This is a genomic window from Burkholderia sp. MSMB1835, assembly GCF_001526365.1.
Taxonomy (GTDB): domain Bacteria; phylum Pseudomonadota; class Gammaproteobacteria; order Burkholderiales; family Burkholderiaceae; genus Burkholderia.
The window spans coordinates 1-112693 of record NZ_LOYP01000050.1; the positions used below are offsets into that span (position 1 = coordinate 1).

Consider the following 112693-nt stretch of genomic DNA (forward strand, 5'->3'; position numbering starts at 1 on the left):
GTCAAGCGCGATGCGAAGCGCGGGCTGGCGTCGCTGTGCATCGGCGGCGGGATGGGCGTCGCGCTCGCGGTCGAGCGCGCCTGAGCGCGGTGACGGCACGGTTCGCTTGCGGCGCAGGTGGGCGCCGCGGGTGAGCCGGGCGGTTTTCGCGCAAGAAAGGCAGCTAACAATACGCGCGAGGTGCCGGTGCGCACCGTGCCCGCGATGCGGGCGAATGCGCATCGAAGCGGCGGGGCGGCAACATGTGCGATGCCGTCGCCCGGCCTTTCATCGATTACATTTTTTGTCGGTAATTAATAGGATGACTAAGCGAATTGCAGTTGTGACAGGTGGGATGGGCGGCCTCGGCGAAGCAGTCAGCATCCGGTTGAACGACGCGGGTCACCGGGTAGTCGTCACGTATTCGCCGAACAACGCCAACGCGGACCGCTGGCTGACCGAGATGCATGCGGCCGGTCGCGCGTTCCATGCATACCCGGTGGACGTGGCCGATCACGACTCGTGCCGGCAATGCATCGAGAAGATCGTGCGGGACGTCGGCCCGGTCGACATTCTCGTGAACAACGCAGGCATCACGCGCGACATGACGCTGCGCAAGCTCGACAAGGTCAACTGGGACGCGGTGATCCGCACAAACCTCGACTCCGTGTTCAACATGACGAAGCCGGTGTGCGACGGCATGGTCGAGCGCGGCTGGGGCCGCATCGTCAACATTTCGTCGGTGAACGGCTCGAAGGGTTCGGTCGGCCAGACCAACTACGCGGCCGCGAAAGCCGGCATGCACGGCTTCACGAAATCGCTCGCGCTCGAAGTCGCGCGCAAGGGCGTGACGGTGAACACGGTGTCGCCGGGCTATCTCGCGACGAAGATGGTCACCGCGATCCCGCAGGACATCCTCGACACGAAGATCCTCCCGCAGATTCCGGCGGGCCGGCTCGGCAAGCCCGAGGAAGTCGCGGCGCTGGTGGCCTACCTGTGCTCGGAGGAGGCCGGCTTCGTGACGGGCTCCAACATCGCGATCAACGGCGGTCAGCACATGCACTGACGCGCGGCGGCCCGCGCGGCGTTCGAAGCCGTGCAGGCCGCGTTCCCCACTATCCCGTGCCGGAGCGGCGGCAGGCGCGCCGCTCCGGCCTCGCATTCCGGAGAACGCATGGGCGACACCTGGATGGGACTCGTGATCGGCGGCGCGGCGCTGGCCGTCGCGCTGGCGATGGCGATCTCGCTCTACTGGCTCGAGCGGCGCCGCGCGCGGCTGCTGCGGAACTTCGATCATCGCGATTGCTGGCTGATCGCGTACGGCAAGCGCTTCGCGCGCAGGCCGGCGAGGCCGCTGCGCCGCATGCGCGGCTCACGCTGACGGCGGCGCCGGCGCGTCGCGATCGGCGAGCGACCGGGGCCGGTGAGCGACCGGTGAGCGACCGGTGAGCGACCGGTGAGCGACCGGTGAGCGACCGGTGAGCGGCCGAGTCCCGCGCGCATGCCGTCGGCCACGCGCGCGGGACGCGCGATCAGTCGTTCTTCTGGCTTTTTCCCGCCGACTCGCCCGCGTCGTTCTTGTGGAAGATCCGCTTCGTCGTGCGCTTGGTGGCTTCCCAGCCTTCGCGCGACGCATGGGCGACGCCGTGCCCGACCGCCTTCGCGGCGCTCGCGGTCGCGTGGCCGAAGCTGCGCGCCGCGTCGCCGGTCTTGTGCGCGGCTTCCTTCGAATCGCGCTTGATGTCCTGCTTCACTTCCGACATGTCCGCGTGCGCGAGCGGGCTGAGCAGCGCCGAAACGAGCGCGGCGCCAATGAACTGACGAACTTTCACGACCGGTTTCCTTGAGGTAAGCCTCTTCATCGAGGATTCGTGTGGCCGGCGGGCGCCGGTTGAAACGCGCCGGCGGCCGATGCGTCGAGCATCACCGTCGCGCGGCCGGACAGCAGCACGCGCTCGCCGCAGCGCAGCGCGAAGCCGTACAGGACCGAGCGGCCGTCGCCGCTCACGCGTTGCGCGTCGACGGTGAGCGGCTGCTCGACGGTGTCGAGCCGGTCGACGAACGCGTCGACGTTGCGCACGCTCGCGAGATAGCCGACCCGCGGGCGCGCTTCGTGCGCGCCGAGCAGCGCGCCGTGCACGGCCATCGCCTGCGCGGCGTATTCGATGCCGCAGACCGACGCGAGCCGCCCGTGCGCGCGCAGCGGGTTGTGCGGATCGCGGTGGCTCGTCGCGGTGCAGCGGATTCGTTCGGCATCCCACGCATCGACCGAATCGAGCACGCACATCGTGCCGGCGTGCGGAATGTGCGCGGCAATCCACGCATGGTCGAGCGGCGGGGTCAACACGGCCGTTGCGGTCATGGCGCGTGCTCCGCGACGGGTTCGGGCATCGCGACGTCGACCTGCACGCGCGTATCGGCCAGATAGTCGAGCACGACGCGCGTCGACCGCCGCGCGGCGAGCGCATCGAGCAGCGGCAGCACGCGGGCGGCCGGATTGCCGGCGCGCAGTGCGTCGAGTCCGGCATCGGCGAGCGTGGTCGCGGGTGCGTCGGTGAGCTGCACGTCGATGCGGGCGAGCGTGCGCTCGCTTGCTTGCGGTGCAAGCACGAGCGCGACGCCGAACGCGTCGTCGATCGGCCGCACCGTGCGCAGCGGTTCCGGATAGTCGGTGTCGTACGCGATCAGCAGGCTCGGCACGCGATCGACGACGACCTGGCACAGGCTTTCGAGCAGGCCGGCGGCAAAGCTGCCGTCGTGCGCGCACAGGACGTTCGACGTCGCCGTCGAGCGGGTCGCGATGCTCCAGTAGCCGGCCGGGGCATTGTGCACCGAGTTGTGGAAGCGGGTCGGCGACAGCTGGCGATCGTCGCCGGCCAGCGTTTCGCAGATCGCGTGGCAGTTCTGGCCGTCGCCGCCGGATGCGCTGAATACGGTCGCGAGCGTCGCGGCGTCGCGGCCGCTCGCGGCCACCGCTTCGTGGCCGACCGCGAGCGCGGCGCGCACGACGGGGCCCGTGCGACGCCGTTCGGCGGACGGCAGGCCGGCCGGCGGCGGCAGCTCGGTGCGGGCGGGCGCATAGGGCGCGCGGCCTGCGAGCACGTCGGCCGCGTGCGGCCAGTCGTTCAATCCCGGCCCGACGAGGCCGATGCTTTCGATGAAGGCGGTCAGTGTCATGGCGGGCCTCAACGGCGGGCGTGATCGGCGCGGCCGAGGATCAGGCTGCAGTTCGTGCCGCCGAAGCCGAACGAGTTGGAGAGGACGGCGCGCACGCGCGTGTTGCGGCTCGCGAGCAGGTAATCGGCTGCGAGCGCCGGGTCGGGCTGCGTCGTGTTGACGCCGGCCGGCACGAACTGCTCGCGCAGCGCGAGCGCGGCGACGATCGCCTCCAGCGCGCCGGCCGCGCCGAGCGTGTGACCGGTCGCACCCTTCGTCGAGCTGCACGGCGTGCGCGCGAACAGCGCGCCGACCGCACGGCTTTCCGCTGCATCGTTGCTCGGCGTCGCGGTGCCGTGCAGGTTCACGTAGTCGATATCGTCCGGGCCGAGGCCGGCGGACGCGAGCGCCTGCTCGATCGCGGCGCGCGCGCCGCGCCCTTCCGGATGCGGCGACGACATGTGGTGCGCGTCGCTCGATTCGCCGATGCCGAGCAGCAGGATCGCGTCGCCGTCGAGCGCGGCGGGCGGGGCGGAGACGCGCTCGACGAGCGCGAACGCGGCGGCCTCGCCGATCGAGATGCCGTCGCGCGCGACGTCGAACGGCCGGCACGGCCGGCGCGACAGCAGTTCGAGCGAATTGAAGCCGTACAGCGTGGTCAGGCACAGCGAATCGACGCCGCCGACGACGGCCGCGTCGATCAGCCCGGCTTCGATCATGCGGCGCGCGGAGCCGAACACCTTCGCGCCCGACGAGCACGCGGACGAGATCGCCATCGCCGGCCCGCGCAGCGCGAAATACGCGCGCACGAACGCGGCCGGCGAATACGGGTTGTGCGTGTGTGCGTAGCGGAAATCGGCCGGCAGCGCGCCGCTCGCCGGGTCGCGGCGCCGGTACGCGCGTTCGGTTTCGAGGATGCCGGCCGTGCTCGTGCCGACGAACACGCCGACGCGTGCGGCGCCGTAGCGTGCGACGGCCGCCGCGACGCGTGCGTCGAAGCCGTCCTGCGTCAGGCCGAGTTGCGCGAGGCGGTTGTTGCGGCATTCGAAGTCGGCGAGATCGGCGCGCACGGGGTGCGCATCGACGCCGTCCACCGCGCCGATCCACGTGTCGAGGTCCGCACGCTCGAAGTTGCACGGCACGAGTCCGCCGCGGGCGTGGCGCAGCGCATCGAGGGTCGCGCCGAGGCCGCGCCCGATGCAGCTGGTGGCGGTGAAGTGCGAGAGCAGGAGAGGTTTCACGAGGGTCGCTTCCGGTGGCCGGAACGGGCGCTGCAGCAGGGCTGGCGGGCGCGCCGTTCGAGGTCAGATTTTATCAAACGGGGGTGCCGGAACGCCCGGCTGGCCGGACGGTTCGGGCGCGAGCGCCGCGCGCAAGGTGGTCCAGTGCAGTTGCGCATCGGCGGCCGCGCGCAGCACGTCGTGCAGCACGTCGAGCACGATTGGTTCGCCGCGCGCGTCGCGCGCCGCATGACCGTCGTGGACCAGCAGGATGTCGCGCGCATCGAGGCCGTGCAGCAGGCGGCGCGTGACGGTCGCGGCGTCGTGCGCACGCGTGTCGAAGCCGCGTCGCGTCCAGCTCGCGAGTTGCAGGCCGAGTTCGCACAGCACCGGTTCGAGAAACGGATTGCGCAGGCCGGCCGGCGCGCGGAAGAACAGCGGGCGCGTGCCGGCGACGTCGGTCAGCGTCTGCTGCGCGGCCGCGATTTCGCGTCGCAGCGCGGCCGGCCCCGACAGCGAGAACGTATGGCGGTGCCGCTGGCTGTGGTTCTCGACCGCATGGCCGCGCGCGACGATCGCCTCGATCCAGCGCGGATGGCGGCGCGCGAGATCGCCGATGCAGAAGAACGTCGCGCGCGCGTCGTAACGGTCGAGCAGGTCGAGCACGCGCGGCGTGACGTCCGGGTCCGGGCCGTCGTCGACCGTCAGCGCGATGCGGCGGCCCGCGCCGGGCGGCAGGCGCGTCCAGTTCGGGCCGAGCAGCGTGCTGCGCGGCCACAGGCCGGCCGCGGTCAGCGCGAGATGCGATGCGACCACGCTGCCGACGGCCCACGGCCACGTGGCCGGTTGCGCGATCGCGGCGGCGGCCGCGCCGGCGTGCAGCGCGGCGGCGCCCGCGATCAGCGGCGTGGGTTTCCAGCGCCGCGCGTTGCCGGCGTGGTGCGGCGGAACCGACGACGGCGCATTCATGCGCGGCCTCCTCGTTCGCGATGGCCGAGCGCCGGTGCGGCGCGCGGCGCGAGAATCGCCGCGAACGCGAGCGCGAGCATCGCGCCGGGGCCGACGGTCAGCCCGAAGGTTTCGAGCAGCGGCACGCGCGACAGCGCGAGCAGCCCGAAGCCGGCGACCGTCGCGAGGTTCGCGATCAGCAGCGACACCAGCGTGTACGGCGTGACGGGCTGCGTGTCGTCGCGCCGGCAGAAGAACAGCGCGTAGTTCGAGCCGACCGCGACGATCAGCAGCATCCCGACGAGATGCAGGATCGTCAGCGGTACGCCGGCGAGCGCGAAGCCCGCCGTCACGACCAGCACGGCCGCGACGAGCGGCGCGAGGGCGCGCACCGCGCGGCGCGGCGAGCGCAGCGCGATCAGCAGCAGCACGGCGATCGCGGCGAACCCGGCGAGCGACAACCGGATGTCCTCGTGCACATAGCTCACGTACAGCCGATCGGCTTCGGTTTTCATGTCGACGAACAGCGCATCGGGCACGCCCGCGCGCGCGACGGCGGCGCGAATCGGCGCGGCGTCGAGGCTCGACGCCGGCGGCGCGGCGCGGGCGGCGTCCGGCGCACGCAGCGGCAGCATCGCGCTCCAGCGGCCGTCGCGTTCGGTCAGCAGCGCATCGACGGCGAGCGCCATCGACGTGCCGCGCAGGTCCGCGCGCGTCAGCAGCGGTGCGCGACGCGCGGCGTCGACGTCGGCGAGGAACGGCGCGAACAGGTCGGGCTTGACCGCGATCGGCTGGTGCGCGACGGCGTCGCGCATCCGTGCGGCAAGCGCGTCCGCATCCGGCAGGCTCGTCCGGCGCGCGCGCTGCGCGGCGTCGCTCGGCAGGTAGCGGGCAGGGTTTTCGAAACCGCCGAGCGTGCCCCGGTCGACGAGCGGCTGCAGTTGCGCGGCGACTTTTTCCGCGCCTTCGAGTGCGGCCTGTTCGGTCGGCGCGGCGATCACGACGAGATAGCGCACGTCGGGCGCGCCGACATCCGCGCGCAGCCGTGCGTCGAGCGCCTGCGCTGGCGCCGGCACGGGGCTGAGCGCGGCGAGCTCGCGGCTCCACAGATTGTCGCGATGCAGCGCGAGGGTCGCGCATGCGGCGACCACGAGCACCGCGAGCGGCCAGCGCAGCCGCGGCGCGGCGTCGGCCGCGCGCGCGAGCACGGCGCCGACGCGCGAGACGTCGCGGATCGCGACATGCTCGCCGCGCAGGTGCGGCAGCACGAAGCGCGTGACGAGCGCGGCGGCCGTCAGCCCGACGATCGAATAGAGCCCGAGCTGCACGAGGCCCGGGAATCCGGAGAACAGCATCGACGCGAATCCGCACACCGACGTCAGCACGCCGAGCCGGATCGTCGGCCAGTACGCGGCGACCCACGCGCGCGTGGCGTCGGCCGGGCGCGCGGCGCCACGCGTGCCGGCCTGCGCCGATTGCACGAACAGGTAGATCGAATAGTCGACGGCTTCGCCGATCAGCGTCGTACCGAACCCGAGCGTCAGCCCGTGGACCGTGCCGAACGCGACGCCGACCGCCGCGATCCCGGCCGCGACGCCCGTCAGCACCGGCAGCAGGCCGAGCGCGAGCGTGCGCGGCGAACGGTACAGCGTGAGCAGCAGCGCGACGATCAGCACGACGCTTGCCGTCGACAACCGTTCGACGTCGTGCCGGATCGTGTCGCGCGTGTCGACCGAGAACACGCCGGGGCCCGTCATCGCGAGCGTGGTGGCCGCCGCATTCGGGATGGCCCGTTTTGCGGCGGCGAACGCGCGACGCACCGTGTCGATCGCGCGTGCCTGCGCATCGGTATCGGAGCCGGCGGCGGCCGTCTGGACGACCAGCACCGCGCGCGTGCCGTCGCGCGACGCCCACACGCCGTCGCGGCTCGCCGGTTCGGCCGCGCGGTCGAGGCCGTCGACGAGCGCGGCGACTTCGCCGGTCGGGTCGCGCGGCAGCATCGCTTTCGCGACGAGGCCGGCCGACGAACTCAAAAGGTCGAGGCTGTCGCCGAGCGCTCGGTGCAGGCCGTCGGCGCTGAAGCGCTGCGGCGTGACGGCCGGGCTCAACAGATAGCGGTGATCGAAGATGAATTGCCGGTCGCGCGCGTCGTTCGTGGCTGCGCCGTTGTGCACGGCCGCGAACTGCGGATCGGCGCGCAGCGTGTCGGCGACGCGCCGCGACAGCGCGGCGCGCGTGCTCGCATCGCCGCCGTCGATCGCGACGAGGATCAGGCGCGACACGATGCCGTCGCGCAACTGGTCGACGAGCACGCGTTGCCCGGCGCTCGGCGCATTCGGCAGGAACGCGGACAGGTCGGCCGTGAAGTGCGCGCGCCCGATCGCGACGCCGCACACGGCGAGCGCGAGCAGCCACACGAGCACCGCGCGCTGCCGCCACGTGGGCACGCGGCGCGCGATGGGAGAGGGGCGCGTGCGATCGTCCATCAGTTCGCGTCCGCCGCAACGGGGTGCAGGCGCATCACCGAACGATCGCCGTCGGCCTGCCGGATCGCGACGCTGCGCAACACGTCGCGCGTGCCGTCGAGCGTGATCGTGCTGACGACCTTCAGCATCCGCGAGTCGAGCGGCGTGAGCGTCAGCGTCCAGTCGTCGCCGCGTCCGGAAAGCGCGACCTTGTACACCTGCTCGAGCGCGAAGCGGTTGCCGGCGAGCGTCGCGCGGATGCTGTCGATGAACGCGCCGAGCTCCGGATAGCGCGCGAGCGCGAGCGTGTACTTGCGGTTGTTGCGCTCGACGGTGAGCATGTCGCCGTCGACGACGAGGTGTTCGGGCTTCGGGCTCAGCGTGTGTTTTTCAAGGTGGTCGGGCGCGACGAACACCAGCTCGCCCGACGATTCGATCGGCTGCGCGGCGATCGACAGGGTCTTCGTCTCGGTGAAGGTCGCGCGGCCCGACTTGTGCTGCGCGAGCGTCGACATCAGCCGGTCGAGGCTCCACGCCGGTCCGGCGTCGGCCGCGTGCGCGGGCGCGGCCAGCGCAATCGCGGCGGCGCCGGCGGCGAGCACGCGGGCGACGCGGGGCAACGAAAACGAGAACGGGAACGGGCGGCGGCGAACGGCGGTCATGCGTCGGAATCCCTCGTGGCGGGCAGGTCGGCGCCGGTGCGCACCGCGTCGCGGCGCGCGGCCGCGGCATCGCCGTCTTGCCAGAAATCGAAATAGTTGAACCAGTTGTACGGCGCCATGCGGCAGTATTTGTCGAGCAGCGCGACGTAGCGCGCGAGTGCCGCATCGACCGCCGCCGCACGCGCGTCGCGCCGCACGTCGGAGAAATCGGCGAGCGTCTCGAAATGCACGTCGTAGCGGTTGCCGTCGCGATAAAGGCCCGTCATGAAGATCACCGGGCGCTTCAGCATCGCGGCCATGTAAAGCGGGCCGAGCGGGAACGCGGCCGGCGCGCCGAGCAGCGGCAAGCGTCGCAGCGACGCGGCCGCGTCGTCGAGCAGCGTGCGATCGGCGAGCATGCCGACCATGCAGTTCGCGTCGAGGCGCTCGCGCACCTTCAGCATCGAGTCGACCTGCCCGAGCGGAATCACTTCCGGCTGCGCGGCCGGGTTCACCGCGGCGAGCGTCGCGTTGATCTTGCGCGCGTTCTTTTCGTACATCGTGACGACCACGCGCAGGTCCGGATGCGTGCGGCCGATCGCGCGCACGACCTCGAAGCTGCCGAGGTGCGCGCCCATCAGGAACGCGCCGCGACCGCCCGCGAGCGCGTCGTCGACGAGCGTCTCGCCGTGCAACCGAATGTCGAACAGGTCGAAGCGCCCGTTCATCAGGTAGACGCGATCGTGGATCGTCGCCGCGAACGTGAACACGTGCCGGTACACGTCGCGCCAGCGCGCGGGGCGGCCGAGCACGCGGCGCAGGTAGTCGCGCGACGCCGCGCACGCGACCGGCGAGAACAGCACGAAATACGTCGCGATCAGGTGCAGCACGATGCGCGCGCGCTGCCGGCCGAAGCGCAGCGAAATCCACGTCATCGCGCGCAGCAAGCCCGCGTTGCTGCGCTCCTGGCGCTCGGCCCACGCGGTGCGCTTCATGGCTGCGCGCCGTCCTGCGCGGGCAGCGGTGCGGACAGCACGCCGGTCGCGACCTCGCGCGACCCGGCGCGCACCGTGAAGCGGATCGCGCCGCTAGCCGCGGCGTCGTACGCGAGCGCGAGCGCTTCGCCGGGCGCGACCGGGCTCAGGAATTTCGCGGATCCGAGCCGCCACGCATGCAGCGGACGGTTCAGCGCCGCGCCGATCGTGTGGATCGCGTGATCGAGCAGCACGACGCCCGGCACGACCGGATGGCCGGGGAAGTGGCCGGGCAGCGCGGGATGGTCGGCGGCGATCGTGAACGCGAGCACGGGCGCGCCGGCCGGGTCGTGCGCGGCCGGCGGCGCGGCCGTCGTGCCCCCGCCACGCGCATGTTGCGCCACGAGCGCGGCCAGTACGTCGCGCGGCAGCTTGCCCGTTTCATTGCGCGGCAGCGCATCGACGAACACGAGCGGGCGCGGCATGAACGCGGGATCGATCCGCTCGCGCAGCGCGCGTTGCAGATCGGCGGCCGCGAGCGTCGGCGCGACGACCAGCGCGACGAGGCGCGTGACCGGCTCGAGGGCGGTGTCGCCCTGTGCGGGCGCAGCTTCGTCGGGCATGAAGAACACGCCGTCGACCACCTGGGGAATCGCGTTGAGCTGATGGTTCAGGTACGCGAGCGACGTGCGCTTGCCGGCGATGTTGACGAGATCGGCCTTGCGGCCGTGCAGCAGGAACCGGCCGCCGCCGAGCAGTTCGAGCGCATCGCCCATCGGCACGGGCGCCTCGACGTGTCCGCCCGATACCCAGACCGTCGGCCCGCCGTCGTCGCCGTCCGGGGCGTCGCGGGCGTCGAGCCGGATATCCGGGAACGGTTCCCACGCCGCGCCTTGCGACGTGCGACGGGTCGCGATCTGGCCGGTCTCGGTGCTGCCGTAGATCTCGACGAGCGGCGCGTCGAGCGCGGCCTCGGCCTCGCACGCGAGCTTCTCCGACAGCGGTGCGGTGGCCGACAGCACCAGCGCCGCGCGCGGCAGCGCATGGCCGGCCGACAGCAGCGCCCGCAAGTGGATCGGCGACGTGACGAGCACGCGCGGCTGCGGGATCGCGTCGAGTTCGTCGCGAATGTCGCCCGGGTAGAACGGCTGGCGATTGCTGAACGCGAGGCCGCCGATCAGCGCGAGCAGCACCGTCGATTCGAAGCCGTACATGTGCTGCGCGGGCACCGTGCCGATCAGCGTGGCCGCGCGGCCATCGAGCAGCCCGAGGCGATCGGCCGCCGCGTGCACGCAGCCGACCAGGAAGCCCCAGGTCTTGCGGTGCGGCACCGGCGCGCCGGTCGAGCCGGACGTGAACACGTAGGCCACGATCCGCGCCGCGTCGATCTGCGGGACGGCGAACGGTGCGTCGCTCGCGCGTTCGTCGGGCGCGGCATCGGGATACGCGACGCGCGGCAGGTCGATCGTGCAATCGGGCGCATCGTGCAGGCAGAACGCGTCGGGCGCGAACGACGCGAGCTGGCGAACCATTTCCGGCGTGTGCGTCGACGGCAGCAGGCTGATCTTGCCGGCGACGAGCGCTGCGCACAGGCTGACCGCGAAGCGATAGCGGTCGCGGCACACGTTGAACACGTGGCCGCCCGCGGGCAGCGCGGCGGCCACGCGCGCGACGTCGGCGACGAATGCGCGCACGGTGACGGGCGAGCCGTCGCGCCAGGCGATCGTCTGGTCGGGCGAGGCATGGAATACCAGCGGGTGAGTCGGCATAAATCGGTCAAGGGGACGAAGGCCGCGCGGCCGTGGGGCCGCGCCGGTCATGAATTCATTGCGAGGCCTGCGTGGCGTGGGCGGACGCGCGATACGCGCGCACCGCGTCGATCATGCGCGGCCGTGGCTCGTGCGGCAGCGCGACACGCCGGCACGCATGCTCGGCGGCGAACATCACGGCGACGAGCGGCAGCGACAGGTAGTTCGCGAAGGTCGACCACGTCACGATCGGCGCGGTCGCGAACAGCAGCGTCGACACGGCGGCGATCGCGACGAAGAACAACGCCCATGCGAGCGTGATCCGCCGCGTGTAGCGCGCGACGGCCGGCGTGACCGTGCCGTGGATCATCGCCGCGAAGCGCGTGCACAGCGGCACGTCGCCGGCCGCGAGCGTGCGGCCGAACAGCAGCGCCATCGCGACGTTGAAGCTCACGTGCTCCAGATACAGGCCCCATTCGAAGTGCCGCGCGAGCGGGGCGCGCGCGGCCCACAGCGCGGCGGCGGCCAGCAGCCATGCCGGCACGAGCCAGGTGCGCCGCGGCGAGCGCCACGCCGCGCCCAGCGCGAGCAGCAGCGGCGGCACGAGCGCCATCGCGAGGCCGAAGCCGTGCGCGCCGGGTGTCGCGCTCGCGTAATGCGCGCCGGCCTGATAGGCGGCCACGGCGCCGATCGCCGCGACGCCGCGCACGGCGGGCAGCAGCCGGCTCATCGGGGGCCTCCGGCGGCGCGGCGCGCACGCCGGCCGGCGGCCGGGCGGCAGCGGCTGACGGGCGGGCGAACCGGAACGGAGCGCAAGGGCGGACGCGGTATCACTGGAGACATTGGGTGAATCGTGGACGGAACGCGCGGGCGGGCCGTCGAAACATCATATGAATGGCGGCCGGGACGCGGGTCCGGGCCGGTGGTCGGGCACGCTCATTTTAGGGCCGCGGCAGCGCGGGTTCGGGGCGGCCGCGACCGGGTTTTGTAACCGATTGTATGGCACCGGACGAACGATTTTGCGGGGTCGGTCCATTTCCGTCCAAAGCGGCTCAAGCGTCTCGTGCATTCGCGCCCGAAACGGGCCGCTGCGGCGGCTCGCCAGTCTTGTAACCATTCGCGGTATACGGCCCGATACCCTTCGTCTAGAATCCGCGTAACTTTTACAAACGATCCCCAAACGACGCAGGCGGGGAAGCCGGCAGAGGCCGGAGGGACGGAGATTCGCACGCGCCGGGCGTGCACGACGGCTTGCCGTTTCCGGGCGCCTCCCGCTGCCGCGGGCCGCCTGCACGCACCCATGATGAACGCACTGGAACAAGAGCTCGCCACGCTGATCATCGGCGAACTGAATCTCGAAGACGTCCCGCTCGACACGGTGACGGCCGATACCCCGCTGTATGGCGAAGGTTTCGGGCTCGATTCCATCGACATCCTGGAAATCGCGCTGCTGATTTCGAAGAAATACGGCTTCGAACTGCGCTCGGACAATCCGGACAACCAGACGATCTTTGCGACGCTCGGTGCGCTGGCTGCCTACGTCGCCGCGCATCGCACGAAGTGACGGCGTCGCGCACGGGCGTCGCGCACGGGCGCGGCGCAACGGCGAAGACGGCATGCGGCGGCGCGCGAAGGACGATGCGCGGCCGCGTCGATCGAGGTGACAACGCAATGAACGGAGCCATTCGATGCGGGCGCTCGTGACGGGCGGCAGCGGCGCGCTCGGGCAGGCGATCTGCACGGCGCTCGCGCAAGCCGGCCATGAAGTATGGGTGCATGCGAACCGCCATCTCGCGCAGGCGCAGGCCGTCGCGCAGCAGATCGTCGCGGCCGGCGGCGCCGCGCACGCGATCGCGTTCGACGTGACCGACGCCGATGCGACGCTCGCCGCGCTGCAGCCGTTCATCGACGATGCGCCGGTGCAGATCCTCGTCAACAACGCGGGCATTCACGACGACGCGCCGATGGCCGGCATGTCGCGCCGGCAATGGCACAGCGTGATCGACGTGACGCTCAACGGCTTTTTCAACGTCACGCAGCCGCTGCTGCTGCCGATGATCCGCACGCGGCGCGGACGGATCGTCAACATCGCATCGGTGGCCGGCGTGACGGGCAATCGCGGGCAAGCCAACTACGCGGCCGCGAAGGCGGGGCTGATCGGCGCGACGAAGTCGCTGTCGCTGGAGCTCGCGTCGCGCGGCATCACCGTGAACGCGGTGGCGCCCGGCATCATCGCGTCGCCGATGGCCGAACAGGCGTTTCCCGCCGAACGGATCAAGCAGCTCGTGCCCGCGCAACGCGCGGGCCGGCCCGACGAAGTCGCGGCGATGGTCGCGTATCTGGTGTCCGACGCTGCGGCCTATGTGACGGGGCAGGTGTTGTCCGTCAACGGCGGGCTCGCATGACGAAGCGCCGCGTCGGCCTGACGTAGCGCAACGCGGTGCAGGGCCGCGGTGTCGGGCGGGCGGCGCCATCTAGTGAGGAAATCGAAGTGTCCGTGCATCCAGTCCACGCCGAACGGCGCCCGTGTTCCCCGTTGCCCGCCGCCGCGCCGTTCGCGCACGGCGACGGCCGCGCGCTGCGGCTCGTCCGGATGAGCGACGCGCGGCTCGTCGCGCTGCTGCACGATGCGCACCGCGGCGGCGACGGACTCGAGCGCGCGTTTCCCGGCGTACTGGGCGCGGTGTGTATCGGCGCAGCCGGAACGCCGGACGAGTCGCGCGCGGAGGCGATGGCACGGATGCTGACCGATGCCGCGCCCGGCCTGCCGGTCGCGCCGGTGCAGATGGCGCTGCTCGGCGCCGAGGTCGCGCCGGGCGATGCCGTCTGCGAACTGTGGCAATGCACTGCGCACGACTTGCGCAGCGCGCGGCGCGGTGCGCTGCGCTATCGCTACAGCGATGCGGCGGGGCTCGTGTTCGGTAGCCTCGTCGTGCACGAGACGGATACAGCCTGCGACGCACCGCACGACGGCGGCACGCCGCTCGAACGCGCGACGTTCGACGCGTACCGCGCGCTGTTCGACCTGCTCGATACGCTCGGCATGCCGCATCCGCTGCGGATCTGGAATACCGTGCCGGCGATCAATGCGGTGCAGGACGGGATCGAGCGCTACCGTCAGTTCAACATCGGCCGTCAGCGTGCGTTCGACGCGTGCCGCCGTGCATTGACGGGCAGCGTGCCTGCCGCGTGCGCGCTCGGCTCGGTCGTGCCGGTCGCGGGTGACGCGTCGCCGGCCGCGCCGCTCGCGATCTACTTCCTCGCGAGCCGGACGCCGGCCGATTCCGTCGAGAATCCGCGCCAGGTCAGCGCGTATCACTATCCGGTGCAGTACGGCCCGCGTGCGCCGACGTTCGCGCGCGCCGCCGCGTGGGCGGACGGCGACGCGACGCCGCTGCTGTTCGTATCGGGCACCGCGAGCATCGTCGGGCACCGCACCGTGCATCGCGGCGACGTCGTCGCGCAGACGCGCGAGACGGTCGCGAACCTCGCGGCGGTGCTCGAGCAGGCCGCGCGGCAGGGGCACGGCCCGTTCTCGCTCGCCGACCTGAGCTATCGCGTCTACGTGCGCGACGCCGGCGATACCGCGACGCTGGCCGCGATCGGCCAAGTGCTGCGCGAGGCGGCCGGTCCTCACGTGCGGCCGCTGTTCGTTCACGCGGACGTCTGTCGCGACGACCTGCTGGTCGAGATCGAGGCCAGCGCCGGCCATGCCGCGGAGTGGCTGTCATGAAGCGCGAGAGCCTCACGATCCGGCAGCCGGTCCGGCATGCGGCCGGTGTCGACGACGCGTGTCGGCGGTCGTCGGCACGTCATACACTTTTGTCAGGATCCCCGTCTTCGCCCTCGGCTGTTCCCATGTCCAAGCTGCACGCATCGTCCACTCATCTCGTCCTGATTCCCAGCTACAACCCGGGCGCCAAGGTCGATACGACCGTGCGCCAAGCACGCGAGCAGTGGAATCCGGTGTGGGTCGTCGTCGACGGCAGCACCGACGGCAGCGCCGAACGGCTGCAGGCGATGGCCGAGCGCGATCCCGGCTTGCGCGTGATCGTGCTGCCGGAGAATCGCGGCAAGGGCGCCGCAGTGCTCGCGGGGCTCGACGCGGCCGCCGCGAGCGGCTTCACGCACGTGCTGACGATGGATTCCGACGGCCAGCATCCGGCCGGCCTGATTCCCGCTTTCATGGCGGCATCGCAGGCCGCGCCCGACGCGATGGTGCTCGGCGTGCCGAAGTTCGATGCGAGCGCGCCGCAGTTGCGCGTGCAGGGGCGCCGGCTGTCGAACGCATGGGCCGACCTCGAGACGCTGTGGGCCGGGATCGGCGATTCGCTGTACGGCTTTCGGGTCTATCCGGTCGCGCCGCTGGCGGCGATCATGCGGCGCCAGCCGTGGATGCGCGGCTTCGACTTCGATCCCGAAGCGGCCGTGCGGCTGTGCTGGGCCGGCGTGCGCCCGATCCGCATCGACGCGCCGGTGCGCTATTTCGGCCGCCACGAAGGCGGCGTGTCGCACTTTCACTACGGCCGCGACAACGCGCTGCTCGCGTGGATGCACTTGCGTCTTTTCACCGGCTTCGCGATGCGGCTACCGATGCTGGTCGCGCGCCGTCTGGCGCGGCGCCGCGACCAGACGGCCTGAGCGAAGGCCCGCCCGTTTTCCGTCCCGTTCGCCGCCCCGGCGTGCGACGATTGCCGCGTTTTTTGTCGTCAATACGGTGTCGGATCGCCGTGTCGTTTCGATCTGTTGCGTAATGAACGTGTCATCCGATGTAAACATCTGGTAATTTTCTGCCGGATTATGCAAAATCGCCGCTCCCAAATACAACTATCGAGGGATTCCGGGATGCAACTCAAGAAAGCGGTGGCGGCGTGTGGCGTGGCGTTTCTGTTGAGCGCCTGCGGCGGGGTACAGAGCCTCGACGCGAACAGCCTGGCGTCGGCGGGGACCAACCTGTACAAGGCAGCGACGCTGTCGGACAGCGACATCGCCGCGCTGTCGAACGAATCGTGCAAGTCGAGCGACGCCGAATCGAAGATCGCGCCGCCGAACAGCGCATACGCGAAGCGCCTGACGAAGGTGATGAAGGGCTTCGGCGACATGACGCTGAACGGCCAGAAGATCAACTACAAGGTCTACCTGACCAAGGACGTCAACGCGTGGGCGATGGGCAACGGCTGCGTGCGCGTGTACAGCGGCCTGATGGACATGATGAACGACGACGAGCTGCGCGGCGTGATCGGCCATGAAATGGGCCACGTCGCACTCGGTCACTCGAAGAAGGCGATGCAGACGGCGTACGCCGTGAGCGCGGCGCGCAGCGCGGCCGGCGCCGCATCGCCGGGCGTGGCGGCGCTGTCGAGCTCGCAACTCGGCGACATCACCGAGAAGTTCATCAACGCGCAGTTCTCGCAGTCGCAGGAAAGCGCGGCCGACGACTACTCGTTCGACCTGATGAAGCAGAAGGGCATGAGCCAGAAGGGCCTCGTCACCGGCTTCCAGAAGCTCGCGCAGATGGATGGCGGCCAGAGCTCGATGATGAGCTCGCATCCGTCGTCGGCGAGCCGTGCGCAGCACATCCAGGACCGCATCGCAAAAGGCAGTTGATCCCGCAACCGATCCCGCGGCCGATTGCGCAGTGGATCGCCGGTCGTCGACGCAGGCGACCGGCACGCGAAATGAAAAACCCACGCTCGTTCGGGCGTGGGTTTTTTGTTTTTCGGCGGGCAGGTTGCCGCTTGCGGCATCATCCCCGCGGATGCGAACGACGACGCGGCCGTCGAGGCCGCGACCGACGCGAAACTGTAGGGTGCACGGCCCGGCCTACGCGGCCCGGCCTGCGCGGCCCGACCTACGCGGCGCGGCCCAATTGACCGGTTCGTCGGGCGCCCACTAGAATCGACCGGAACCGCCTGTCAGCCGCGCGCCGCGGCGATGACGTGCCCATTGATCCGACTGTCGAGGAAGCTTCCGTGCTCACGTCCTTGATCCGGCGCGCACCGGCCGCGCTATCGTGGCGCGCCGCATGCCGCCAGGCCCGCGCGCTGATCGTCTGCGCGTTGCTGCCGCTCGCTGCGTGCGCGACGCATCCGCCCGCCACTTCGCTCGATCGTCCCGCATCCCACGCGTTGCCGGCCGATGCCGCGACGCCGCTGCGCGATGCGCTGGCCGCGCCGGCCGCCGCGCATCCGGGGCAGTCGGGCTTCCGGCTGTTGGCCGACGGCGCCACCGCGTTGCAGATGCGCATCGCGCTCGCGCGTGCGGCGACGAAGACGCTCGACATGCAGTACTACATCGCGACCGAGGACACGACCGGCAAGCTGCTGCTCGCCGCGGCGCTGTACGCGGCCGATCGCGGCGTGCGCGTGCGGATGCTGGTCGACGACCTGAACTTCAAGGATATCGACCGCGTGATGGCCGCGCTGAACACGCACCCGAACATCGAGATCCGCGTGTTCAACCCGTTCGGCGCATCGCAGCGCGGCGTGATGGAGCGCACGGCCAACTTCTTCACGCGGATCGACAGCTTCACGCGACGGATGCACAACAAGGCGATGATCGCCGACAACCAGCTCGCGATCGTCGGCGGCCGCAATCTCGGCGACGAATACTTCAGCGCGAGCCCGACGCTGCAGTTCCGCGATCTCGACGTGCTGGCGGCCGGCCCCGTGACGCACGACATCTCGAAGAGCTTCGACGACTACTGGGCGAGCGCGAGCAGCTATCCGTTGCGTGCGCTCAATCATCAGACGTTCGATCCGAAGGATCTCGACGCGATGCGCGACGAGTTGCGCGACCACTGGCGCAAGAATGCCGATCCGTACAACGCGAAGCCGCTGAACGCAACGCCGCTTGCCCGGCAGATCGCGCGCGACGAGCTCGAGCTCGTATGGGCGCCGGCCGAATTCAAGGTCGATGCGCCGACCAAGGTCGCGCTGCCGACCGGCGCGTACGTGAGCCCGCCGATGCAGCGGCTGGCCGAGCTGACGCGCGGCGCGCAGAAGGAATTCCTCGCGTTTTCGCCGTACTTCGTGCCGCACGACGCCGGCGTGAAAATCCTCGGCGACACGACCGCGCGCGGCGTGCGCGTCGCGATCGTGACGAATTCGCTCGCGGCGACCGACGCGGTCGCGGTGCAGGCCGGCTATGCGCCGTATCGCGTGCCGTTGCTGCAGCGCGGCGTCGAGCTGTACGAATTCAAGTCGCAGCCGGACCAGCAGCCCGCGCGGCTGTTCGGCTCGCGCTCGCGCGCGAGCCTGCATGCGAAGGCGTACGTGATCGACCGGCAGATTCTCGTGATCGGCTCGCTGAACCTCGACCCGCGTTCCGCGCACCTGAACACCGAACTCGCGCTCGTGATCCACAGCCCGGTGCTCGCGCAGCAGGCCGCGGCGATCTTCGCGCGCGTGACGCAGCCGGACGAAAGCTATCGCGTCACGCTCGCGACGCGGACCGACGGCAGCCCGCCGGCGCTCGAATGGACGGGCACCGAAGGCGGTCAGCTCACCACCTATCACGTCGACCCGCATGCCGGGCTGCTGCGCAACGTGATGACGGGCATCTTCACGCTGCTGCCGGTCGACGACCAGTTGTAAGGGCGGGAACGGCTCCGGCAAAACCCGCGATACCGGTGCGCGGGGAAAGGTGATATGGTTGTGTGCGCAACGATATGTCGATCGTGAAAGGCGCCGCGGACCCCGTCGAACAATGCGGGCCGGAACGGCGCCGAACGACGTACCGCCGCACGTGCGCGACACGCACGGCGCGCGGCGCCGGCAGACGATGGACGATGCGCACCGCCACTCGCCCGGGGCTGCGCGCCCCCCGCAACCGGAGTTCCCCATGCAACGTGTACCGAACCAGCCGTTCACGCGTCCCGCACGCTGCTCCGAAGCCGAATGGCAGGCGCGTGTGCAGCTCGCGGCCGCCTACCGCATCTTCGACACCCTCGGCTGGACCGAGCTGATCTACAACCATATCTCGCTGCGCGTGCCGGGCGAGGACGGCCATTTCCTGATCAACCCGTTCGGGCTGCACTACCGCGAGGTGTGCGCGTCGAACCTCGTGAAGATCGACATCGACGGCAACGTGATCGGCCATGCCGACTGGCCGATCAATCCGGCCGGCTTCACGTTCCACAGCGCGATCCATGCGGCGCTGCCCGATGCGCACTGCGTGATGCACGTGCATACGACGCCGACGATGGCCGTGTGCTGTTCGCGCGACGGCCTGTCGTTCTCGAATTTCTATTCGGCGCAGCTGTACGGGAAGATCGCGTATCACGACTTCGAAGGCATCACCGTGCATCTCGAGGAAGGCCGGCGCATCGTCGAGAGCGCGGGCCGGCGGCCCGTGCTGCTGCTGCGCAACCACGGGCCCGTGACGATCGGCGCAACGCTCGCGCAGACGTTCTCGCTGATGTGGCTGCTCAATCGCGCGTGCGAGGTGCAGATCGCGACGCATGCGATCGGCGAGGCGCTGCCGATTGCGCCGTCCGTGCTCGAAGGGTGCGTGCGCGATTCGCTGAATTTCGATCCGAAGCATGGCGCGGGACAGGATGCATTCGACGCGCTGCAGCGTATCGTCGACCGGATCGATCCGGGCTATCGCGCGTGATGCGGGCGGCGCGCCCGACGCGTGCGCCCGGCTAGAATCGGTAGCCGAGGCCGGCCTGGATCACGTCGGTGTCGCGATCGTAGCGCGTGACCACGCGGTTCCACGTGATGCGGGTGAGCCAGCGCTGCGAGATCCGGTAACTCGCCGAGATCGACACGATGCCGGAGAGCCGGCCGTCGCCCGGGCCCGGCTGGCCTGCGCGGTTGCGCTGGTTGACGGTGAAATACGCGCCGGCGCCGGCCGACAGCGTGACCTTGTCGTTCAGGAACGCGCGCGTGAGCCACAGCTCGGACGCGATCCCGTTGCGGCGGACCGCCTGCTTCGCGCCTTCGTACATCCACGTCGCGGTCCAGTCGATCGAACGCGTGAGCCCGCGCCGGTATTCGACGCTGCCGCCGAGCGTCGACGGCGACGAGCGGCTGTTGAGAATCGTTTCGCCGAGCATCGCGGTGACTTCGTTGTTCGTGACCTTGCGCGTGCGCGGCAGCGCGGTGTCGCGCGGGCCCGGCGTGTCGGGCGCATCGAGTTGATAGCCGACGCCGAACATCACCGACGTCGTGTCGGGCCCGCTGAACACCTGTGCGCGGTTGACCTGAAGCTGCGCGATCCAGCGGTGCGACGTGTAGTACGCGGCCCGCACGCTCATCAGCACGCCCCAGCCATGGGTATTCGAGTAACCGCGGCCTTCGGCGGCCGGCACCGTGTCGAAGTAGCGATACGGGCCCGCGCCGGCCGACAGCACGAGGCGGCGGTTCTCGAGCGGCATGCGGCCCCAGAACTGCACCGCCTGGCCATCGCGGTGGTGATTCGGAATGTGCCCTTCGTTGTACCACGTGAAGCCGAGCGCGGTGTGCGGACTCAAGCCTTCCTGGTAATCGAACGCCCACGAATACGTGCGTTGGCCGCCGCCCCACAGTTGGCCGGCGAACAGCGAGAATTCCTGCGCGTCGACGGGCGCGCCGTAGAAGGCGGCGACGGAGCAGAGACCGGCCAGCAGCGGGCGGACACGGACGGGGCGGGGCGGGCAGGGCATCGGGAGACGGGCCGGCACGGTTCACTTCCAGTCACGACAACATGCGGCATTTTCCTGCGCGGGAAAACACGTGTCGACCCGGGTTCGCGCAATAACGTATTCCACGTATCGTGACAACCTGCAGGGTACGCGATCCGGTTTCGGCAACCGTCCGCACGCGCGCCGATCGCGACGCGCGTGGGACGAAAAACGATTCGTTCTGCTTGGTATTGCGGGAAGGGAGCATGATGGAGGAGGCGCATTCGTGCGCGGCATGCCGCTTGACGCCGGACACGCGCAAAAAAAAACGCGGCCGGGCGGCCGCGTGAATACTCGCAGACTCCTTCGGACGAAGGAAACAAGCAACTGTGAAACGAAGTGTAGCGAAAGGCCGCGCACGGATTCAGCGGGCATGCTGCAAAGGTGTCTTCCAGGTTTCGGCAGGCTGCCCGGATCGACCGCAATCGACTACCATCCAGTGACGCGCCGCCGCCCGGGCGGCGTACCACGTCGTACAAGGAGAATCCATGCTCAAGCTGCGTTTGCTCCAGGTCGCGTTGTGCGCGGGCGTGCTGGCCGCCGGCAGCGCCGCCGCCGAAACGGTGCGCCTGTCCGCCAGTCTGCAGCCGTCGAGCGAAGTTCCGCCGACGGCGACCAAGGGTTCGGGCGCCGTCGCCGCCACCTACGACACGGCTACGCACATGCTGCAGTGGACGGTCACTTACGAGCACCTCACGGGGCCGGCCACCGCCGCGCATTTTCACGGGCCCGCGCCGGTCGGCCAGAACGCCGGCGTGCAGGTGCCGGTTCCGAAGGACGAGCTGACGAGCCCGATCAAGGGGTCGAAGGAACTCACCGACGCGCAGGTCACCGACCTGATGGGCGGCAAGTGGTACTTCAATATTCACACGAAGGAACACCCGTCCGGCGAGATCCGCGGCCAGGTGATGCCGGCGAACTGAGCGCCGACGTTTGATATAGAGGCACTTGTCGAGCGATGCGGGAACGTTCGCACGTACCATCGTCACATTGCGATGACGGAGTGCGCCCGATGAGTTGGCAAAGCAAGTTCGCCTGCTGGCTGCTGCGCTGGCAGTTTCGTCCGGAAACCACGCGCGAGGTGCTCGACCCCGCGCGTGCCCGGCGCTTTACCGACCTGCGGATGATCGTGCCGCGCCGCGCGCCGTCGGGCTACCGGCTGCGCCCGTGCTACGGCGCCGGCGACGCGCCGCTGCGCGGCGAATGGCTCGAACGCACCGACGCGGGCGCGGCGCGCGGGCCTGGCCGCACGCTGCTGTATTTCCACGGCGGCGGTTACTACTTCTGTTCGACGAAAACTCACCGGCCGCTGGTGTTCGGCCTGACGAAGCGCGCGGGCGTGCGTTCGTTCTCGCTCGATTACCGGCTCGCGCCCGAGAACCGCTTCCCGGCCGCGCTCGACGATGCGCTCGCCGCGTACCGGCAACTGCTGGCGCTCGGTACGCCGCCCGAGTCGATCGTGTTCGGCGGCGATTCGGCGGGCGGCGGCCTCGCGCTCGCGACGCTCGTCGCGTTGCGCGATCGCGGCGAGCCGCTGCCCGCCGGCGCGATCCTGTTCTCGCCGTGGACCGACCTGGCCGGTACCGGCGACACGATGCGCGGCAACGACGGCCGCGATCCGATGTTCGCGGCCGCGGCGCTGCCGAAGGCCGCGAAGCTGTATCTCGGCGACGAGCCGGCGACCCATCCGTACGCATCGCCGCTCTATGCGGATTTGGCGGGCCTGCCGCCGCTGTACATCCAGGTCGGCAGCACCGAGGTGCTGCTCGACGATTCGCGCCGCGTCGCCGAGAAGGCGAAGGCGGCCGGCGTGGCGGTGGAGATCGAGGTGTGGCCGGACATGCCGCACGTGTGGCAACTGTACGCGCCGATGGTGCCGGAAGCGCGCGACGCGCTCGATCGCGCGGCCGCATTTCTGCGCCGCGTCGCGGTCGAGCGCGCGGTTCAGCGCGTCGGCGAGGCGTCGATCGCCTGATAGGCGGCCTTGATGGCCACCGAGCCGTACTTGCGTTCGAGCCGGCGCACGGTGAAGTGGCCGTGCGCCATCTGCTGGAAGTGGTCGATGAACAGCGTGTTGACGGTCGCGCCGAGCACGGCGCCGATCGCCGGGATCGACTTCGCGGCCATCTGTTCGGTCACCTGCACCGAGAAGCGCGACGCCACCGTCTGCACGAGCTTGAACACGGCCGCCGAGCTGTGCGCGGCGATGCCTTTCGCGGTGATGTCCGACGACGCCTTCGAGATCGCCTGCGCGAGCGCGCCGCGCAGCACGAAATAGCCGAGATCGGCGTCCTCCTCCTGCTTGTCCGGGTTGCCGCCCATGCCGAGCACGGCCAGGCATTGCAACTGCGTATCGACCGACGTCAGGTTCTCGCCCTCGCTGCGCGCGATGTCGCACACCGAGCGGAAGATCAGCGTGGTCGTCACCGGCAGCTCGACCGGCAGCGCGAGAAAGCCGAACGCGCCGCCCGCCGCGCCGGTCGTCGCGACCGCGAGCTTGTGCAGCAGGTTGCTCGGCTTCTCGGGTTCGGCGTCCGGCGACGGCGGCTTGCCGAGCGTGCGCAGCGCGATGTTCAGGCACTTGCGCAGCGCAAGCTGCGTCGCGTCGTTGATCTTGCCGGTCGCGAAATCCGGCAGCCGCGCGATCATTTTCTCGACCGGCGCGCCGAGCACACCCGTCAGCTTCATCGTCAGCGACGGGCTTTCCAGCACCTGCTTCGCGCGCCGCAGCGCGTCCCGATCCTCCGGCGACAGCGTCGTGGCGGGGGTGATTGAAATCGGTTCCATCTTGCTCCTTTGCGTGAACGAGGCCCTGAACCATCGCCGGCCTAGATTACTCCCGCATGCTAGAATTTTGAGATTCTTTGACCCGGCAAACGTTGCATCGACAAAAAATGGCCGTCCATACTGCCGCCCACCATTCGAGCGGGCAAGTCCTGCCGTTCCGCGAATCGCTGCTGGCGATGATCGGGATCTCGTTCGTCACCATGCTGGTCGCGCTGGACCAGACGGTCGTCGGCACCGCGCTGCCGACCATCGTCGCCGAACTGCGCGGCTTCGACCTGTACGCGTGGGTCGCGACCTCGTACCTGCTCAGTTCCGTGATCACGGTGCCGATCTTCGGCCGGCTCGGCGACTATTACGGGCGCAAGCCGTTCGTGATCGCGTCGATCGTCGTGTTCACCGGCGCGTCGGTGCTGTGCGGGATGGCCACCGACATGCTGTACCTCGTGCTCGCGCGCGGGCTGCAAGGGATCGGCGGCGGGATGCTGGTCGGCACCGCGTTCGCGTGCATTCCCGACCTGTTCCCCGATTCCGTCGTGCGGCTGCGCTGGCAGGTGCTGATGAGCTCCGCGTTCGGCATCGCGAACGCGGTCGGCCCGTCGCTCGGCGGGTTTCTGACCCAGTCGTTCGGCTGGCGCTCGGTGTTTTACGTGAACCTGCCGATCGGCATCCTGTCGCTGATCTTCGTGTGGCGCTACCTGCCGCACCTGCGCCACGTCGAGCACGATCGCAAGATGCGGCTCGACTGGCCGGGCGCGCTGCTGATCGCGCTGTCGCTCGGCGCGCTGCAACTGTTCGTCGAATGGCTGCCGAAGTACGGCGTCGCGAGCTGGGCGTCGCTGCTGCTCGTCGTCGCGGTCGCGGCCGGCGTCGGCCTGTGGCACTGGGAGAAGCGCTGCGCGCAGCCGATCCTGCCGTTCGACATGTTCGGCAATCGCGCGCTGTCGGCGCTGTTCGTGCTGGCGATCCTCGCCGGTTTCTCGATGTTCTCGCTGCTGTTCTACGCGCCGCTGCTGTTCCAGGGCGGCTTCGGGATGTCGCCGAAGGAGGCCGGGCTCGTGATCACGCCGCTCGTCGTGTTCATCACGATCGGCAGCATCATGAACGGCCGCGTCGTCACGCGCATCCGCCATCCGAACGCGATGCTGCACGTCGGCTTCGTGCTGTTCGCGGTCGCGTGCGCGGGCATCGTCGTGGCGACCCACACGACGCCGGCCTGGATGCTGATGGCGCTGATGGTCGCGGGCGGCATCGGGCTCGGCTTCGTGCTGCCGAACCTGACCGTGTTCGCGCAGCAGACGGCCGGCCGCGAGCACCTCGGCATCGCGACGGCGCTGCTGCAGTCGCTGCGGATGGTCGGCGGGATGCTCGGCACCGCGCTCACGGGCACGCTCGTCAACCAGATGTATTCGGGCGGCGTGCGCAGCGCGCTGTCGGCCGACCACGCGATGCAGTGGCACGCGCGGCTCGCCGATCCGCAGATCCTGATCGATCGCGCGGCGCAGGGCGGTCTCGTCGCGGAGTTGACGCGTGCCGGGCATAATGGCGCGCTGCTGCTGGAAGCGGCCCGCGAATCGCTGGTCGGCGCGATTCATCTGGGTGTCGCGATGGCGGCGCTCGTCGCCGTGGTGTCGGTATGGCAGTGCCGCCGCGTGCCGCCGATCGCGCTGCGGCGCAAGCTCGAACCGCACGTCGCGGCCGATTGACCGATCGGTCGATTCGACGACTCAACGATTCACCGGAACGAAATCAGCGCATGGAAGAACAGGACCGCGTCGCGATATTGCAGCAATTCGGACGCACGTATCGCGCGTTCATGACCGCGTTCGAAGCGCACGTCGGGCAGCCGATGCCGCGCTGGCGCATCATGGTCGCGCTGCACACGATGGGCGGGCATTCGTCGCAGAAGAAGCTCGTCGAAGTGCTGCGCATCGATCCGGGCGCGCTCACGCGCCAGTTGAAGTCGCTCGACGCGCTCGGCTGGATCGAGCGCGAATCGGACGCGCGCGACAACCGCGTGACCAACGTCACGCTGACGGACGCAGGCCGCGCGGCGTTCGATGCGTGCCTGCCGCGCCGCAAGGCGTTTCTCGAACAGACGATGGCGCAACTGCCGGACGACGTGCTGAATGCGCTGTCGGGTGCGCTCGCGATGCTGGAATCGCGGATCGCGGACGTCGGGTCGACGCCGGTCGTGCGTTGACGTGCGGCGCCGGGCGGCACGTCGGCGCCGCCGGCCGCCGCTTCATTGCATCCTGATCGAGTGCGGGCTTACAGCTCGATGCGCGTGCCGAGCAGCGCGAGGAACTGCGCAAGCCACGCCGGATGCGCGGGCCACGCGGGCGCGGTGACGAATGGCGCGTCGGTCACGGCCGCGTCGACCGGGATGTCCGCGTATTCGCCGCCCGCGAGCTTCACCTCCGGCGCGCAGGCCGGGTACGCCGAAATGCGCTTGCCGCGGATCACGTCGGCGGCCGCGAGCAGTTGCGCCGCGTGACAGATCGCCGCGATCGGCTTGCCGGCTTCGGCGAACTCGCGCACGAGCGAGATCACCTTCGGATCGAGTCGCAGGTACTCCGGCGCACGGCCGCCCGCGATCGCGAGCGCGTCGTAGCGCGCCGCATCGACGTCGTCGAACGCCGCATTCAGCGTGAACTGGTGGCCGGGTTTCTCGGTGTAGGTCTGGTCGCCTTCGAAATCGTGGATCGCGGTCTTGATCTTGTCGCCCGCGCGCTTGCCCGGACAGACTGCGTCGACGTGGTGGCCGACGGCCTGCAGCGCCTGGAACGGCACCATCGTTTCGTAGTCTTCGGCGAAATCGCCGGTCAGGAACAGGATCTTCTTCGCGGCCATGGCTTTCTCCAGTGAAGCAGCGTTGAAGGCCCGGTCGCGCCGTGCACGGCGACGACGACGGGGCCCGAGGACGAAAGCGCAGTGTACTCCGGCAGATTGAAGCGCGCGTGACGGCCGCCCCGCGCGAGCGGCGGGGCGCCGCCGCGCGCGGCGTGCGTCAGAAGAAGGTTTCGACGACTTCCGTCACGCGGAATTGCGGATCGAGCACGAGCACCTGACGCCACTTGTCGAACGTCAGGCACGGATGCGAGATGTCGAACGCGACCATGTCGCCGACCTTCACGTCCGCGCCCGGCGGGATCTGCAGGTACGCGTGCTGGTCCATCATCCCGGTCACGGCCCAGCCTTCGGCGGCGGCGACGTCGCGCGGCGCGGTGTCGCGGCCCGGACGGAAGTGGCGCGCCGGCTCGGGCAGGCCCGCGTCGAACGCCGCATCGCGCTTGCCGAGCGCGACGATCGCGCGATCCTGCTCCGGCACCGACTGCACGTACGCCCACAGCTGCAACGCCGGCAGCAGCCCTTCGCCCATCGAGCGGGCGATCGGGTTGCGCGCGAACACGTCGGTCTGCGCCTTCTTGTAGATGCCGACATCGTGCGTCAGGTAGCAGCCCGGACGCAGCACGACTTCCGCGAAGCCCGCGTCGGACGCCTTCTTGAATTCTTCCGCGACCACGTCGTACCACGCCGAACCGGCGCCGGACAGGATCGCCGGCGTGCGCGCGAAGCGGCCGGCTTCGGCCAGCTCGCGCGTGAGCGCGACCGCCTGCTGCAGGAATGCGCGAATCTCGCCTTCCTCTTTCAGCACGCCTTCATAGAGCTCGATGCCGGCCAGCTTCAGCGTGTCCGGATAGCGCGCGATCGCGGCCAGCACGGCCTCGCGTTGCGCGGCGTCGCGCACGCCCGCGCGGCCGCCCGGCACGCCGAGCTCGATCAGCACGTTCAGCGATTTCTTCGCGTCGCCGAAGAAGCGGCCGAGCTGATCGACGCTGTCCGCGGAATCGACGAGACAGAAGAATTCGAAATCGGGATCGGACAGTAGCCCCGCGACGATCGTCATGTTCTGGCGGCCGACCAGCTGATTCGCGAGCAGCACGCGCCGCACGCCGCCGTGATACGCGGCCTGCGTCTGGTGCGCGGTCGCGAGCGTGATGCCCCACGCGCCGGCGTCGAGCTGGCGGCGGAACAGTTGCGGCGCCATCGTCGTCTTGCCGTGCGGCGCGAACTTGACGCCGTATTTCTGCACGAACGCCTGCATCCAGTTCAGGTTGTGCTCGACGCGATCCGCGTAAAGCACGGCGGCCGGCAGGCTGACGTCTTCCGCGAGCAGGTTCCATTCGAGCCGGCCCGCGTCGCCGAGCGGCACGCTCGCGCTCGGCAGATTGCCCAGGCCCTTGCCGAACGGATCGATCGTCGCTTCCTGATAGTTTGTAACTTTCATGTCATCCCGCTCCATCATCACTATGCATTGCACTGAAGTTGACATGCAGATGGTACAGAAAGTAGCATCGGCGCGGTGATGTTATTTAATAACATCCAGCTTCGCACCCGCTTCGCCCCCTTTTCCGCCGATGAATACGCCTGCTTCCCCGTCCGCTTCGCCCGCGGCCGAGCCCCATTCGGCTCAGGCCGCCCCGCCGGTCCTCGACATCGTCGCGCGGATCGCCGAATGCGCGCCCGAGCTGCGCGAAGCCGAGCGCAAGGTCGCCGCGTTCATCCTCGCCGATCTGGCGCGCGCCGCGCATGCGAGCATCGGCGCGCTCGCGCGCGACGCGGAGGTCAGCGTCGCGACGGTCACGCGTTTCGCGAAGGCCGTCGGTTGCCGCGACGTGCGCGAGCTGAAGGTGCTCGTCGCGCAGGCGGCGGCCGTCGGCCAGCGCTTTCTGGTGCCGTCCGACGACGCGCCGGCCGACGACACGAGCCCCGCGTCGATGGTCTACGACGAGATTCGCGTGGCGCTCGCGCACAACCACCAGCTGCTGCGCAACACGTCGTTCGACGCGGCGGCCGACTTGCTCGCCGGCGCGAAAATGACCTACGTGTACGGGCAGGGCGGCGGCTCGACCGCCCTTGCCGACGAACTGCGCTTCCGGCTCGTGCGGTTCGGCCGGCCGGTCGCGAGCTACCAGGACAGCCTGCTCCAGCGGATGGTGGCCGCGACGCTGGCGAGCGACACCGTCGTCGTCGCGTTGTCGGTGAGCGGGCGCGTGCCCGAGCTGCTCGAGAGCTGCCGGCTCGCGAAGCGCTACGGCGCGAAGCTGATCGCGATCACCGCGCCGGCGTCGCCGCTCGCGAAGCTCGCCGATCATCTGATTCCCGTCGTCGCCTTCGAAACCGATTTCATTTACAAGCCTTCGACATCGCGCTACGCGATGATGATGGCGATCGACGTGCTCGTCACCGGCGTCGCATTGCGGCTCGGCGATGCGGGCCGGGAATCGCTGCGCCGCATCAAGCACGCGCTCGATGCGCACCGCGGCGGCGGAGACCGTCAACCGGTAGGAGACTGACCATGCATTCGCATCCCGAAGCGGCCGATACGCTGATCGTCGGCGCGCAACTGTACGACGGCACCGGCGCGCCGCCCGTCACGCGCGACGTCGCGATCCGCAACGGCCTGATCGCGGCGATCGGCAACCTGTCGAACTGGCTCGCCGAGACCGTCGTCGACGCGAACGGCCGTGCGCTGGCGCCGGGTTTCGTCGACGTGCACACGCACGACGACACGCACGTGATCCGTGCGCCGGAGATGATCCCGAAGATCTCGCAGGGCGTGACGACCGTGATCGTCGGCAACTGCGGGATCAGCGCGTCGCCGGTGACGCTCGCGGGCGATCCGCCCGACCCGATGAACCTGCTCGGCGAGCGCGGCGCGTTCCGGTACCCGAGCTTCGCCGCTTACGTCGCGGCCGTGAACGATGCGCGCCCGGCCGTCAACGTCGCGGCGCTCGTCGGCCATACGGCGCTGCGCAACAACCAGATGGACCGCCTCGACCGTGCGGCGACCGATGGCGAGATCGCCGGCATGCGCGCGCAGCTCGAGGAGGCGCTCGCGAACGGCGCGCTCGGCCTGTCGTCGGGTCTCGCATACGGTTCCGCGTTCGCCGCGCCGACCGAGGAAGTGATGGCGCTCGCCGAGCCGCTCGCCAAAGCCGGCGCGCTGTACACGACGCACATGCGCACCGAATTCGACGCGATCCTCGATGCGATGGACGAGGCCTATCGCGTCGGCCGCCACGCGCAGGTGCCGGTCGTGATCTCGCACCTGAAATGCGCGGGTCCGTCGAACTGGGGGCGCAGCACCGAGGTGCTCGCGTCGCTCGAAGGCGCGCGCCGTTATCAGCCGGTCGGCTGCGACTGCTATCCGTACAGCCGCAGTTCGTCGACGCTCGACCTGAAACAGGTGACGGGCGACATCGACATCACGATCACGTGGTCGGAGCCGCACCCGGAAGTCGCGGGCAAGCTGCTGAAGGCGATCGCCGCCGACTGGGGCGTGACCGAGCAGGAGGCCGCGCAGCGCATTCGCCCGGCGGGCGCCGTGTACCACAACATGTCCGAGGACGACGTGCGCCGCATCCTGTCGCATCCGGCGACGATGGTCGGCTCCGACGGGCTGCCGAACGATCCGCTGCCGCATCCGCGGTTGTGGGGCGCGTTCCCGCGCGTGCTCGGCCACTACGTGCGCGACACGAACCTGCTGCCGCTCGAGGAGGCGATCCGCAAGATGACGTCGCTGTCCGCGCGCCGCTTCGGGCTCGCGCGCCGCGGCGAGGTGCACGTCGGCTACCACGCCGATCTCGTGCTGTTCGATCCGGCGCGCGTGATCGACGCCGCGACGTTCGACAAGCCGCAGCAGCCCGCGCACGGGATCGACGCCGTGTGGGTGAACGGCGTGCTGACTTATGAAAACGGCCAGCCGACCGGCGAGCGCGCCGGCGGTTTCGTCGCGCGCGGCGAGCGCGTGCCGGCCAGTGCCGATGCGGCGTTCTGAACGCACGCATCCCGATCTTCCATGCGCGCCGCAGCAGCCGGCGCGCGTATCCGCAACCGAGCGTTGCATGGGACCGGAGTCAGCGCCGCAGCGCCAACTCGGGTCGACACACGAGGAGTGAAACGATGAAGCGATATGGCGTAGGCGAAGCGAAGGGGACCGGCGGCCAGGTGATGCCGTTCGCGCGGGCGGTCGAGGCGGACGGCTGGCTGTACGTGTCGGGCCAGACGCCGATGGTGAACGGCGAGGTCGTCGAAGGCGGAATCGTCACGCAGTCGAAGCAGGCTATCGAGAACGTGATCGCGATCCTGAAGGAAGCCGGCTACGGCCTCGAGCACGTCGTGCGCTGCGGCGTGTGGCTCGACGACGCGCGCGATTTCGCGTCGTTCAACAAGGTGTTCATCTCGTATTTCGGCGAGAACCCGCCGGCACGCGCGTGCGTGCAGTCGAGCATGGTCATCGACTGCAAGGTCGAGGTCGATTGCATCGCTTACAAGGCGCCGGCGAAATAATCCCGCCGCGGCGAATCGATACGCAACGGGCTCGGTGCGAGTGGCATCGAGCCCGTTTCGTCATTTCCGGGCGCGGTCCGACGGACTCCGGGCCGTCGCGCGGCTGCAACCGTTGCAACGCATGCAGCTCGTTCGCGTAACGTGCGGCATGGACGACCGAAAGGACAGGTATGGAATGGGCTGCGCTGGTGCCGGAGCTGATTTGCTCGGACCTTGCCGCAAGCGTGCGCTTCTACCGTGACGTGCTGGGGTTCGGGATCCGCTTCGAGCGTCCGGAAGATGGATTCGCGTACCTCGAGCTCGGCGGGGCTCAGCTGATGCTCGAGCAGCAGCGCCCGGAAAGCTGGCTGACAGGCCCGATGGAGCCGCCGTTCGGGCGAGGGATCAACCTGCAGATCGAGGTCGATTCGATCGGCCCGATCCATGACCGGATCGTCGCCGCGGGCGTGGCGCTGTTCGTCGAACCGCGAACATCCTGGTATCGGCAGGACGACATCGAGCACGGCCAGATCGAGATGCTGGTGCAAGACCCCGACGGCTACCTGCTGCGCTTGGTGGAAATCCTCCCGGAGCGCCCGGCGCAACGATGAACCCGGGCCGTCCGCCGCCCGGAAGGGGCGGGCGAACGATCCCGGCGGGCTTCACTGCCGCGCGGTCCGCGCGTTATCCGGCATCGGCTGGTTGTAATTGGTGCGGAACGGATTGATGTCGAGCCCGCCGCGGCGCGTATAGCGCGCATACACCGCGAGCTTCACCGGTTTGCACGCATGCAGGATGTCGAGGAAGATCCGCTCGACGCATTGCTCGTGAAAGCCCGTGTGATTGCGGAACGAGATGATGTAGCGCAGCAGCCCCGCGTGGTCGATCTGCGGCCCGACGTAGTGGATCTGCACGCTGCCCCAGTCGGGCTGGCCCGTGACCGGGCAGTTCGAGCGCAGCAGGTCGGACACGAGCGTCTCCTCGACCGGCGCTTCGTCCTCGGCGGCCGACAGCAGCGACGGGTCCGGCTCGTACACGTCGGCGTCGAGATCGAGCCGGTCGAGCGACAGCCCGTCGAGCTCGTCCATTTCCAGCTTGCGGAAATCGTGCGCCGACACCAGTTGCACCGAGACGCTCGCGCCGCACGCGGCCGACACGTCGCGCTTCAGCACGTCGCGCACCGCGTCGACCGAGTCGAACTTCGACTGCGCGAACGAACCGAGATACAGCTTGAACGACTTCGATTCGACGATGTTCGGCGATTCGGCCGGCACGTAGAACGTCGCGATCGCGACCTGCGGCTTGCCGCGCGCGTTGAGCCACGACAGTTCGTACGCGTTCCAGATGTCGGTGCCGAAGAACGGCAGCGCCGACGTGATGCCGAGCTGCTCGCGCGCGCCGGCGCGCGGGATCGGGAACAGCAGCGACGCGTCGTACTGCGTCGCGTAGACGGTGGCCTTGCCGAGCGGGGAATGTTCGGGATTCATCGTGTGACGCCTTTACGACAGGAAGAGGCGGTACGCCGGGTTGGCGCTCTCTTCGACATACGGATAGCCGAGCGCCGCGAGGAAGCGTTCGAACTCGGCGCGATCGGCCTGCGGCACCTGCAGCCCGACGAGAATCGAGCTGTAGTCCGCGCCCTGGTTGCGGTAGTGGAACAGGCTGATGTTCCAGTCCGGCGCCATCGACGACAGGAACTTCATCAGCGCGCCCGGCCGTTCCGGGAATTCGAAGCGGAACAGGCGCTCGTCGAGCGCGAGCGGCGAGCGGCCGCCGACCATGTAGCGGATGTGTTCCTTCGACAGCTCGTCGTGCGTCAGGTCGACGCTCTTGAAGCCGTGCGCTTCGAAGTTCGCGGCGATCTCCGCCGATTCGTCGCGACGGCGGATCTGCACGCCGACGAAGATGTGCGCGGATTGCGCATCGGCGATCCGGTAGTTGAACTCGGTGACGTTGCGATCGCCGACCAGCGAGCAGAAGCGCTTGAAGCTGCCGCGTTCCTCGGGGATCGTGACCGCGAACACGGCTTCGCGTGCCTCGCCCACCTCCGCGCGCTCGGCGACGAAGCGCATCCGGTCGAAGTTCATGTTCGCGCCGGACGTGACCGCGACGAGCGTCCGGTTCTCGATGCCTTCGCGTTCCGCGTACAGCTTCGCGCCCGCGACCGCGAGCGCGCCGGACGGCTCGAGCACGCTGCGCGTGTCCTGGAACACGTCCTTGATCGCCGCGCACAGCGCGTCGGTGTTGACCGTCACGACGCCGTCGAGGAGCTCGCGGCACAGCCGGAAGGTTTCCTCGCCGACGAGCTTCACCGCGGTGCCGTCCGCGAACAGGCCCACTTCGCTCAGCTCGATGCGCTCGCCCGCGTCGATCGACTGCGCCATCGCGCACGAATCCTCGGCCTGCACGCCGATCACCTTGATCTCCGGGCGCACCGCCTTCACGTACGCGGCGACGCCGGAGGCGAGCCCGCCGCCGCCGATCGGCACGAAGATCGCGTGGATCGGGCCCTGGTGCTGGCGCAGGATCTCCATCGCGATCGTGCCCTGGCCGGCGATCACGTACGGATCGTCGAACGGGTGGACGAACGTGAGGTCGCGCTCCTGCTGGACCTTGACCGCGTGCGCGTACGCATCGCTGTACGATTCGCCCGCCTGGATCACCTCGACGCTCGGCCCGCCGTGCGCGCGCACCGCGTCGACCTTCACCTGCGGCGTCGTGACGGGCACGACGATCACGGCCTTGACGCCCATCCGCGCCGCCGAGAACGCGACGCCCTGCGCGTGGTTGCCGGCCGACGCGGTAATCACGCCGCGCGCGAGCGCGTCCGCCGGAATGTGCGCCATCTTGTTGTACGCGCCGCGCAGCTTGAACGAGAACACCGGCTGGTTGTCCTCGCGCTTCAGGTAAACGGCGTTGCGCAGCCGGGCCGACAGGTTGTGGGCCGGTTCGAGTTCCGTCTCGATCGCGACGTCGTAGACGCGCGCGGTGAGGATTTTCTTCAGGTAATCGTGGGATGCCATGGGCGCTCGCGTGCAGTGCGGATGCAGACGGTAAAGGGTCAATGATAGCGCCAAGGGTCCGCCCGCACGCAAGCGGCATGCCGGGCGGGCGATTGCGGGCGACCGTGCGCGCGTGCCGGCAGGGGGCGCGTGCCGGCAGGGGGCGCGTCGCCGGGCGCGATTTTTTTATCGGTTTAACCGCATGGTTACCGACCGGACGGACGGCGAATGGTCGCACGAAACCGCGCCGAGCCCCGCCCGGCGCGGCGCGCGGCGATAGCCCCACGACCTGTCCGGCGTGTCACGGGCGGCCCGATCATGGGTTAGAATTCCGTTTTGAATCAAGGATTCGGAAGATGCAGAGGCACCCTCGGATCGCACCGTTGAAGCCGACGCCGCGCGCAGCCAGCCCCGCGGCCGAACGGCATGCGCGCCGCGCGCGATCGTGCTGATGGTTCCGAGTGCCGCCAGGCCCTGTCGCCGGCCAGGAGGGGCGAGTCGCCCGCTCCGGCCCCATGAAGGACAGCCGCGCGCCTGGTAACAGAACAGATTTCCCCAAGATTGCGCCCACGCGCTTGCCGACGCCCGTGCACGGGGTATCGGCCCTCCGAGTCGTCCGAACATGAACGCACCACAAGTTTTCGATCCGCATGGCGCGGCCGCCGCCGTCGCCGCCGACCCCGCGCCCCGCTTGCGCGAGATTCCCTACAACTACACGTCGTTCTCCGATCGCGAGATCGTGATCCGCCTGCTCGGCGAGGAGGCGTGGTCGGTGCTCGACGAGCTGCGCGCCGAGCGCCGCACGGGCCGCTCGGCACGGATGCTGTATGAAGTGCTCGGCGACATCTGGGTCGTGCGTCGCAACCCGTACCTGCAGGACGACCTGCTCGACAACCCGAAGCGCCGCGCGCTGCTGATCGAGGCGCTGAACCACCGCCTGACCGAGATCGGCAAGCGCCGCAGCGCGGATCTCACCGAGCACCGCGACGACGCCGGCCGCGAGCGCGCATCGCGCGTCGAGATGCTGGAGACGGCCGCGCAGCGCGCGGTCGACGAGTTCGCGGACGAATTCGACAAGATGGCCGAGCTGCGCCGCCGCGCGACCAAGGCGCTCGGCCGCTGCACGCAGAAGGACAACATCCGCTTCGACGGGCTGTCGCGCGTGTCGCACGTGACCGACGCGACCGACTGGCGTGTCGAATACCCGTTCGTCGTGCTGACCCCCGATACCGAAGCCGAGATCGCCGCGCTGATCAAGGCGTGCTTCGAGCTCGGCCTGACCGTGATCCCGCGCGGCGGCGGCACCGGCTACACGGGCGGCGCGGTGCCGCTCACGCCGTTCTCGGCGGTGATCAACACCGAAAAGCTCGAACAGCTCGGCGCGGTCGAGCTGACCGAACTGCCGGGCGTCGCGCACAAGGTGCCGACGATCTTCTCCGGCGCGGGCGTCGTCACGCGTCGCGTGACCGAGGCGGCGGAGGCGGCCGGCTACGTGTTCGCGGTCGATCCGACCTCGCTCGACGCATCGTGCATCGGCGGCAACGTCGCGATGAACGCGGGCGGCAAGAAGGCCGTGTTGTGGGGCACCGCGCTCGACAACCTGGCGTGGTGGCGAATGGTCGACCCGGACGGCAACTGGCTCGAAGTCACGCGCCACGAGCACAACCAGGGCAAGATCCACGACATCGCGGTCGCTCGCTTCGAGCTGAAGTGGTTCGACGGCGCGTATGCGCCGGGCGAGAAGCTGCTCAAGACCGAGATGCTCGAGATCGAAGGCCGGCGCTTTCGCAAGGAAGGGCTCGGCAAGGACGTGACCGACAAGTTCCTCGCCGGCCTGCCGGGCGTGCAGAAGGAAGGCTGCGACGGGCTCATCACGTCCGCGCGCTGGGTGCTGCACAAGATGCCCGCGCACACGCGCACCGTCTGCCTCGAATTCTTCGGCCAGGCGCGCGAGGCGATCCCGAGCATCGTCGAGATCAAGGACTACCTGTTCGAGACGTCGAAGCAGGGCGGCGCGATCCTCGCGGGCCTCGAGCACCTCGACGAGCGCTACCTGCGCGCGGTCGGCTATGCGACCAAGAGCAAGCGCAATGCCTTCCCGAAGATGGTGCTGATCGGCGACATCGTCGGCGACGATGCCGATGCGGTCGCACAGGCGACGTCCGAAGTGATCCGGATGGCGAACGGCAAGAGCGGCGAAGGCTTCGTCGCGGTCAGCGCGGAGGCGCGCAAGCGCTTCTGGCTCGATCGCAGCCGCACGGCCGCGATCGCGAAGCATACGAACGCGTTCAAGATCAACGAGGACGTCGTCATCCCGCTGAACCGGATGGGTGAGTACACCGACGGCATCGAGCGGATCAACATCGAGCTGTCGCTGAAGAACAAGCTGCAGCTCGTCGACGCGCTCGAGGCGTTCTTCCGCGGCGGCAACCTGCCGCTCGGCAAGACCGACGACGCGAACGAGATCCCGAGCGCGGAGCTGCTGGAAGACCGCGTGCAGCAGGCGCTCGAGCTGCTCAAGCGCGTGCGCGCGCGCTGGGAGTTCGTGCGCGACCGGCTCGACCAGCCGCTGCGCGAGGCGCAGCACTACCTGGTGCAGCTCGGCTACGAGGCGCTCGCCGAGAAATTCGCGGATCGCGCGGACGAACAGCCCGGCGCGACCGTGTTCCACGTCACGCAGGACCGCACGGTCCGCATCTCGTGGAAGCAGGAGATCCGCGCGGAACTGCGCGCGATCTTCAACGGCGGCGCTTTCAAGCCGATCCTCGACGAAGCGCAGGCGATCCACAAGCGCGTGCTGCGCGGGCGCGTGTTCGTCGCGCTGCACATGCACGCGGGCGACGGCAACGTCCACACGAACATCCCGGTCAACTCCGACAACTACGAGATGCTGCAGGACGCGCATGCGGCCGTCGCACGCATCATGACGCTCGCGCGCTCGCTCGACGGCGTGATTTCCGGCGAACACGGGATCGGCATCACGAAGCTCGAGTTCCTGACCGACGACGAGATCGCCGAATTCCGCGCGTACAAGCAGCGCGTCGACCCGAACGGCCGCTTCAACAAGGGCAAGCTGCTCGACGGCGCCGATTTGCGCAACGCGTACACGCCCAGCTTCGGGCTGATGGGCTACGAGTCGCTGATCATGCAGCAGTCCGACATCGGCGCGATCGCCGATTCGGTGAAGGACTGCCTGCGCTGCGGCAAGTGCAAGCCGGTGTGCGCGACCCACGTGCCGCGCGCGAACCTGCTGTACAGCCCGCGCAACAAGATCCTCGCGACGTCGCTGCTGGTCGAGGCGTTCCTGTACGAGGAACAGACGCGCCGCGGCGTGTCGATCAAGCACTGGGACGAGTTCAACGACGTGGCCGACCACTGCACGGTGTGCCACAAGTGCGCGACGCCGTGCCCGGTGAAGATCGACTTCGGCGACGTGACGATGAACATGCGCAACCTGTTGCGCAAGATGGGCAAGAAGAAGTTCAACGCCGGCAACGCGGCGGGCATGTTCTTCCTGAACGCGACCAATCCGCAGACGATCAACCTCGCGCGCGGCGTGATGATGGGCGTCGGCTACAAGGTGCAGCGCTTCGCGAACGACATGCTGAAGAAGGTCGTGACGAAGCAGACGCAGCACCCGCCGGCGACCACCGGCAAGCCGCCCGCGGTCGAGCAGGTGATCCACTTCGTGAACAAGAAGATGCCGGGCAACCTGCCGAAGAAGACGGCGCGCGCGCTGCTGGACATCGAGGACAACAAGATCGTGCCGATCATCCGCAACCCGAAGTCGACGACCGTCGATTCGGAAGCGGTGTTCTACTTCCCCGGCTGCGGCTCGGAGCGGCTGTTCTCGCAGGTGGGGCTGGCGACGCAGGCGATGCTGTGGGAAGCGGGCGTGCAGACCGTGCTGCCGCCGGGCTACCTGTGCTGCGGCTACCCGCAGCGCGGCTCGGGCCAGTACGACAAGGCCGAGAAGATCGTCACGGACAACCGCGTGCTGTTCCACCGGGTCGCGAACACGCTGAACTACCTGGACATCAAGACGGTGGTCGTGTCGTGCGGCACGTGCTACGACCAGCTTGCCGGGTATGAGTTCGACAAGATCTTCCCGGGCTGCCGGATCATCGACATCCACGAGTTCCTGCTGGAGAAGGGGATGAAGCTCGACGGGGTGACGGGCACGCGCTACATGTATCACGACCCGTGCCACACGCCGATCAAGACGATGGATCCGGTGAAGCTCGTCAACGAGCTGATGGGCTCGGAGAAGGACGGCTACAAGATCGAGAAGAACGACCGTTGCTGCGGCGAATCGGGCACGCTCGCGGTCACGCGGCCGGACGTGTCCACGCAGGTTCGCTTCCGCAAGGAAGAAGAGATCCGCAAGGGCGCCGCGAAGCTGCGCGCGATCCCGGTGGTGGCCGGCGACGCGCCGGCGCCGGCGGCCGCGGGCGCGAACGGGCCGGACGTGAAGATCCTGACGAGCTGCCCGTCGTGCCTGCAGGGCCTGTCGCGCTACAACGAGGACGCGAACCTCGAAGCCGACTACATCGTGGTCGAAATCGCGCGCCAGGTGCTCGGCGAGAACTGGATGGCCGATTATGTCGCACGGGCGAACCATGGCGGGATCGAGCGCGTGCTGGTCTAATGCGGGCATGACGACCGCCCGACCGGGCCGGAAATGAGCGGGCGCCGGCGCGGCCATGCCGGCGCCGGTCCACATGGGAGCGACGATGGAATGCGTGTTTTGCCGTGAAGACGGCGGCGAGGTGCTCTGGCAGGACGAGGCGCTGCGCGTCGTGCTCGCGACGGGCGAGCACGACTACCCGGGTTTCTGCCGGGTGATCTGGGGCGCGCACGTGGCCGAGTTCTCCGATCTCGGCGAGCCCGAGCGGGCACACCTGATGCGCGTGGTCTACGCGGTCGAGCGGGCCGTGCGCCGCGTGATGCAGCCGAACAAGGTGAATCTCGCGAGCCTCGGCAACATGGTGCCGCACGTGCACTGGCACGTGATTCCGCGCTTTTCCAACGATGCCCATTTCCCGCAGCCCGTGTGGGCGCCGCGCCAGCGCAGCGTGTCCGAGGCGCTGCTGCGCTCGCGCGCGGCGCAGGCCTCGCTGCTGCACAATGCGGTGCGCGAGGAAATTCAACGCATGACCGATTCGAGGCAGCCATGAGCGGTTTGACTTCCACGACGCCGATTCCGTCCGGCGTCGTCGTGCACGCGGTATCGCGCGTGCTCGAATTGCAGTACCCGAACGGCGAGAGCTTCCGGATTCCGTTCGAGCTGATGCGCGTGTATTCGCCGTCGGCCGAGGTGCGTGGCCACGGGCCGGGCCAGGAGACGTTGCAGACCGGCAAGCGCGAGGTGACGATCACCGCGCTCGAGGGCGTGGGCAACTACGCGCTGCAGCCGACGTTCTCCGACGGCCATTCGACCGGCATCTACTCGTGGGACCTGCTGTACGAACTGGCGACGCGGCAGGACGCGCTGTGGCGCGACTATTTCGACAAACTGAAGGCGGCGGGCGTCGAGCGCGACGCGCCGATGCAGGCGGCCGGCGCGCCGCACGGCCACTGCCACTGAAATCGACGGCGCCCGCTCGGCGCCGTCTTGCCATTTACTGAGGATCAACGCGATGAGCAAAACCCACTTCGGCTTCGAAAGCGTCGAGGAAAACGAAAAAGCGAAGAAAGTGGCGGGCGTGTTTCATTCGGTCGCGAGCAACTACGATCTGATGAACGACCTGATGTCGGCGGGCATGCACCGCGCGTGGAAGGCGTTCACGATCGCGCAGGCGAACGTGCGCCCCGGCTTCAAGGTGCTCGACATCGCGGCCGGCACCGGCGACCTGACCAAGTCGTTCGCGAAGGCGGCCGGGCCGACGGGCGAGGTCTGGCATACCGACATCAACGAATCGATGCTGCGCGTCGGCCGCGACCGGCTGCTCGACAAGGGTATCGTGACGCCGTCGCTGCTGTGCGACGCCGAGAAAATTCCCTTTCCGGACAACTACTTCGACGTGGTCACCGTCGCGTTCGGGCTGCGCAACATGACGCACAAGGATGCCGCGCTGGCCGAGATGCGCCGCGTGACGAAGCCCGGCGGCCGCGTGATGGTGCTGGAATTCTCGAAAGTCTGGGATCCGCTGAAAAAAGCGTACGATCTGTATTCTTTCAAAGTATTACCGTGGCTTGGCGACAAGTTCGCGAAAGATGCTGAAAGTTATCGGTATCTTGCTGAATCTATCCGGATGCACCCCGATCAGGACACGCTGAAGACGATGATGGAACAAGCGGGCCTCGACGCCGTCAAATATTACAATTTGTCAGGTGGCGTGGTAGCTTTACACCTTGGAACCAAGTACTAAGGGGTTCTTTCCATACATTCGCCTTACATCTGGAGAAGCTGATGTCCGAATCGCGTTCGCTGTTCAACCGTAGCAAGCCGTCGAAGCCGTGGGCTCGACGGGTCGGCACGCTGCTGATGGTCGGCCTGCTCACGGCCGGCACGTTCGCATCGCTCGACGCCGAAGCCCGGCGCATGGGCGGCGGGCGCAGCATCGGCCGCCAGAATTCCACCGTCACGCAGCGCCAGGCCACGCCGCCCGCGCAGCAGCCGATGCAGCAGGCCGCGCCGTCGCAGGCGCAGCGTGCGAACCCGGCTGCGCCCGCGCCGGCCGCGCAGCCCAACCGCTCGCGCTGGCTCGGGCCGATCGCCGGTCTCGCAGCCGGCCTCGGCATCGCGGCGCTGCTGTCGCACTTCGGCCTCGGCGGCGCATTCGCGAGCATGATGGCGAACGTCATCGTGATCGTGTTGCTCGCGATGGTCGGCATCTGGCTGATCCGCAAGTTCATGAACCGCCGTCGCCCGCAGGAGCCGGCGTATTCGGTCGGCGGTGCCGCGTCGTCGTCCGGCGGCTACTCGCAAAGCCCGTCGTTCCAGCAGGGCAACACCGGCAGCAACTACGCGGGTAGCGGCAGCAGCTACGCGAACGAAGCGCAGGGCGTGTTCGGCGGCGGTGCGGCCGCCGCAGGCGCGGCCGCGGCGGCAGCGGCGCCGCTGCAGGTGCCGGCCGGCTTCGACACCGAAGCGTTCCTGCGCAGCGCGAAAGTCTATTTCGTGCGCCTGCAGGCGGCATGGGACCAGGGCAACCTGGCCGACATCCGTGAGTTCACGACGCCCGAAATGTTCGCCGAGATCAAGATCGACCTCGATTCGCGCGGCAACGACGCGAACCAGACCGATGTCGTGCAGCTCGACGCGGAATTGGTCGCGATCGAGGATCGCGGCATCGAGCAGTCGGCGAGCGTGCGCTTCCACGGCCTGATCCGCGAATCGGCGAATACGTCGGCCGCGCCGTTCGACGAGGTGTGGAACCTGTCGAAGTCGGGCGGTCAGGGCTGGCTGCTCGCGGGTATCCAGCAGATCAACACGCACTGAGCGTGGCCGGCGGCCCGCGCCGCCGGTACCCGGGCGACGGCCGCCGCACTGCGACCGCTTGCCGCCCGGGTGTACGGTCAGGCACGGTCTGCCGCCGATCCGACGTTACAATAGAAACCCGCGTGGGCGCCCGGCCTGCGCGGGTTTTTTCTTTCCCAGCCCGATGACCTTTGCCGCCAAGCCTTTTGCTGCTGCCGTCAATCACCTGCTCGCGCGCGAATCATGGGCGCGCGATCGCCTGATTCCCTATGCGGGCAAGACTGCCCGGATCGACGTGTCTCCCGTCACGCTCACGCTGCTGGTGCAGCCCGACGGCTATCTGTCGGCCGTCGACGCGCACGATGCGCAACGGGTTGACGTGTCGATCGCGCTTGCCGGCGACACGGTCGCCGCGTTCCTGCAGGGCGGCCAGGCGGCCGTGATGAAGCACGTGAAGATCGAAGGCGACGCGGAATTCGCGACGCAGATCGCGAAGCTGGCCGAGCACCTGCGCTGGGAACCGGAAGAAGATCTCGCGAAGCTGGTCGGCGACGCGGCGGCGCACCGGATCGCGACGGTCGTGCGCGACGCCGGCGCGCGCGCACGCCGCACCGGCCGCAACGTGCTCGATTCCGTCGCCGAATACTGGCTCGACGAGAACCCGCAAGTCGTCCGGCGCACGTCGCTCGGCGGTTTCGACGCCGAACTGGCGCGCGCACGCGACGCGCTCGCGCGGGTCGAAAAGCGGGTCGAGCGACTCGAACAAAAAATCGGCGCGCGCACGGGTTCCGGCCCGCGCGGCGCGCACTGAGGGCCGCAGGGCATGCGCATTTTCCGTTTCATCAAGATCGTCTACACCGTCATCCGCTTTGGTCTCGACGAAGTGATGCTGTCCCGGATCGACGACCGGCGCGTGAAGCTGCTGTTGCGGATCACGACGATCGGCCGCCGCTACTCCGATCCGCCCGCCGTGCGGCTGCGCCACGCGCTCGAAAGCCTCGGCCCGATCTTCGTGAAGTTCGGCCAGGTGCTGTCCACGCGCCGCGACCTGCTGTCGGTCGATTTCGCGAACGAGCTCGCGAAGCTGCAGGACCAGGTGCCGCCGTTCGATTCGGCGGTCGCGATCGCGATCATCGAGAAGTCGCTCGGTGCGCCGGTCGACGAGCTGTTCGACGAATTCGAGCGCGAGCCGATCGCGAGCGCATCGATCGCGCAGGTGCATTTCGCGAAGCTGAAGCAGGGCGCGCATGCGGGCAAGGCCGTCGCCGTCAAGGTGCTGCGCCCGAACATGCTGCCGGTGATCGATTCCGACCTCGCGCTGATGCGCGACATCGCGACGTGGACCGAGCGCATGTGGGCCGACGGCCGGCGCCTGAAGCCGCGCGAGGTCGTCGCCGAATTCGACAAGTACCTGCACGACGAACTCGACCTGATGCGCGAGGCCGCCAACGGCAGCCAACTGCGCCGCAACTTCGCGGGCCTCGACCTGCTGCTCGTGCCCGAGATGTTCTGGGATTTCTCGACGTCGCAGGTGCTCGTGATGGAGCGCATGACGGGCGTGCCGATCAGCCAGGTCGAGACGCTGCGCTCGGCCGGCGTCGACATCAAGAAGCTCGCGCGCGAAGGCGTCGAGATCTTCTTCACGCAGGTGTTCCGCGACGGCTTTTTCCACGCGGACATGCACCCCGGCAACATTCAGGTGAGCCTCGATCCGAACACGTTCGGCCGCTATATCGCGCTCGATTTCGGGATCGTCGGCGCGCTGTCCGATTTCGACAAGAATTACCTCGCGCAGAACTTTCTCGCGTTCTTCAAGCGCGACTACCATCGCGTCGCGACGCTCCACCTCGAATCGGGCTGGGTGCCGCCCGAGACGCGCGTCGAGGAGCTCGAAAGCGCGATCCGCGCGGTGTGCGAGCCGTATTTCGACCGCGCGCTGAAGGACATCTCGCTCGGCCAGGTGCTGATGCGGCTGTTCTCGACGTCGCGCCGCTTCAACGTCGAGATTCAGCCGCAGCTCGTCCTGCTGCAGAAGACGATGCTGAACGTCGAAGGGCTCGGCCGCTCGCTCGACCCCGAGCTCGACCTGTGGAAGACCGCGAAGCCGTATCTCGAGCGCTGGATGACCGAGCAGATCGGCCTGCGCGGCTGGTACGAGCGGTTCAAGGTCGAGGCGCCGCAGTGGAGCAAGACGCTGCCGCAACTGCCGCGTCTGATCCACCATGCGATGGCCGCCCGCCACGACGCGCCGCGCGCCGCGAGCGAGGAGTTGATGCGTCAGATTCTCGTCGAGCAGAAGCGGACGAACCGGCTGCTGCAGGCGTTGCTGGTCTTCGGCCTGGCCGTCGGCGTCGGCGCGCTCGTCGCGCGCGTGCTGCTCGCGCTCGCGTACGGCGCTTGATCGAAAGGAGCACGGCGATGTCCGATCCGAAGCAACCGGCCGCACCGTCGGCCGCCGATTTCGCGACGCGCGACCCGGGCAGCGCGTCGTTCTGGAACGAGCGCTTCGAACGCGGCGTGACGCCGTGGGAATTCGGCGGCGTGCCGGACGGGTTTCGCGTGTTCGCGCATCGGCTCGAGCCGTGCGCGGTGCTGATTCCCGGCTGCGGCAGCGCGCAGGAGGCCGGATGGCTCGCGCAGGCCGGCTGGCCGGTGCGTGCGATCGATTTCGCCGCGCAGGCGGTCGCTGCTGCGAAGGCGCAGCTCGGCGCGCATGCGGGCGTCGTCGAGCAGGCCGATTTCTTTCAGTACCGTCCGCCGTTCGACGTGCAGTGGGTGTACGAGCGTGCGTTCCTGTGCGCGTTGCCGCCGAGCCTGCGCGCCGGCTATGCGGCGCGGATGGCCGAGCTGCTGCCCGCGGACGGATTGTTGGCCGGCTATTTCTTCCTGGTGGCGAAACCGAAGGGGCCGCCATTCGGGATCGAGCGGGCGGAGCTCGACGCGTTGCTCGCGCCGCACTTCGAGCTGGTCGAGGATTTGCCGGTGACCGATTCGCTGGCCGTGTTCGACGGGCACGAGCGCTGGCTCACGTGGCGTCGCCGCTGATGCGCGGGCGCCGCGACCGTTGCCGGAGCGCGCCGGGGTTTCGGCTATAATTCAAGGTTTTGCAAGCCGTTTCCAGTTTCTGCGGGAAAAATATCATGCCGATCTACGCCTATCGATGCGAAGCGTGCGGTTTCGCGAAGGACGTGCTCCAGAAGATGAGCGACGCGCCGCTGTCGCAATGCCCTGAATGCGGGAAGGATGCTTTTCGCAAACAGGTGACCGCCGCCGGTTTCCAGTTGAAGGGCTCGGGGTGGTATGTCACCGATTTCCGCGGCGGCTCGGGCGGCGCCAGCGCACCGGCGACGGCGTCGGGCGACGCGGCGCCGGCAGCACCCGCGGCGCAAGCCGCACCCGCCGCGGCTGCGCCGGCTGCGGCGAGCGGCTCGGGCAGCACCACGACGACGAGCGCCGCGCCGGCTCCGGCCGCGACGCCCGCCGCCGGCAGTTGACCGTCGCGGCCCGGCCGGGTCGCGACCAACCCGCGCTTCCGGCGCGGTTCATTGACGGCAGATGATGAAAAAGACGACCCTGAAAACGGTGTTCCTGACCGGCCTGCTGGTTCTCGTCCCGCTCGCGATCACGCTGTGGGTGCTCGGCCTCATCATCGGCACGATGGACCAGACGCTGCTCCTGTTGCCCGAATCCTGGCAGCCCGAGCGGATGCTCGGCTTCCATCTGCCGGGGATCGGCGCGGTGCTGACGCTCGCGTTCATCTTCGTGGTCGGGCTGGCCACGCAGAACTTCATCGGCCAGAAGCTCGTCACGTGGTGGAACGCGGTCGTGCGTCACATCCCGGTCGTCGGGCCGATCTACACGAGCGTCAAGCAGGTATCGGACACGCTGCTGTCGAGCAGCGGCAATGCGTTCCGCAAGGCGCTGCTGATCGAATACCCGCGTCGCGGCTCGTATACGATCGCGTTTCTGACCGGCACGCCCGGCGGCGACGTGGTCAACCATCTGACGGAAGAGTACGTGAGCGTGTACGTGCCCACGACGCCGAACCCGACGTCGGGCTTCTTCCTGATGCTGCCGAAGAGCGAAGTCATCGAACTCGACATGTCGGTCGATGCCGCGCTCAAGTACATCGTCTCGATGGGCGTCGTGGCGCCTTCGGCGCCGGTTCCGGCGCCCGCCCGCCGTCCCGTCGAGCCGCCGCTGTAAGTAAAGAATCATCGCCCGGGCCGCGCGTTGCGGCGCCCGTTGATCAAACCGAACGAAAGCAAACATCATGTCGATGCGTACTGAATACTGCGGTCTCGTGACCGAACACCTGCTGGGCCAAACCGTGTCGCTGTGCGGCTGGGTGCAGCGCCGCCGCGATCACGGCGGTGTGATCTTCATCGACCTGCGCGATCGTGAAGGCCTCGTGCAGGTGGTGTGCGATCCGGATCGCGCCGAGATGTTCGCGACCGCCGAAGGCGTGCGCAACGAGTTCTGCGTGCAGATCAAGGGTCTCGTGCGCAATCGTCCGGAGGGCACGGTCAACGCCGGCCTGAAGAGCGGGAAGATCGAAGTGCTGTGCCACGAACTGAACGTGCTGAACGCGTCGGTCACGCCGCCGTTCCAGCTCGACGACGACAACCTGTCGGAAACGACGCGCCTCACGCACCGCGTGCTCGACCTGCGCCGCCCGCAGATGCAGCACAACCTGCGTCTGCGCTACCGCGTCGCGATCGAGGCGCGCAAGTACCTCGACGAGCAGGGCTTCATCGACATCGAAACGCCGATGCTGACGAAGAGCACGCCGGAAGGCGCGCGCGACTATCTCGTGCCGTCGCGCGTGAACGCGGGCCAGTTCTTCGCGCTGCCGCAGTCGCCGCAGCTGTTCAAGCAATTGCTGATGGTCGCGAACTTCGACCGTTACTACCAGATCACCAAGTGCTTCCGCGACGAGGACCTCCGCGCCGACCGTCAGCCGGAATTCACGCAGATCGACTGCGAGACGTCGTTCCTCGGCGAGCAGGAAATCCGCGATCTGTTCGAAGACATGATCCGTCACATCTTCAAGACGACGATCGACGTCGAACTCGACGCGAAATTCCCGGTGATGCCGTACTCGGAAGCGATGGCGCGTTTCGGTTCGGACAAGCCGGACCTGCGCGTGCAGCTCGAATTCACCGAGCTGACCGACGCGATGAAGGACGTCGACTTCAAGGTGTTCAGCACGCCGGCCAACGCGAAGGACGGCCGGGTCGCGGCGCTGCGCGTGCCGAAGGGCGGCGAGCTGTCGCGCGGCGACATCGACGGCTACACGGAATTCGTGCGCATCTACGGCGCGAAGGGCCTCGCATGGATCAAGGTCAACGAGAAGGCGAAGGGCCGCGACGGCCTGCAGAGCCCGATCGTCAAGAACCTGCACGACGCATCGATCGCGGCGATCCTCGAGCGCACCGGCGCCGAAGACGGCGACATCATCTTCTTCGCGGCCGACCGCGCGAAGGTCGTCAACGACAGCCTCGGCGCACTGCGCCTGAAGATCGGCCATTCGGAATTCGGCAAGGCGAACGGTCTCGTCCAGGCCGGCTGGAAGCCGCTGTGGGTCGTGGACTTCCCGATGTTCGAGTACGACGACGAAGACGCGCGCTACGTCGCCGCGCACCATCCGTTCACGAGCCCGAAGGACGAGCACCTCGAGTACCTCGAGACCGACCCGGGCCGCTGCCTCGCGAAGGCGTACGACATGGTGCTGAACGGCTGGGAAATCGGCGGCGGCTCGGTGCGTATCCATCGCGAGGAAGTGCAGAGCAAGGTGTTCCGCGCGCTGAAGATCGGCGCCGAGGAAGCGCAGGCGAAGTTCGGCTTCCTGCTGGACGCGCTGCAGTACGGCGCGCCGCCGCACGGCGGTATCGCATTCGGTCTCGACCGCATCGTCACGATGATGGCCGGCGCCGATTCGATCCGCGACGTGATCGCGTTCCCGAAGACGCAGCGTGCGCAGGATCTGCTCACGCAGGCGCCGAGCCCGGTCGACGAGCGTCAACTGCGCGAGCTGCACATCCGTCTGCGTCAACCGGAGCAGCCGAAGGCGTAACGCGCTCCTCGCAGGTCGTGTGTGCGGTGACGCCCACACGACACCCATGAAAAAGGCGCAGCGATGCGCCTTTTTCATTTTTTGCGGTACAGTCGCAGCACTTGCCGCACGTTCGGAGCACGGGCCCATGCACGGCCCCGTGCCGCATGAAACAAAGATGACGAAGCCGCCGAAAATCCCCGAATCCGTTCTCGTCGTGATCTACACGCCCGACCTCGATGTGCTCGTGATCAAGCGTGCCGACCAGCCCGATTTCTGGCAATCGGTCACCGGCTCGAAGGACGCGCTCGATGAGCCGCTCGCGCTCACCGCCGCGCGCGAAGTGGCGGAGGAGACCGGCATCGCGATCGGCACGCCGGACGTGCCGGCCACTGCGCTCGTCGACTGGCATCACCGGATCGAATACACGATCTATCCGCAATACCTGCACCGCTATGCGCCGGGCGTCACGCGCAACGTCGAGCACTGGTTCGGCCTGTGCGTGCCGCATCGCGTCGACGTGACGCTGTCGCCGCGCGAGCATGTCGACTATGCGTGGCTGCCGTACCGCGAGGCGGCCGCGCGCTGCTTCTCGCCGTCGAACGCCGAAGCGATCCTGCAATTGCCCGCGCGCGTGGCGCTCGCGAGTGCGCCGCACGGCTCGTCCGCATGAATGCGGAGACCCGCAAGCGCTTCGCGCAATTGCGGCAGATGTTTCTGCAGGAGCGCGGCTCCGCGTCGCGGCTCGCGTTTACGGCCGGCAATACGGTGCGGCTGTGCGAAACCGGCGGCGCATTCTTCCGGGCGCTCATCGAACGGATCGACGCCGCCCGCGAGCAGGTGATGCTCGAAACCTACATCTTCTGCGACGACGAGGCCGGTCGCCCGGTGTCGGACGCGCTGATCCGCGCGGCGCAGCGCGGCGTGCGCGTGCGCGTGATCACCGACGGCATCGGCACCGCGCGCCTGCCGCTGTTCGACACGTGGGCCGAGTCCGGCGTCGAGCACTGCATCTACAACCGCTACCTGTTCGGCCGCTTCGGCTTCTCGCGCACGCACCGCAAGCTCGCGGTGATCGATCATGCGGTCGCGTTCTGCGGCGGCATCAACATCGTCGACGACTACACGCAGGGCAGCGCGACGCTGCCGTTCCCGCGCTGGGATTTCGCGGTCGAGATGGCCGGGCCCGCGGTGTCCGACGTGCGCGCCGCATTCGAGCTGCAGTGGCACCGGATCCAGTTCGGCCACAAGCCGTATGCGCAGTACGCGGCCGGGCTGCACGGCGGCGAAGCGTTCCCGGACATGTTCCGGCGCTGGATGCGCAGCCACCGGTGGATCAAGGCCGGCGCGCTGCGGGTCGTGACCGAGCCGAGCGTCGCGTTCGTCGCGCGCGACAACGTCGTGAATCGCCGCGCGATCGAGAAGGCCTATCTCGCGGCGATCGGCCAGGCCCGCCAGCGGATCCTGCTCGCGAATCCGTATTTCATGCCGGGCCGCAAGCTGCGCCGCGCGCTGACGGGCGCGGCGCGACGCGGCGTCGACGTGCAGGTGCTGATCGGCCGCAAGGAGTTCGCGGCGCTCGATACGGCCGTGCCGTTCCTCTATCACACGCTGCTGCGCGCGGGCGTGCGCGTCGCCGAATACGACAAGACGATCCTGCACGGCAAGGTCGCCGTGATCGACGACAACTGGGCGACGGTCGGCTCGTCGAATCTGGACGCGCTGAGCCTGATGCTGAACAATGAAGCGAATGTCGTGCTGGTGCGCTACGATGCAGTGACGAACCAGTTGCGCGACGCGATCGCCGCTGCATTCGCCGAAGGCCGCGAGATCGACGCCGCGCGCTACGCCGCGCGCCCGCGCGTCGAGCGGCTGCTGAACTGGCTCGCGTACACCGCGTATCGTGTCGTGATGAAGGCGCTGACGGTCGGCGGTTACGACTGACGCAGACTAAGCATTCGCTTCAAAAATCTGTCCGCACGTTCGTGCGGAAAAGCCGCTCCGGTCCCGCCGGAATCGCGCAAAATAGCGGCTCGGTTAGACACCGGTTTCTAATAATTTCCTTGTTTCGCGAGCGGCCGCACTCAATAATAGTACGGCCGTTCGATTTTATTCGAACCCCCGAACGGTTACAGAAAAAGCTATGCGAAAAGGCGAACAGACGCGTGCCGCGATACTCGAAGCTGCTTTGGATCTCGCCAGCCGTGACGGGCTGGAGGGGCTGACGATCGGCCTGCTGGCCGAGCGCATGCAGATGAGCAAGAGCGGCGTGTTCGCGCACTTCGGTTCGCGCGAAGACCTGCAGGTCGAGGTCGTCCGCGAGTATCACCATCGTTTCGAAAACGAGGTGTTCTTTCCGAGCCTGCGCGAGTCGCGCGGTCTGCCGCGTCTTCGGGCGATGCTGGCGCGCTGGATCGAGAAGCGCATCCAGGAGGTGACGACCGGGTGCATCTACATCAGCGGCGCAGTGGAGTACGACGACCGGCCGGACAGCCCCGTGCGCGAGCAGTTGATCGCGAGCGTGACCGCCTGGCGTGCCGCGTTGCTGCGCGCCATTTCGCAGGCGATGGAAGAAGGGCATCTGCGCACGGACACGGATCCGGAACTGATGCTCTTCGAGTTGTACAGCTTCACGCTCGGCCTGCATCACGACGCACGCTTCCTGCATTCGCCGGACGCGGTGCGCCTCACGTGGGCCGCGCTGGAAAAGACGATCGTTTCGTATCAGAGCGAGAGCCGTTAGCGGCGCGTGATCCGCCCGCCAGGAGCTCGAGCCGTTTTGCCCACCTTTGGAGAGAGTCATGGGACAGTACGCCGCGCCGCTGCGCGACATGCAATTCGTGTTGCACGAGCTTCTGAACGTCGAAGCCGAAGTCAAGCAAATGCCCAGGCATGCGGACCTCGACGCCGACACGATCAACCAGGTCCTCGAGGAAGCGGGCAAGTTCTGCTCCGAGGTACTGTTCCCGCTGAACCAGGTCGGCGACCGCGAAGGCTGCACGTATGAAGGCGACGGCGTCGTGAAGACCCCGACCGGCTTCAAGGAAGCGTATCGGCAGTACGTCGAGGCCGGCTGGCCGGCGCTCGGCTGCGATCCGGACTACGGCGGCCAGGGCCTGCCCGCGTTCGTGAACAACGCGCTCTACGAAATGCTGAACTCGGCGAACCAGGCATGGACGATGTATCCGGGCCTGTCGCACGGCGCGTACGAATGCCTGCACGCGCACGGCGCGCCGGAACTCCAGCAGCAATACCTGCCGAAGCTCGTGTCGGGCGAATGGACGGGCACGATGTGCCTGACCGAGCCGCACTGCGGCACCGACCTCGGCATCCTGCGCACCAAGGCCGAACCGAACGGCGACGGCTCGTACTCGATCAGCGGCACGAAGATCTTCATCTCGAGCGGCGAGCACGACATGTCGAAGAACATCGTCCACCTCGTGCTCGCGCGCCTGCCGGACGCGCCGCAGGGCACGAAGGGGATCTCGCTGTTCATCGTGCCGAAGTTCATTCCGGACGCTTCGGGCGAACCGGGCGAACGCAACGGCATCAAGTGCGGCTCGATCGAGCACAAGATGGGCATCCACGGCAACTCGACGTGCGTGATGAACCTCGACGGCGCGAAGGGCTGGATGGTCGGCGAGCCGAACAAGGGCTTGAACGCGATGTTCGTGATGATGAATGCCGCGCGCCTCGGCGTCGGCATGCAGGGCCTCGGCCTCACGGAAGTCGCGTACCAGAACTCGCTGGCGTATGCGAAGGAACGCCTGCAGATGCGCTCGCTGACGGGCCCGAAGGCGCCGGACAAACCGGCCGACCCGATCATCGTGCATCCGGACGTGCGCCGCATGCTGCTCACGCAGAAGGCCTACGCGGAAGGCGCGCGCGCGTTCACGTACTGGTCCGCGCTGCAGATCGACAAGGAGCTGTCGCACGCCGACGAAGCCGTGCGCAAGGAAGCGGCCGACCTCGTCGCGCTGCTCACGCCGATCATCAAGGCGTTCCTGACCGACAACGCGTTCGAGTCGACCAACCACGCGATGCAGATCTACGGCGGCCACGGCTTCATCTCCGAGTGGGGCATGGAGCAGTACGTGCGCGACGCGCGGATCAACATGATCTACGAAGGCACGAACTCGATCCAGTCGCTCGACCTGCTGGGCCGCAAGGTGCTCGGCGACATGGGCGCGAAGCTGGAGAAGTTCGGCAAGCTCGTGACGGAATTCGCGGAAGCGGAAGGCGTGAAGCCGGAGATGGCCGAGTTCATCAACCCGCTCGCCGACATCGGCGACAAGGTGCAGAAGCTGACGATGGAAATCGGCATGAAGGCGATGCAGAACCCGGACGAAGTCGGCGCTGCGGCCGTGCCGTACCTGCGTACCGTCGGCCACCTGGTGTTCTCGTACTTCTGGGCGCGCATGGCGCGTCTCGCGCTCGACAAGGAAGCGTCGGGCGACCCGTTCTACAAGTCGAAGCTCGCCACTGCCCGCTTCTACTTCGCGCGCCTGCTGCCCGAGACGGCCGCGACGATCCGCGCCGCGCGCGCCGGTTCGAAGACGCTGATGGAAGTCGACGAATCGCTGTTCTGATGCAAGTTCGGGGGGGCGCGCCGCGCGCCGCCCGAACGCAACGGTTCCTGGTACTCACTTCGCCGTGCAGCTCTCACATTCCGCGCTGCACGACACTATCCGGAGACATCCCGTGAGCAATTTCCTGATTCGCAAGGTCGCCGTGCTGGGCGCCGGCGTGATGGGCGCGCAGATCGCCGCGCACCTCGTCAACGCGCGCGTGCCGGTGCTGCTGTTCGACCTGCCGGCCAAGGAAGGCCCGAAAAACGCGATCGCGCTGAAGGCGATCGAGAACCTGAAGAAGCTGTCGCCCGCGCCGTTCGGCGTGAAGGACGATGCGAAGTACCTCGAAGCGGCCAACTACGAAGACGACATCGCGAAGCTGGCCGAATGCGACGTCGTGATCGAGGCGATCGCCGAGCGGATGGACTGGAAGCACGACCTGTACAAGAAGGTCGCGCCGCACATCGCGCCTAACGCGATCTTCGCGACCAATACGTCGGGCCTGTCGATCACGAAGTTGTCCGAAGGTTTCTCGGACGAGCTGAAGTCGCGCTTCTGCGGCGTGCACTTCTTCAATCCGCCGCGCTACATGCATCTCGTCGAGCTGATCCCGACCGCGCACACGCGTCCGGAGATCCTCGACCAGCTCGAAACCTTCCTGACGAGCGTCGTCGGCAAGGGCGTCGTGCGCGCGAAGGACACGCCGAACTTCATCGCGAACCGCGTCGGCATCTTCTCGATCCTCGCGGTGATCACCGAGGCCGCGAAGTTCGGCCTGCGCTTCGACGAAGTCGACGATCTGACGGGCAGCCGCCTCGGCCGCGCGAAGTCGGCGACGTTCCGCACCGCGGACGTGGTCGGCCTCGACACGATGGCGCACGTGATCAAGACGATGCAGGACAACCTCGCCGACGATCCGTTCTTCCCGGTCTACCAGACGCCCGCCGTGCTCGCCGAGCTGGTGAAGCAGGGCGCGCTCGGCCAGAAGACGGGCGGCGGCTTCTACAAGAAGGAAGGCAAGGCGATCAAGGTGCTCGACGCGAAGACGGGCACCTACGTCGATTCGGGCGCGAAGGCGGACGAAACGGTCGGCCGCATCCTGAAGCGTCCGCCGGCGGAACGCCTGAAGCTGCTGCGCGAGACGGATCATCCGCACGCGCAGTTCCTGTGGTCGATCTTCCGCGACGTGTTCCACTACATCGGCGTGCATCTCGAGTCGATCGCCGACAACGCGCGCGACGTCGACCTCGCGATCCGCTGGGGCTTCGGCTGGAACGAAGGTCCGTTCGAAGGCTGGCAGGCCGCCGGCTGGAAGCAGGTCGCCGAATGGGTGCAGGAAGACATCGCGGCCGGCAAGGCGCTTGCGAACGTGCCGCTGCCGTCGTGGGTGCTCGAAGGCCCGGTCGCCGAGAAGGGCGGCGTGCACACGGCCGAAGGCTCGTGGGCGCCGGCGTCGAAGCGTTTCGTGCCGCGCTCGGACCTGGCCGTCTACGACAAGCAGGTGTTCCGTGCGCCGCTGATCGGCGAAACCGGCGCCGATCCGAAGACGTACGGCAAGACGCTGTTCGAAACCGACGCGGTGCGTGCATGGGTCGACGACCGTGCCGGTGAGGACGACGTCGTGATCGTGTCGTTCAAGTCGAAGATGAACACGATCGGACCGAGCGTGATCGACGGCCTCGTGCAGGCGATCGAACTCGCGGAGAAGGACTACAAGGGCGTGGTGATCTGGCAGCCGACGTCGCTGAAGCTCGGCACGCCGGGCGGCCCGTTCTCGGCCGGCGCGAACCTCGAAGAGGCGATGCCCGCGTTCATGATGGGCGGCGCGAAGGGCATCGAGCCGTTCGTGAAGAAGTTCCAGGAAGGCATGCTGCGCGTGAAGTACGCGAACGTGCCGGTGGTGGCGGCCGTGTCAGGCATCGCGCTCGGCGGCGGGTGCGAGTTGATGCTGCACAGCGCGAAGCGCGTCGTGCACGTCGAGAGCTACATCGGTCTCGTCGAAGTGGGCGTCGGCCTCGTGCCGGCGGGCGGCGGCCTGAAGGAAGCGGCGCTGCGCGCGGCGGAAGCCGCGACGGCGGCGAACGCGACCACCGACATCCTGAAGTTCGTCACGAAGTCGTTCGAGAACGCGGCGATGGCGAAGGTGTCGTCGTCCGCGCACGATGCCCGTGCAATGGGCTACGTGAAGCCGTCCGACACGATCGTCTTCAACGTGTTCGAACTGCTCGACACCGCGAAGAAGGAAGCGCGTGCGCTGGCCGACACCGGCTACCGCGCGCCGCTGCGCGCGAAGGACGTGCCGGTCGCGGGCCGTTCGGCGATCGCGACGATCAAGGCGTCGCTCGTCAACATGCGCGACGGCCGCTTCATCAGCGACCACGACTTCCTGATCGCGAGCCGCATCGCCGAAGCCGTGTGCGGCGGCGACGTCGAAGCCGGCAGCCTCGTCGACGAAGAGTGGCTGCTCGCGCTCGAGCGCCGCGCGTTCGTCGAGCTGCTCGGCACGCAGAAGACGCAGGAACGGATCATGGGCATGTTGCAGACCGGCAAGCCGGTGCGTAACTGAGCGAGCGGACAGAGCGGACAAGGAGTCTGAAATGAGCAAACAATTGCAAGACGCATACATCGTCGCCGCCAGCCGCACGCCGATCGGCAAGGCCCCGCGCGGTGTCTTCAAGAACACGCGGCCGGACGAGCTGCTGGTTCACGCGATCAAGTCGGCGGTCGCGCAGGTGCCCGGTCTCGACACGAAGGTGATCGAGGACGCGATCATCGGCTGCGCGATTCCGGAAGCCGAACAAGGGCTGAACGTCGCGCGGATGGGCGCGCTGCTCGCGGGCCTGCCGCAGACGGTCGGCGGCGTGACGGTCAACCGCTTCTGCGCGTCGGGCATCACCGCGCTCGCGATGGCGGCCGACCGGATCCGCGTCGGCGAATCGGACGCGATCTTCGCGGGCGGCTGCGAGTCGATGAGCATGGTGCCGATGATGGGCAACAAGCCGTCGATGTCGCCGCACATCTTCGATCGCAGCGAAGACTTCGGCATCGCATACGGGATGGGCCTGACGGCCGAGCGCGTCGCCGAGCAGTGGAAGGTGAGCCGCGAGGACCAGGACGCGTTCTCGGTCGAGTCGCACCGCAAGGCGCTCGCCGCGCAGCAGGCCGGCGAGTTCGGCGACGAAATCGCCGCGTACACGATCACCGAGCGCTTCCCGAATCTCGCGACCGGCGAAATCGACGTGAAGACGCGCGAGATCAAGCTCGACGAAGGTCCGCGCGCGGATACGTCGCTCGAAGGCCTCGCGAAGCTGCGCACGGTGTTCGCGAACAAGGGTTCGGTCACGGCCGGCAACAGCTCGCAGACGTCGGACGGCGCGGGCGCGCTGCTCGTCGTGTCGGAGAAGGTGCTCAAGGAATTCAACCTGACGCCGCTTGCGCGCTTCGTGAGTTTCGCGGTACGCGGCGTGCCGCCGGAAATCATGGGCATCGGCCCGAAGGAAGCGATTCCGGCCGCGCTGAAGGCCGCGGGCCTGAAGCAGGACGATCTCGACTGGATCGAGCTGAACGAGGCGTTCGCCGCGCAGTCGCTGGCAGTGATCCGCGATCTCGGCCTCGATCCGTCGAAGGTCAACCCGATGGGCGGCGCGATCGCACTGGGCCACCCGCTCGGCGCGACCGGCGCGATCCGCGCGGCGACCGTCGTGCACGGCCTGCGCCGCCGCAACCTGAAGTACGGGATGGTCACGATGTGCGTCGGCACCGGCATGGGTGCGGCGGGCATCATCGAACGCCTGTAAGCGGGACGCGACGAAAAACGACGACGGTGCGCGGGCCACGAGCTCGCGCACCGTTTTTCATTCCGGTAGAGGACAGTTCAAGGAGACGGTTGTGGCCGACATTCAAGTGGAACGCGCCGACGGCGTGATGACGATCACGATCGCGCGCCCGGCGAAGAAGAATGCGCTGACGGCGGCGATGTACCAGACGATGGCCGATGCGCTCGCCGACGCGCAGGAAGACAAGGCGGTCCGCGCGATCCTGCTGCGCGGCAGCGACGGCAATTTCAGCTCGGGGAACGATCTCGAGGATTTCCTGAAGTCGCCGCCGAAGGACGACACCGCATCGGTCTTCCAGTTTCTGGCGCGGATCAGCGGCGCGAGCAAGCCGATCGTGGCGGCCGTGCCGGGCATCGCGGTCGGGGTCGGCGTGACGATGCTGCTGCACTGCGATCTGGTCTACGCGGCCGACACCGCGACGTTCTCGCTGCCGTTCGTGCAGCTCGGGCTGTGCCCCGAAGCGGCCTCGAGCGCGTTGCTGCCGCGCCTGGCCGGCCATCAGATCGCCGCCGAGAAGCTGTTGCTCGGCGAGGCGTTCGATGCGCTGGAAGCGCACCGGATCGGCATCGTCAATCGCGTGCTGCCGGCGGCCGAACTCGATGCATTCGCGGCGAAGCAGGCGGCGAAGCTGGCGGCGTTGCCGGCGGCTTCGCTGCGTGTGACGAAGGCGCTGTTGAAGGAGACGGGCGGCGTGGCGACGCCCGCGCGGATGGCCGAGGAAGCGCGCCACTTCGCCGAGATGCTGCGCGCGCCGGAGGCGCGCGAGGCGATGACGGCGTTCTTCGAGAAGCGCAAGCCGGATTTCCGTCAGTTCGACTGAACGGAGCAGGCCGCGCGGCGGTGCATCGCCGCTGCGCGGCCGCGATCAGGCCGTGCCGTAGTCGACGTACCCCGTTTCGCGGCAGAAGCTGACGAGCCGCAAGCCGGCCGCCTTCGCGATCTCGAGCGCGAGCGACGACGGCGCGGAGATGGTCGCGACCAGCGGGATGCCGACCCGCGCGGCCTTGCGTACGAGCTCGTAGCTCGCGCGGCTCGACAGGAACACGAAGCCGTCGGTGGGATCGGCGCGCGACAGCACGAGCGAGCCGATCAGCTTGTCGAGCGCATTGTGGCGGCCGACGTCCTCGAATGCCACTCGGATCGCGCCTGTTGCGTCGCACCATGCGGCCGCATGCAGGCCGCCGGTCAGTTTCGTGAGCGCCTGGTGTGCCGGCAGCGCATGCGCTGCACGCGCCAGCGCGTCGGGCGCGAGGCGCGCGAGAAAGCCGGTATCGGGCACGCGTTCGGGCGCAAGGTCGAGCAGGTCGATGCTTTCGATTCCGCAGACGCCGCAGCCGGTGCGCCCCGCGAGCGCGCGGCGCCGGTCCTTCAGCGCGGCGAACGCCTGCTGGACGACTTCCAGGTGGACTTCCGCATGCGGCAGCGGCGCGTCGGCGTGCAGGATCACGTCGATGTCCTTGATGTCGCTGCCGCGCGCGACGATCCCTTCCGAGATCGCGAAGCCGACCGCGAACGCTTCGAGATCGCATGGCGTACACATCATTACCGCGTGCGAGATGCCGTTGAAGACGAGGGCGACCGGCCATTCCTGGCCGACGAAGTCGTGCGCGGCCTCGACCGCGCCGCCGCGCGTGCGGCTCACGGGCAGCTCGATCGCGCCGCGCGGTTCGTCTGATTGGGTCGGATTCACGAGCACTCCCGTTGATTCGAAGCGCGGCCGGCGACGATCGTGCCGCCGCCCGCGCGCAGAGGTTCTAAAATACCCCAGGCAAGCCGGCCGCGCCGGCATCCGCCACGTCAGGTAACGACCATGGGACTCAGCGACGCTCCGTTGCTTTTCAATTTCGAACACGATTCGTCGGAAAACTTCACGTACATCCCGATGATCGTGCGTTTCAATCTCGACCGCTTCGGGCTGCGGATTTCGCTCGAACAGTGGCAGTTGCTGCCGCTCGAGGACCGCAAGCTGCTCGCGCGCTTTCCGGCCGACGACGACACCGCGATCGAGCCCAACTTCGATCACGCGCTGTTCGAAATGCTGCGCACGCACGCCGATCTGGAGCCGTCATGGTTCCAGCCGGACGAGCAGCCGGCCTGGCGCGCCGTCGACACGGTGCCGGAGTCGCTCGTGCAGCAAAGCGCGCTGGCCGGGCTGCCGGCGCCCGCGCTCGCGCAGTGGCAGCGGCTCGCGCCGTTCCAGCGCTACGTGCTCGTCAAGCTGTCGCGCAAGCCGACGCTGAATCACGATTTCGTGCCCGCGATGCGGGAGTTCGGGCTGACGGCCGCGCACTGACGGCCGCCTGCCGCGCTGCGGCGCGGCGCCTGCCCGTCAGAGCGGCGGCAGTTGCCGCGGCTTGCGGTCGGGGCCGGTCGCGACGTACGTGAGCGTCGCTTCGGTGACCTTCACGATTTCGCCCATCAGGCGCATGCGCTGCGCATACACCTCGACGTCGACCGTGATCGACGTGTTGCCGGTGCGCATGATGGTCGCGTAGAAGCTCAGCAGATCGCCGACGAACACCGGCTGCTTGAACACGAACGAGTTGACCGCGACCGTCGCGACGCGGCCGTTCGCGCGCTGGCTCGCGGGGATCGAACCGGCGATGTCGACCTGCGACATGATCCAGCCGCCGAACACGTCGCCGTGAACGTTCGCGTCGTGCGGTTGCGGGACGACGCGCAGCGCGGGTTGCTTCTGCGGGAGTTCGAGGGTCGAATCGGTCATGGCGGGGCTTTCATCCTGTAATAAATGGGCCGCCGCGCGCAGCGTGGCCGGCGAGGGCGCCGGCAGCGGCGCGAAGCGGCTTCTGCGACAATACAACGTTCGCAAATTGTACGAGAAAGCGCGCGAGCCGGCCGCCGATACGCGCGTCCCGTACCGCCGCACAACCCTTCCCCCATGCGCCGATTTCCCGCTTCCGGCGAGCCCGCGCCGGCTTCGACCGGGCCCCGCAACGACTGGCAGACCATCCGGTCGCTGCTGCCGTACCTGACCACCTACAAATGGCGCGTCGCGCTCGCGCTCGGCTGCCTGATCGGTGCGAAGGTCGCGAACCTCGGCGTGCCGGTCGTGATGAAGCGCATCGTCGATCATCTGTCCGCCGTGCAGCAGCTCGCCGCGCTCGGCCGTGCCGAGCAGTCGGCCGGCATCGTGCTCGCGGGCGGCATCGGGCTGCTGGTCGTCGCGTATGCGCTCGTGCGGCTGTCGACGTCGCTCTTTACCGAGCTGCGCGAAATCCTGTTCTCGAAAGTCACCGAGAGCGCGGTGCGCCAGCTCGCGCTGCAGGTGTTCCGGCATCTGCACGGGCTGTCGCTGCGGTTTCATCTCGAGCGCCAGACGGGCGGCATGTCGCGCGACATCGAGCGCGGCACGCGCGGCATCCAGCAACTGATTTCGTATTCGCTGTACAGCATCCTGCCGACGCTCGTCGAGGTCGGGCTCGTGCTCGGCTTCTTCGTGGTCAAGTACGAGGCCTACTACGCGTACGTGACGTTCGCGGCGCTCGTCACGTACATCGTGTTCACCGTGAAGGTCACCAACTGGCGCACGCATTTCCGCCGCACGATGAACGAACTCGATTCGCGCGCGAACTCGCGGGCGATCGACTCGCTGATCAACTACGAGACGGTGAAGTACTTCGGCAACGAGGAGTGGGAGGCACAACGCTACGACGAGAACCTGAAGCGCTACCGGAAGGCCGCGATCCGTTCGCAGAACTCGCTGTCGGTGCTGAACTTCGGTCAGCAGGCGATCATCGGCACGGGGCTCGTGTTCATCCTGTGGCGCGCGACGCAGGGCGTGCTCGCGGGCAAGCTGACGCTCGGCGATCTCGTGCTGATCAACACGTTCATGCTGCAGCTGTACATTCCGCTGAACTTCCTCGGCGTCGTCTATCGCGAGCTGAAGCAGAGCCTGACCGACATGGACCGGATGTTCGGGCTGCTGACGGCGCCGAAGGAAGTGGCCGACCGGCCCGATGCGCCGCCGCTCGCGGTGGCCGGCGCGCAGGTGCGCTTCGAGCACGTGAACTTCGCGTACGAGCCGTCGCGGCAGATCCTGCACGACGTGACGTTTACGATCGATGCCGGCACGACGACCGCGGTGGTCGGCCACAGCGGTTCGGGGAAATCGACGTTGTCGCGGCTGCTGTTCCGCTTCTACGATCTCGACCGGCAGGCGGGCGGCGCGATCCGGATCGACGGTCAGGACATCCGCGACGTCACGCAGGAATCGCTGCGCGCATCGATCGGGATCGTGCCGCAGGACACCGTGCTGTTCAACGACTCGATCTACTACAACATCGCGTACGGCCGGCCGACGGCGACGCGCGACGAAGTGGTCGCGGCCGCGCGCGCCGCGCACATCCACGATTTCATCGAGGGGTTGCCGAAGGGCTATGACACGCCGGTCGGCGAGCGCGGGCTGAAGCTGTCGGGCGGCGAAAAGCAGCGCGTCGCGATCGCGCGTACGCTGCTGAAGGATCCGCCGGTGCTGCTGTTCGACGAAGCGACGTCGGCGCTCGATTCGCGCTCGGAACGCGCGATCCAGCACGAACTCGACCAGATCGCGCGGCATCGCACGACGCTCGTGATCGCGCACCGGCTGTCGACGGTCGTGCACGCGCAGCAGATTCTCGTGATGGACCACGGGCGGATCGTCGAGCGCGGCACGCACGACGAACTCGTGCGCGCCGACGGGCTGTATGCGCAGATGTGGGCGTTGCAGCAGCAACGCGCGGCGGCCAGCGGGGAAGAGGCCGAGGCCGTGTGAGCGCGGGTGTCGTGACGCGGCGTGCGGCGGGAGCGGGCGGTGTGCCGGCTGTCGGGCCGCGTGGGGTCGTCACCACCGGGTGAGCCGGCGGGGCGTTCCCGACATTCGATCGCGGACCGGTTCGCGGCCGGTCGACCGGCCGCCACATCGGCCCGTCACTCCATCGGCCCGTCACCCCATCGGCCGCCGCGCCGGCAAGCCGGTAGTCGGCCGCGAAACGATCAACCGGCGGCGGTGCGCAGCCGTGCGTCGAGCTCGCCGAGCTGCGCGGGCGTGCCGACGTTCTCCCAGATCCCTTCGTACAGCTCGCCGCTCGCGCGGCCGGCTTCGATCGCCGCGCGATAGTACGGCGTCAGCGCGCGCCGCGTGCCGGGCGCGAGGTCGCGGAACATCCGCGTGTCGTACAGACCGATGTTGCCGAACGTGAAGCGCGCGGCGCCGTCGAGTGCGAGACGGCCGTCGTCGCCGAGCGCGAAGTCGCCGGCCGGATGGAACGGCGGGTTCGGCACCATCACGAGGTGCATCGCCGGCGTGTCGAGCGCGGCCATCCGGGCGGCGCGCGGCGCGAGCGTCCGGTAGTCGAACGCGCAGTACACGTCGCCGCTGACGGCCGCGAACACGGCCGGCTGCCCGTCGCGCTCGAGCAGCGGCAGTGCCTGCGCGATGCCGCCGGCGGTTTCCAGCGCGTTGCCCTCGGCCGAATACGCGAGCCGCACGCCCCAGCGCGAACCGTCGCCGAGCGCGGCCTCGATCTGTTCGCCGAGCCACGCGTGGTTGATCACGATCGTCTCGATGCCGGCACGCGCAAGCGCCTCGATCTGCCAGACGATCAGCGGCTTGCCGCCGGCTTCGAGCAGCGGCTTCGGGCAGGTGTCGGTCAGCGGGCGCATCCGCTCGCCGCGTCCGGCGGCGAAGATCATCGCCGTGGTCAGGGTAGGGCTCATGTTCGACGAGGAGTGAGGACGGTCAGAACGTATAGCCGACGTCGGCCGGCGCGTTGCCCTCGAGCTCGTCGAGCAGCTTCGCGAACGGCACGAGCGGGCGGTAGCGCAGCGCGACCTTGCGCGCATACGCGAGAAAGCGCGGCAGGTCGTTCAGATAGTGCGGCTTGCCGTCGCGGTAGTTGATGCGCGCGAACAGGCCGAGGATCTTGATATGGCGCTGCAGCCCCATCCATTCGAGCTGGCGGTAGAACTCGCCGAAGTCGGGATCGACCGGCAAGCCGGCCTTTTTCGCCTTTTCCCAGTAGTACGCGAAGCAGTCGAGCTCGAATTCCTCGTCCCAGCTGATGAACGCGTCGCGCAGCAGCGACACGACGTCGTACGTCAGCGGCCCGTACACGGCGTCCTGGAAGTCGAGCACGCCCGGGTTCGGCTCGCACACCATCAGGTTGCGCGGCATGAAGTCGCGCAGCATGAAGCCTTGCGGCTGCGCATGCGCGCTCGCGACCAGCAGCGCGAACGTGCGGTCGAGCGTGCCGCGCATCGCGTCGGTGACGGGCTTGCCGAGGTGGCGGCCGACGAACCATTCGGGCATCAGCTCCATTTCGCGGCGCAGGAACGCTTCGTCGAACGGCGGCAGCACGTCGGGCTTCGACGTGAGCTGGAAGCGGATCAGCGCATCGAGCGCGGCGCGCATCAGCGTTCGCGCGGCGGCCGGATCGGCCGGATCGAGCACCGAGATGTACGACGTGCGGCCGAGGTCGGTCACGAGCATGAAGCCCGCGTCGAAATCGTGGGCCAGCACGTCCGGCACGTGGTCGCCGGCCGCGGCGAGCAACTGCGCGACCTGGACGAACTCGCGGCACTTCTCGGGCGGCGGCGCATCGACCGCGATCAGCGTGCCGCCGGCGCTGGTGGCCGATGCGACGCGGAAATAGCGGCGGAAACTGGCGTCCGACGACGCGGGCGCGAGGGTCGACAGATCGAGCGCGTAGCGCTCGGCGAGCGGGCGCAGCCACGCGGTGAGCGCTTCGAGGCGGGCGTCGGGCTGGGATGCGGCGGATGGGGGCGTCATGAAACTCGGCGGAGGGGGGAACGTCTTGCCATATAATACCCCACGACTTTTTTGACGCGCCCCGCGTCAGCTTCCGCCGTGCAGGCTCGCCGCCTGTCGCGCCGCCCGTGCGATCGCCTCCCCGGTTTGCGAAGAGCCGCAGTCGCGGCTCGACGGCGCGGCCCGCCGCGCGACGGTGCCGCGCAGGCGCGGTTGACAAGGGGCGATTCGCCAAACGATAGATGCCGCCCAAACCGCTATTCCCGAATGTTTTCCCCGGTGACGGGGCGCCGCGCAAACGGCGGCTCGCGCTCGCGCTCCTGGCCGTGCCCGGCCTCGTGCCGGCCGTGTCGTACGCGCAGCTGACGGGTGCGGCTGCGCAGCCGCAGCCGCTCGACTCGCCGTGGGATCTGCGTCTCGCGCCCCAGCTCGAGGATCATCCGCTGAAGGACGGCGCGAAGCCGGCCGCTTTCGTGATCGCCGACCACACGAGCGGCACCGCCGAGCAGGACCTCGCCGCGAAGGGTTCGGCCGAGCTGCGGCGCGGCGACGCCGTCGTGAAGGCCGACGCGATCCACTACGATCAGGATACCGACATGGCCGATGCGTACGGCCAGGTCAAGGTGGTCAACGGCGGTACGTCGTTCGCGGGCCCCGAGGCGCACCTGAAGATCGAGGCGAACCAGGGCTTCATGACCGCGCCGAAGTATCACTTCAACGTGACGGGCGGGTCGGGCAGCGCGGAGCGCGTCGACATGGTCGACAACGAGCGCTCGGTGTTCGTCAACGGCACGTATACGGCGTGCCAGTGCTCGACGAACCCCGCGTGGTACATCAAGGGCAGCCGCTTCGATTTCGATACGGGCGCCGACGAGGGCACCGCGCGCAACGGCGTGCTGTTCTTCCAGGGCGTGCCGATCTTCGCGAGCCCGTGGATGACGTTCCCGCTGTCGGGCGAGCGGCGCAGCGGCCTGCTGCCGCCGACGTTCTCGATGAACTCGAGCAACGGCTTCGAGCTGACGCTGCCGTACTACTTCAACATCGCGCCGAACCGCGATCTCACGCTCACGCCGCGGATCATCTCGCGGCGCGGCGTGATGACCGAAGCGACGTTCCGCTACCTGTCGCCGTCGTATTCGGGCACGTTTACGGCCAATTACCTGCCGGACGACCGGCTCGCGCACCGCAACCGCTACGCGATCTACTGGCAGCACCAGCAGAACTTCGGCGGCGGCTTCGGCGGCTACGTCTACTTCAACAAGGTCTCGGACAACACGTATCCCGAAGACCTCGGGTCGTCGAACCAGTTCATCAACGGCACGCAGACGCTGTACCAGCAGGAAGCCGGCCTCACGTACAACAACGGCCCGTGGTCGGTGCTCGCGCGCTACCAGCACTGGCAGACGCTGCCGCCGTCGATCGCGCCTTACAGCCGCGAGCCGCAGTTGAACGTGAAGTACACGAAGTACAACGTCGGCGGCTTCGACTTCGGCGCGGAAGCCGACTATTCGCGGTTCCGCATCACGACCGCCGATGCGACCCAGGGCGACCGGATCGTCTTCAACCCGTACATCTCGTACGGCGTGTACGGCCCCGGCTACTTCGTCGTGCCGAAGGTCCAGTACCACTTCGCGTCGTACGACCTGAACTACCTGTCGTCGACCACGCCGAACAACCCGAAGCGCTTCACCGAGTCGATCCCGACCGTGAGCTTCGATTCGGGCCTGATCTTCGATCGCTCGGTGCGCCTGTTCGGCCAGGACTTCATCCAGACCCTCGAGCCGCGCCTGTACTACGTGTACACGCCGTATCGCGATCAGTCGAACGCGCCGCTGTTCGACACCGCGGAATCGGACTTCGGCCTCGCGGAGATCTACCAGCCGAACACGTTCGTCGGCAACGACCGGATCGCCGATGCGAACCGGATCACGGCCGGCCTCACGTCGCGCTTCATCGATCCGCGCACCGGCGACGAGCGTGCGCGCTTCGTGATCGCGCAGCAGTACTACTTCGCCGATCAGCGCGTCACGCTGAACCCCGGGCAGAGCGCCGTGCTGGCGCGCCACTCGGACCTGATCGTCGGCGCCGCGCTGAAGCTCGGCTCGGGCTTCATGTCGGAAACGGCGTTCCAGTACAACCAGAACAACAACCAGCTCGTGAAGTCGAGCGTCGGTTTCGGCTACAGCCCGGGCGAGCGCCGCGTGATCAACGTCGGCTACCGCTATACGCGCGCGAACACCACGCTCGACAACCAGCCGATCAACCAGTTCCTGGTGTCCGCGCAATGGCCGCTCACGCGCCGCCTGTATGCGATCGGCCGTTTCAACTACGACCTCGCCGGAGATCGCGTGGTCGACGGTCTGGTCGGCTTACAATACGACGCGGATTGCTGGGCGCTCGGGGTCGGGGTGCAGCGGGCCGCGAACGGCATCAATTCGTCGGGACAGCAGAACTCGTCGACGCGATTCATGATGCAGCTGACGCTCAAGGGCTTGTCGACCATCGACAACGGCCTCGTGTCCGCATTCCGCGCCGGGGTGCCGGGCTATACGCCGTTGCCGCCGCCGCCGCCGCCGATGTCCCGCTTCAGCAACTACGAGTAACGCCGGCATGTCTGCACCGGTCAGCACGATTTCAATGGAGTTTCAGTGGCAATGAAGAAAACCCTTCGTTTCGCGGCAGTCGTGTCCAGCCTCGCCGCGTCCGCCGCGCTGCTCGCCGCCGCGCCGGCCGCGGCGCAGGCACTCGGTTCGCAAGGTGCGCAGCTCGCCGACGAAGTCGTCGCGGTCGTCAACAACGACGTGATCACGGGCCGCGAACTCGACCAGCGCGTGGGCCTGATCGCTCGCCGGCTGCAGCAGCAGAACGCGCCGGTGCCGCCGGCCGACCAGTTGCGCGCGCAAGTGCTGAACCAGATGGTGCTCGAACGTATCCAGGTGCAGAAGGCCAAGGACGACGGGATCCGCATCGACGACGCGACCGTGCAGGCCACGCTGCAGCGGCTCGCGCAGGCGAACGGGATGACGCTCGACCAGTACCGCGCGCGTCTCGAGGCGCAGGGCGTGCCCTGGAGCATCTTCACGAACGACGCACGCACCGAACTGATGCTGTCGAAGCTGCGCGAGCGCGAGGTCGACGGCAAGATCACGGTGTCGGACGCCGAAGTCGCGAACTACATCGCGAGCCAGCGCGGGCCGAACGCGTCGCAGCAGCAGGACCTGCGCTTCCAGCACATCTTCATCAAGGCGCCCACCAACGCGCCGCAGGCCGACATCGAAGCCGCGCAGAAGAAGGCCGAAGCGCTGCTGCAGCAGGCGAAGTCGGGTGCCGATTTCGAGCGGCTCGCGAAGAACAACTCCGAAGCGAACGACGCGAAGAAGGGCGGCGATCTCGGCTTCAAGGCGCCGAGCGCGCTACCGGCCGACGTCGTCGACGCAGCGTCGAAGCTGCGCCCGGGCCAGGTCAACCCGACGCTGATCCGCGTGCCGGACGGCTTCGAGATCGTGCGCCTAGTCGATCGCCGCCAGAGCCAGGGCGCGAGCGCCGCCGCGCCGAAGATCGTGCAGACGCACGTGCGCCACATCCTGCTGCGTGTCGGCGAAGGCAAGTCGGAAGGCCAGGCGCGTCAGCAACTGATCGACATCCGCAACCAGGTCGAGGCCGGCGGCGATTTCGCGAAGTTCGCGCGCACCTACTCGCAGGACGGTTCCGCATCGCAGGGCGGCGACCTCGGCTGGATCAGCCCGGGCGAGACCGTGCCGGAATTCGAGCGCGCGATGAACAACCTGCAGGACGGCCAGATCAGCCAGCCGATTCGCACCGAGTACGGCTACCACCTGATCCAGGTGCTGAACCGCCGCGAGGCGGAAGGGTCGGTGCAGCAGCAGATGGACATCGCGCGTCAGGCGATCGGCCAGCGCAAGGCGGAACAGGCATATGCCGACTGGCTGCGCGAGCTGCGCGATTCGTCGTACGTGCAGTACAAGATCGGCGGCGTCGGCCCGGCGAACTGAGCGAGCACCGGATGACCACGCCCGCGCTGCAGATCGCGATCACGACCGGCGAACCCGCGGGGGTCGGCCCGGAACTGACCGTGCAGGCGTTGCGTGACGCCGCGCAGCGCTGGCCCGACGCGCATTTCACCGTGCTCGGCGACGCAGCGCTGCTCGACGCGCGGTCGGCGGCGGTCGGCGCCGACCCGGCCGCGTGGGCCGGCGGCACGCAGGTGTCGGTCGCGCATCATGCGCTGGCGGTGCCGGCGCAGGCGGGCAAGCTGGACGCGGCGAACGGCCGTTACGTGCTCGGGCTGCTCGACGCGGCGATCGACGGCGCGCTGGCGGGCCGGTACGACGCGATCGTCACCGCGCCGCTGCAGAAGAGCACGATCAACGATGCGGGCGTGCCGTTCACCGGCCATACCGAATACCTGGCCGAGCGCACGCATACGCCGCGCGTCGTGATGATGCTGGCGGGCACAGGCGACCGGCCGTTGCGCGTTGCGCTCGCGACCACGCACCTGCCGCTGAAGGACGTATCGGCCGCGCTGACGATCGACGCGCTCGTCGAGACGCTCGCGATCGTCGATCGCGACCTGCGGCGCGACTTCGGTCTCGCCGCGCCGCGCATCCTCGTGACGGGCCTGAACCCGCATGCGGGCGAGAACGGTTATCTCGGCCGCGAGGAGATCGACGTGATCTCGCCGGCGCTGGCCCGCGCGAACGCGCAACGCATCGACGCGCGCGGCCCGTATCCGGCCGACACGCTGTTCCAGCCGCGCCATCTGGCCGATGCCGACTGCGTGCTCGCGATGTTCCATGACCAGGGCCTGCCCGTGCTGAAGTACGCGACGTTCGGCGAGGGCATCAACGTGACGCTCGGGCTGCCGATCATCCGCACGTCGGTCGATCACGGCACCGCGCTCGATCTGGCCGGCACGGGCCGCGCGGATCCGGGCAGCATGATCGCCGCGCTCGATACGGCCGTCACGATGGCGCGCCATCGTCGCGCAGCCTGACGCTGCGGCTTACCCCATTCGTCGTATTTTTCGTTTTACTCAGTCGATGTCGAACAGCAGACAGCACCAAGGCCATTTCGCGCGCAAGCGCTTCGGGCAGAACTTCCTCGTCGATCACGGCGTGATCGACTCGATCGTCGCGACGATCGGCCCCGCGCGCGGCCAGCGGATGGTCGAGATCGGCCCCGGGCTCGGCGCGCTGACCGAGCCGCTGATCGAGCGCCTCGCGACGCCCGAGTCGCCGCTGCACGCGGTGGAGCTCGATCGCGACCTGATCGGGCGCCTGCAGCAACGCTTCGGCGCGCTGCTGGAGCTGCACGCGGGCGACGCGCTCGCGTTCGACTTCCGTTCGCTCGCGGCGCCCGGCGACAAGCCGTCGCTGCGGATCGTCGGCAACCTGCCGTACAACATCTCCAGTCCGCTGCTGTTTCACCTGATGACGTTCGCCGATGCGGTCATCGACCAGCATTTCATGCTGCAGAACGAAGTCGTCGAGCGGATGGTCGCGGAGCCGGGCACGAAGGCGTTCTCGCGATTGTCGGTGATGCTGCAGTATCGCTACGTGATGGAAAAGATGCTCGACGTGCCGCCCGAATCGTTCCAGCCGCCGCCGAAGGTCGATTCGGCGATCGTCCGGATGATCCCGTACGAGCCGCACGAACTGCCGGACGTCGATCCGGTGCTGCTCGGCGAAATCGTCACGGCCGCGTTCTCGCAGCGCCGCAAGATGCTGCGCAATACGCTCGGCGACTACCGCGAGAGCATCGATTTCGACGCGCTCGGCTTCGATCTCGCGCGCCGTGCGGAGGACGTGAGCGTGGCCGAATACGTCGGCGTCGCACAGGCGCTCGCGGCGCGGCGCCAGGCTGGATGACGCGCGTGGCGCAAGCCCGTCGGCCGTATCGAAGAGGCTGCCCGACCGGCAGCTTTTTTATTGCCCGCGCGACTTGCGCCGGTCGTCACGACCGCCGGCGCGGCGGCGCGTTGACGAGCGCGATGCCGGTCAGCACGAGCGCGGCCGCGGACATGAAGCGCCAGCCGACCGTTTCGCCGAGCAGCAACACGCCGAACGCGACGCCGAACAGCGGCGACAGGAACGTGAAGACCGACAGCCGGGACGCGCTGTAGCGCGTCAGCAGCCAGAACCACGACAGGTAGCTGACGAACGCGACGATCACCGACTGGTACGCGAGGCTCGCGATCGCGAGCGGCGTGACCTGCGCGAACGACATCTGCCCGAGCAGCGCGGCGAGCGCGACCAGGACGACCGCCGATACCGCGAGCTGGTAGAACAGCGTTTTGCTTGCGCTCGCCCGCGCGAGCGTCGTCGAACGTACGACGACCGTCGTCGCGGCCCACATCGCGCCGCCGAGGATCCCGAGCGCGTCGCCGGCGAGTCCGGCCAGCACGGACGCGCCGGGCTCGCGCGGCTTCAGGAAGCCGTCGGCGAACGCGAGCGCGATGCCGGCGAATGCGAGGCCGACGCCGGCCCATTGCGTGCGCTGCAGCCGCTCGCCCGGGGCGAACAGGTGCAGGCCGAGCGCGGTGAAGCACGGCGCCGTGTACAGGAAGATCGCCATGTGCGACGCGCTCGTCAGCGTCAGCCCGAAGAACACGCAGACGAATTCGCCGGCGAACAGCGCGCCGGCCGCGAGCCCCGCGCCGAACGTGCCGTCCGCCTGAAACAGCGGCGTGCCGCGCGTGCGCGCCCAGCCCCATAGCAGCAGCGCGGCGATCACCGAGCGCAGCCCGGCCTGGAACATCGGCGCGATCGCGGCGTTCGTGCTCTTGATCGCGACTTGCTGGAAACCCCAGATCGCGCACAGCAGCAGCATCAGGCCGACGGCGCGCGTATCGAGTGCGCGGCGCACGGGGGCGGCGGCGAGCGCGGTCATCGGCGCACCTCGCGGATGCGGTACGGCAACGGCGCGCTCGGGTGGGCGGCGCGCCCGGCGCGCTCGAATCGGCGGTTTCGCACGGCAGTGGGGCGTACGGAAGAGTAGGTGGTCGCGGTCGGGGCAGGATGCATGCCCGCTTTTGGTGCGAAGTGGAAGGATGTTACCCGATCGGCGCGGTGGCCGGCGAGCCGGATCGTACCGTTTTTCGCCGCGGCGCTCGTGCTCGCGAGCGGGCAACCGATGCGCCGCGTCGGCCGCGCCCCGGCCAGGTGCATCGGGCCAGGCGCTCGCGGCTAGGTGTCCCCGACCAGGCGCCCCCAGCCAGACGCCCCCGGCTCGGCGCCCCCGGCTAGGCGCCCCCGGCTAGGCGCCCCCGGCGAAATTCACCCGACTCCGGTAGAATTTCCGGCTCTGGAAAGTCCCCACAGGAGTACAACACATGCGTTTGCTGCATACGATGCTGCGAGTCGGCGATCTCGACCGCTCGATCAAGTTCTACACCGAATTGCTCGGCATGAAGCTGCTGCGTCGCGAGGATTATCCGGAAGGCAAGTTCACGCTCGCGTTCGTCGGCTACGAAGACGAGAGCACGGGCACCGTGATCGAGCTGACCCACAACTGGGAGACGCCGTCCTACGATCTCGGCAACGGCTTCGGCCATCTGGCGGTGGCGGTCGACGATGCGTACGCGGCCTGCGAGAAGATCAAGGCGCAAGGCGGCAAGGTCACGCGCGAGGCGGGCCCGATGAAGCACGGCACGACCGTGATCGCGTTCGTCGAGGATCCGGACGGCTACAAGATCGAGTTCATCCAGAAGAAGTAAGCGCGCGATGAACGGGGCTGCGGCATGCGATGCCTGCCGCAGCAGCGAAACAGGGCGGTGCGGGGCAACCCGCACCGCCCTGTTTCGTGGGCGGCGAAGCCGTGCGCGTCAAAGCGATGGCAGCAGCTCGGGCGGGTGATGCTTGAGCGTGTGCCGGGCTTCGCGGAACTCGGGGAAGATCGATTCGACGGTCTGCCAGAAGGCCGGGCTGTGGTTCATCTCGCGCAGGTGCGACAGTTCGTGCGCGACGACGTAGTCGATGATCGACATCGGAAAATGGATCAGCCGCCAGTTCAGGCGGATCTTGCCGTCGCTCGAGCAACTGCCCCAACGCGTCGCGGCCGACGACAGCGCGTACATCGAATACGTGACGCCGAGCCTTTCCGCGTAAACCGCGAGGCGCTCGCCGAAGATGCGTTTCGCTTCGCCTTGCAGCCAGCCCTGCACGCGATCCTTGATCTGCTGCATGTCGGCCTGCACGGGCAGCGGCAGCGACAGCCGCAGCGCATCGGCATCGAAGCCGACGGCGCCCGCGCCGAGCGCGATCGTCACCGTCTTGCCGAGATACGGCAGTTGCGCGCCGTCGCGCCAGTCGATCTGCGGCAGCGCGCGCTGCTCGGTGCGCGTCTTCCACTCCGCGAGCTTCGCGAAGATCCAGCGTTGTTTCTCGGCGATCGCCGCTTCGATGTCGGCGAGGGTGACCCAGCGCGGCGCGGTGATCGACAGCCCGCTGCCGTCGATCGTGAAGCCGATCGTGCGGCGCGCCGAGCGCTTCAGCCGGTATTCGAGCACGCGACTGTCGAGCGCGAACGTGCGCACGCGTGAGCGATCGCGCACCGGGCCTGGATCGAGCGGCGCGGCGGGGGCGGCTTCGGGCGGCGCCGGCGGCGCGGCAGGCGCCGACGGGGCGGCGGCCGGCCCGTCGAAGAGCGGCAGATCCATCTGGCGATGATCGAGGGCCACGACGGCAGGCCGTGGCCGCGGACGCTGTTTCATCAGTTCGCTTCTTTTTGTCGTACGCAACGGCTGCAATCCGGGGCTTCAGGCGCGCGCGGCATCGCGGGTGCCGGTGGTGCCCGCCTGACGATACGCATCGGGATCGATGCGGCGCATTTCCGCTTCGATCCATGCTTCGACCTGCGAGTTCAATACATCGGGCGTCAGCCCTTCGCTCGCGATCGGCTTGCCGATCGACACGGTGACGACGCCCGGGAATTTCATGAACGAGTTGCGCGGCCACACACGACCTGCATTGTGCGCGATCGGCACGACCGGCGTGCCGGTTTCGATCGCGAAACGCGCGCCGCCCGTCTTGTACTTGCCCTGCTTGCCGACCGGCGTGCGCGTGCCTTCGGGGAACATGATCATCCATGCGCCTTCAGACAGGCGCTTCTTGCCCTGGCGGATCACCGACGCGAACGCGTTCTTGCCTTCCTTGCGGTTGATGTTGACCATGTGCAGCAGCCCGAGCGCCCAGCCGAAGAACGGCACGTACAGCAGCTCGCGCTTGAACACGTAGCAGAGCGGCTTGGGCATCAGCGCCGGAAACGCGAGCGTCTCCCACGCGGACTGGTGCTTCGACAGCAGCACGGCCGGGCCGTCGGGCAGGTTCTCCATCCCTTCGATCCGGTAGCGGATGCCGTTCAGCCAGCGCACGACCCACAGCGTCGACTTGCACCAGCCGGCCGCCATCCAGTAGCGCGCGTCGGGGCGCATGAACGGAAACGCGATGAAGCACGCGGTGGCGTACGGCACCGTGTACAGGATGAAGTAGATCAGCAGCAGCAGGGAGCGGACGAAGCGCATCGGCGTGAGTCTGGCGTTGGGGAGGATGCGCGCGGCAGCCGCATCACTCGTGTTCGTGTGAAAGAAAATCGAGCGCGAAGGCGCGCAGGTCGTCGTGGACTTTCGTGCCGTCCGGCAGATTGCCGGCGGCGAGCGTCTTCTTGCCCTTGCCGGTCAGCACGAGGTGCAGCTGGAAGCCGACCGCGACGCCGGCCTGCAGGTCGCGCAGCGAATCGCCGACGACCGGCGTGTTGGCGGGATCGATCTCGAAGCGCTCGGCGATCATCTGCATCATGCCGGGTTTCGGCTTGCGGCAGTCGCAGCGATCCTCGGCCGTGTGCGGGCAGAAGAACACCGCGTCGATGCGCGCGCCGACCGCGGCCGCCGCGCGATGCATTTTCAGGTGCATCTCGTTGAGCGCGGCCATGTCGAACAGCCCTCGACCGATGCCGGACTGGTTGGTCGCGACGACCACGCGGTAGCCCGCGTGGTTGAGCCGCGCGATCGCCTCGAAACTGCCGGGCAGCGCGATCCATTCGTCGGGCGTCTTGATGAACGCGTCCGAATCGACGTTGATCACGCCGTCCCGGTCGAGGACGACGAGCTTTCGGTTGGGGCTGATCGGCATCGTGCGGCCCTTATGCGGCGAGCTTCGAGATGTCGGCGACGCAGTTCATCTGCTGGTGCAGCGCGGACAGCAGCGCGAGACGGTTCGCACGCAGCGCCGGATCTTCCGCGTTGACCATCACGTCGTTGAAGAACGTGTCGACCGGCGCGCGCAGCGCGGCGAGCGCCGACAGCGCGCCCGTGTACGCACGCGCCTCGAGCTGCGACTGCACGCGCGGCGTGACGGCCGCGAGCTGTTCGTGCAGCGCCTTCTCGGCGGCCTCGACGAGCAGCGTCGACTGCACCGCGCCGTTCGCGACGCCTTCCGACTTCTTCAGGATGTTCGAGATCCGCTTGTTCGCGGCCGCGAGCGCTTCGGCTTCCGCGAGGCGCGTGAATTCGCGCACCGCGTCGAGGCGCGCGACGAGATCGTCGATGCGCGTCGGGTTCAGGCTCAGCACCGCGTCGATTTCGCCGGCCGAATAGCCGCGCTCGCGCAGCAGGCCGCGCAGGCGATCCATGAAGAACGCGAAGATCGCGTCGGTCGATTCGGCGACGCCCGGCACGTCGTCAAAGCGTGCATGGGCCGTGCGCAGCAGCGCCACGAGATCGAGCGGCAACTGCTTTTCGAGCAGCAGGCGCAGCACGCCGAGCGCGTGGCGGCGCAGCGCGAACGGATCCTTCTCGCCGGTCGGCGCGAGGCCGATGCCCCAGATGCCGACGATCGTCTCGAGCTTGTCGGCGAGCGCGACGGCGGTCGACACGGGCGTGGTCGGCAGCGCATCGCCGGAGAAGCGCGGCTGGTAGTGCTCGGCGCAGGCGAGCGCGACGTCGTCGGCTTCGCCGTCGTGGCGCGCGTAGTACGTGCCCATCGTGCCCTGCAGTTCGGGGAACTCGCCGACCATGTCGGTCAGCAGGTCGGCCTTCGCGAGACGGGCGGCGCGCTTCGCGTGCGCGGTGTCGGCGCCGATCGCCGGGGCGATCTCGCCGGCCAGCGCCTCGAGGCGCTCGACGCGTGCGAGCGCCGAACCGAGCTTGTTGTGATAGACGACGTTCGCGAGCTGCGGCACGCGCTCGGCGAGCGGCTTCTTCTTGTCCTGCTCGAAGAAGAATTTCGCGTCGGCGAGGCGCGGGCGCACGACGCGCTCGTTGCCTTCGATGATCTCGCCCGGCGTCTTCGTCTCGATGTTCGACACGATCAGGAAGCGCGAGCGCAGCTTGCCGCCGACGTCGGTCAGCGCGAAATACTTCTGGTTCGTCTGCATCGTGAGGATCAGGCATTCCTGCGGCACCTGCAGGAATTCGTCCTCGAAACGGCACGGGTAGACCACCGGCCATTCGACCAGCGACGTCACTTCGTCGAGCAGCGATTCGGGCATCACGACCGTGTCGCCGTTCGCGTGTTCGTTCAGCTGCGTGCGGATCGTTTCGCGGCGATCGGCGAAGTGCGCGATCACGCGGCCCTTGTCGCGCAGCGTGTCGGCGTACGCGCGCGCATGCTGGATCGCGACGAGGCCGTCGGACAGGAAGCGGTGGCCGAGCGTGGTGTCGCCGGCGTCGACGCCGAACGCGGTGACGGGCACGACGCGGTCGTCGTGCAGTACCGTCAGGCGATGCACCGGGCGCACGAACTTCACGTCCGAGCCGTCCGGGCGCTGGTACGTCATGAATTTCGGGATCGGCAGCTTCGCGAGCGCTTCGTCGAGCGCGGCCTGCAGGCCGTCGGCGAGCGTGGCGCCGGCCGCCGAATAGTTGATGAAGAACGCTTCGGCCTTGCCGTCCTGCGCGCGCTCGAGATCGGCGATCGACAGGTTCGGGTGGCCGAGCGCCGCGAGCTTCTTCGCGAGCGGGGCCGTCGGCTTGCCTTCGGCGTCGAGCGCGACCGACACGGGCAGGACCTTTTCGCGGACCTGCCGGTCGGGCGCGACGGCGCGCACGTTCTGCACGACGACCGCGAGGCGGCGCGGCGTGGCGTAGCGTTCGAACACGAGTTCGCCTTCGACGAGGTCGCGCGCCGCGAGGCGTTGCGCGAGACCTTCGGCGAATGCGTCGCCGAGGCGCGCGAGGGCCTTCGGCGGCAGCTCTTCGGTCAGCAGTTCGACGAGCAGGGGGGCGGGATGATTATGCGTCATGGTTGGAATGAATCTCGTCTCGTCAGTCCTGATCGATCTTGCGTTCGACCTTGAGCGGCGGCGCCCATGCCGGCTGCGCGGCGTCCTGGGCGTCAGTGGTGAGGCCCGGCACGCCCGGCGGGTTGCCGAGCATCGGGAAGCCGAGCTTCTCGCGCGAGTCGTAGTAAGCCTGCGCGACGAGACGCGACAGCGCGCGGATGCGGCCGATGTACGCCGCCCGCTCGGTGACCGAGATCGCGCCGCGCGCGTCGAGCAGGTTGAACGTGTGGCCGGCCTTCAGCACGAGCTCGTACGCGGGCAGCGCGAGCTGCGCGTCGATCATCTTCTTCGCTTCGGCTTCGTAGCTGTTGAAGAACGTGAACAGCAGGTCGACGTTCGCGTGCTCGAAGTTGTAGGTCGACTGCTCGACCTCGTTCTGGTGGTACACGTCGCCATACGACAGGCGGCGCAGCTCGGGGCCGTTCGGGCCTTGCTCCTCCCACTCGGTCCACACGAGGTCGTACACGTTCTCGACCTTCTGCAGGTACATCGCGAGGCGCTCGAGGCCGTACGTGATCTCGCCCAGCACCGGCTTGCATTCGAGGCCGCCGACTTCCTGGAAATACGTGAACTGCGTGACTTCCATCCCGTTCAGCCACACTTCCCAGCCGAGCCCCCACGCGCCGAGCGTCGGGTTCTCCCAGTCGTCCTCGACGAAGCGCACGTCGTTCTGCTTCAGGTCGAAGCCGAGCGCTTCGAGCGAGCCGAGGTACAGGTCGAGGATGTTTTCGGGCGCCGGCTTGAGCACGACCTGGTACTGGTAGTAGTGCTGCAGGCGGTTCGGGTTTTCGCCGTAGCGGCCGTCCTTCGGGCGGCGCGACGGCTGCACGTACGCGGCGCGCCACGGCTCGGGGCCGACCGCGCGCAGGAACGTGTGGACGTGCGACGTGCCCGCGCCGACTTCCATGTCGATGGGCTGGAGCAGGGCGCAACCCTGCTTGTCCCAGTAGGACTGCAGCGTCAGGATGATTTGCTGAAACGTAAGCATGAAGAGCCTTCGTGGCGCTGGCGCTCCGTTGCGGACGGCGCTCCGGGCGGGCCCGGAGGGTCGGCTCGCGCGGCGGCGCGGCTTGTTAGTGTGCTGAAACGCGTAATTTTACCGGATCGGCGACCGGATGCGGCCGGAAGGCGGATGCGGGCACGGCCGGGCCGTTTCCGGCGGCCTGCGCGTCGACGGCCCGCATGCGTCGCGCGACCGCATGCGGACCCTTGCGACGGGCGTGCCGCAGCGCGTCGCGCGGGGGGTAAGATGCGCGTATTGCGGCGCGCGCCGTGCGTGCCGCGTCACCGCTTGCCGACGCTCGCTGCATGGACGAACCGACCGACATCCTGATTCCGCTGCTTCCGCCGTTCCTTGCGCTGCTCGGGCGCGCCGCCGACGCGCAGGCGCGCGGCGAGCGCCCCGCGCACGATCTGTGGCTCGCCGCCGCCGCCCATCTGCATGCGGTCGATGCGGCGGCGATCGCGCGGCTCACGGCCACGCTGGTCGCTCGACAGCGCACGGACGATGCGGTTGCCCTCGCCGAATGCGCGGCGCGTGCGCAGCCGGGCGCGGACGCGTACTTCAACCACGGCTACGCGCTGCAGATGGCCGGCCGTCACGCGGACGCCGTCGCGCCGTACCGCGCGGCGCTCGCGCTCGATGCCGGCCTGCCGTCGCTGCGCAACAACCTCGCGATCGCGCTGCGGCTGTCGGGCGGCGACCGCGCGGACGAGATCGCGCTGCTCGACGCGGCCGTGAAGCACGATCCGCGCGACGTGCAGGCGTGGACCAATCTCGTCGTCGCGCGGATCGCGACGCACGATCTGGACGGTGCGCTCGCGTGCGCCGCGCGGCTCGCCGAGCTCGCGCCCGACAACGCGCTCGCGATGAACAACGTCGCGATGGCGATGAAGGAGGCGCAGCGCTGGGACGATGCCGAGCGCCATGCGGCGCGGGCGTGCGAGCTGGCGCCCGACGATGCGTCGTTCCGCTTCAATCTCGCGATCATCCAGCTCGTGCGCGGCAACCACGCGGCGGGCTGGCGCGGCCACGAGGCGCGCTGGGACGGCGCGGGCGAGCTGCGCGGCCGCCGGCCGGCGCTGCCGGGCCCGCGCTGGCAGGGCGAGCCGCTCGCCGGCAAGACGCTGCTGGTGTGGGGCGAGCAAGGGCTCGGCGACGTGCTGCAGTTCTGCCGCTTCGTCGCGCCGCTCGCCGAACGCGTGCATCGCGAGGGCGGCCGCCTCGCGTGGAATACGTTCCCGGCGCTCGGCACGCTGATGCAGCGCAGCCTCGGCGCGCACGCGGACACGTTCGGCGCGGGCGGCGGCGTCGACGCGCTGCCGGCATTCGATTACGAATTGCCGCTGATCGGCCTGCCGCTGATGCTCGGCATGGAGGCAGCGACGCTCGCCGCGTCGGTGCCGTACCTGCGGGCCGAGCCGCACGCATGCGACGCATGGCGTGCGCGGCTCGCGGGCGACGGCCGGCCGAAGGTCGGGCTCGTATGGACGGGCAGTGCGGGCCATCAGCGCAATCCGTTCCGGCGCGTCGGGCTCGAGCGCTATGCCGACGCGTTTCGCGGCATCGACGGCGTCGCGTTCTATTCGCTGCAGCCGGGCGCGGACGCGGATGTCGCCGCCGCGCGCGCGGCGGGTTTCGCGATCGAAGACTACACGGCCGAATGGAAGAGCTTCGACGATACGGCGGCGTTCATCGGCGCGCTGGATCTCGTGATCACCGTGTGCACGTCGGTCGCGCACCTGGCCGGCGCGCTCGGCGCGCGTACCTGGGTGCTGCTCGACGTGAATCCGCACTGGCCCTGGCTGCTCGATCGCCGGGACAGCCCGTGGTATCCGACCGCGACGTTGTACCGGCAGCCGACGTTCGGCGCGTGGGCGCCGGTGATGGAAGAAGTGAGCCGCGACCTGCGGCGTGTCGCTGCGCAGTGGGAACCATCGGATCGATCGGACCAATCGGCCCGGCGGGCCTGAATCGCCGGCCCGCTCGCGGTCACGGGCCGCCGCGCTCGATGGCGGCCCCGTGCGTCATTGCGCTTCGTCGTCGCCGTGGCGTCGGCCGTTGCGCTGGCGCAGGCCCGGCCCGAACGTGAAGCCGAACGCGAGCAGCACGAACGACACCGCGAGCACGATGTTGTTGCCGCTCGTCACGTACGGCGTGAAGCCGCTTGTGCCTTCGATCCGCACGTCGAGCGAGCCGATCGTGAACGGCTTGAGCTGACCGAGCACGCGGCCGTGCGCGTCGATCGCGGCCGTCATCCCCGTGTTGGTCGAGCGCAGCATCGGCCGGCCCGTTTCGAGCGAGCGCATCCGCGCGATCTGCAGATGCTGGTCGAGCGCGATCGTGTCGCCGAACCACGCGAGATTCGTCACGTTGACGAGCACGCCGGGCGGCTGCGGATTGTCGCGGATCGTCGCGGCGATTTCCTCGCCGAACAAATCCTCGTAGCAGATGTCGGCCATCACCGGCTGGTTGTGCACGAGGAACGGCTTCTGCACGGGTGCGCCGCGCGCGAAGTCGCCGAGCGGCATCTTCATCAGATTGACGAACCACCGGAAGCCCCACGGAATGAATTCGCCGAAGGGCACGAGGTGATGCTTGTCGTAGTGGTAGATGTCGCGCGAGTTCGGCGTCACGCCGTACAGGCTGTTCGTGTAATCGACGTAGCGGCCGTCCTCGGTCACCGACGCGCCGACCGCGCCGAACAGCACGGCCGAACCGGTCGTGTCGCTGAACTTGCGGATCGCGACGGCGAACGGTTCGGGCAGTTCCTGGATCATCACCGCGATCGCGGTCTCGGGCGTGACGATCAGGTCGGCCGGCTTCTCGACGATCATCTGCTGGTACATCTTGATCGCCGCGTCGATGCCTTCCTGCTCGAACTTGATGTCCTGCTTCACGTTGCCTTGCAGCAGCCGCACGGTGAGCGGCGCGTTCGCGGGTACGGTCCACGTGACCTGCGACAGCGCGAGGCCGGCCGCGACGAGCGCGACGGCGATGCCGGCCGGTGCGGCGATGCGCACGCGCGCGTTGCCGCTCGATGCGCCGTCGCCGCCGACGCGCAGCGGCGACGGGCGCGCGGCGGCGAGCGCCTGCACGACCAGTGCGGCGAACAGCGCGAGCACCCACGCGATCCCGTATACGCCGACCACCGGCGCAAAGCCCGCGAACGGGCCGTCGACCTGCGGGTAGCCGCTGCCGAGCCACGGAAAGCCGGTGAACACGGTGCCGCGCAACCATTCGCCGAGCGCCCACGCGCTCGCGAACGCGAAGGCGCCGTGCCACGTCGGCGAAAACGGCCGCGGGTCGGGTTCGCGGCGCTGCCACGCATGGCCCGCGCAGAACGACCACAGCCCGGCCGAGAACGCCGGGTACAGCGACAGGTACAGCGAGAACAGTACGAGTGCGCCGCCCGCGAGCGGCGCGGCCATCTCGCCGTACACGTGCATGCTGATGTAGAGCCACCAGACGCCGCTGATGAAGTTGCCGAAGCCGAACGCGCCGCCGGTGAGCGCGGCGCCGCGCCAGCTCGACGTGCGCGTCAGTTGCGCGAAAAACCAGACGAATACGACGAGCTGCAGCCAGCCGCCGTGCGGCGTGGGTGCAAAGCTGAGCGTATTGGCCGCACCGGCGAGCAGCGCGGCCGGATAGTGCCAGCGCGGCAGCGCGCGGCCGGGCGCCGGCGCGAGAAGGCCGCCAGCCGGGCGGGACGGGATCGGATCGTCCATGTGAAGCGGAAGAGGGCGAGCGGTTGAAGGAAGCGCGGCTGGCGCGGGGCGGTCAGTCTTCGTGCGAGGTTTCGGCGCGACGGCTGGCGAGCGGGTTGCGGCGCACCAGCAGCACATGAACCTGACGCGCATCGCCGCGCTGGATTTCGAACACGAGGTTGCCGAGCTGCAGCTTCTCGCCGCGGTGCGGCACGCGTCCGAAATGATGGGTGATCAGCCCGCCGATCGTGTCGACTTCGTCGTCGGAGAAATCGGTGCCGAACACCTCGTTGAACTGCTCGATCTCGGTGAGCGCGCGCACGCGGTAGCGGCCGTCCGGCCCCGAGATGATGTTGCCGGCTTCCTCGTCGAAGTCGTACTCGTCCTCGATGTCGCCGACGATCTGTTCGAGCACGTCCTCGATCGTGATCAGGCCCGCGACCCCGCCGTATTCGTCGACGACGATCGCCAGGTGATTGCGGTTCACGCGGAAGTCGTGCAGCAGCACGTTCAGGCGCTTCGATTCCGGAATGAACACGGCCGGGCGCAGCATCCCGCGCACGTCGAACTCTTCCTCGGCGTAGAAGCGCAGCAGATCCTTCGCGAGCAGCACGCCGATCACGTTGTCGCGGTTCTCCTCGTACACGGGATAGCGCGAGTGCGCCTTTTCGAGGACGAACGGGATGAAATCCTCGGGCTTGTCGGCGATGTTGATCGCGTCCATTTGCGCGCGCGGCACCATGATGTCGCGCGCGCACAGGTCGGATACCTGGAACACGCCTTCGATCATCGACAGCGAATCGGCGTCGATCAGGTTGCGTTCATGGGCGTCCTGGAGGATTTCCAGCAACTCGCCGCGGGATTCGGGCTCGGGCGAGATGAAGTCGGTCAGGCGCTCGAGCAGCGAGCGCTTTTCTTGCGGTTTGTCGGTTGGCTTACGACTGGGATACGAATCGTTCATGGTGGTGCGCCCGGGTCATGCCGGGGCGCGCGGTCACGGAGTAGGCAAGGATACACCAAGGGCACGACGCGGCCGTGTCACCCGGCCGCACGGCCAGGACGGGCGGCTCGCGCAGCCCCGCTCGCGGACGGTCGCGCCGGGCGCGGCGGCGTCCTCGGGCTCATCCTATCGCAGAAAGAGCCGGCGGGGCGCGGCGGCCAAAAAACGGCGGCGGGAAGGGCGACGCGGCCCGACGCGGGAAACGGCCGTGACGGCGGCATTCCGCCGCAGGCGGGCGCCGCCGGCGCGCGGTTCAGAACCGCATGCCGGCCGAGCAGCCGCCGGCGGCCGCGCCGTTGGTCGCGGCGCCGCCGCAACCGAGTATTCCGCAGCCGGACAGCGCGACGCTCGCGGCGACGAGCAGCGCGGCGATCCTGCAACGTGACCGGCGTGACGGTTTCATCGGCAGTGTCCTCGTGCGGAAGCGCGGGCGGCGCGGCGTCGCATGCACGGCGGCAGCCCGGGTGTCGTGTCGGATCATCGGCATCGCGCCAGCAACCCTTCCAGCGCGCGGTCGGGGATGCCGCTCGCGCGCAGCGCGTCGACCGTGCGGCTCACGTAGTCGAGCGTCGTGCCGTAGCGGCCGGCCGCGCAGCCGAACACTTCCTTCACGACGGAGTCGGTCAGCTTGCCCGTATAGGTCGGTGCGTCGCGGCGCATCACGAACGCGAGCGCGGTCACGCGTTCGCCGGTCTCGAGCGAGCACGGCAGCCACGCGGGCCGGTACGAGCCCATCGGCATCTCGCGCTTCCACAATGTCTCGAGGTGCGGCTGCGCGGTCGGCCCGGCGAGCCGGAATGCGATGCCCGCGCACGAGCCGCCGCGATCGAGCGCGAGCACGAGGCCCGGCCGTTCGGGGGTGCCGCGGTTCACGCGCGACCACAGGTAGAGCCCGCGGTGATAGCCGTGCACCTTGCCGCGCACGGCGGCGACGGTCGGCAGCCCGGGGTTCCAGATCAGCGAGCCATAGCCGAACAGCCAGAGATCCTGCCGGCCGTCCCAGTCGCGCATCGTATGCGCGAGCGACGCCGCGAGCTCGTCTTCCGTCAGCAGACGGCCTTCGCCGATCGACGGCGGGTAGGCGGGCGGCAGCATCGCGGCGTGACGCATCGGGCGGACGGCTTACTGGTACGGGTTCGGGAAACCCAGTTTCGCGAGGATGTCGACTTCGAGCGCTTCCATTTCGGCCGCGTCCTCGTCGCTCGTCTCGTGATCGTAGCCCTGCGCGTGCAGCGCGCCGTGCACCAGCAGGTGCGCGTAATGGGCCATGAGCGGCTTGCCCTGGTCGTGCGCTTCCTTCTCGACCACCGGGCAGCACAGCACGAGATCGCCGATCACGGTGCCGTCGGGCGCCGGGTCGTACGCAAAGGTCAGCACGTTGGTCGGGTAGTCCTTGTGGCGGTAGCCGGCGTTCAGCGTACGGCCTTCGTTTTCGCCGACGAAGCGCACGGTGAACTGCGCGCTCGCGAACAGCGCCGGCTCGATCCATTCGGCGATCAGCTTGCGCTTGGGCAGCGTCTTGCGCAGCTCGCTCGTGATCTCGTCGCCGTACTGCACGGACAGGTCGAATTCCAGCGCGCGCGGCTCGTCTTCCGGGTCGTCCTCGCGCGGAGCGAATTCGGCGCCGACGTGCAGCGTCACGCTGTCGTAGTGCTCGGGCTGCAGCGCGAGCTTCGCGCGCATCGCCGGATCGTTGTGCTGCGCGACGATCGCGACCGCCGCGTCGCCGGAGCTGCCCGACAGGTCGAACATCAGGCTACGGCCGTCCGGGAAGTCGATCCGCAGCCCTTGTGCGTTGACGGTCCGGGCCTTGCCCTTCGCGTCGAACAGCGAAAGGCGGGGGGAGTCGGACGCGGCGGACGAGGCGCGGCGGGATTTGCGGGAACGAGAGGATTTCATGACGCGTGCGGCGATTGGGACGCGTTGAGGATACACCAAACGGCCGATCGCGCCCGAATTCGCCCGGGCGAAAAAAAGCCCGGCGCGCCGTCTGGCGGGCCGGGCCGGCAGGCCGGGGCAGCGCGCCGCCGCTCAGCCGTCCTGGTGCTGCGCGTGGAATTCGTCGTACGCCTCGACGATGCGCGCGACGAGCGGATGGCGCACCACGTCCGCGCTCGTGAAGCGCGTGAGCGCGATGCCGCGCACGCCGCCGAGCACCTGCTGCGCCTCGACGAGGCCGCTCTTGTGGCCGCGCGGCAGGTCGACCTGGCTCGTGTCGCCGGTCACGACCGCCTTCGAGCCGAAGCCGATCCGCGTGAGGAACATCTTCATCTGCTCGGGCGTCGTGTTCTGCGCCTCGTCGAGGATGATGAACGCGTGGTTCAGCGTGCGGCCGCGCATGTACGCGAGCGGTGCGATCTCGATCATCTGGCGCTCGAACATCTTGGCCGTCTTGTCGAAGCCGAGCAGGTCGTACAGCGCGTCGTACAGCGGCCGCAGGTACGGGTCGACCTTCTGCGCGAGATCGCCCGGCAGGAAGCCGAGCCGCTCGCCGGCCTCGACGGCCGGGCGCGTCAGCACGATCCGCTTGACCTGGTCGCGCTCGAGCGCGTCGACCGCGCACGCGACCGCGAGATAGGTCTTGCCGGTGCCGGCCGGCCCGATGCCGAACGTCACGTCGTGCGACAGGATCTGCTTCAGGTATTCGCGCTGGGCGGGCGTGCGGCCGCGCAGGTCGGCGCGCCGCGTGTAGAGCTTCGGCGCCGGTTCTTCGTCCGGCTCGTCCGCGTCGATCTGCACGACGGGTTCGTCGAACGGATGGTCGGGGTCGCCGCGAAAGCGCACGTCGAGCGGTTCCTGGCGGCCGTTGCCGGCCGTGTGGCGCACTTCGACCAGCGCGAGCTGGATGTCGTCGACCGACAGCGGATCGCGCGCGCGGTTGTAGAAGTTTTCGAGCGCCGCGAGCGCGAGCTTCGCGCCGCGCCCGCGGATCGTGATCCGGTGGCCGCGCCGCGCGAGCGTGACGTCGAGCGCCTGTTCGATCTGCCGCAGGTTTTCGTCGAGCGGGCCGCAGAGGTTGGCGAGGCGCGCGTTGTCGTCGCGCGGGGCGGTGAATTCCAGTGCTTGGACGGTCTTCAAAGTAGCGTCGGGCTCCTGTCGGGCGTCGGTCGGTCAGTGGGTGGCCGCGCTCGCGTCGTCGCTGACGAGCACGAGCTCGCCGCGCAGCGAGTGCGGGTACGCATGGTTGATCTTCACGTCGATCATCTGGCCGATCAGGCGCGGGTGCGACGCGAGCGGCGCCGGGAAATTCACGACCCGGTTGTTCTCGGTGCGGCCCGCGAGTTCGTTCGGGTCCTTGCGCGACGGGCCCTCGACGAGGATCCGCTCGACCTTCCCGACCATCGACCGGCTGATGCGCGCGACGTTCTCCTCGATCGTCGCCTGCAGATGTTGCAGGCGTTTGAGCTTCACTTCGCGCGGCGTGTCGTCGGCGAGGTTCGCGGCCGGCGTGCCCGGGCGCGGGCTGTAGATGAACGAGAAGCTGGTGTCGTAGCTCATCTCGTGCACGAGCGCCATCATCTTGTCGAAATCTTCCTCGGTTTCGCCGGGGAAGCCGACGATCATGTCGGTCGACAGCGACAAATCGGGGCGGATCGCGCGCAGCTTGCGGATCACCGACTTGTATTCGAGCACCGTGTAGCCGCGCTTCATCGCCATCAGGATGCGGTCGGAGCCGTGCTGGACCGGCAGGTGCAGGTGGCTCACGAGCTTCGGCACCTTCGCGTAGGTGTCGATCAGGCGCTGCGTGAATTCCTTCGGGTGCGACGTCGTGTAGCGGATCCGCTCGATGCCGGGGATGTCGGCGACGTATTCGATCAGCGTCGCGAAATCGGCGATGTCCGACGAGCCGGCCGTCAGCGCGCCACCGAATTTTCCACGATAGGCGTTCACGTTCTGGCCGAGCAGCGTGACTTCGCGCACGCCCTGGTCGGCGAGGCCGGCGATTTCGGTCAGCACGTCGTCGAGCGGGCGCGACACTTCATCGCCGCGCGTGTACGGCACCACGCAGTAGCTGCAGTACTTCGAGCAGCCTTCCATGATCGACACGAACGCGCTCGGCCCCTCGACGCGCGCGGGCGGCAGGTGGTCGAACTTCTCGATTTCGGGGAACGTGATGTCGACCTGCGCGCGGCCGCTCGCGCGGCGCGCGTCGATCATCTGCGGCAGGCGGTGCAGGGTTTGCGGGCCGAACACGAGGTCGACGTACGGCGCGCGCGACACGATCGACGCGCCTTCCTGGCTCGCGACGCAGCCGCCGACGCCGATCAGCAGGCCCGGCTTCGCTTCCTTCAGCTCGCGCACGCGGCCGAGATCGGAGAACACCTTCTCCTGCGCCTTCTCGCGCACCGAGCACGTGTTGAACAGGATGATGTCCGCGTCTTCCGGCGTGTCGGTCTTTTCGAGGCCTTCGGCCGCATTGAGCACGTCCACCATCTTGTCCGAGTCGTACTCGTTCATCTGGCAGCCGAAGGTCTTTACGTAAACTTTCTTGGTCATGGGGATTCGCCGTTCGCAGTGGTTGACCTGGGGGCGTCGTCAAGAGTGAGTCGGGACGGCCGTGCGCAGCACGCGAATCGCGCGCAGCGAGCAGCGAGCAGCGAGCAGCGAGCAGGAAAGGCCGTCGGGAAAGCCTTCCATTATAGCTTTTCACGCCACGACGGACGGCCGCGCGGTTGCGGGCGCGCGACGCCGGGCCGGGGTTCCGACCCTCGATGGCGGCGGGACGGCCGTCAGCGGCACGCGTTCAGCAAGTCGTCGAGCGCCGCTTCCTCGCGCGCGAAGCGTTCGGCGAGAAAATCGAGCAGCACGCGCACGCGCGGCGCCATGTAGCGCTTGCTGTGATAGATCGCGTGCAGCGGCGCATCCTGGTGCCGCCAGTCGGGCAGCAGCACGCGCAGCCGGCCTGCGCGGACGTCGTCGGCGATGTCCCACAGCGACTTCAGCGCAATGCCGTGGCCGCGCAGCGTCCATTCGCGCGTGAGGCCGCCGTCGTTGGTCTCGAACGCGGTCGACACCGGCACCGTGTGGATCTGCACTTCGTCGCCGCGCGTGAAGTGCCAGGTGTTCATCGGGCCGGACGCGATCGTGATCACGTTGCACGGAAAGCGGGCCAGATCGTGCGGATCGGCCGGCACGCCATGACGCTCGACGAACGACGGCGCCGCGCACAGCACGCGCCGGTTGGTCGCGAGCCGGCGGGCGATCAGCGCGCCGTCGGGCGGGGCGGCGAAGCGGATCGCGAGGTCGATCTCGTCCTGCCACAGGTTCGACGACGAATCGGACGCCGTCAGCGAGAACGTGACGCCCGGATGCAGCGTCGTGAATTCGTGAAGCCAGTCGAGCAACTGGTGGCGGCCGAAATCGGACGTCGACGACAGCCGCACCTTGCCGCTCACGACGTTGCGGCCTTCCTGCAGCATCGCGTCCGCGTCGTCGAGCGCCTGCAGCGCCTGGCGGCAGCAGTTCAGGTACAGCTTGCCTTCGTCGGTGAGCCGCAATTGCCGCGTCGAGCGTTCGAACAGCCGCGTCGCGATCTTCGCCTCCAGCTTCGCGAGCCGCGCGCTCGCGGCGGCCGGCGTGAGGTTCAGCTTGCGTCCGGCGGCGGACAGGCTGCCCAGTTCCGCCGCCTCGACGAACAGCCGGATGTCGCCCAGTCGGTCCATGCGATTTTCCAGAGATATTTGAAAATGGTTCAAATGCCACGCCAATTATCAAATATAGGCGTCTTCGGGACAATGCGCGCACATCCCGCTTTCTTGTGCGGTGCGGCACCGAACCGGCGCCGCGGCCGCCGCCTTCCGGAGAACGTCATGCCCCTTCCGTTACTGGCGCTCGCGATCAGCGCCTTCGCCATCGGCACCACCGAATTCATCATCATGGGCCTCCTGCCCGAAGTCGCGCACGACCTGGCCGTGTCGCTGCCGTCGGCCGGTCTGCTCGTCACCGGCTACGCGCTCGGCGTCGCGGTCGGCGCGCCGCTGCTCGCGGTGCTGACGAGCCGCATGCCGCGCAAGGCCGCGCTGCAGGTGCTGATGGCGATCTTCATCGTCGGCAACGTGCTGTGCGCGACCGCGTCCGGCTACGCGATGCTGATGGTCGCGCGCGTCGTCACGTCGTTCGCGCACGGCTCGTTCTTCGGCATCGGCGCGGTGGTCGCCGCGTCGCTCGTGCCGGCCGACAAGCGCGCGAGCGCGATCGCGCTGATGTTCACCGGGCTCACGCTGTCGAACGTACTCGGCGTGCCGTTCGGCACGTTCGTCGGCCAGTTGCTCGGCTGGCGCGCGTCGTTCTGGATCGTCGCCGCGCTCGGCGTGCTCGCGCTCGGCGGCGTGGCCGCGCTCGTGCCGAACCGCCACGACGGCGGGCCGGTCGGCCTCGGCCACGAAGTGCGCGTGCTGAAGGAGCCGCAGGTATGGCTCGCGCTGCTGATGACCGTGCTCGGCTTCGGCGGCGTGTTCGTCGTGTTCACCTACATCGCGCCGATTCTCGAGACCGTGTCGGGCTATTCGCCGCGCGCGGTCGCGCTGATCCTCGTGCTGTTCGGCGCGGGGCTGACGATCGGCAATACGATCGGCGGCAAGCTCGCCGACCGCGCACTGATGCCGTCGCTGATCGCGATCCTCGTCGCGCTGATGGCCGTGATGGCCGTGTTCGCGAAGACGAGCCACCTGCCGGTCGCGGCCGCCGTCACCGTATTCGTCTGGGGGATCGCCGCGTTCGCGACGGTGCCGCCGCTGCAGGCGCGCGTGGTCGAGAAGGCCGCGAGCGCGCCGCATCTCGCGTCGACGCTGAACATCGGCGCGTTCAATGTCGGCAATGCGGGCGGTGCATGGCTCGGCGGCCTCGCGCTGGAACACGGCTTCGCGCTCGATGCGCTGCCGTGGGTCGCGGTCGCGGTGACGTTCGCGGCGCTCGTCGTCACGTGGCTCGCGATGCGGCTCGATGCGCGCGGTCCGGCGCGCGGCGCGGCGCAGGCGGCGCAGTGAGCGGCGCCGCGGCGCCTTGCGGGGTGACGCCATGGCGGCAGGAAAAGGTTCGCGAGAAACGCATTCCTCCGCGATGCTGATAACGGTGTGAAGATAACTTCGTTTGCCCGTGCAGGGGCGGGTGATAGCGTCTCGATACGCGCCACGACCGGCGCAACCCGATTCCGGCTTACCCCCTATGCAGGGCCGCGCGGCGGCCCGGAGGCCATGCTATGTCTTCATCCCTGGCGCTCGTGCGCGACGTGTCTTCCTTCGAGTCCGGCAATGCCGCCGACCTGCGCGCGTCCGCGTCGCTCGACGCGCTCGAGCAGGTCGTCGGCGTGAACCTGGCGCGCTTGCGCGCCGAGCGGCAACTGTCGCTCGATGCGCTCGCGCGGCTGTCCGGCGTGTCGCGCGCGATGCTCGCGCAGATCGAATCGGCGCGCAGCGTGCCGTCGATCAAGGTGCTCTGCAAGATCGCGGCGGCGCTGAAGGTGTCGGTCGCCGCGTTCCTGCGGCGCCATGCGGTGAACGGTTTCGAGCATCTGGCGGCCGAGCGCGCGTCGCGCGTGGTCAGCTCGAACGGCCGCTTTTCGGCCCGTGCGCTGTATCCGGAAGGCGAGCCGGCCGCGGCCGAATTCCACGAACTGCGGATCGCGCCGCTGCATACGGAGCCCGGCACGCGCCGCGCACCCGGCACGACGGTCAACCTCGTCGTCAGCGAAGGCACGCTCGAGGTCAGCGTGCACGACCGCCGCCAGTTGCTCGCGACCGGCGATGCGATCGTGTTCGATGCCGACCAACCGTACAGCCTGCGCAACCCGGGCGACAGCGAAGCGCGTGCGTTCCGCGTGACGGTGAGCCCCGAGGTGCCGCCGCGCTGGCTCGTGCCGGACGCGGCGCACGCCGCCGCGAACTGATCGCGCGCGTCGCGCGGCGCGACTGCGTTCCCCGGCCGTCGCGGCGTCGCTTCGCCGGCCGTCGCGGCGTCGCGGGGCGGTCCGCCGGCCGTTCGGACGAGGCCGTTAGACGGAGTCGTCAGTAAGGTTTTACCGGTCGTTCGCTGCGCGTCGCGCGCGGCTGTTGTATGCTTGGCCCGCCGATGACGGGGCGTTCCCGTCCGGCAATCAGTGCGTCTTCAGGGCGGGGCGAAATTCCCCACCGGCGGTAGGCCGGCGTAAGCCGGCGAGCCCGCGAGCGCCCGCGCATCCGCGCGGGGTCAGCAGATCTGGTCGAATGCCAGAGCCGACGGTCACAGTCCGGATGAGAGAAGATGTGCAGATAGTCATGTCCGTCAGGGCCGCTTCGCGCTGCATGCGAAGCGGGTTGTCGTTCTGTCTGTTTGCAATGCCCTGAAACGTTTTTCGCCCAAATCGTATTTGCGAGGAGCGTTTCACATGTCCTTGATGTCCGTTTCGTCGGCGCCTGCCGACGCCTTTGCCGATCTCCCGTTGCTGGATTCCGAACCGGTGCCGCCGCGCATCGCCGCTGCGCTCGACGCGATGCGCGCCGGCCGCGCGGTCGTGCTGCAGGACGACCACGACCGCGAGAACGAAGCCGACCTGATCGTCGCCGCCGAGCGCATCACGCCCGAGACGATGGCGCTGCTGATTCGCGAGTGCAGCGGCATCGTGTGCCTGTGTCTGACCGACGACACGGTGCGCGCGCTCGAGCTGCCGCCGATGGTGCAGACCAACGAAAGCCGCAACGGTACTGCGTTCACCGTGTCGATCGAGGCGCGCGAAGGCGTGCATACCGGCGTGTCGGCGGCCGATCGCGTGACGACGATCCGTGCGGCGATCGCCGACGATGCGAAGCCGCACGACATCGTGCGCCCCGGCCACGTGTTTCCGTTGCGTGCGCAACCGGGCGGCGTGCTGGCGCGACGCGGTCACACCGAAGGCACGGTCGACCTGTCGATTCTCGCGGGACTGAAACCGGCGGGCGTGCTGTGCGAGCTGATGAATCCGGACGGCACGATGACGCGCGGCGACGACGTCGAGCGCTTCGCGCAACGGCACGGGCTGCCGATGCTGACGATCGCGGAACTCGTCGAGTTCCGCGAGGCGCTGGCGGCGGCGCGCGAACGCTGCTGCGAGCCGGCGTGACGACGCCGCACCGCGCACGCGACCCTGCGGAAATGGACGTTCTCCGATGTCCGGCATGAGGGCGAACTCCTAGACTACCGGACTCCGAAGCATGCCGGCCGTCGATCGTCCGGCCTGCTTCGGGCCGGATCCGCCCGGCGCCCTATCCGGGCGGGGCGGTCAGTCAATCAACGGAGGAAATACCAGATGCGTGAAATCAATGCGGTCGAATGCGGTCATGTGAGCGGCGGTTTCGATTGGTCGAACGGGAAGCCGATGCCGATGCCGAGCCTGCCCGCTTGCAAGCCCGGCACGCTCCTGAACCTGCTGGCCAACTGGCTGGGGCGCTGGCGCGAGAATGCCCGTCCGGTACCGGTGCCCTACGGGACCGAATGGGACGGCGTGCCCCAGCCCCGGCTGAGCGCGTCCGCGCAATAACGCCACGCGCAGCACGCGGAACGCGCTGCCGCGTTCCGCTCGTTCTGCAATGACGGTGCGGCCGCCGTTCCCGCGGCCGCACCGCACGTCACCACGGCACGTCGCCGAATTCGCCGCGCATGCCGGCTTCGACGAGCGCCGGCAGTTCGTCCATCCTGCGCATGATCCGCGTGATGCCCATCGCGCGCAGCGCGTCCGCGTAGTTGTCGGGGATGTGGCTCGCGCCGACGAACGCGATCGTCTTCATCCCGGCCGCCCGCGCGGCATTCAACCCCGAAATGCTGTCCTCGACGACGATGCAGCGCGCCGGCGCGACGCCGAGCGTGTGCGCCGCATGCAGGTAGACGTCGGGGTAGGGCTTCGGCCGCGCGACCTGTTCGGAGCTGAACACGCGCTCGCCGAAGATCTCGGTGAGCGAGGCGCGCTTCAGCGAGTTGCGCACGCGCACGAGCCGGCTGTTCGACACGACGGCGGCCGGCAGCGTGACCTTCAGCAGCGCGTCGCGCACGCCGCTGATCGGCGCGAGCGATTGCGCGAGCGCGACTTCGATGTTGTGCTCGATGGTCTCGATGAAGTTGGCGGGCATCTCGACCCCGAAGCGGGATTCGATGCCGGCGAGGAAGCGCGACGTCTGCTGGCCGAATGCCGACTTCGCGGCGGCTTCGAAATCGAGGTTAGGGAACGTGGCGGACAGCGTGTCGAGCAGCACGCGGTCGGCGATGACTTCGCTGTCGACGAGCACGCCGTCGCAGTCGCAGATGAGGTGATCGAGCATGGTGATGAAAACGCGGGATATCGGCGACGCCGATCGATTCGCCATCATACGTGCTTTCGCGCGCGGGCCGCGCGACGTGGCGGCAAATTCGCCCGATGCGGCCGTGCCGGTGCGGCATGCCGCGCCGGTCGTGCCGCCGATCGCGCGGCGGCGGCACGCTTGCCCGGATCGCCGCCGCCGTGTGCTGCGTCACAGCGCGATCGCGTGCCCCGTTTTCCACGACGCCGTCGCGGCTTCGGCCAGTTCGAGCGCGGCGAGCCCGTCGTCGATCGTCGTCCGGACCGGCGTGCCGTCGCGCAGCGCGTCGACGAAATGCGCGATCTCGGCCGCGTATGCGTGCCGGTAGCGTTCGAGGAAGAACGGCTCCGGCACGTCCGTCGCGATGCCGCCCGCGAGCCATGCGCTGACCTCGGTCGGCCGCACGTTGCCGGCCTGGAGCATCCCGTGGCTGCCGAGCAGCTCGAAGCGCTGGTCGTAGCCGTAGGCCGCGCGCCGCGACGTGTTGATCTGGCACAGCAAGCCGCGCCTCGTGCGGATCGTCACGGCGGTCGAGTCGATGTCGCCGGCGTCGCGCACGGCCGGATCGGTCAGGCAACTGCCCGTCGCGTGCAGCGTCTGCGCTTCGTCGCCGAGGAGCCAGCGGAACACGTCGAAGTCGTGGATCAGCATGTCCTTGAAAATGCCGCCTGAGCTGCGGATGTAGTCGGCCGGCGGCGCGCCCGGATCGCGGCTCGTGACGACCAGCATTTCCGGCGCGCCGATCTCGCCGCGCTCGACGCGCGCCTTCAGCGCCGCGAAGGTCGGGTCGAAGCGGCGCTGGAAGCCGATCATGCAGGTCACGCCGGTGCGCCGCACCACGTCCGCGCACGCACGCGCGCGTTCGACGGCGAGGTCGACCGGCTTCTCGCAGAACACCGCCTTGCCCGCGTTCGCGGCCGCGACGATCAGGTCCGCGTGCGTGTCGGTGCTCGACGCGATCACGACGGCCCGCACCGACGCGTCGCCGAGCGCGCGCTCGATGTCGGCGGCTTGCGCGCCATGCGTGCGGGCGAGGGCTTCCGCCGACGGCGCATGCCGGTCGATCACGTACTTCAGTGTCGCGCCCGGATGGCGCGCGAGGTTCGTCGCGTGGATCTTGCCGATTCTGCCCGCGCCGAACAAAGCGAATTCGATCATTTCGTGCTCCTTGGGATGATGCTTTTTCACGATGCGCGCCCGGCGTGGGCCACGCACCGTCACGACCGTGGGCTCAGCGATCCGCCAACTCGCCGCGCACGTAGTCGATGCTCGCTCGCAGCCGATCCTCGATGTCGCCGGCTTCGGCGATCTCGCTCGCGAACGGCTCGAACGACAACGCGCCGCGGTAGCCGCGCGCGAGCAGTTCGCGCAGTTGCCGGATGTTGCCGAGCCGGTCGGCGCCGCCGACCAGCACGCGGTGGCCGTCGCGCATGCGGTCGACCGGCAGGTCGATTTCCTCGACGCCCGAGAGGTGCACGAGGCCCGTCAGGTTCGGGAAGAAAATGTCTTCGCCGGCGAGGTGATGATGGAACGTGTCGTGCACGAGCCGGAACACCGGTTCGCCCGCCGCCGCATAGATGGCCTTCACCGCGTCCGACTTGCGGCGCAGCGCGCATTCCTCGAAACCGAGCGGCTCGATGAAGCCGAGCAGGCCGCGGGCCGCGAGGATCGGCTTCAATGCCTGCAGCGCCGTCACGAGATCCGCATGGCGCGCGTCCGCGCCGCGCGTGTCGCCGCGGCTGTTGGTCGGGCACAGCACCAGCGCACGCGCGCCGCATTGCGCGGCGTAGTCGGCCAGCGCGGTCGCCTCGTCCGCGCGCTCGGCGTTCCATTGCTCGAAGCGCTGCAGCGCGTTGATCGTCAGGATCGTCACGCCGCCGGCTTCGGCCGTCGCGCGTACGGCGGCCGCCGGCGTGCCGTCGGCGAGCTCGACGCCATCGAGATCGTTGCGGATCTCGATCGCGTCGACGCCGAGGCGGCGGCACAGCGCGACGTAGCGGTCGAACGGCAAGCGCGGCGCGCTCATCCGGTTCAGCGAAAAGTGGAAGGCTTGTGTCATCGTTCTGTCCTTGGGGCTCGAGTGGGGCGGGGTCCGGATCGGGTGCCGGCGTGCGCGGCAAGCGCTTGCCAGGCGTCGCGCAGCCATTGCGCGCACGCGACGTTGTTGTCGAAGATCGAATAGCGGGCGCCGCCGCCGTAGTCGGGAAACGGAATGAACTCGCAACTGATCTGTTCGAGCCGTGCCGGCTGGGCGCCAGCGGGAGCCTGCGCGTGCGCCTGCAGCAACTGGCGCAGCGCGGCTTTCCACGGATCGAGCGCCTCTGCACGCCATTCGCCGTGATAGGCGCCCTGCGCGGGTGCGACGAACGGATACTGGATGCCGCGGCCGGGCCTGCCGTCCGCGCGGCGCATCCAGCGGTTGTCGGGGTTGTTCGGCGTCACGCTGCGCGCATGCGCATGCCGGACCCAGCCGCGCGCGATCCAGTCGGCGTAGATCGCGGCGGGCGATGCCGGGTCGAGCATCGCGCGGCCGCCGTCGGCCGATTCGCGCAGGCCCGCTGCGTCGAGTTCGGCGCGATTGCCGATCTTGAACAGCAGGTGCGAATGATCGAGCGTGATCCGGAATGGTGCGCCGGCTTGCTCGACGTGCCGTGCGACGCGCGCCACGCGCGCGAATTGCTCGCTCCACATGTCGACGTGCACTTCGAGGCTCGGCAGGCAGCCGACCGGCTCGCCCCATGCGTAGGCGCGCAGGTAGAAATCGGCGACTTCGCGATCCGACAGCGGATGGCCGTCCGCGTGGTGCGCGAACAACTGGCAGTTGAGCACCGTGCTGCCGAAGCGGGCGCCTGCCGCGACGATCTCGGCGACATGCGCTTCGTCGCGGCCCGCGCGCCAGATGCCGCCGATCACGCGAATCGGCAGCGCGTGGCGGTCGACCAGCGCGAAATACGGCGACAGGTCCTCGCCGCGCACCGGGTTCTTTTCGACGTAATCGAACACGCCGGCGGCGGCGACCATCCGGAAGCGCTCGGCGGGCGTGAGCGGCGGCAGCCCGTCGTGCTCGAGCACGCCGTCGAGGTTCACGCCGATGAGGATCGGTTCAGCCATCGTCTCCTGTCCGTCGTCTATCGATGGCTGACCACTGTACGGATGCGCGGCGCGGGCTGCATGACAAACGTTGACGAAAAATCGCCAATGCGGCGATCGATTTTTTTCGCCGCGAGGCTGCGGCACGCCGTGCGGCGCGATTCACGCGTGCAGGTACGCGCTCGTTCTCACGTTCGCCGGACAGAACACGCGGAATTCGACCGGGTCGTCCGGCGGCGGCTGTTCGACGATGCCGCACGCATGCAGCACGTGCTGCAGCGCGGAAAGCGCCTGCCCGTCGGGATCCTGATCGATCGCGAGATCCATCGCGCCGGCTTCGATGAAGGTGCGGTGCAGGTCGATCATCTCGTGGCCGATCCACACGACGCGCCCGATCGCATCGGCCTTGCGCAGCGCCGCTTCGATTCCGGCCGACCCGGCGCCGCTGTTGTAGATCGCGACCACGTCGTCGTGCGCCTGCAGCGCCTTCGACACCGCGCGGTAGCAACGGTCGTCCTGATCGAGCGTCTCGACCGGCGCGTCGTCGCAGCGCAACGCGGCGAACGCGTCGGCGAGCTGGTCGCGGCAGCCGGCCATCCGGTCGGCGTGCGCGCGGTAGCCCATCCGGCCGCCGAGCAGCAGCACGCGGCCGGGGCGCGCCGCGAGTCGGCCGATGTAGTAGCCGGCCGTGCGTCCGGCGCGATAGTTGTCGATGCCGGCAAAGTGCGCGCGGTCGATGCCGCCGATGTCGGTGACCATCGTGACGACGGTCTCGCCGCGCGCGATCGCGCCGGCGAGCGCGTCGCGCATGCGGGCCGTGTCGTGTGCGGTGACGATCAGCGCCGCGCGCCGGTACGCGGGCCGTTCGATCAGCGCGGCGGCGCGCTCGTCGTCGGCGGCGGGCAGGATCGTCCGGTGCACGACCACGCGCCGGTCGAGCATCTGCAGCGCGCGCGCCAGCGCCTGCTGCAATCGCCGGAAGAACGGCGCGTCGGTATCGGGCAGCAGCACGTCGACGTGGATCAGCCCGTGCCGCGTGTCGGGCAGTTGCCGCGGCACGCCGAGCTGCCGAGCGGCCGCCACCACGCGTTCGCGCGCCTGCGCGGAGACGCTGCCGCGTTCGTTCAGCACGCGGTCGACGGTCGTCGTGCTGACGCCGGCGAGCGCCGCGATCTCGTCGAAGCGCGCGGTGCGCTTGCGCCAGCGCGGCCCGGATTCACCTGCCATGGTCGTCTCCATCGTGGGGGGCGCCATCGATCGCGTGGCGTTGTCGGCAACGCTAAAGCGATGGCGAAATTTCGTCAACGTTTCGATTGAGGCGGGGCGGCCGCTCGCCTAATTTCGGTGTTGTTGCGAAGCGCTTGCCGCGCACGAGAACCCGAGGAGACAGAAGTGGCCCATACCGACGACCCGGCACGCGCGCGCACGGCAGCGCGCCGTCAGGAATACAGAATGATCGGCGGCGCCGGCGAGCGCGCGCACGCGGCCGGGCTCGTCAACGCCGCGTGGTACCGGTGCGCGGTGCCGCGGCCGTTGATGAAGCAGCTGATGCAGCGCGGCGATGCGCGTGCGATTCGCGACACGGCGATCTGGTACGCGGCGATCGCGATCAGCGGCGCGCTCGCGTGGCTGGCGTGGCGCGCGCAGTCGGCGTGGGCGATCCCGGCGTTCTTCGTGTACGGCACGCTTTACTGCAGCCCGGCCGATTCGCGTTGGCACGAATGCGGGCACGGCACCGCGTTCCGCACGCGCTGGATGAACGACGTGCTGTACCAGGTCGCGTCGTTCCAGGTGTTCCGTCGCGCGACCGCATGGCGCTGGAGTCATGCGCGCCATCACACCGACACGCTGGTCGTCGGGCGCGATCCGGAAATCGCCGCGCCGAAGCCGACCGACTGGCTCGCGCTCGCGCTGAACGTCGTCGCGCTGAAGCACGTGGCCGGCGAGCTGCGCAAGATGCTCGCGGTGTCGGTCACCGGCCGGCTCGACGACGAGGAGCGCACCTACGTGCCCGAATCGGAATGGCCGAAGGTCGTGCGCGAGTCGCGCATTCATCTCGCGATCTACGTGCTCGTGACGGGCGCCGCCGTGTACTGGCGCACGATCCTGCCGCTGCTCTACATCGGGCTGCCGAGCCTCTACGGCGCATGGCTGTATCTGTATTTCGGCCTCACGCAGCACGCGGGCATGCCGGAGAACGTGCTCGATCATCGGCGCAACTGCCGGACCGTGATGATGAATCCGGTGTTCCGCTTCCTGTACTGGAACATGAACTATCACGTCGAGCACCACATGTTCCCGATGGTGCCGTTCCATGCGCTGCCGAAGCTGCACGAAGCCGTGAAGGCCGACATGCCGCCGCCGTACCGCAGCACGCTGGCCGCGTATGCGGAGATCGTGCCGGCGCTGGTCCGGCAGACGCGCGACCCGTCCGACTACGTCGTGCGGCCGGTGCCCGGTGCCGCGCGCGCCTAGCAGTTATCGATTATCCCGACGAAGGAGACACGCACCATGACGCAATGGATCGACACCGGCGCGTTCGACGACATCGACGACGAAGACGTCGCGCGCTTCGATCATGCCGGCCGCACGTACGCGATCTACCGGATCGACGGCGAGGTTTATGCGAGCGACGGCCTGTGCACGCACGAGCACGTGCATCTCGCGGACGGGCTCGTGATCGATCACGTGATCGAATGCCCGAAGCACAACGGCCGCTTCGACGTGCGCGACGGCCGGCCGCTGTCGGCGCCCGCGTGCGAGAAGTTGCGCACCTACCGGGCGAAGGTCGAGGACGGCCGCATCCTGATCGAGGTATGACGCGATGACGGGCGACGGGGTGATGGCGATCGTCGGCGCGGGCCATGCGGGCGGCCGCGCGGCGCAGGTGCTGCGCGCGTCCGGCTGGCGCGGGCGCATCGTGCTGATCGGCGCGGAGCCGCATTTGCCGTACGAGCGGCCGCCGTTGTCGAAGGGCGTGTTGACCGGCGAGCGCAGCGCGGCGCAATGTCGGTTGCGCGATGCCGACGCATGGGCGGCCGATCGTATCGAGCGGATCGTCGCGACCGTCGAGCGCATCGATCCGCGCGCACGCGAAGTGCGCATGTCGGGCGGGCACGTGTTCGGCTACGACGCGCTGCTGCTCGCCACCGGCGGCCGCGCGCGCCGACTCACGATTCCGGGTGCGCGACTCGACGGCGTATTCGCACTGCGCACGCTCGACGATGCGGCCGCGCTCGGCGCGCGGCTCGTGCCCGACGCGCGGATCGTGCTGATCGGCGGCGGCTTCATCGGTCTCGAAGTCGCGGCGTCGGCGCGGCAGCGCGGCTGCCGCGTGACCGTGCTCGATGCGGCGCCGCGGCTGCTCGGCCGCGCGGTGCCCGAGCCGATCGCGGCACGCGTGCATGCGTTGCATGTGCAGCGGGGCGTCGCGATCGGCCTGAACCGCCGGCCCGTCGCGATCGCACGCAGGCCGGACGGCGCACTGGCCGTCGTGCTCGACGACGGCGACACGCTGATCGCCGATACCGTGGTCGCCGGCATCGGGATCGAACCCGCGGACGAGCTGGCGCGTGCGGCGGGCCTCGCCGTCGATCGCGGGATCGTCGTGAATGCGCGGCTCGAGACGTCGGCGCCCGGCATCTATGCGGCCGGCGATGTCGCGGTGTTCCCGAGCGGGTCGTCCGGGCGGTTCGTGCGTCAGGAAACCTGGCACGGTGCCGAAACGCAGGCACGCGTCGCCGCACTCAACATGCTGGGTGCCGACGAACCGTATCGCGACAAGCCGTGGTTCTGGTCCGATCAATACGATGCGCAGCTGCAGGTGGCCGGCGAACCGGCGTTCGGCGAGCGCACGGTCGCGCGCGTGCTCGGCGAGGACGCCGAGATTCATTTCCACTTCGACGCGAGCGAGCGGCTCGTCGCGGCGAGCGGCTTCGGCCGTGCAGCGGGATTCGCGAAGGAAATGCGCGTCGCGCGCATGCTGGTCGAGCGCGGGATCGACGTGACGCCGGGCGCGGTCGCGGATGCGACGGTGAAGCTGAAGTCGCTGGTATCGGCCGCGAGCGATCGGCGGTGACGCGCTGCGGTGCCGGCCCGAGCGCGGCCTCAGGCGGGTCGACAGCGACGAAAACGGCGACGAAGACAGAGACGAAGACGGCGATGAAGACAGCGACGGCCGACGACAGGCATCCGACGACGACCGACGAGCGCCGACAGCCGACGACGACGACGTGAGAATGAAGCGGGGGGAAGAAGCGGGGGGAAGAAGCGGGGGGAAGAAGCGGGGAGCGCGGCAGCGCGCGGCAACCGCTGCCGCGCGCAAACCCGGGCGAAACCGCGATCAGATCGTCGCGTGCAGGTGCAGATACAGGCCGGCTGCCGCGGCGCCGCCGAGCAGCGGGCCGACGACCGGCACCCACGCATAGCGCCAGTCGCTGTCGCGCTTGCCGGGAATCGGCAGCAGCGCATGCATGATGCGCGGCGACAGGTCGCGCGCGGGGCTCATCGCATAGCCGGTCGGGCCGCCGAGCGAGATGCCGATGCCGAGCACCAGCAGGCCGACGGGCAGCGCGTCGAGTGCGCCGAGGCCGACCTGCGGCGACGCGAGGTACAGCACGCCGAGGATCAGCACGAACGTGCAGATCGCTTCGGTCAGCACGTTGTGCGTGACGCTGCGGATTGCCGGCGCCGTGCAGAACACCGCGAGCTTCAGGTCCGCATCCGCTTCCTTCGCGAAGTGCTGGCGATACGCGAGCCACACGAGCAACGCGCCGGCCATCCCGCCGAGCATCTGCGCGAGCACGTAGCCGCCGACTTTCGACCACGCGAACTTGCCCGCGAGCGCGAGGCTGATCGTGACGATCGGGTTCAGGTGCGCGCCGCTGAACGACGCGGTCACGTAGACGGCGACGAATACCGCCATCGCCCAGCCCATCACGATCACGATCAGGTCCGCGCCTTTGCCCTTGGTCTTCGCAAGCAGCACGTTCGCGACCGCGCCGTTGCCGAGCAGCACGAGGATCGCCGTGCCGATGAATTCCGCAATATAAGGTGACATGTTGTCTCTCGTAGAGTGCGGCGGACTCGCGCGCTGCGCGGTCCGCCGGTGTTGTTGTATTTCGTTCGACGGTGTTGCGGTTACTGCGTGTCGTCGGCCCATGCCTTCGCGGCGCGCACCGCACGCTGCCAGCCGGCCATGCGCTGCTCGACCTGCTCCTTCGGCATCGACGGCGCGAAGCGGCGATCGAGCTGCCACTGGTCGCGCACTTCGTCGAGGTTCTTCCAGTAGCCGATCGCGAGGCCCGCGAGGTAGGCCGCGCCGAGCGCGGTCGTCTCGGTGATCTGCGGACGCACCGCGTCGACGCCGAGCAGGTCGGCCTGGAACTGCATCAGCAGGTTGTTCGCGCTCGCGCCGCCGTCGACGCGCAGCTCGCCGATGCTGATGCCCGAGTCGGCTTCCATCGCGGCCAGCACGTCGAGCGACTGGTACGCGATTGCATCGAGTGCCGCGCGGGCGAGATGCGCGGCGCTCGTGCCGCGCGTGACGCCGAACACCGAGCCGCGCGCCCGTGCGTTCCAGTGCGGCGCGCCGAGGCCGGCGAAGGCGGGCACGAGGTAGACGCCGTCGGTATGCGGCACGCTGGCTGCGAGCGCCTCGATTTCCGCGGCCGTCTTGATGAGGCCCACGCCGTCGCGCAGCCACTGCACGACCGCGCCCGCGATGAAGATGCTGCCTTCGAGCGCGTACTGCACGTCGTCGCCGATCTGCCACGCGATCGTCGTGACGAGGTTGTTCTTCGACTCGATCGGCTTGTCGCCGGTGTTCATCATCAGGAAGCAGCCGGTGCCGTAGGTGTTCTTCACCATGCCCGAGGTCGTGCACATCTGGCCGAACAGCGCGGCGTGCTGGTCGCCGGCGATCCCGGCGAGCGGGATCTTCGACGCGAACACGGTGGTCTTCGTGTGGCCGTAGATCTCCGACGACGCCTTCACTTCCGGCAGCATGCTGCGCGGGATGTCGAGCAACTCGAGCAGCTCGCCGTCCCACTCGCGCGTGTGGATGTTGAACAGCATCGTGCGCGACGCGTTGGTCACGTCGGTCACGTGCAGCTCGTGCTTCGTGAAGTTCCACACGAGCCAGCTGTCGACGGTGCCGAACGCGAGCTTGCCCTGGCGCGCCTTGTCGCGCGCGCCCGGCACGTTGTCGAGGATCCAGCGGATCTTCGTCGCGGAGAAGTACGCGTCGATCGGCAGGCCGGTCTTCGCGCGCACCTTCGCTTCGAGGCCCTGCTGCTTCAGCGAATCGCAGAAGTCGGCCGTGCGGCGATCCTGCCAGACGATCGCGTTGTAGACGGGCTGGCCCGTCTCGCGATCCCAGACGATCGTCGTTTCGCGCTGGTTCGTGATGCCGATCGCGGCGATCGACGTGCCGTTCAGGCCCGTGCGCGTGACGGCTTCCGCGGCGACGCCGGCTTGCGTCGACCAGATTTCCTGCGGGTCGTGCTCGACCCAGCCGGGTTGCGGGTAGATCTGTTCGAATTCCTTCTGGGCGATCGATACGATATTGCCCTGGCGATCGAACAGCATCGCGCGGGAACTCGTGGTGCCCTGGTCAAGCGCGAGGATGTACTGGTCCTGCATGTCTCTCATCTCCATCCGTGGATTGGCTTAGTTGTGATGCGCGCCGCATGTGGGCGGCGCGTCGGTGAGTCAACGTCGGTCAGGCAACTGCAACTGCATTCGAATCAGGCGTGCGGCGCATGCGCGGCGGCGAACCATGCGTCGACCGCGGCGGTCACCGCATCGAGCGTGCCGGGCGCGACGTGCAGCCCGAGCTTCGAGCGCCGCCACAGCACGTCCTGTGCGCAGGTCGCCCATTCGGCGTCGCGCAGGTAGCGCAGTTCCGCGTCGTGGATGCCCGGCGCGATTTCGGCGCCCAGATCGGCCAGCGACTTCGCGCCGTCGATCACGCGCTCCGCGCGGGTGCCGTACGCACGCGCATAGCGGCGCGCGAGTGCGGCGGGCAGCCACGGATGGCGTTTCGCGAACGCGCCGGCGAATACGTCGAACTTCGCGTTCGCGATGTCGCCGCCCGGCAGCGCGACGCCGGCCGTCCAGGTCTTCGCGTCGCGGCCGAGCGCGCGGCACAGCATGTCGCCGGCTTCTTCCGCGAGCTTGCGGAACGTCGTGATCTTGCCGCCGAACACCGACAGCAGCGGGGCGCCCGCGCCGTCGTCGAGCTCGAGGCGATAGTCGCGCGTGACGGCCGATGCGTTCGCCGCGTTCTCGTCTTCCAGCAGCGGGCGCACGCCCGAATAGGTCCAGTGCACGTCGGCCGGCGAGATCTTGCGCTTGAAGTAGCGGTTGATCGAATCGCACAGGTACTGCGTCTCGTCGCGATCGATCGCGACCTTCGCGGGATCGTTCGTGTATTCGACGTCGGTCGTGCCGATCAGCGTGAAATCGTGCTCGTACGGAATCGCGAAGATGATCCGCTTGTCCGGGTTCTGGAAGATGTAGGCGTGATCGTGATCGAACAGGCGGCGCGTGATGATGTGGCTGCCCTTCACGAGCCGCACGCTGTGATGCGCGCCGCGGCCGAGCGCGCCGTGCAGCACTTCGCCGACCCACGGGCCGGCCGCGTTCGCGATCGCGCTCGCATGCACGACGCGGATCGAACCGTCGGCCTGCTGCAGCCGCGCTTCCCATGCGTCGCCGCGGCGCTCGGCGGAAACGAGCTTCGTGCGCGTCAGGATCTCGGCGCCGCGCTCCTTCGCATCCATCGCGTTCAGCACGACGAGGCGGGCGTCGTCGACCCAGCCGTCGGAATACACGAAGCCGCGCTTGATCGAGTCGATCAGCGGCGCGCCGGCCGCATGGCGGCGCATGTCGATGCCGCGCGAGCCGGGCAGCAGTTCGCGTTTCGCGAGGTGATCGTAGAGGAACAGGCCGATGCGGATCAGCCAGGCCGGGCGCAGGTTCGGCATGTGCGGCATCACGAAGCGCAGCGGCCACATGATGTGCGGCGCCGCGCGCAGCAGCGTTTCGCGCTCCTGCAGCGCCTTGCGCACCAGCCCGAACTCGTTGTACTCGAGGTAACGCAGGCCGCCGTGAATCAGCTTCGTGCTGGACGACGACGTGTGCGACGCGAGGTCGTCCTGCTCGCAGAGCATGACCGACAGGCCGCGGCCGGCCGCATCGCGCGCGATCCCCGCGCCGTTGATGCCGCCGCCGACGACGAGCAGATCGTAGCGATTCGGTTGGGTCACCTGCTGTCCTTATCGTCTGTTGAAATAGGGCGAACATGAAATGTTCGAATTCGAAATTTAACGAACGAAATCGAAAAAGTAAAGTTCGAAAAAGCGGGGCCAGTAGCGCGTCCGCCGATCCCGGACGATACTGGCGGAATCGACCGTTTTGCGAGGTGAATCATGCGTATTGGGATGTGGGCCGGCGTGGGCGCCGTCCTTCTGGCGGGGTGCAGCGCAGGGATGCCGCCGCTCGCCGGCAACTGGCGGGCGCCGTCGTTCGTCGACCTGCAGACGTCGTGCGGCGGCGCGGCGCGCGACTGGGGCGCGGACGCGCAGCCGGTCTACTCGACGCTGTACGACGCGTACGTCGCGAAACGGTATCGCGGGCTGACCGAGGCGAACTATTGTGCGTTCGTAAACGAACTTTCGACCCACTATGTGGCGCCCGACGCGGCGGCGCGCGCCGGCTGGATCGCCTATTTCAATGGGGCGCGCGCGCAGGCCATCAGCTGGCGGGCGGCGGTCGATCCGACGCTGCGCGGCGGCTGATGTCGACGGCGGCGAACGGCGGGCAGGCGGGAGGCCGGAACGAACGCGCGGCCGGAGTCCGGCCGCGCGTTCGGGTCAAAGCGGCGGGGCTTACGAATAGCGGTACTTGATGGATCGCAGCGCGGCGTCGCCGGTCTCGGTCACGCAGTATTTGCGTCCCGAGCCGAGCCCTTCCAGGCGGACGAGCTGTTGTTCGAGCAGGATGTCCAGTTCATCCCGATCCATGTCGCGCTGATCAGGCGCGTCCTTCACAAGCAAGAGCGTGGCGAATTCATGCGGACTCAGCATCGTTCTCTCCATGGCAATCGGACTGCCCGCGCGGCCGGCGCATACGCCGCCGCGCGATACCCCGCGAGGGTATGGCTTGGGGGGAAAAGCTGCATTCGCCGGCCTGCGATTCGCACCGCCCTGGCACAGGCGGATCGGCGAACGGGCCGGGGAACTGGAGTCTAGTCGAGTGCGCAGGCAACGACAAATCGTGCCCCGTTAATTTTCCGTTTGACAGAAGGGCCCGCCGCGAGCGGTCCGCGCGCGGCGTCAACTTCTTGATTTCACTTGAAGTTTCAGGTGCGCTGCAGCATCGCGCGCGTCATTCCGCGACGTACACCTGGGTGCCGGCGGCGGCCACCGTGTCGGCCATGTCGGGCGGCAGCGGCTTGTCGGTGAAAAGCGCGTGCACCTGGCTCAGATGGCCCTGGCGCACGAGCGCCGGGCGGCCGACCTTCGAATGGTCGGTCACGAGGTAGACCGTGCGTGCATGCTGCATGATCGCCTCGGCGACGCGCACCTCGCGCGTGTCGAAATCGCGCAGCGTGCCGTCGGCCTCGATCGCCGACGTGCCGATGATCGCGTAGTCGACCTTGAACTGGCGGATGAAGTCGATCGCGAGCTCGCCGACGATGCCCTTGTCCCACGGCCGCACGATGCCGCCCGTGATCAGCACCTCGCAGTCGGGGTAGCCGCTCATCATCGACGCGACGTTCAGGTTGTTCGTGATCACGTGCAGCCCGTGATGGCGGTTCAGCGCGCGCGCGACTTCCTCGGTCGTCGTGCCGAGGTTGATGAACAGCGACGCCTGGTCGGGGATGTGCGACGCCGCGAGCGCCGCGATGCGCCGCTTCTCGTCGTGGAACATCCGCTGGCGCGCCGTATACGACACGTTCTCCGAGCTGGTCGGCAGGCTCGCGCCGCCGTGGTAGCGGCGCAGCAGGTTCAGGTCGGCGAGCCAGTTCACGTCGCGGCGGATCGTCTGCGGCGTCACCGCGAAATGCGCGGCGAGATCGTCGACGGTCACGAAGCCGTCGCGCTGCACCCATTCGAGCAGTTCCTGCTGGCGCGCGTTGAGGGTGAGGCGGGGATCTCGGGTCATGGCTCGATGGTCGGGTCGTGAGACGGAGCGGGTATTGTAAGGGCGGCAACGGCGTTCGGCCGGCCAGCCGGCCGTCCGCGCACATGATTCATGTAGAAATTGCATGGATTCATGTGACAAATGAATTTGTGCGATTGCGCTGATCGCGCTGCAATGGCGGATTGCCCGCTCGCGCGGGCGCGTTCATTCGGCTTTCGACGAGGTGGTATCGATGACTGATTTCAACTGGCACAACCCGTATCCGTCGACCCGCATCCCGGTGTTCGCGCGCAACGTCGTGTCGACGTCGCACCCGCTTGCCGCGCAAGCCGGGCTGCGGATGCTGTGGAAGGGCGGCAACGCGGTGGATGCGGCGCTGGCCGCGGCCGCCGCGATCACGGTCGTCGAGCCCGTGTCGTGCGGGCTCGGCGGCGACGCATTCGCGCTCGTGTGGGACGGCGAGCGGCTGTCCGGGCTGAATGCATCGGGCGTCGCGCCGGCCGCGTGGAACGTCGACTACTTCCGCAAGCGCCATGGCGCCAACGCCCGCGGCATCGCGAACCAGCCGACGCGCGGCTGGGACACCGTCACCGTGCCGGGCGTGATCGCGGGCTGGGAAGCGCTGCACGCGAAGTTCGGTTCGCTGCCGTTCGCGGACCTGCTCGAGCCGGCGATCGAGATCGCGGAGCGCGGCTATTCGGTGTCGCCGATCGTCGCGCACAAGTGGGCGGCGGCCGTTCCCGAACTGCAGGGCCTGCCTGGCTTCGCGGACACCTTCATGCCGCGCGGCCGCGCGCCGCTCGTTGGCGAACGCATGTGCCTGCCCGGTCATGCGCAGACGCTGCGCACGCTCGCGAAGGACGGTGCGCGTGCGTTCTACGAAGGCGTGCTCGCCGAGCGTATCGCCGCGTTCGCGCGCGAAGGCGGCGGGGCGCTGACCGAAGCCGACTTGCGTGCGTATCGGCCGGAATGGGTCGAGCCGATCGGCAAGCGCTTCGGCCGCCACACGATTCACGAGATCCCGCCGAACGGGCAGGGCATCGCCGCGCTGATCGCGCTCGGCATCGCCGAGCACGCGGGCGCGACCGAATGGCCGGTCGACTCGGTCGATTCGCAGCATCTGCAGATCGAGGCGATGAAGCTCGCGTTCGCGGACGTCTATCGCTACGTCGCCGATCCGCGCGCGATGGACGTCACGCCCGAACAGATGCTCGACGACGCCTATCTCGCGGAACGCGCGAAGCTGATCGATCCTGCACGCGCGACGCACTTCGCCGCCGGCCGCCCGCATTCGGGCGGCACGATCTACCTGTCGGCGGCCGACGAATGCGGCATGATGGTGAGCTTCATCCAGTCGAACTACATGGGCTTCGGTTCGGGACTCGTCGTGCCCGGCACGGGCATTGCGCTGCAGAACCGCGGGCATGGCTTCTCGATGGACCCGGCTTCGCCGAACGTCGTCGCGGGCGGCAAGCGGCCGTTCCACACGATCATCCCGGCGTTCGTCACCGAGGAAGCCAACGGCCGCACCGAGGCCGTGATGAGCTTCGGCGTGATGGGCGGCGACATGCAGCCGCAGGGCCATCTGCAGACCGTCGTGCGGATGCTCGGCTATGGCCAGCAGCCGCAGGCCGCGTGTTGCGCGCCGCGCTGGAAGGTCAACCGCGACTTCACGCTCGACGTCGAGGCGACGATGAACCGCGCGACGGTCGACGCGCTGACCGCCCGCGGCCACACGATCAAGTCGATCGACGATCCTTACATGGATTTCGGTTCGGGGCAGTTCGTCTGGCGCCTCGATCCCGACGATCCGGAGCGCGGCTACGTGGCCGCGAGCGACAGCCGGCGCGACGGGCTCGCGGCCGGTTTCTGACGGATCGCTTCCGATCTTCTTTGCAGTTGTCCAGCTTCACGGGCGGCCGAATGGCCGCCCGTTTCGTTTGAGGCGGCGCATGCCCTCGACGCTGCGCAAGCGGTTTGAAGGCCTCGTCTAACGAACGGCAACGGACGCGGTGGAACTGCGCCTGTCGGGTATGGTCAGTGCTTTGGAGCACGAACGTCAAAGTCCGGCTAAGATGCCAGGATGGTTCGGCCGGACCGATTCACTATAAACGCATGTAAAACGCCGCCTGCGGATCGGCTGGCGCCTGTGCCCCGGGCATGGGCCGGCCTCCGCGCGACGACTGGGAGCGCACCACCATGGACACCAAAACGACGCATGTGATGCCGTGGCGTATCGAGGACATCGACCTGAACCGGATCGATCGTCAGCGTGCCGCCGCGAACGAGGACCTGTTGTTGCTGCTGTGCGCATCGTCGTTCATCGAAAGCGGCTCGGATCTCTATACGAGCAATCTGAGCGAATTCTTCAATGACGATCCTGAAGTCTCCGCATGGCTCAACAATGCATGGGAGCACGAAGAATTGCAGCACGGCCGCGCACTGAAGGCGTACATCGCGCACGTGTGGCCCGAGTTCGACTGGGATACCGCCTTCGCGAATTTCTTTGCCGAGTATTCGAAGACCTGCTCGGTCGAGGCGTTCGAAAAAACCCGCGCGCTTGAAATGGTCGCACGCTGCGTCGTCGAGACGGGCACGGCCACGCTCTATCGCGCGATCAACGAATGCTCGGATGAGCCGGTGCTGAAGGAAATCACCGACAACATCCGCACGGACGAAGTGCGCCACTACAAGCACTTCTTCAAATTCTTCAAGAAGTACAACCAGGTCGAAGGCAACGGCCGGCTCGCGGTGCTCGGGGCCCTCGCGCGCCGCGTGATGGAAATCAAGAACGAGGATTCCGAGATCGCGCTGCGCCACGTCTTCGCGATTCGCTATCCGGACCGCGTCGGCGACAGCCAATACAACCGCGAGCGCGCCGCGCGCATCAGCAGGCTCGTGCGGCGCAACCTGTCGGCCGACATGTGCGTGAAGATGCTGCTCAAGCCGCTCGATCTGCCCGCGAAGATCCAGCCGGGCGTCCACTATCCGCTCACGAAGATCACGCGGCACGTTTTCCTGCGCTGATCGCCGCGGCGCGGCCCGTCGCGCGCAGGCTGGCGCATCCTTATCCGACCCGCACCGGGGCCACGCCATCATGACCGATACCCATCGCCACGCGCTCGAACAATGGACGTTCGACGCGTGGCCGTCCGCCGTCGTGTCGTTGTTCGACGGCACCGCACTCGAACGTCATGCCGATATCGCCGCGTCGCTGATCGTCGCGACCGACGACGGTCAGTTGCGCACGACGCTGCTCGGCGTCGGCGAGATCTATGCACACGATGCGCGCACGCTGCTGATCGCGCTCTGGCCGCAGTCGCGAGCGGCGCGCGCGATCGCGCAACGGCGCACGGCCGCGTTGACGCTCGTCGCGGACGGTGCGTTCTTTCAGGCGCAACTGGAGATGGTGCCGCTCGAAGGAGACTTCGGCGGACTGGCCGGATTCGCTGCGACGATCGCGCACGGCGATGCGCAGCGGGTCGGCTATGCGCGTCTCGCGACGGGTATCACGTTCACGCTGGAAGGGGAGCGCGCCGCGGTGCTCGCGCGCTGGCAGCGCCAGATCGAGCACCTGCGGCGCGCGGCCGCGCGGCTTCAGTGACCGCGCTGGCCGCTGCGCGACGAACGGTTGCGGTTCGCGTGCGCCGCGTTGCCGCTCGCCGGCCGGGCGCCGTTGCCGCCGCCCGCCGGACGTCCGCCGCCGTTACCACCGGCACCGCCTTGCGTGCGCGGCTTCGCGGCCTTCTGCGGTGCCGCCTTCGGTTGCGCGTTGCCGTCGCGTTTCGCGGCCGGCTGGCCTGAGCCGCCTGCGCGCGGCTGGCGATTGCCGCCGCCACCACCGTTGCCGCCGCGCGGCTGTTGCCCGCGGCGCTGCTGGATCGGCTCCGGCTTCGCGTTCGGATCGGGTTCGAAGCCCGCGATCACTTCCTGCGGGATCTCGCGCTTGATCAGCCGCTCGATGTCGCGCAGCAGCAGCTTCTCGTCGACGCACACGAGCGACACGGCTTCGCCGGTCGCACCCGCGCGGCCCGTGCGGCCGATCCGGTGCACGTAATCCTCGGGCACGTTCGGCAGGTCGAAGTTGACGACGTGCGGCAACTGGTCGATGTCGATCCCGCGCGCGGCGATATCGGTCGCGACGAGCACCTGCAGCGTGCTGTTCTTGAACTCGGCCAGCGCGCGCGTCCGGGCCGACTGACTCTTGTTGCCGTGGATCGCCATCGCGCTGATGCCGTCCTTCGTCAGTTGCTCCGCCAGCCGGTTCGCACCGTGCTTGGTGCGCGTGAACACGAGCACCTGGAACCAGTTGTGTTCGCGGATCAGGTGCGTGAGCAGCTCGCGCTTGCGGTCGCGGTCGACCGGGTGAATCTTCTGCGCGACGCTCTCGGCGGTCGTGTTGCGGCGGGCGACCTCGATCAGCGCGGGCGAGTCGAGCAGGCTGTCGGCAAGCGCCTTGATCTCGTCGGAGAAGGTGGCCGAGAACAGCAGGTTCTGGCGCTGCGGCGGCAGCTTCGCGAGCACGCGCTTGATGTCGTGGATGAAGCCCATGTCGAGCATCCGGTCGGCTTCGTCGAGCACGAGGATGTCGAGATCCGACAGGTCGATGGTCTTCTGCTGCATGTGGTCGAGCAGGCGCCCCGGCGTCGCGACGACGATGTCGACGCCGCGCTTGAGCGCATCGATCTGCGGATTGATGCTGACGCCGCCGAACATCACGGTCGAGCGCAGCTTCAGGTACTTGCTGTACGCGCGCACGCTTTCCTCGACCTGGGCGGCGAGTTCGCGCGTCGGCGTGAGGATCAGTGCGCGCACCGCGCGCTTCGCGCCACGGTGCTCGGCATAGAACGTGTGCAGGCGTTGCAGGATCGGCAGCGTGAAGCCGGCGGTCTTGCCGGTGCCGGTCTGTGCGCCGGCGAGCAGGTCGCCGCCGCCGAGGACGGCCGGGATCGCCTGCTGCTGGATCGGGGTCGGCGACGTGTAGCCGAGCTCGTTGACCGCCTTGACCAGCGGTTCGGCCAAGCCGAGAGATTCGAAAGACATAGATACCACTCTTGAGTTTTATGATCGGCGATGCGTCGCGCGGCCCGCGCGGCAAACCTGCATCGCAAAACAGCCAAAAAGCAAAAGGGCGCGGCCGCGGTTTCCCGCAGCCGCGCCCCGTGTGTGTGAGCCGCTTCTTAGTCGAGCGGCGCGGAACGCAGATCGCTCACCTGTTGCGGCGAGATCGGCGTACCGTTGTTACCCCAAGACATCCGGATATACGTGACGACCGCCGCGACTTCCTGGTTCGACAGCGACTGTGCGAACGGCGGCATCCCGTACGGACGCGGATTCTTGAACGTGCTCGGCGGGTAGCCGCCATTCAGCACCATGCGGATCGGGTTGACGGCCGATTCCATCATGATCGAGTGGTTGCCCGCGAGCGGCGGATAGGCCGGCGGCTTGCCGGCGCCGTTTTCGGCGTGGCAGGTCGCGCAGTTGTCCGCGTAGATCTTCTTGCCCTGGTCGAACAGCGCGTTGCCGAACTGCTTCGACGGCTCGTACTGCATGTTCTTCGGGGCTTCGGCCTTCTGCGGGATCGACTTCAGGTACGTCGACATCGCGCGCGTATCTTCGTCGGTCATGTACTGCAGGCTGTTGTGGACCACGTCCGCCATCGGGCCGAACACCGCGCCCTTCTGCGACACGCCGGCTTGCAGCAGGTCGGACAGCTCCTGCACGTGCCAGTCGCCGAGACCGAGTTCCTTGTCGTTCGTCAGCGACGGCGCATACCAGTTCTGCAGCGGGATCAGGCCGCCGGCGAACGCCGACGAGTTCACCGGGCCGCCCATCATGTTGATCGACGTGTGGCACATCGAGCAGTGGCCGAGGCCTTCGACGAGATACGCGCCGCGATTCCATTCGACCGACTTCGTCGGATCCGGCTTGTACTCGCCTTCCTTGAAGAACAGCGTGCGCCAGCCGATCAGCAGGTTGCGGTTGTTGAACGGGAACTTCAGTTCGTGCGGACGGCTCGGCACCGACACCGGCGCCACCGAGCGCAGGTACGCGTAGATCGCGTCCGAATCGGCGCGCGTGACCTTCGTGTAGCTCGCGAACGGGAAGCCCGGATAGAGCAGGCTGCCGTCCTTCGAACGGCCGGTGTGCATCGCGCGGTAGAAGTCGTCCGACGTCCACTTGCCGATGCCGTCCTTGTCGTCCGGCGTGATGTTCGGCGTGTACATCGTGCCGAACGGCGTCGCCATCGGCAGGCCGCCCGCGAACGGCTTGCCGCCGCGCACGGTGTGGCACGCGATACAGTCGCCGACGCGCGCGAGGTATTCGCCCTTCTTGATCAGCGCGGCCTGGTCGGCCGGCGTGGCCGCGACGGCGGCAGCGCCGTGCAGCGTGTCGTTGCCCGGCCACAGAACCGGCACGAGGGCGGCGGCCGCGATGATCGCGACGGCCGAGAGTGCAAACAGGGACTTGCGTTTCATTGTGTCTGTCTCCCTTGCCTTATTGCGGTTCGCTGCCGCAGGCGAGCGGAGTCTTCATCGAACGCGCCGGAGCCGGCACGGGGTTGGCGGGCGCCGGTTGCGCGGCGAGCCATGCGGTCACGGCCGTCACGTCTTCGTCGGAAAGCTTCGCGGCGATGTCGTGCATGCAATCGGGCGCCTTCGCGTGGCGGTTGCCCGAGCGCCATGCGCCGAGCTGCGCGCTCAGGTAATCGGCGTGCAGGCCGACGAGGCCCGGGATCGCCGGCTGCATGCCGGTCAGCCCTGCGCCGTGGCAGGCCACGCAGGCCGGCAGCTTGCGGGACGGATCGCCCTGCGTGACGAGCTGCTTGCCGCGCGCGAGCGTCGCGGCCGGCAGCGTCGGCTTCGCCGGCGTCGGGTACGGCGGACGCTCGGCCGAGAAGTGCTCGGCGATTTCGCGCAGGTAGTCGTCGTTCAGGTACGTCAGCAGGTAATTCATCGGCGGGTACTTGCGCCGGCCGTCACGGAAGTTGACGAGCTGGTTGTACAGGTACTCGGCCGGCTTGCCGGCAAGCCGCGGGAAATAGTCGTTGTCCGTGCCCTGGCCGTGAACGCCGTGGCATGCGGTACAGCCGCGCACGCGCTCGGCCATGGTATCGGGTGCCTTGAGCGGCGCCTGCTGGGCGTGCGCTTGCTCCGTGGGCTTGGTCTGCGCTTGGGCAGCGCTCGTAAGGCCCGCGCCGCCGATCATCAGAACGGCGAGCAGCGGACGGAAGAGGCGTCTTGAAGACACACGAGACTCCATGATTATTCGTCGGGGACCTTGTCCGGGCTACGATCGGCTCGGCGCATGGACGGCAGGACAGCCGGGCTGCTGCGACGCGGCATTCTATCATCGATGGGTAATGACGGCTATTTGACGAAAGGACATCGGTTCCTGTCTGTTTGCGACTTGCGACAATTTGACGCGCATTGCGCCGCGCGCGAGTGAACCGGCGTGCGCTTTCACCCTCGAAGACCGTACACTCGCGGGTCGCGCGGCGCCGCCTCCGCCGCAGGTCCAGTCATTTCTCCCGTTTCCGGATTCATCGATGACGTTTCTTACCGTGCCGTTGCCTGCCTCACGCCGTCCGTCCCGTTGCCGCCGCACTGCCGGCCTGCCGCTTGCGGGAGGGCATGCGCGATGAAGTTCGACAGCTTGTGGATCGGTCAGGTCGCGCTCGCGGCGCTGATGGACGCGGCGTTCGCGATGGCGGTCGGCTCGGCGCTGCTCAAGGCGTGGCTCGGCAAGGACGGCGCGCGGCCGGTCGTCGCGCCGTCCCACCCCGCATGGCTGCGTGCGCAACATTCGCTGGTCGCGGCGGCGCTGGCGCTGGTGCTCGCCGATCTCGGCTGGCTCGTCTACGAGGCCGCGGCGATGAGCGGCGCGGGGCTCGGCGGCGCGTTCGCCGCGATGCCCGTCATGCTGATGCAGACGCACACGGGCTTCGCGTGGAGCGTCGCGTTCGCCGGCGCGGTGGTGCTCGCGATCGTCGCGCTCGCGAAGCCGGACGGCCCGCTCGCGCATGCGGTGCTGTGGCTCGCGGTGATCGTGGTCGCGGCCGGCAAGGCGTCGCTCGGCCATGCGGCCGATAGCGGCGTGCTGTCCGCGGCGGTCGGCGTGCAGACGCTGCACCTGCTGGCCACCGCCGTATGGGGCGGCCTCGTGCTCGCGGGCGGGCTCGCGGTGCTGCCGGCGCTGGGGTCGTCGGTCGCGCGCGGCGCGCTGATCCGCATCGGCCATCAGCTGTCGCGTACGTCGATCGTCGCGGTCGTCTTCGTGCTCGGCACCGGCGTGCTCAACGCGATCCGCGGGCTCGGCGGCTCGCTCGCGCCGCTCGACGGCAGCACGTGGGGGCGCGTGTTGCTGCTGAAGCTGCTGCTCGTCGCGCTCGCGCTCGTGCTCGGCGGGCTCAACCGCTTCTCGGCGCTGCCGCGCCTGCGCCGCACCGCGTCGACCGAGGACGCGCACACGTTCCGCAACATCCTGCATCTCGAAGGGATGACGATGATCGGCGTATTCGTCGCGGCGGCCGTGCTGTCGTTCAGCGTGCCGGGGTTCGCGGCGCTCGGCTGACGGCGGGTTCTACGCGGCGCAAT

103 protein-coding genes and 1 riboswitch are annotated in these 112693 nt (G+C 68.6%); of the genes, 55 read left to right on the forward strand and 48 right to left on the reverse strand.

Annotated elements, in window-relative coordinates:
- On the reverse strand, positions 1-222 hold a 222-nt coding region (locus tag WS96_RS34795), incomplete at its 3' end, for a hypothetical protein (protein ID WP_306454040.1).
- A 79-nt stretch (positions 223-301) separates the two neighbouring features.
- Here WS96_RS34795 and phbB point away from each other — a divergent pair.
- Both phbB and WS96_RS22775 read left to right on the forward strand, forming a co-directional pair.
- The gene (phbB, locus tag WS96_RS22770) at positions 302-1045 is read left to right on the forward strand and encodes an acetoacetyl-CoA reductase (protein WP_059504379.1); all 744 of its coding nucleotides are present in this window, start codon (positions 302-304) and stop codon (positions 1043-1045) included.
- A gap of 108 nt (positions 1046-1153) precedes the next feature.
- Complete coding sequence (locus WS96_RS22775) at positions 1154-1360, forward strand: hypothetical protein (protein WP_059835606.1); 207 nt, start codon at positions 1154-1156, stop codon at positions 1358-1360.
- Positions 1361-1511: 151 nt separating this feature from the next.
- Here WS96_RS22775 and WS96_RS22780 read toward each other — a convergent pair whose 3' ends face one another.
- From WS96_RS22780 to WS96_RS22825, 10 genes are all read right to left on the reverse strand, one after another.
- Positions 1512-1841, reverse strand: a complete 330-nt coding sequence (locus tag WS96_RS22780) for a hypothetical protein (RefSeq protein ID WP_034208395.1) — start codon at positions 1839-1841, stop codon at positions 1512-1514.
- A complete protein-coding gene (locus tag WS96_RS22785) occupies positions 1838-2341 on the reverse strand; it encodes a hotdog family protein (RefSeq protein ID WP_059835608.1) in 504 nt (167 codons plus the stop codon). Before WS96_RS22785 ends, WS96_RS22780 begins: the two co-directional genes overlap by 4 nt.
- Positions 2338-3156, reverse strand: coding sequence for a beta-ketoacyl synthase chain length factor (locus WS96_RS22790; RefSeq protein ID WP_059835610.1), 819 nt, complete (start codon positions 3154-3156; stop codon positions 2338-2340). Before WS96_RS22790 ends, WS96_RS22785 begins: the two co-directional genes overlap by 4 nt.
- Positions 3157-3164: 8 nt before the next feature.
- Positions 3165-4376 carry a beta-ketoacyl-[acyl-carrier-protein] synthase family protein gene (locus tag WS96_RS22795; RefSeq protein WP_059835612.1) on the reverse strand — a complete coding sequence of 404 codons (1212 nt, stop codon included), beginning with the start codon at positions 4374-4376 and terminating at the stop codon, positions 3165-3167.
- Positions 4377-4439: 63 nt separating this feature from the next.
- The gene (locus tag WS96_RS22800) at positions 4440-5324 is read right to left on the reverse strand and encodes a polysaccharide deacetylase family protein (RefSeq protein WP_059835614.1); all 885 of its coding nucleotides are present in this window, start codon (positions 5322-5324) and stop codon (positions 4440-4442) included.
- Positions 5321-7789 (reverse strand): MMPL family transporter, encoded by a 2469-nt coding sequence (locus WS96_RS22805; protein ID WP_059835615.1) that lies wholly within the window; start codon positions 7787-7789, stop codon positions 5321-5323. The genes WS96_RS22800 and WS96_RS22805 overlap by 4 nt, the downstream gene beginning before the upstream one ends.
- Positions 7789-8430 (reverse strand): outer membrane lipoprotein carrier protein LolA, encoded by a 642-nt coding sequence (locus tag WS96_RS22810; RefSeq protein WP_059835617.1) that lies wholly within the window; start codon positions 8428-8430, stop codon positions 7789-7791. The genes WS96_RS22805 and WS96_RS22810 overlap by 1 nt, the downstream gene beginning before the upstream one ends.
- Entirely contained in the window at positions 8427-9404 is a 978-nt protein-coding gene (locus WS96_RS22815; protein WP_059835619.1) for an LpxL/LpxP family acyltransferase, read from the reverse strand. Before WS96_RS22815 ends, WS96_RS22810 begins: the two co-directional genes overlap by 4 nt.
- Positions 9401-11152, reverse strand: coding sequence for an AMP-binding protein (locus tag WS96_RS22820; RefSeq protein WP_059835621.1), 1752 nt, complete (start codon positions 11150-11152; stop codon positions 9401-9403). Before WS96_RS22820 ends, WS96_RS22815 begins: the two co-directional genes overlap by 4 nt.
- 55 nt (positions 11153-11207) lie before the next feature.
- Positions 11208-11861, reverse strand: coding sequence for a hypothetical protein (locus WS96_RS22825; RefSeq protein WP_059835623.1), 654 nt, complete (start codon positions 11859-11861; stop codon positions 11208-11210).
- A gap of 573 nt (positions 11862-12434) precedes the next feature.
- On the opposite strand from WS96_RS22825, the gene WS96_RS22830 reads away from it, so the two are divergent.
- The 7 genes from WS96_RS22830 to WS96_RS22860 all read left to right on the forward strand — a co-directional run bounded on the left by WS96_RS22830 (position 12435) and on the right by WS96_RS22860 (position 19747).
- Complete coding sequence (locus tag WS96_RS22830; RefSeq protein ID WP_034174668.1) at positions 12435-12695, forward strand: phosphopantetheine-binding protein; 261 nt, start codon at positions 12435-12437, stop codon at positions 12693-12695.
- A 124-nt stretch (positions 12696-12819) separates the two neighbouring features.
- Positions 12820-13536: a 3-oxoacyl-ACP reductase FabG gene (fabG, locus tag WS96_RS22835; protein WP_059835625.1), complete on the forward strand. Its 717-nt coding sequence runs from the start codon at positions 12820-12822 to the stop codon at positions 13534-13536.
- An 86-nt stretch (positions 13537-13622) separates the two neighbouring features.
- Positions 13623-14864, forward strand: a complete 1242-nt coding sequence (locus tag WS96_RS22840) for an endoribonuclease L-PSP (RefSeq protein ID WP_373557916.1) — start codon at positions 13623-13625, stop codon at positions 14862-14864.
- Between the two features lie 125 nt (positions 14865-14989).
- Positions 14990-15772, forward strand: coding sequence for a glycosyltransferase family 2 protein (locus WS96_RS22845; RefSeq protein WP_059835629.1), 783 nt, complete (start codon positions 14990-14992; stop codon positions 15770-15772).
- A gap of 204 nt (positions 15773-15976) precedes the next feature.
- Positions 15977-16738: a M48 family metalloprotease gene (locus tag WS96_RS22850; RefSeq protein WP_034208383.1), complete on the forward strand. Its 762-nt coding sequence runs from the start codon at positions 15977-15979 to the stop codon at positions 16736-16738.
- A gap of 365 nt (positions 16739-17103) precedes the next feature.
- Positions 17104-18726 carry a phospholipase D family protein gene (locus WS96_RS22855; protein WP_059835632.1) on the forward strand — a complete coding sequence of 541 codons (1623 nt, stop codon included), beginning with the start codon at positions 17104-17106 and terminating at the stop codon, positions 18724-18726.
- A 247-nt stretch (positions 18727-18973) separates the two neighbouring features.
- Positions 18974-19747, forward strand: coding sequence for a class II aldolase/adducin family protein (locus WS96_RS22860; RefSeq protein ID WP_059835777.1), 774 nt, complete (start codon positions 18974-18976; stop codon positions 19745-19747).
- Between the two features lie 31 nt (positions 19748-19778).
- Here WS96_RS22860 and WS96_RS22865 read toward each other — a convergent pair whose 3' ends face one another.
- A complete protein-coding gene (locus WS96_RS22865; RefSeq protein WP_034208380.1) occupies positions 19779-20780 on the reverse strand; it encodes an outer membrane insertion signal protein in 1002 nt (333 codons plus the stop codon).
- 506 nt (positions 20781-21286) lie between these two features.
- Here WS96_RS22865 and WS96_RS22870 point away from each other — a divergent pair.
- Complete coding sequence (locus tag WS96_RS22870) at positions 21287-21721, forward strand: CHRD domain-containing protein (RefSeq protein WP_059835634.1); 435 nt, start codon at positions 21287-21289, stop codon at positions 21719-21721.
- A gap of 89 nt (positions 21722-21810) precedes the next feature.
- The gene (locus WS96_RS22875) at positions 21811-22773 is read left to right on the forward strand and encodes an alpha/beta hydrolase (protein WP_059822854.1); all 963 of its coding nucleotides are present in this window, start codon (positions 21811-21813) and stop codon (positions 22771-22773) included.
- Here WS96_RS22875 and WS96_RS22880 read toward each other — a convergent pair.
- Positions 22743-23585: an EcsC family protein gene (locus WS96_RS22880; RefSeq protein WP_059835637.1), complete on the reverse strand. Its 843-nt coding sequence runs from the start codon at positions 23583-23585 to the stop codon at positions 22743-22745. The two genes, WS96_RS22875 and WS96_RS22880, sit on opposite strands and share 31 nt — an antisense overlap.
- A gap of 107 nt (positions 23586-23692) precedes the next feature.
- Between WS96_RS22880 and WS96_RS22885 the strand changes: the two genes are divergently transcribed.
- Positions 23693-25288 (forward strand): MDR family MFS transporter, encoded by a 1596-nt coding sequence (locus WS96_RS22885; RefSeq protein WP_059835639.1) that lies wholly within the window; start codon positions 23693-23695, stop codon positions 25286-25288.
- A 50-nt stretch (positions 25289-25338) separates the two neighbouring features.
- Complete coding sequence (locus WS96_RS22890; RefSeq protein ID WP_059835641.1) at positions 25339-25785, forward strand: MarR family winged helix-turn-helix transcriptional regulator; 447 nt, start codon at positions 25339-25341, stop codon at positions 25783-25785.
- 68 nt (positions 25786-25853) lie between these two features.
- Here WS96_RS22890 and WS96_RS22895 read toward each other — a convergent pair whose 3' ends face one another.
- The gene (locus tag WS96_RS22895) at positions 25854-26435 is read right to left on the reverse strand and encodes a DJ-1/PfpI family protein (RefSeq protein ID WP_006487930.1); all 582 of its coding nucleotides are present in this window, start codon (positions 26433-26435) and stop codon (positions 25854-25856) included.
- 157 nt (positions 26436-26592) lie between these two features.
- Positions 26593-27873: an amino acid deaminase gene (locus tag WS96_RS22900; protein WP_059835643.1), complete on the reverse strand. Its 1281-nt coding sequence runs from the start codon at positions 27871-27873 to the stop codon at positions 26593-26595.
- Between the two features lie 130 nt (positions 27874-28003).
- Between WS96_RS22900 and WS96_RS22905 the strand changes: the two genes are divergently transcribed.
- The 4 genes from WS96_RS22905 (at position 28004) to WS96_RS22920 (ending at position 31528) form a co-directional block, all read left to right on the forward strand.
- Positions 28004-28942, forward strand: a complete 939-nt coding sequence (locus WS96_RS22905) for a MurR/RpiR family transcriptional regulator (protein ID WP_034208373.1) — start codon at positions 28004-28006, stop codon at positions 28940-28942.
- A 2-nt stretch (positions 28943-28944) separates the two neighbouring features.
- A complete protein-coding gene (locus WS96_RS22910; RefSeq protein ID WP_059780507.1) occupies positions 28945-30426 on the forward strand; it encodes an N-acyl-D-amino-acid deacylase family protein in 1482 nt (493 codons plus the stop codon).
- 125 nt (positions 30427-30551) lie between these two features.
- Complete coding sequence (locus WS96_RS22915) at positions 30552-30938, forward strand: RidA family protein (protein ID WP_006497391.1); 387 nt, start codon at positions 30552-30554, stop codon at positions 30936-30938.
- 170 nt (positions 30939-31108) lie between these two features.
- Positions 31109-31528, forward strand: coding sequence for a bleomycin resistance protein (locus WS96_RS22920; RefSeq protein WP_059835644.1), 420 nt, complete (start codon positions 31109-31111; stop codon positions 31526-31528).
- Positions 31529-31579: 51 nt separating this feature from the next.
- Here WS96_RS22920 and queF read toward each other — a convergent pair whose 3' ends face one another.
- Both queF and ilvA read right to left on the reverse strand, forming a co-directional pair.
- The gene (gene queF, locus WS96_RS22925) at positions 31580-32404 is read right to left on the reverse strand and encodes an NADPH-dependent 7-cyano-7-deazaguanine reductase QueF (protein ID WP_034208370.1); all 825 of its coding nucleotides are present in this window, start codon (positions 32402-32404) and stop codon (positions 31580-31582) included.
- A 12-nt stretch (positions 32405-32416) separates the two neighbouring features.
- Positions 32417-33940 (reverse strand): threonine ammonia-lyase, biosynthetic, encoded by a 1524-nt coding sequence (gene ilvA, locus WS96_RS22930; RefSeq protein ID WP_059835646.1) that lies wholly within the window; start codon positions 33938-33940, stop codon positions 32417-32419.
- 601 nt (positions 33941-34541) lie between these two features.
- Here ilvA and WS96_RS22935 point away from each other — a divergent pair.
- From WS96_RS22935 to WS96_RS23020, 18 genes are all read left to right on the forward strand, one after another.
- A complete protein-coding gene (locus tag WS96_RS22935; protein WP_059835647.1) occupies positions 34542-38567 on the forward strand; it encodes a DUF3683 domain-containing protein in 4026 nt (1341 codons plus the stop codon).
- Between the two features lie 85 nt (positions 38568-38652).
- Positions 38653-39096, forward strand: a complete 444-nt coding sequence (locus WS96_RS22940) for an HIT family protein (RefSeq protein WP_034208761.1) — start codon at positions 38653-38655, stop codon at positions 39094-39096.
- Positions 39093-39506 (forward strand): gamma-butyrobetaine hydroxylase-like domain-containing protein, encoded by a 414-nt coding sequence (locus WS96_RS22945; RefSeq protein WP_059835649.1) that lies wholly within the window; start codon positions 39093-39095, stop codon positions 39504-39506. The genes WS96_RS22940 and WS96_RS22945 overlap by 4 nt, the downstream gene beginning before the upstream one ends.
- Before the next feature lie 52 nt (positions 39507-39558).
- Positions 39559-40290: a bifunctional demethylmenaquinone methyltransferase/2-methoxy-6-polyprenyl-1,4-benzoquinol methylase UbiE gene (gene ubiE, locus WS96_RS22950; RefSeq protein WP_011546189.1), complete on the forward strand. Its 732-nt coding sequence runs from the start codon at positions 39559-39561 to the stop codon at positions 40288-40290.
- A gap of 41 nt (positions 40291-40331) precedes the next feature.
- Positions 40332-41363 carry a Tim44 domain-containing protein gene (locus WS96_RS22955; protein ID WP_059835651.1) on the forward strand — a complete coding sequence of 344 codons (1032 nt, stop codon included), beginning with the start codon at positions 40332-40334 and terminating at the stop codon, positions 41361-41363.
- Positions 41364-41526: 163 nt separating this feature from the next.
- Complete coding sequence (locus tag WS96_RS22960) at positions 41527-42153, forward strand: ubiquinone biosynthesis accessory factor UbiJ (RefSeq protein WP_059780510.1); 627 nt, start codon at positions 41527-41529, stop codon at positions 42151-42153.
- Between the two features lie 12 nt (positions 42154-42165).
- Positions 42166-43743, forward strand: a complete 1578-nt coding sequence (gene ubiB / locus WS96_RS22965) for a ubiquinone biosynthesis regulatory protein kinase UbiB (protein ID WP_034208364.1) — start codon at positions 42166-42168, stop codon at positions 43741-43743.
- Positions 43744-43760: 17 nt separating this feature from the next.
- The gene (locus tag WS96_RS22970; protein ID WP_059835653.1) at positions 43761-44387 is read left to right on the forward strand and encodes an SAM-dependent methyltransferase; all 627 of its coding nucleotides are present in this window, start codon (positions 43761-43763) and stop codon (positions 44385-44387) included.
- A 95-nt stretch (positions 44388-44482) separates the two neighbouring features.
- Positions 44483-44836: an FmdB family zinc ribbon protein gene (locus WS96_RS22975; RefSeq protein ID WP_059780512.1), complete on the forward strand. Its 354-nt coding sequence runs from the start codon at positions 44483-44485 to the stop codon at positions 44834-44836.
- 61 nt (positions 44837-44897) lie between these two features.
- On the forward strand, positions 44898-45548 hold the full coding sequence (locus WS96_RS22980) for a DUF502 domain-containing protein (protein ID WP_012329208.1): 651 nt from the start codon (positions 44898-44900) through the stop codon (positions 45546-45548).
- A 67-nt stretch (positions 45549-45615) separates the two neighbouring features.
- Entirely contained in the window at positions 45616-47418 is a 1803-nt protein-coding gene (gene aspS, locus WS96_RS22985; RefSeq protein ID WP_006485737.1) for an aspartate--tRNA ligase, read from the forward strand.
- A 157-nt stretch (positions 47419-47575) separates the two neighbouring features.
- Positions 47576-48070 carry a dihydroneopterin triphosphate diphosphatase gene (gene nudB, locus WS96_RS22990; protein ID WP_059835779.1) on the forward strand — a complete coding sequence of 165 codons (495 nt, stop codon included), beginning with the start codon at positions 47576-47578 and terminating at the stop codon, positions 48068-48070.
- The gene (clsB, locus tag WS96_RS22995) at positions 48067-49341 is read left to right on the forward strand and encodes a cardiolipin synthase ClsB (RefSeq protein WP_034208360.1); all 1275 of its coding nucleotides are present in this window, start codon (positions 48067-48069) and stop codon (positions 49339-49341) included. The genes nudB and clsB overlap by 4 nt, the downstream gene beginning before the upstream one ends.
- A 199-nt stretch (positions 49342-49540) precedes the next feature.
- Positions 49541-50140, forward strand: a complete 600-nt coding sequence (locus tag WS96_RS23000) for a TetR/AcrR family transcriptional regulator (RefSeq protein WP_006485742.1) — start codon at positions 49541-49543, stop codon at positions 50138-50140.
- A 58-nt stretch (positions 50141-50198) separates the two neighbouring features.
- Complete coding sequence (locus WS96_RS23005; protein ID WP_059835655.1) at positions 50199-51986, forward strand: acyl-CoA dehydrogenase C-terminal domain-containing protein; 1788 nt, start codon at positions 50199-50201, stop codon at positions 51984-51986.
- Positions 51987-52098: 112 nt separating this feature from the next.
- Positions 52099-54534: a 3-hydroxyacyl-CoA dehydrogenase/enoyl-CoA hydratase family protein gene (locus tag WS96_RS23010; RefSeq protein WP_059835657.1), complete on the forward strand. Its 2436-nt coding sequence runs from the start codon at positions 52099-52101 to the stop codon at positions 54532-54534.
- Positions 54535-54565: 31 nt separating this feature from the next.
- The gene (locus WS96_RS23015) at positions 54566-55765 is read left to right on the forward strand and encodes an acetyl-CoA C-acyltransferase (protein ID WP_059835659.1); all 1200 of its coding nucleotides are present in this window, start codon (positions 54566-54568) and stop codon (positions 55763-55765) included.
- A gap of 91 nt (positions 55766-55856) precedes the next feature.
- The gene (locus WS96_RS23020; protein ID WP_059835660.1) at positions 55857-56624 is read left to right on the forward strand and encodes an enoyl-CoA hydratase; all 768 of its coding nucleotides are present in this window, start codon (positions 55857-55859) and stop codon (positions 56622-56624) included.
- A 45-nt stretch (positions 56625-56669) separates the two neighbouring features.
- Here WS96_RS23020 and fdhD read toward each other — a convergent pair whose 3' ends face one another.
- Positions 56670-57494 carry a formate dehydrogenase accessory sulfurtransferase FdhD gene (fdhD, locus tag WS96_RS23025; protein ID WP_059835781.1) on the reverse strand — a complete coding sequence of 275 codons (825 nt, stop codon included), beginning with the start codon at positions 57492-57494 and terminating at the stop codon, positions 56670-56672.
- A 120-nt stretch (positions 57495-57614) separates the two neighbouring features.
- Here fdhD and WS96_RS23030 point away from each other — a divergent pair, with 120 nt between their 5' ends.
- Entirely contained in the window at positions 57615-58097 is a 483-nt protein-coding gene (locus WS96_RS23030) for a nitrate reductase associated protein (protein WP_059822875.1), read from the forward strand.
- Between the two features lie 36 nt (positions 58098-58133).
- Here WS96_RS23030 and WS96_RS23035 read toward each other — a convergent pair whose 3' ends face one another.
- A complete protein-coding gene (locus tag WS96_RS23035) occupies positions 58134-58529 on the reverse strand; it encodes an acyl-CoA thioesterase (protein WP_027789162.1) in 396 nt (131 codons plus the stop codon).
- Between the two features lie 174 nt (positions 58530-58703).
- Here WS96_RS23035 and WS96_RS23040 point away from each other — a divergent pair, with 174 nt between their 5' ends.
- Positions 58704-60575: an ABCB family ABC transporter ATP-binding protein/permease gene (locus tag WS96_RS23040; protein WP_059835662.1), complete on the forward strand. Its 1872-nt coding sequence runs from the start codon at positions 58704-58706 to the stop codon at positions 60573-60575.
- A 221-nt stretch (positions 60576-60796) separates the two neighbouring features.
- Here WS96_RS23040 and murU read toward each other — a convergent pair whose 3' ends face one another.
- Complete coding sequence (murU, locus tag WS96_RS23045) at positions 60797-61519, reverse strand: N-acetylmuramate alpha-1-phosphate uridylyltransferase MurU (protein WP_059835664.1); 723 nt, start codon at positions 61517-61519, stop codon at positions 60797-60799.
- A gap of 22 nt (positions 61520-61541) precedes the next feature.
- Positions 61542-62591, reverse strand: coding sequence for an aminoglycoside phosphotransferase family protein (locus WS96_RS23050; RefSeq protein ID WP_059835665.1), 1050 nt, complete (start codon positions 62589-62591; stop codon positions 61542-61544).
- Positions 62592-62812: 221 nt separating this feature from the next.
- On the opposite strand from WS96_RS23050, the gene WS96_RS23055 reads away from it, so the two are divergent.
- The 4 genes from WS96_RS23055 to rsmA are packed head-to-tail and all read left to right on the forward strand — an operon-like array spanning position 62813 to position 68458.
- Positions 62813-65173: an LPS-assembly protein LptD gene (locus WS96_RS23055; RefSeq protein WP_059835668.1), complete on the forward strand. Its 2361-nt coding sequence runs from the start codon at positions 62813-62815 to the stop codon at positions 65171-65173.
- Positions 65174-65224: 51 nt separating this feature from the next.
- The gene (locus tag WS96_RS23060; RefSeq protein ID WP_059822880.1) at positions 65225-66583 is read left to right on the forward strand and encodes a peptidylprolyl isomerase; all 1359 of its coding nucleotides are present in this window, start codon (positions 65225-65227) and stop codon (positions 66581-66583) included.
- 11 nt (positions 66584-66594) lie between these two features.
- Positions 66595-67584 carry a 4-hydroxythreonine-4-phosphate dehydrogenase PdxA gene (pdxA, locus tag WS96_RS23065; protein ID WP_059835669.1) on the forward strand — a complete coding sequence of 330 codons (990 nt, stop codon included), beginning with the start codon at positions 66595-66597 and terminating at the stop codon, positions 67582-67584.
- Between the two features lie 46 nt (positions 67585-67630).
- The gene (gene rsmA / locus WS96_RS23070; protein ID WP_059835671.1) at positions 67631-68458 is read left to right on the forward strand and encodes a 16S rRNA (adenine(1518)-N(6)/adenine(1519)-N(6))-dimethyltransferase RsmA; all 828 of its coding nucleotides are present in this window, start codon (positions 67631-67633) and stop codon (positions 68456-68458) included.
- Between the two features lie 85 nt (positions 68459-68543).
- On the opposite strand, the gene WS96_RS23075 is transcribed toward rsmA, so the two are convergent.
- Positions 68544-69479: a DMT family transporter gene (locus WS96_RS23075; protein ID WP_059835673.1), complete on the reverse strand. Its 936-nt coding sequence runs from the start codon at positions 69477-69479 to the stop codon at positions 68544-68546.
- 442 nt (positions 69480-69921) lie between these two features.
- Here WS96_RS23075 and gloA point away from each other — a divergent pair, with 442 nt between their 5' ends.
- A complete protein-coding gene (gene gloA / locus WS96_RS23080) occupies positions 69922-70305 on the forward strand; it encodes a lactoylglutathione lyase (protein ID WP_006477863.1) in 384 nt (127 codons plus the stop codon).
- Positions 70306-70413: 108 nt separating this feature from the next.
- Here the strand turns inward: gloA and WS96_RS23085 are convergent, their stop codons facing one another.
- The 5 genes from WS96_RS23085 to glyQ are packed head-to-tail and all read right to left on the reverse strand — an operon-like array spanning position 70414 to position 75855.
- A complete protein-coding gene (locus WS96_RS23085) occupies positions 70414-71301 on the reverse strand; it encodes a M48 family metallopeptidase (RefSeq protein ID WP_059780523.1) in 888 nt (295 codons plus the stop codon).
- A gap of 45 nt (positions 71302-71346) precedes the next feature.
- Entirely contained in the window at positions 71347-72111 is a 765-nt protein-coding gene (locus WS96_RS23090; protein ID WP_059835674.1) for a lysophospholipid acyltransferase family protein, read from the reverse strand.
- Between the two features lie 43 nt (positions 72112-72154).
- On the reverse strand, positions 72155-72718 hold the full coding sequence (gene gmhB / locus WS96_RS23095; protein ID WP_059835675.1) for a D-glycero-beta-D-manno-heptose 1,7-bisphosphate 7-phosphatase: 564 nt from the start codon (positions 72716-72718) through the stop codon (positions 72155-72157).
- 10 nt (positions 72719-72728) lie between these two features.
- Complete coding sequence (glyS, locus tag WS96_RS23100; RefSeq protein ID WP_059835677.1) at positions 72729-74828, reverse strand: glycine--tRNA ligase subunit beta; 2100 nt, start codon at positions 74826-74828, stop codon at positions 72729-72731.
- Positions 74829-74850: 22 nt separating this feature from the next.
- Positions 74851-75855 (reverse strand): glycine--tRNA ligase subunit alpha, encoded by a 1005-nt coding sequence (gene glyQ, locus WS96_RS23105; protein ID WP_006477868.1) that lies wholly within the window; start codon positions 75853-75855, stop codon positions 74851-74853.
- Between the two features lie 320 nt (positions 75856-76175).
- Between glyQ and WS96_RS23110 the strand changes: the two genes are divergently transcribed.
- Positions 76176-77840 (forward strand): tetratricopeptide repeat protein, encoded by a 1665-nt coding sequence (locus WS96_RS23110; RefSeq protein ID WP_059835679.1) that lies wholly within the window; start codon positions 76176-76178, stop codon positions 77838-77840.
- A 54-nt stretch (positions 77841-77894) separates the two neighbouring features.
- Here WS96_RS23110 and lnt read toward each other — a convergent pair whose 3' ends face one another.
- The 8 genes from lnt to WS96_RS23150 all read right to left on the reverse strand — a co-directional run bounded on the left by lnt (position 77895) and on the right by WS96_RS23150 (position 86237).
- On the reverse strand, positions 77895-79595 hold the full coding sequence (gene lnt / locus WS96_RS23115) for an apolipoprotein N-acyltransferase (protein ID WP_059835681.1): 1701 nt from the start codon (positions 79593-79595) through the stop codon (positions 77895-77897).
- Positions 79596-79647: 52 nt separating this feature from the next.
- On the reverse strand, positions 79648-80535 hold the full coding sequence (locus tag WS96_RS23120; protein WP_034208339.1) for an HlyC/CorC family transporter: 888 nt from the start codon (positions 80533-80535) through the stop codon (positions 79648-79650).
- A gap of 292 nt (positions 80536-80827) precedes the next feature.
- Positions 80828-80977, reverse strand: a complete 150-nt coding sequence (locus WS96_RS34130; protein WP_164728356.1) for a hypothetical protein — start codon at positions 80975-80977, stop codon at positions 80828-80830.
- 74 nt (positions 80978-81051) lie between these two features.
- Entirely contained in the window at positions 81052-81684 is a 633-nt protein-coding gene (locus WS96_RS23130) for a gamma-glutamylcyclotransferase (RefSeq protein ID WP_059835685.1), read from the reverse strand.
- Positions 81685-81696: 12 nt separating this feature from the next.
- A complete protein-coding gene (gene ybeY, locus WS96_RS23135) occupies positions 81697-82473 on the reverse strand; it encodes an rRNA maturation RNase YbeY (RefSeq protein WP_059835687.1) in 777 nt (258 codons plus the stop codon).
- 132 nt (positions 82474-82605) lie between these two features.
- Complete coding sequence (locus tag WS96_RS23140; protein WP_034208336.1) at positions 82606-83652, reverse strand: PhoH family protein; 1047 nt, start codon at positions 83650-83652, stop codon at positions 82606-82608.
- Between the two features lie 33 nt (positions 83653-83685).
- Complete coding sequence (gene miaB / locus WS96_RS23145; protein ID WP_034208335.1) at positions 83686-85071, reverse strand: tRNA (N6-isopentenyl adenosine(37)-C2)-methylthiotransferase MiaB; 1386 nt, start codon at positions 85069-85071, stop codon at positions 83686-83688.
- Between the two features lie 233 nt (positions 85072-85304).
- On the reverse strand, positions 85305-86237 hold the full coding sequence (locus tag WS96_RS23150) for a LysR family transcriptional regulator (protein ID WP_059504496.1): 933 nt from the start codon (positions 86235-86237) through the stop codon (positions 85305-85307).
- A 147-nt stretch (positions 86238-86384) separates the two neighbouring features.
- Here WS96_RS23150 and WS96_RS23155 point away from each other — a divergent pair, with 147 nt between their 5' ends.
- The 4 genes from WS96_RS23155 to WS96_RS23170 all read left to right on the forward strand — a co-directional run bounded on the left by WS96_RS23155 (position 86385) and on the right by WS96_RS23170 (position 90064).
- Positions 86385-87560: an MFS transporter gene (locus WS96_RS23155; RefSeq protein WP_059835783.1), complete on the forward strand. Its 1176-nt coding sequence runs from the start codon at positions 86385-86387 to the stop codon at positions 87558-87560.
- Positions 87561-87772: 212 nt separating this feature from the next.
- Positions 87773-88459, forward strand: coding sequence for a helix-turn-helix domain-containing protein (locus WS96_RS23160; protein ID WP_034208332.1), 687 nt, complete (start codon positions 87773-87775; stop codon positions 88457-88459).
- Positions 88460-88669: 210 nt separating this feature from the next.
- Positions 88670-88818: riboswitch (FMN riboswitch) on the forward strand.
- A 118-nt stretch (positions 88819-88936) separates the two neighbouring features.
- Positions 88937-89647 carry a 3,4-dihydroxy-2-butanone-4-phosphate synthase gene (gene ribB / locus WS96_RS23165; RefSeq protein ID WP_059835689.1) on the forward strand — a complete coding sequence of 237 codons (711 nt, stop codon included), beginning with the start codon at positions 88937-88939 and terminating at the stop codon, positions 89645-89647.
- 186 nt (positions 89648-89833) lie between these two features.
- Positions 89834-90064 carry a hypothetical protein gene (locus tag WS96_RS23170; RefSeq protein WP_059835691.1) on the forward strand — a complete coding sequence of 77 codons (231 nt, stop codon included), beginning with the start codon at positions 89834-89836 and terminating at the stop codon, positions 90062-90064.
- Between the two features lie 88 nt (positions 90065-90152).
- Here the strand turns inward: WS96_RS23170 and WS96_RS23175 are convergent, their stop codons facing one another.
- The 5 genes from WS96_RS23175 to WS96_RS23195 form a co-directional block, all read right to left on the reverse strand.
- Positions 90153-90839: an HAD family hydrolase gene (locus WS96_RS23175; RefSeq protein ID WP_059835693.1), complete on the reverse strand. Its 687-nt coding sequence runs from the start codon at positions 90837-90839 to the stop codon at positions 90153-90155.
- A gap of 189 nt (positions 90840-91028) precedes the next feature.
- Positions 91029-92015: an inositol 2-dehydrogenase gene (gene iolG, locus WS96_RS23180; RefSeq protein WP_059835695.1), complete on the reverse strand. Its 987-nt coding sequence runs from the start codon at positions 92013-92015 to the stop codon at positions 91029-91031.
- A 73-nt stretch (positions 92016-92088) separates the two neighbouring features.
- Positions 92089-92916, reverse strand: a complete 828-nt coding sequence (locus WS96_RS23185; RefSeq protein ID WP_059835697.1) for a TIM barrel protein — start codon at positions 92914-92916, stop codon at positions 92089-92091.
- Complete coding sequence (locus tag WS96_RS23190) at positions 92913-93968, reverse strand: hypothetical protein (RefSeq protein WP_059835699.1); 1056 nt, start codon at positions 93966-93968, stop codon at positions 92913-92915. Before WS96_RS23190 ends, WS96_RS23185 begins: the two co-directional genes overlap by 4 nt.
- 141 nt (positions 93969-94109) lie before the next feature.
- Positions 94110-95174 carry a LacI family DNA-binding transcriptional regulator gene (locus WS96_RS23195; protein WP_059835701.1) on the reverse strand — a complete coding sequence of 355 codons (1065 nt, stop codon included), beginning with the start codon at positions 95172-95174 and terminating at the stop codon, positions 94110-94112.
- A gap of 165 nt (positions 95175-95339) precedes the next feature.
- Here WS96_RS23195 and WS96_RS23200 point away from each other — a divergent pair, with 165 nt between their 5' ends.
- Genes WS96_RS23200 through WS96_RS23210 form a run of 3 tightly spaced genes read left to right on the forward strand, consistent with a single transcriptional unit; the run spans position 95340 to position 98025 of the window.
- Complete coding sequence (locus tag WS96_RS23200) at positions 95340-96422, forward strand: fatty acid desaturase family protein (RefSeq protein ID WP_059835703.1); 1083 nt, start codon at positions 95340-95342, stop codon at positions 96420-96422.
- 36 nt (positions 96423-96458) lie between these two features.
- Positions 96459-96767 (forward strand): non-heme iron oxygenase ferredoxin subunit, encoded by a 309-nt coding sequence (locus tag WS96_RS23205; protein WP_059835705.1) that lies wholly within the window; start codon positions 96459-96461, stop codon positions 96765-96767.
- A gap of 4 nt (positions 96768-96771) precedes the next feature.
- Positions 96772-98025, forward strand: coding sequence for an NAD(P)/FAD-dependent oxidoreductase (locus WS96_RS23210; protein WP_059835707.1), 1254 nt, complete (start codon positions 96772-96774; stop codon positions 98023-98025).
- Between the two features lie 264 nt (positions 98026-98289).
- On the opposite strand, the gene WS96_RS23215 is transcribed toward WS96_RS23210, so the two are convergent.
- The 3 genes from WS96_RS23215 to glpD form a co-directional block, all read right to left on the reverse strand.
- Positions 98290-99006, reverse strand: coding sequence for an MIP/aquaporin family protein (locus WS96_RS23215; RefSeq protein ID WP_027785355.1), 717 nt, complete (start codon positions 99004-99006; stop codon positions 98290-98292).
- 80 nt (positions 99007-99086) lie between these two features.
- Positions 99087-100589, reverse strand: coding sequence for a glycerol kinase GlpK (gene glpK, locus WS96_RS23220; RefSeq protein WP_034208322.1), 1503 nt, complete (start codon positions 100587-100589; stop codon positions 99087-99089).
- A gap of 104 nt (positions 100590-100693) precedes the next feature.
- Positions 100694-102217 (reverse strand): glycerol-3-phosphate dehydrogenase, encoded by a 1524-nt coding sequence (gene glpD, locus WS96_RS23225; RefSeq protein ID WP_059835709.1) that lies wholly within the window; start codon positions 102215-102217, stop codon positions 100694-100696.
- A 162-nt stretch (positions 102218-102379) separates the two neighbouring features.
- On the opposite strand from glpD, the gene WS96_RS23230 reads away from it, so the two are divergent.
- Positions 102380-102748: a hypothetical protein gene (locus WS96_RS23230; RefSeq protein WP_059835711.1), complete on the forward strand. Its 369-nt coding sequence runs from the start codon at positions 102380-102382 to the stop codon at positions 102746-102748.
- A 90-nt stretch (positions 102749-102838) separates the two neighbouring features.
- Here the strand turns inward: WS96_RS23230 and WS96_RS23235 are convergent, their stop codons facing one another.
- Positions 102839-103036, reverse strand: a complete 198-nt coding sequence (locus WS96_RS23235; RefSeq protein ID WP_006477892.1) for a hypothetical protein — start codon at positions 103034-103036, stop codon at positions 102839-102841.
- A gap of 301 nt (positions 103037-103337) precedes the next feature.
- Positions 103338-104117 carry a DeoR/GlpR family DNA-binding transcription regulator gene (locus WS96_RS23240; RefSeq protein WP_034208319.1) on the reverse strand — a complete coding sequence of 260 codons (780 nt, stop codon included), beginning with the start codon at positions 104115-104117 and terminating at the stop codon, positions 103338-103340.
- A gap of 211 nt (positions 104118-104328) precedes the next feature.
- Between WS96_RS23240 and WS96_RS23245 the strand changes: the two genes are divergently transcribed.
- From WS96_RS23245 to WS96_RS23255, 3 genes are all read left to right on the forward strand, one after another.
- Complete coding sequence (locus tag WS96_RS23245; protein WP_059835713.1) at positions 104329-105969, forward strand: gamma-glutamyltransferase family protein; 1641 nt, start codon at positions 104329-104331, stop codon at positions 105967-105969.
- A 326-nt stretch (positions 105970-106295) separates the two neighbouring features.
- A complete protein-coding gene (locus tag WS96_RS23250) occupies positions 106296-107123 on the forward strand; it encodes a ferritin-like domain-containing protein (protein ID WP_034208317.1) in 828 nt (275 codons plus the stop codon).
- Between the two features lie 70 nt (positions 107124-107193).
- The gene (locus WS96_RS23255; RefSeq protein ID WP_059835715.1) at positions 107194-107700 is read left to right on the forward strand and encodes a hypothetical protein; all 507 of its coding nucleotides are present in this window, start codon (positions 107194-107196) and stop codon (positions 107698-107700) included.
- On the opposite strand, the gene WS96_RS23260 is transcribed toward WS96_RS23255, so the two are convergent.
- The 3 genes from WS96_RS23260 to WS96_RS23270 all read right to left on the reverse strand — a co-directional run bounded on the left by WS96_RS23260 (position 107694) and on the right by WS96_RS23270 (position 111359).
- On the reverse strand, positions 107694-109139 hold the full coding sequence (locus tag WS96_RS23260) for a DEAD/DEAH box helicase (RefSeq protein WP_059822902.1): 1446 nt from the start codon (positions 109137-109139) through the stop codon (positions 107694-107696). The two genes, WS96_RS23255 and WS96_RS23260, sit on opposite strands and share 7 nt — an antisense overlap.
- 137 nt (positions 109140-109276) lie before the next feature.
- A complete protein-coding gene (locus WS96_RS23265; RefSeq protein ID WP_034208314.1) occupies positions 109277-110575 on the reverse strand; it encodes a c-type cytochrome in 1299 nt (432 codons plus the stop codon).
- Positions 110576-110594: 19 nt separating this feature from the next.
- Positions 110595-111359 (reverse strand): c-type cytochrome, encoded by a 765-nt coding sequence (locus WS96_RS23270; RefSeq protein WP_034208313.1) that lies wholly within the window; start codon positions 111357-111359, stop codon positions 110595-110597.
- Between the two features lie 378 nt (positions 111360-111737).
- Between WS96_RS23270 and WS96_RS23275 the strand changes: the two genes are divergently transcribed.
- Positions 111738-112670, forward strand: a complete 933-nt coding sequence (locus WS96_RS23275) for a CopD family protein (protein ID WP_059835717.1) — start codon at positions 111738-111740, stop codon at positions 112668-112670.
- Positions 112671-112693 lie beyond the last annotated feature (23 nt).

Bases quoted from the DNA above. Each gene is read 5' to 3' on its own strand.
- lnt (WP_059835681.1), bottom strand. From the start codon at position 79,595: ATGGACGATCCGATCCCGTCCCGCCCGGCTGGCGGCCTTCTCGCGCCG.
- ubiB (WP_034208364.1), top strand. From the start codon at position 42,166: ATGCGCATTTTCCGTTTCATCAAGATCGTCTACACCGTCATCCGCTTT.
- WS96_RS22935 (WP_059835647.1), top strand. From the start codon at position 34,542: ATGAACGCACCACAAGTTTTCGATCCGCATGGCGCGGCCGCCGCCGTC.
- aspS (WP_006485737.1), top strand. From the start codon at position 45,616: ATGTCGATGCGTACTGAATACTGCGGTCTCGTGACCGAACACCTGCTG.
- WS96_RS23050 (WP_059835665.1), bottom strand. From the start codon at position 62,591: ATGACGCCCCCATCCGCCGCATCCCAGCCCGACGCCCGCCTCGAAGCG.
- WS96_RS22975 (WP_059780512.1), top strand. From the start codon at position 44,483: ATGCCGATCTACGCCTATCGATGCGAAGCGTGCGGTTTCGCGAAGGAC.
- pdxA (WP_059835669.1), top strand. From the start codon at position 66,595: ATGACCACGCCCGCGCTGCAGATCGCGATCACGACCGGCGAACCCGCG.
- WS96_RS23190 (WP_059835699.1), bottom strand. From the start codon at position 93,968: ATGGCTGAACCGATCCTCATCGGCGTGAACCTCGACGGCGTGCTCGAG.
- WS96_RS22805 (WP_059835615.1), bottom strand. From the start codon at position 7,789: ATGGACGATCGCACGCGCCCCTCTCCCATCGCGCGCCGCGTGCCCACG.
- WS96_RS22775 (WP_059835606.1), top strand. From the start codon at position 1,154: ATGGGCGACACCTGGATGGGACTCGTGATCGGCGGCGCGGCGCTGGCC.
- WS96_RS23155 (WP_059835783.1), top strand. From the start codon at position 86,385: ATGCCCCTTCCGTTACTGGCGCTCGCGATCAGCGCCTTCGCCATCGGC.
- WS96_RS22920 (WP_059835644.1), top strand. From the start codon at position 31,109: ATGGAATGGGCTGCGCTGGTGCCGGAGCTGATTTGCTCGGACCTTGCC.
- WS96_RS23270 (WP_034208313.1), bottom strand. From the start codon at position 111,359: ATGGAGTCTCGTGTGTCTTCAAGACGCCTCTTCCGTCCGCTGCTCGCC.
- WS96_RS22980 (WP_012329208.1), top strand. From the start codon at position 44,898: ATGATGAAAAAGACGACCCTGAAAACGGTGTTCCTGACCGGCCTGCTG.
- ybeY (WP_059835687.1), bottom strand. From the start codon at position 82,473: ATGAAATCCTCTCGTTCCCGCAAATCCCGCCGCGCCTCGTCCGCCGCG.
- WS96_RS23275 (WP_059835717.1), top strand. From the start codon at position 111,738: ATGAAGTTCGACAGCTTGTGGATCGGTCAGGTCGCGCTCGCGGCGCTG.
- WS96_RS23090 (WP_059835674.1), bottom strand. From the start codon at position 72,111: ATGCGCTTCGTCCGCTCCCTGCTGCTGCTGATCTACTTCATCCTGTAC.
- WS96_RS23040 (WP_059835662.1), top strand. From the start codon at position 58,704: ATGCGCCGATTTCCCGCTTCCGGCGAGCCCGCGCCGGCTTCGACCGGG.
- WS96_RS23170 (WP_059835691.1), top strand. From the start codon at position 89,834: ATGCGTGAAATCAATGCGGTCGAATGCGGTCATGTGAGCGGCGGTTTC.
- miaB (WP_034208335.1), bottom strand. From the start codon at position 85,071: ATGACCAAGAAAGTTTACGTAAAGACCTTCGGCTGCCAGATGAACGAG.
- WS96_RS23210 (WP_059835707.1), top strand. From the start codon at position 96,772: ATGACGGGCGACGGGGTGATGGCGATCGTCGGCGCGGGCCATGCGGGC.
- WS96_RS22880 (WP_059835637.1), bottom strand. From the start codon at position 23,585: ATGGAACCGATTTCAATCACCCCCGCCACGACGCTGTCGCCGGAGGAT.
- iolG (WP_059835695.1), bottom strand. From the start codon at position 92,015: ATGATCGAATTCGCTTTGTTCGGCGCGGGCAGAATCGGCAAGATCCAC.
- WS96_RS23120 (WP_034208339.1), bottom strand. From the start codon at position 80,535: ATGAACGATTCGTATCCCAGTCGTAAGCCAACCGACAAACCGCAAGAA.
- WS96_RS22780 (WP_034208395.1), bottom strand. From the start codon at position 1,841: ATGAAGAGGCTTACCTCAAGGAAACCGGTCGTGAAAGTTCGTCAGTTC.
- ilvA (WP_059835646.1), bottom strand. From the start codon at position 33,940: ATGGCATCCCACGATTACCTGAAGAAAATCCTCACCGCGCGCGTCTAC.
- WS96_RS23175 (WP_059835693.1), bottom strand. From the start codon at position 90,839: ATGCTCGATCACCTCATCTGCGACTGCGACGGCGTGCTCGTCGACAGC.
- WS96_RS23235 (WP_006477892.1), bottom strand. From the start codon at position 103,036: ATGCTGAGTCCGCATGAATTCGCCACGCTCTTGCTTGTGAAGGACGCG.
- WS96_RS22810 (WP_059835617.1), bottom strand. From the start codon at position 8,430: ATGACCGCCGTTCGCCGCCGCCCGTTCCCGTTCTCGTTTTCGTTGCCC.
- WS96_RS22845 (WP_059835629.1), top strand. From the start codon at position 14,990: ATGTCCAAGCTGCACGCATCGTCCACTCATCTCGTCCTGATTCCCAGC.
- WS96_RS22905 (WP_034208373.1), top strand. From the start codon at position 28,004: ATGAATACGCCTGCTTCCCCGTCCGCTTCGCCCGCGGCCGAGCCCCAT.
- gmhB (WP_059835675.1), bottom strand. From the start codon at position 72,718: ATGCCGATCAGCCCCAACCGAAAGCTCGTCGTCCTCGACCGGGACGGC.
- nudB (WP_059835779.1), top strand. From the start codon at position 47,576: ATGACGAAGCCGCCGAAAATCCCCGAATCCGTTCTCGTCGTGATCTAC.
- WS96_RS22970 (WP_059835653.1), top strand. From the start codon at position 43,761: ATGTCCGATCCGAAGCAACCGGCCGCACCGTCGGCCGCCGATTTCGCG.
- WS96_RS23230 (WP_059835711.1), top strand. From the start codon at position 102,380: ATGCGTATTGGGATGTGGGCCGGCGTGGGCGCCGTCCTTCTGGCGGGG.
- WS96_RS22830 (WP_034174668.1), top strand. From the start codon at position 12,435: ATGAACGCACTGGAACAAGAGCTCGCCACGCTGATCATCGGCGAACTG.
- rsmA (WP_059835671.1), top strand. From the start codon at position 67,631: ATGTCGAACAGCAGACAGCACCAAGGCCATTTCGCGCGCAAGCGCTTC.
- clsB (WP_034208360.1), top strand. From the start codon at position 48,067: ATGAATGCGGAGACCCGCAAGCGCTTCGCGCAATTGCGGCAGATGTTT.
- gloA (WP_006477863.1), top strand. From the start codon at position 69,922: ATGCGTTTGCTGCATACGATGCTGCGAGTCGGCGATCTCGACCGCTCG.
- queF (WP_034208370.1), bottom strand. From the start codon at position 32,404: ATGAATCCCGAACATTCCCCGCTCGGCAAGGCCACCGTCTACGCGACG.
- WS96_RS23005 (WP_059835655.1), top strand. From the start codon at position 50,199: ATGGGACAGTACGCCGCGCCGCTGCGCGACATGCAATTCGTGTTGCAC.
- WS96_RS22860 (WP_059835777.1), top strand. From the start codon at position 18,974: ATGCAACGTGTACCGAACCAGCCGTTCACGCGTCCCGCACGCTGCTCC.
- WS96_RS22785 (WP_059835608.1), bottom strand. From the start codon at position 2,341: ATGACCGCAACGGCCGTGTTGACCCCGCCGCTCGACCATGCGTGGATT.
- WS96_RS22865 (WP_034208380.1), bottom strand. From the start codon at position 20,780: ATGCCCTGCCCGCCCCGCCCCGTCCGTGTCCGCCCGCTGCTGGCCGGT.
- WS96_RS22800 (WP_059835614.1), bottom strand. From the start codon at position 5,324: ATGAATGCGCCGTCGTCGGTTCCGCCGCACCACGCCGGCAACGCGCGG.
- WS96_RS22875 (WP_059822854.1), top strand. From the start codon at position 21,811: ATGAGTTGGCAAAGCAAGTTCGCCTGCTGGCTGCTGCGCTGGCAGTTT.
- WS96_RS22900 (WP_059835643.1), bottom strand. From the start codon at position 27,873: ATGAAAGTTACAAACTATCAGGAAGCGACGATCGATCCGTTCGGCAAG.
- ubiE (WP_011546189.1), top strand. From the start codon at position 39,559: ATGAGCAAAACCCACTTCGGCTTCGAAAGCGTCGAGGAAAACGAAAAA.
- WS96_RS23245 (WP_059835713.1), top strand. From the start codon at position 104,329: ATGACTGATTTCAACTGGCACAACCCGTATCCGTCGACCCGCATCCCG.
- WS96_RS23150 (WP_059504496.1), bottom strand. From the start codon at position 86,237: ATGGACCGACTGGGCGACATCCGGCTGTTCGTCGAGGCGGCGGAACTG.
- WS96_RS23260 (WP_059822902.1), bottom strand. From the start codon at position 109,139: ATGTCTTTCGAATCTCTCGGCTTGGCCGAACCGCTGGTCAAGGCGGTC.
- ribB (WP_059835689.1), top strand. From the start codon at position 88,937: ATGTCCTTGATGTCCGTTTCGTCGGCGCCTGCCGACGCCTTTGCCGAT.
- WS96_RS23060 (WP_059822880.1), top strand. From the start codon at position 65,225: ATGAAGAAAACCCTTCGTTTCGCGGCAGTCGTGTCCAGCCTCGCCGCG.
- WS96_RS22945 (WP_059835649.1), top strand. From the start codon at position 39,093: ATGAGCGGTTTGACTTCCACGACGCCGATTCCGTCCGGCGTCGTCGTG.
- WS96_RS22820 (WP_059835621.1), bottom strand. From the start codon at position 11,152: ATGCCGACTCACCCGCTGGTATTCCATGCCTCGCCCGACCAGACGATC.
- WS96_RS22915 (WP_006497391.1), top strand. From the start codon at position 30,552: ATGAAGCGATATGGCGTAGGCGAAGCGAAGGGGACCGGCGGCCAGGTG.
- WS96_RS22895 (WP_006487930.1), bottom strand. From the start codon at position 26,435: ATGGCCGCGAAGAAGATCCTGTTCCTGACCGGCGATTTCGCCGAAGAC.
- glyQ (WP_006477868.1), bottom strand. From the start codon at position 75,855: ATGCTTACGTTTCAGCAAATCATCCTGACGCTGCAGTCCTACTGGGAC.
- WS96_RS23250 (WP_034208317.1), top strand. From the start codon at position 106,296: ATGGACACCAAAACGACGCATGTGATGCCGTGGCGTATCGAGGACATC.
- WS96_RS23110 (WP_059835679.1), top strand. From the start codon at position 76,176: ATGGACGAACCGACCGACATCCTGATTCCGCTGCTTCCGCCGTTCCTT.
- WS96_RS23205 (WP_059835705.1), top strand. From the start codon at position 96,459: ATGACGCAATGGATCGACACCGGCGCGTTCGACGACATCGACGACGAA.
- WS96_RS23035 (WP_027789162.1), bottom strand. From the start codon at position 58,529: ATGACCGATTCGACCCTCGAACTCCCGCAGAAGCAACCCGCGCTGCGC.
- WS96_RS22825 (WP_059835623.1), bottom strand. From the start codon at position 11,861: ATGAGCCGGCTGCTGCCCGCCGTGCGCGGCGTCGCGGCGATCGGCGCC.
- WS96_RS23015 (WP_059835659.1), top strand. From the start codon at position 54,566: ATGAGCAAACAATTGCAAGACGCATACATCGTCGCCGCCAGCCGCACG.
- glyS (WP_059835677.1), bottom strand. From the start codon at position 74,828: ATGACGCATAATCATCCCGCCCCCCTGCTCGTCGAACTGCTGACCGAA.
- WS96_RS23185 (WP_059835697.1), bottom strand. From the start codon at position 92,916: ATGACACAAGCCTTCCACTTTTCGCTGAACCGGATGAGCGCGCCGCGC.
- WS96_RS22940 (WP_034208761.1), top strand. From the start codon at position 38,653: ATGGAATGCGTGTTTTGCCGTGAAGACGGCGGCGAGGTGCTCTGGCAG.
- WS96_RS23030 (WP_059822875.1), top strand. From the start codon at position 57,615: ATGGGACTCAGCGACGCTCCGTTGCTTTTCAATTTCGAACACGATTCG.
- WS96_RS22815 (WP_059835619.1), bottom strand. From the start codon at position 9,404: ATGAAGCGCACCGCGTGGGCCGAGCGCCAGGAGCGCAGCAACGCGGGC.
- WS96_RS22910 (WP_059780507.1), top strand. From the start codon at position 28,945: ATGCATTCGCATCCCGAAGCGGCCGATACGCTGATCGTCGGCGCGCAA.
- WS96_RS22890 (WP_059835641.1), top strand. From the start codon at position 25,339: ATGGAAGAACAGGACCGCGTCGCGATATTGCAGCAATTCGGACGCACG.
- murU (WP_059835664.1), bottom strand. From the start codon at position 61,519: ATGAGCCCTACCCTGACCACGGCGATGATCTTCGCCGCCGGACGCGGC.
- WS96_RS23240 (WP_034208319.1), bottom strand. From the start codon at position 104,117: ATGACCCGAGATCCCCGCCTCACCCTCAACGCGCGCCAGCAGGAACTG.
- WS96_RS23265 (WP_034208314.1), bottom strand. From the start codon at position 110,575: ATGAAACGCAAGTCCCTGTTTGCACTCTCGGCCGTCGCGATCATCGCG.
- WS96_RS23130 (WP_059835685.1), bottom strand. From the start codon at position 81,684: ATGCGTCACGCCGCGATGCTGCCGCCCGCCTACCCGCCGTCGATCGGC.
- phbB (WP_059504379.1), top strand. From the start codon at position 302: ATGACTAAGCGAATTGCAGTTGTGACAGGTGGGATGGGCGGCCTCGGC.
- WS96_RS22955 (WP_059835651.1), top strand. From the start codon at position 40,332: ATGTCCGAATCGCGTTCGCTGTTCAACCGTAGCAAGCCGTCGAAGCCG.
- WS96_RS23255 (WP_059835715.1), top strand. From the start codon at position 107,194: ATGACCGATACCCATCGCCACGCGCTCGAACAATGGACGTTCGACGCG.
- WS96_RS23075 (WP_059835673.1), bottom strand. From the start codon at position 69,479: ATGACCGCGCTCGCCGCCGCCCCCGTGCGCCGCGCACTCGATACGCGC.
- WS96_RS34130 (WP_164728356.1), bottom strand. From the start codon at position 80,977: ATGAAACCGTCACGCCGGTCACGTTGCAGGATCGCCGCGCTGCTCGTC.
- glpK (WP_034208322.1), bottom strand. From the start codon at position 100,589: ATGCAGGACCAGTACATCCTCGCGCTTGACCAGGGCACCACGAGTTCC.
- WS96_RS22870 (WP_059835634.1), top strand. From the start codon at position 21,287: ATGCTCAAGCTGCGTTTGCTCCAGGTCGCGTTGTGCGCGGGCGTGCTG.
- WS96_RS23000 (WP_006485742.1), top strand. From the start codon at position 49,541: ATGCGAAAAGGCGAACAGACGCGTGCCGCGATACTCGAAGCTGCTTTG.
- WS96_RS23195 (WP_059835701.1), bottom strand. From the start codon at position 95,174: ATGGCAGGTGAATCCGGGCCGCGCTGGCGCAAGCGCACCGCGCGCTTC.
- WS96_RS23055 (WP_059835668.1), top strand. From the start codon at position 62,813: ATGCCGCCCAAACCGCTATTCCCGAATGTTTTCCCCGGTGACGGGGCG.
- WS96_RS22960 (WP_059780510.1), top strand. From the start codon at position 41,527: ATGACCTTTGCCGCCAAGCCTTTTGCTGCTGCCGTCAATCACCTGCTC.
- WS96_RS23085 (WP_059780523.1), bottom strand. From the start codon at position 71,301: ATGAAACAGCGTCCGCGGCCACGGCCTGCCGTCGTGGCCCTCGATCAT.
- WS96_RS23215 (WP_027785355.1), bottom strand. From the start codon at position 99,006: ATGTCACCTTATATTGCGGAATTCATCGGCACGGCGATCCTCGTGCTG.
- WS96_RS22850 (WP_034208383.1), top strand. From the start codon at position 15,977: ATGCAACTCAAGAAAGCGGTGGCGGCGTGTGGCGTGGCGTTTCTGTTG.
- fabG (WP_059835625.1), top strand. From the start codon at position 12,820: ATGCGGGCGCTCGTGACGGGCGGCAGCGGCGCGCTCGGGCAGGCGATC.
- WS96_RS22885 (WP_059835639.1), top strand. From the start codon at position 23,693: ATGGCCGTCCATACTGCCGCCCACCATTCGAGCGGGCAAGTCCTGCCG.
- WS96_RS22790 (WP_059835610.1), bottom strand. From the start codon at position 3,156: ATGACACTGACCGCCTTCATCGAAAGCATCGGCCTCGTCGGGCCGGGA.
- WS96_RS23160 (WP_034208332.1), top strand. From the start codon at position 87,773: ATGTCTTCATCCCTGGCGCTCGTGCGCGACGTGTCTTCCTTCGAGTCC.